The organism is Ligilactobacillus ruminis DSM 20403 = NBRC 102161 (assembly GCF_900113455.1).
In the GTDB taxonomy this organism is placed as follows: Bacteria; Bacillota; Bacilli; order Lactobacillales; family Lactobacillaceae; genus Ligilactobacillus; species Ligilactobacillus ruminis.
Window position 1 is genome coordinate 1 of record NZ_FOPI01000007.1, and the last position, 87075, is coordinate 87075.

The following is an 87075-nucleotide window of genomic DNA, read 5'->3' on the forward strand; positions in this document are numbered from 1 at the left end:
CGTCAACTTTTGAAGGCGCAAGGGCTAATGCCGTTGCGCTGTCGCTGATATATACGGCCAAACTTAATCAGTTGGATCCTGAAAAATACTTGAGAAAAGTATTAACGGAGATTACCAACATTGAGGTATTTGATCCTGAAAGGTTCCGCCAACTTCTCCCATGGAACATCGATCTTACCTCATAAATAAGAAAATAAAAACGATGCATACGCAATAACCTGAGATAATAATACTATCTCGGGCTATTTGTGTACACACCGCTGTTTTAACGACCGCTTACGTATTTTTTGAACAAAATAAAAAAGCCAGGTTACAAACCTGACTTCTTTACCTCTTAGTGCTTTGAAATATTCAGACGGTTCATCGCACGGCGTAACGAAACTTCAGCACGACGAAGATCATCGACATTATGCGTTTCTTTAGCCGTCGCAATCCGTTTTTCAGCACGTGCACGCGCACGTTCAGCACGCGATGCATCAATATTTTCCTTTCGCTCGGCAGATGATGCCACAACGGACAAGACGTTGTTTGAAAATTCAATAAAACCGCCGCTGACGGCAATTTCATCAAAACTGTCTTCTCCAGTCTTGACGCGTACTTCATCAATTGCAAGCGAAGCGAGCAACGGAACTCGATTCGGCATGATACCTACTTCACCAAGAGTAGTCTTGCAAACTGCCAAATCTGTCGTGTTATCATACACGACGCCATCCGGAGTAACGACATTCACAGTTAATAAGGACTTATCATCCATTGGACGCTACCTCCTTACTTGCTTGTCATTTTCTTTGCTTTTTCTACAACGTCTTCAATCGGACCGCATTGACGGAACGCATCTTCAGGAAGATCGTCATATTTGCCTTCAAGGATTTCTTTAAAGCCTTTAACAGTTTCTTCAACAGGTACGTATGATCCAGGAATGCCAGTGAAACGTTCGGCAACGTGGAAGTTTTGTGACAAGAAGAATTGGATACGACGTGCACGAGCAACGATAACTTTTTCTTCATCAGACAATTCATCCATCCCCAAAATAGAGATAATGTCTTGCAATTCACGATAGCGTTGAAGCACATGTTGAACTTCCGTAGCAACCTGATAGTGTTCTTCACCAACAATTTCAGGCGAAAGAGCACTTGAAGTTGATGCCAATGGATCAACGGCCGGATAAATACCTTGCTGCGTCAAAGAACGTTCCAAGTTGGTCGTAGCATCCAAGTGAGCAAACGTTGTTGCAGGCGCAGGGTCAGTATAGTCATCGGCTGGAACATATACAGCTTGAATAGATGTTACGGACCCTTTCTTTGTCGAAGTAATTCGTTCTTGCAATTGACCCATTTCAGTAGCCAATGTTGGCTGATAACCAACAGCTGACGGAATGCGACCAAGCAAAGCGGAAACTTCGGAACCGGCTTGCGTGAAACGAAAAATATTGTCAATGAAGAGCAACACGTCCTGGCCTTCAACGTCACGGAAATATTCCGCAATCGTCAAGCCGGTCAAAGCAACGCGCATACGTGCTCCAGGCGGCTCATTCATCTGACCAAAGACCATGGCCGTTTTTTCCAAAACGCCTGACTCTTTCATTTCATAATACAAGTCATTGCCTTCACGCGTACGTTCGCCAACACCGGTGAAAACGGAAATACCATTATGTTCTTGCGCAATGTTGTGAATCAATTCCTGAATAAGAACCGTCTTGCCAACACCGGCGCCACCGAATAAACCAATCTTGCCGCCTTTGATATAAGGTGCCAAAAGATCGATAACCTTGATACCCGTTTCAAGAATTTCAGTACCCGTACTCAATTCTTCATATGAAGGTGCATCGCGGTGAATAGGATCACGACGATGATCTTCTTCAAATTCCGGCCCATTGTCAATTGGTTCCCCCAAAACGTTGAAAACACGTCCCAAAGTATCCTTACCAACGGGCACACTGATAGAGCGACCAGTATCAACAACTTCTGCGCCACGCTTCAAACCATCCGTGGAATCCATTGCAATCGTGCGCATAACTCCATCGCCAAGTTCAAGCGTAACTTCGATGATTAAATCAGTACCATCTTCGCGCTTAACTTTTAAAGCATTGTTGATATCAGGTAAAGACTCGCTCAGAGGGAATTGGACATCGACAACAGGGCCGATAACTTGAACTACTTTACCGTAACTCATTTGTTAATTCCTCCTACTATTCTAATCTAAGGCAGCCTGTGCACCTGTGATTTCCGTAATTTCAGTCGTAATTGCACTTTGACGAGCTCGATTGAACTGCAATTCAAGTGACGAAATAACGTCTTTGGCATTATCCGTTGCGGACTTCATCGCAGTCGAACTGCATGCATGTTCAGAAGTCTTGGCATCAAGAATTGCGCCGTAAACCAAACTCTCCGCATATTGAGGTAAAATAACCTCTAAGATTGCATCCTGAGACGGTTCGGTCTCATATTCGATCTGATAATCATTTTCATCTTGTTCCGTCAAATCATCAGTTCCCATGTTTTCTGCAGAAATCGGGAGCATCTGTTCAGCACGGAAAACAGAAGTCAAAGTGTTCACAAAGTGGCTATAGCAAACGACCAATTGGTCATAAGCTTCATTGTCATACATCGAAACGATTGTCTCAACGATTGGACGAATTTCCTTAAACGTCGGTACATCGCTGACGCCACGATATTCATAAACAATGTTGTATCCACGCTTGCTGAAGAAATCAGCACCTGTGCCGCCAATAGCGATAATCACAGTATCTTCTGTGTTGTGGTTGCCGTTTTTAATCAAATCCATAGTCGACTTGATGACATTGCTGTTATAGCTGCCTACCAAACCGCGATCAGACGTGATAACGACAATCCCGGTCTTTTTGACCGGTCTTTGCTTAATCATGCTTAACGTATTGACTTTGCCATCTTGGCTCTTCCCAACCTCTCCGCTGACTGCGGAAGAATCCAGCAGGTGAGATTTTGCCAAGTGGGTGATGACACTGCGAATCTTGGATGAGTAAATCTGATAGTTGGCGGCATGCTTTTGAATCTGATTAAGCTTTGCCGTTGAAACCATCTGCATCGCACCCGTGATTTGTCCCGTCTTCTTGGTCGAAACGATTCGACGTTTAACTTCTTGCATAGAAGCAGGCATCAGTTCTCACCATCCTTTCTTATTCTGCGCTTGGTTGGAAAGTTTCTGCAAATTCAGAGATAGCAGCATCAAGCTTTTCCGTATCTGGCAACTTGCCAGTTGTCTTGATTTCATCCAAAAGATCCTTGTAATTGTTATCGAAGAAATCAAACAATGAATCTTGGTAAGCCAAAATATCATCAACGGCAACGGAATCGAGATATCCGTGTGTCAATGCATACAAGATGACAACCTGTTTTTCAACGGGAAGCGGCTTGTGCAACGGCTGTTTCAATACTTCAACAGTCCGACGACCACGATTCAATTTAGCTTGCGTAGCTTCATCAAGGTCTGAACCAAATTGAGCAAACGATTCAAGTTCACGATATGATGAAAGATCCAAACGAAGCGTACCGGCAACCTTCTTCATCGCCTTGATTTGCGCATCCCCACCAACACGGGAAACAGAAGTTCCGGCATCGATCGCAGGACGAACGCCTGAATAGAAATTATCGCTATCCAAGAAAATTTGTCCGTCAGTAATCGAAATAACGTTTGTCGGAATGTATGCCGAAACGTCGCCAGCCTTTGTTTCAATGAATGGGAGAGCAGTCATCGAACCTCCGCCAAGCTCATCGCTCAACTTGGCCGCACGTTCAAGCAAACGTGAGTGCAAGTAGAAGACATCGCCAGGATAAGCTTCACGACCAGGCGGACGTCTCAAAATAAGTGAAAGTTCACGATAAGCGTCAGCCTGCTTGGACAAATCATCATAAACGATCAAAACATGCTTGCCGTTGAACATGAATTCTTCCCCCATTGCCGCACCGGCATATGGAGCAAGCCACAACAACGGAGCCGGTGAAGAAGGACCGGCAGAAACAACGATCGTGTAGTCCATTGCGCCGTACTTGCGCAAAGTTTCAACCTGCGTGCGCACGGTTGATTCCTTTTGACCAATTGCAACATAGATACAAATCATGCCCTGACCTTTTTGGTTGATGATCGTATCAATAGCAATTGAAGTCTTACCTGTCTTACGGTCACCGATAACCAATTCACGTTGGCCGCGACCGATCGGAACCAAGGCATCGATTGCTTTAATACCTGTTTGCAAAGGTTCCGTAACAGATTGACGGTCCATAACGCCGGGAGCTTTATGCTCGACTGGACGTGTCTTATCTGTCTTGATTTCTCCTAAACCGTCGATAGGTTGTCCCAATGGGTTAACAACGCGCCCGATAAGAGCATCGCCTACAGGGACTTCCATGATGCGGCCGGTACGCTTAACGGTATCGCCTTCGCGAATACCCTTGAAACTACCGAGAACAACGATACCTACATCGTTGGCTTCCAAGTTTTGAGCCATTCCGTATGTACCGTCTTCAAATTGAAGCAGTTCACCGGATAAGGCATTATCAAGCCCGTTTGCACGCGCAACACCGTCACCGACGTATGTTACGGTACCAACTTCATCAACGGTAAGCTCATCTTTGTAATTTGCTAATTGTTGCTTGATAAGAGCACTGATTTCCTCAGCCTTAATGCTCATAAAAGTCTCACCTCTTTAAAAATCACTTTAATAACAGACGCTTGATGCTTTCAATCCTTGACTTGATCGAACCATCATAAACGCAGCTTTCTGATTGCATCACCACGCCGCCGATGATATCAGGATCAATCACTGAATCAACCAGGACTTTTTCGGCACCAACAACATTAGCAAACGAAGATGCAAGTTTTTCTTTTTGATCTTCATCCAATTCGATCGCAGTCGTCACTTTTACGCGTACTGTTTTTTCGAATTCGTCGTTCAATCTGTTAAATTCATCGATGACGTCTTCAAGGTTTGCAATTCGTCCATAGTCAAACAACATGTCCAAAAGATTCGTTGTAACCTCTGAAGCCCCATCTGTAATATTCTTGATCATGGCAAGCTTTTCTTCTTGTTTAATTGAAGGACTCGTCATGAACGTGATAAATTTTGGTTCTGCGTCGATAATTTTCTTGATTTCCGCCAATTCAAGAAGAACATCCGAACGAACGTCCTTTTCCTGAACGACTTCAAACAAGGCTTTGCCATAGCGCTTAGCTACTGTTTGTCTATCTAATGCCATTTTGCTTCCCCAACCCTTCGATGTATGAGTCTACCAAGGCTTTTTGATCCTCAGCATTCAATTCTTTTTGAATGATCTTAGAAGCAATTTCAATAGATAATTCAGCTACGTCGTTTTTAATTCCGGACATAGCTTCTTGACGCTGTTGCTCAATGTCTTTTTTGGCATTGTCTTTCATCGTCATGACTTCCGATTGAGCAGAATCAACGATGCTTGCCTTTTGCTGTTCGCCGTTTTGCTTCGCACGATCGATAATCTTTGAAGCTTCAACGTGAGAATCTTTCAAAGCTTCTTCACGTTGTGCAGCCAATTCCTCAGCTTTTTTGCGCGCATCTTCCGCAGAATCGATATCGTTTGCGATTTTGTTTGCACGCTTTTCCATCATCTCAGTTACGGGACCCCAAGCAAAATGCTTAACGGCTGCAATCAAGACTACAAATGTCAGCAAATAAAAGAGAAAGTCGCCCCATTGAACACCTTCAGCAGCACCGATTAAAAATGTTGCATTCATCTATTGACACCTCCTAATCTGACAATATCTAAAAACATATTGATAGAATAGGATTACTTGTTCAACAACATGAATGAAATAACAACGGCGATGATAGGAACGGCTTCAATCAAACCAACACCGATAAACATCGTCGTACGCAATTGACCGGAAAGTTCCGGCTGACGTGCCATTGATTCAAGAGTCTTGGAAATTACAAGACCGTTACCAATACCTGTACCGATAGCAGCGAAACCTGCGGCAAGACCCGCACCAAATAAAGCTAAACCTGTTGCCATAATATAAAATCCTCCTCGATTTTCCTATGTGTTATTCTTTTTCGACCTTTTGAGACATATAAACCATTGTCAACGTTACAAAGACGTAGGCCTGGATTGAACCAATAAATACTGAGAAACCTTGCCAAACCATCTCAAGCGGAAAGGCCGGAATCAATGTCCATGGTGCAGCCGCTTTTCCCAATTGTTGATAAATTACGGTCAGCAAAACTTCACCAGAATAGATATTCCCGTAAAGACGCAAAGCCAATGTCAAGAAATTCGTAAATTGTTCGATGATATTAATCGGGAACAATGCGGGCATCGGGCTGAAATAAGAATTCTTTACATAACCCTTAAACCCGAATTTCACGACACCCATCAAGTGGGACAGCAGCAATACAGCGAAGGCAAGTGTCAAAGTTGTCGCCGTAGAAGCAGTAGGACTCTTGATGTAGGTAATGCCACCAACGTTGACCTGGAAAATTAAACCAAGCTGGTTGGAGATGAAAATGAACATAAAAAGCGTAAACGCCAAAACGCCATACTTCTTGCCCTCTTCATCAGGAATTGCACTTTTGACAATTCCGTTGGTGAAATCAATTGCCCATTCAAGAACGTTCTGTTTTCCGTTTGGTTTCATCTCCACCTTTCGAGACAGCCAAAATACTAAGAAAAATACGATAAGTGCTGCAACGAAACCTGACAGACAGTTTCCGACATTGAAAGGAATACCAAAAAGCTTCAATACTTGAGCTTCTTCACTCACAAAGTCTCACCTCTTTTCAAATGTGATCAATACGGTCAAACATCTTGGTCGAACCATAAGGATAAAGCAAGACAAAGACACAAAAATATCTTTGAATACAACTGAAATAATACCACCATTTACGTGAAAATACAAAGCAGAAAAAACAGGTTTTTCATGGCATTTTCGCGAAAAGTTGTGAAGAAATACGTATAAAGACTGATGAAAATGTGTATTTTCAAAGGCTTATAGCGCTTCCAAGGTAATTTCAAATTTATTTCTTATTTTCAGAATTTTCTGACATTTTGTTTATTTTGTTCCAAATAAACGGTCGCCTGCATCTCCCAATCCCGGAACGATATAACCGTCTTCATTCAAATGATCGTCCAAAGAAGCAGCAAAAATATCAATGTCCGGATGCGCCTCTCGCAAAGCCTTGACACCTTCAGGAGCCGCTACCAGACAAACGAACTTGATGGACTTGGCACCGCGTTTCTTCAAAGCATCAACGGCCATGATTGCAGATCCGCCCGTCGCAAGCATCGGATCGACGATGAACATGTCTCGATCACCAAGATCACCGGGCATCTTCACGAAATATTCGTGCGGCTGAAGAGTTTCCTCATCACGGTACATCCCGATATGTCCGACTTTTGCCGCCGGAATCAAATTCAATATCCCTTCGACCATTCCAAGGCCCGCGCGAAGAATCGGAACAATGACGACTTTCTTTCCGGCAAGACGCTTCTTGACCGTCTTGCCCATCGGTGTTTCGATTTCAACGTCTTCAAGTGGCATGTCTCTTGAAACTTCATATGCCATCAGCGTTGCAATTTCATCGACGACCTGTCGAAATTCGCGCGTTCCGCAATCCTTTTTTCGAATAATCGTTAATTTGTGTTGAATCAATGGATGGTCCAAGACCTCGAATTTTCCCATGATATCCACCTGTCGTATAAAATACGGACAATCATGGCCCCGTGTGGTTATTCGGCCATGCTTGAGAAAGAAAATACGACTTTTCCTTTCCTTAATTGTTTTTGCCGCAAACATCGCATCCGATATTCCGATCGAAGTCCTTAAAAATTGGTCGGAATCCGTTTTTGCATGATTGTAACCAGCAGTAATATCCACCCCGCATTCTGCTCTTTCTGTGGATATCGACTTTTTTGACTATGACCTCTTTCCGGTCCTGCTTTTACATAATAATTTTAGCCGAAACAAAACTTTTTTTCTATAAAATTATACCAAAAGAGAGTCTCCAAATCATCAGACACTCCCCCCAAATCAAATTTTGTCAAAAAAAACGTTTCCGGCAGACTTTTTCAGTCGATTCATGTATGCTTCGCCAAGTCCTGCTTCTTTCACTCCTGCACACAAAATAAAGTCGACCTTTTCTTCTGAATCAAAATAACGCAACCCGGCAAACAGGCGACGACTGGCATCAAAAACCGTGTCCCCCAAGCTATATGACAGTTTCTTTGGAAGATCTGCATTTTTTAAAACTTCATTGAATGCCATCACGCCGACACTTTCCTGCCTGTTTTCGCGCCACAAAAGAGCCTTGTCCCATTCTCCTGCTTTGACGATCAGAACCTGAGCATCCGGCGCATAGTGCTTATACTTCATTCCAGGGGCTTTTGGGACTTCTTTCATGCCGACCCTGTGTTTGTCTGATAAAACGGTTTCCCTGAGCACTTCTTCAAGCTGCTCAACGGTCACTGCACCAGGTCTCAAGATAACCGGATGCTCCGAACTCAGATCGATGATTGTTGATTCGACTCCGACCCGAGTCGGTCCGTCATCCAAAATCCCGGCAATTCGTCCTTCCAAATCATGATAAACATGCTGTGCGGTCGTCGGACTGGGCTTTCCGGAAGAATTGGCGGAAGGACCGACAATGGGAATGCCTGCCGATTCAATCAGCTTAAGCGTTGCTTTGTTTTGAGGCATGCGAAAAGCGGCCGTTTCCAGTCCGCCAGTGACTGCTTTCGACAGTGCCCCTTCTTTGATTTTCAAAATCATCGTCAACGGTCCGGGCCAAAAAGCATCCATCAGCTTAACCGCTCTTTCAGGCAAGCTTTCGACATACTCCTCAACCATTTTTCGTGAAGAAACCGTTACAATCAAAGGATTGTCAGAGGGTCTTCCCTTTGCCAAATACACTCTCTTGACTGCCTGCTCATTTGTCGCATCTGCACCGAGACCATACACGGTTTCTGTGGGAAACGCGATTAATTCTCCAAGGCGCAGTTCATTTGCCGCTTTTTCGATTTCGTCGGTTGTATAAATTTTAGTAATCAGCATCTTTTTCCCTTTCCAAGCTCAAAAACGAACTCTGACCATCCGATCATGTCCGCTTTCATCTTTTTTAAGCGTAACTTCTGCTTTCGGATAAGCCTTTTCAAACATTTCAACCACGGCTTTTCCCTGTAAAAATCCAATCTCAAGATATAAGCTGCCATCATTTTTAAGATGATCTTTTAGCTGGCGACAAATTTTTTGATAAATCGCAAGGCCATTGTTTTCAGCAAACAAGGCCAGCGTGGGTTCATGTTCCAACACGCTCTTATCCATGTACTTTTTTTCTGATTCGGCAATGTATGGAGGATTTGACACGATGATGTCAAATTTGCCGTCAATCGCATCAAAAACGTCGCTCAATTTGAATTCAGCATTGATCTTCAATCGTTTGGCATTTTTTTGGGCAACCCCCAAAGCCTCCGAAGAAACATCACTAAGCATTCCATTCCACAAAGGCTTTTCGGCCTTAAGCGTCAAACCGATTGCTCCGCTTCCGGTTCCGATGTCTAAAAATTCAGCATCCGTCCCAGGATTATCATGCAGAATCCATTCCACCAAATCTTCAGTCTCAACCCTCGGAATAAGCGTGCTTTCATTGACAAAAAAAGTCCTCTTGAAAAAGACCGCTTTTGAAAGCACATATTGCGGAGGAATCCCTTCGGCGCATTTTCCAACGTTTTGCCTGAAGACCTCAAAGTCTTCCTTCGAGAATTCATCGCGATAGTGCATCAACAAATGCGTAACGTCCCAGTCCATCTGACCGCAAATCAGCATATCGATCGTGCTGCGTTCCATTCCGTGATCGTCAGCAAAAGAAAAAGCCCATTTCTGGGCTTCAAAAACATTCATCTTATCAGCCATTTTGCAATTCTTCCAAAGCTTTGGTCTGATCATAGAGCACGAGCGCATCGATAACGTCATCCAACTCGCCATTCATGATTCTGTCGAGCTTGTTGAGCGACAAGCCGATGCGATGATCCGTCACGCGATTTTGCGGATAATTGTAGGTTCTGATTCTCTCGGAACGATCACCGGTTCCGACGGCAGACTTGCGATTTTCGTCATATTCGCTTTGTTCCTGCGATTTGTAGTAATCGTAAACGCGCGCTTTCAAAATTTTCATTGCCTTCTCACGGTTCTGCTGCTGCGAACGCTGATCTTGCATCGCAACAACGATTCCCGTTGGGAGGTGAGTCATTCGAACGGCAGAACTGGTTTTGTTGATGTGCTGTCCGCCGGCACCGGACGAACGATAGACGTCAACTCTGATATCTTTTGGATCAAGATCGATTTCAACGTCTTCTTCTTCCGGCATCACAACGACAGTTGCAGTCGAAGTATGAACGCGTCCTGCCGATTCCGTTACTGGAACTCGCTGAACACGGTGTGCTCCGCTTTCGTACTTGAGCTTTGACCAAACGTTTTTGCCATTGATGGTAAGCGCAATTTCTTTAAATCCCCCGACCTCAGTCATATTTTTGTCAATGACTTCAATCGACCATCCTTGCCGTTCGGCATATTTGCTGTACATCGAAAACAGATCTGCAGCAAACAGACTTGCTTCATCACCGCCGGCAGCACCGCGAATCTCCATGATAAGGTCTTTGCCATCGTTAGGGTCTTTTGGCAAAAGCAAAATTTTGATCTCTTGTTCAAGTTTCTGCTTTTCATTTTTTGAATCAGAAAGTTCTTCCTTGACCATTGCGGCCATTTCGTCATCAAGCCCTGTAGAAAGCATTTCCTCATCGTCTTTTATCTGCTGCACGACCTGTTTATATTTTTCATATTTCTCAACCGTTTCGCGCAAATCGGCCATTTCCTTGGACAGTTCCATAAAACGCTTGGAATCTGCAATCACGTCAGGATCCGATAAAAGTTCGCCTAATTCTTCATAGCGATCTGCCAGCATTTGAAGCCTGTCGAATAGTTTATCCATTTTCATTCTCCTTTTCAATAATATGTGCGTTTTTCATTGGCGGAAAGAAATAATGCTTGCGACAAACCGGATAATACGATTCGTTTCCGCCGATTAAAATCTGTTCTCCGTCATAAACGGGCTTTCCATCATTAACACGCAGGTTCATTATTGCTTTCTTGCAGCAAAACCAGCAAATCGTTTTCATTTCTTCTATTTTGTCTGCATAGAGCAATAAATATTTTGATCCCTCAAACAATTCGTTTCTGAAATCGTTTTTTAATCCAAAAGTCATTACGGGAATCTTTAGCTCATCAACGACTTTCGTCAATTCCAATACATGGTGTTTCGACAGAAACTGGGCTTCGTCCACCAGCACGCACGATGCGTCGGGATTGATCGAAACGACCTTTTCATACAGATCGTCTTCGTCAAACACCGGAACTGCTTTGCGTTTCATCCCTATTCGACTCGAAACGTATCCGACCGAATCGCGGTCATCGATTCCGCTTGTCATGATGATGACGCTCTTGTTTTGTTCCTCATAATTATGAGCAACTTTAAGGATTTCTATCGTTTTGCCACTGTTCATTGCGCCGTAACGAAAAAAAAGCTGTGCCACTTGATAAGCCCCCATCTGAAAAAATTCGTTCCTTTCAAGTATATATTATTCGCGCAAAAATTTCATCACTAAAAATTTTTTGTCCGAACAAAATACGTGCCTTATGCAAAATTCATGGTAAAATGTTTTTGATGTATCTAGAATTGGAGGAAGTAAAATGTCTTTCAGAAGTTCACTTGCAATTCTAGCCGGAAAGTCTTCCCGCTGGTTTTTGCATAACTTTATGCACGGAGGAACCTCTCTTCCCGGCAAATTGACCCTCAAAATTGATCCGAACGTGCTTCAAACCCTTGCCAAAGACTACGAAATCATTGTCATCACAGGCACGAACGGCAAAACTCTGACCACGGCTTTGACGGTCAAAGTCCTTGAATCAAAATTCGGTCACGTTCTGACCAATAAGAGCGGTTCAAACATGAAACAAGGTATCGTCACTGCATTTTTATCGGATAAAGTTTCAGAAAAATCCGGCAAAAAGCTGGCCGTCCTCGAAACGGACGAAGCTAATGTTCCGATTATCTGTCGCTACGTAAGTCCTTCAATTTTTGTTTTGACCAATCTTTTCCGCGATCAGATGGATCGCTACGGTGAAATCTACACGACTTATGATAAAATTCTGACCGGAATTCGCATGCATCCCGATGCGCTCGTGATTGCCAATGGAGATGCTCCGATCTTCAACAGCAAAGAATTGAAAAACAAGGTCGTTTACTACGGTTTTGCAGACAAAGAAGAAGAAGATCAAAAAGCTCCCGCAAATACCGATGGTCTGCTTTGTCCGCGCTGCCACCATATTCTGCATTTTAAATACAGAACCTACAGCAACCTTGGTAAATATTTCTGTCCCGAATGCGGTTTTAAACGACCTGAACTGACGTATTCGCTAAATCAGATCAGTTCTCAGTCGCCACAATCATCTGTTTTTGAAATTGACAGCGCAAAAGTCGAGCTGCATATCGGCGGAACCTATAATATCTACAATGCCCTGGCAGCATATTCAGTCGGCCGAACCCTGGGACTTTCAGGAGATGAATCCGCACGAGCTCTGAGCGATAACGACGAAAAAGTCTTTGGCAGACAGGAAGTCATCAACATCGACGACAAACAGACGACTTTGATTCTGGTCAAGAACCCGGTCGGGCTCGACCAGGTTCTTGAAATGATTTCAACCGACAAGGAACCCTTTTCACTGGCAGTCCTGCTTAATGCCAATTATGCTGACGGAATCGATACAAGCTGGATTTGGGACGGGAACTTCGAAGGACTTCCGTTTGACAGAATTCCTTCCGTTTTAACGGGCGGAGAGCGCTATAAGGATATCACTTTCCGTTTGCGAGTTGCCGGCGTTCCTGAAAAAAACTTCAGTCAGCGCGAAAAGCTCGAAGACGTTGTTTCGTTTATCAAACAGATGCCGACTGATCATGTCTACGTTTTGGCAACATATACTGCCGTTTTGCAGTTGCGCAAGCTTTTGAGCGAACAAAGATATATCAAAGGAGGGATGGACTGATGGGCTACTTGCTTCATTTGGCACACTTATACGGCGATCTTTTGAACACTTACGGAGACATCGGCAATGTTTTGGTGCTTGAGTATTATGCAAAACAAATGGGCATCGAGTTTACCAGCGAAATCGTCTCGATTGAACAGGACTTCGATGAAAAAAAATTTGATCTTGCCTTTTTCGGCGGCGGTCAGGATTTTGAGCAGGCAATCGTTTCAAAAGACATTCAGCGCATGAAGGAATCTTTGACGACATTCATTGAAGACGATGGCCCGATGCTTGCCATCTGCGGTGGCTATCAGCTTCTTGGTCAATACTATATCGGTGCTCACGGTGAAAGAATCGAAGGTATTCATGCCTTGAGCCATCATACTGAAAGTCAGATCAACCATCGTTTCATCGGTGACATTACGATTAAAAACGAAGAAACCGGCGAAACATACCATGGTTTCGAAAACCACAACGGATTGACTTTTCTTGGAGAAGATGAAAAGCCGCTCGGAATCGTCATTTCAGGAAATGGCAACAACGGAAGCGACAAGACTGAAGGAGCCATCTACAAAAACGTCTGCTGCTCATACTTCCATGGACCGATTCTTGCAAGAAACGGTCTTTTGGCCAAGCGTTTGCTGCTCGCTGCGTTAAAACGCAAATATCCGAATGATGATTTTTCAAAACAGGAAGCGTTGGAAATCAAGGCAACTTATTAATGAAACGTAAACGTTTCGGGGCGAGGAATTTGTTTTCTCGTCTTTTTTGCGTCTCTAATTGCTAAAAATAGGCTGCAAAAAGTCCCGTTTCCTCTTGAATTAAATGAAATATCGAACAATGCGGTCGGTTTTTGACTGATTTTGTCCAGCATTCCCTTAATTTCGATGTATAAAACTACTCTTTTTAGTTAAATACAGTGACGCTCAACCAATCTATCCAAGATTTCATTCAAATTTAAGGACACGTGTTGCTTTGAGTTATTTCCATCACCACGGACAATTGTCACGCATACACAAAAAACCGGAATAGATTTGCAATTGATTACAAATCATCCGGTTTTTAAATTTGAGGCATAGTTTTTCAAGCCTGTTCAAATTCAAATATTTAAATTAAGCTTTTTGACCAGGTTCAGAAGCGATAATCATGACGTTGCCTGAAACGGTCCATTCCTTAACATCAAATGGAAGAACGAAGTGAACGCCTTTTTCAATTTCATAATCCTTGCCGTCAACCGTCAGCTTGCCTTTGCCGTCCAAAACGGATACGAGCGTATAAGGTGCTTCTTCGCGCTTGAACGTTGCGCTGCCGCCCTTAAGAACCCATCTGTAGACGGCGAAGAAGTCAGTCGAAACAAAACGCGTAACCTCAGCATCGCCAACTTTATATTCCTTGCGGTCAATCTTTGGATCCACATGCGGAACGTTCGTAACGTCGATTGATTGCTTAATGTGAAGTTCGCGCTTTTGCCCCGTTGTTGCATCAACGCGATCAAAATCATAAAGACGGTATGTCGTGTCAGAGCTTTGCTGCGTTTCAAGCACCATGATGCCGGCGCCGATTGCATGAATCGTACCAGAAGGAACGTACAAAAAATCACCAGGTTTAACGGGAACTTTGCGTAAAAGCTTGTCCCATTCATGATTCTCAATCATTTCAGCTAATTCTTCACGACTATTCGCATGATGACCATAGTACATCTGCGCTCCTTCATCAGCAGCCAAAATATACCAGCATTCCGTTTTGCCGAGTTCGTGTTCGTGTTCTTCGGCATAAGCATCGTCAGGATGGACTTGAACGGAAAGATCTTTTTTGGCATCCAAAATCTTTGTCAAAAGCGGAAAAACGTCACCTTCAGCATTCCCGAATGCTTCGCGATGCTTATTCCAAACTTCGTCAAGAGTCATCCCTTTGTATGGTCCGTTAATGACCGTTGCAGGACCATGCTTGTGTGCTGAAATTGCCCAGCATTCACCCGTATGATCACTTGGAATGTCGTATCCGTAAACAGTATTTAAACGATTGCCGCCCCATATTTTTTCCTGGAAGACAGGCTTTAAAAACATTGGTTCCGTCATCAAAATCACCTCTAAAAATGTATATACATATTATAGCATAGCTTTCTTGTTTTTGCACAAAATATTTGTAAACATTTTCATCTACTTTTATTGATTTTCTTTTAAATAACACTCGATGATCTTATCGCGACAATCAAGAAATTTTTGATTGTCCGAAGTCGGATGCACGCGGTTGGTCAAAACAACCAATGCTGATTGCCGTTTCTTGTCAATCAAAATAAACGTTCCGGTAAAGCCGGTATGGTAAAGACAAGGTGTTCCATCATAAGAAAAACGCAGATCCCATCCTAAAGAGCGGCCAAGATGTCTGTTTGGAGTATGATCTTGGAACAGGCTCCTGATTGTTGCATCAGACACGACCGGCTTGTGCGGATCATTTTCAAGCATCCAGTTCGAAAAACGCACCAAATCATTGAGACTCATAAACAATCCGGCAGATCCGCAATGTTTGCCAAGAATAAACGCCTTTGGATCATGAACGATGCCTTGAATCAATCCACGTTTTTCAGTGTATTCCGTCGGTACGCATTTGTCGCTTGAAGGGGTAAAAGTACTTTCTTTCAATCCGAGCGGTTTGAGAACTTCTTGTTCAATCGCATCCTGGACCGGCATCCCGTATATTTTTTCAATAATCTGTCCCAAAAGAATCGGACCGATATCTGCATAGACGACTTTCTTTTCGAACCAGTCGCCGACTTTTAACGTATATAAAGCATCCATCAGCTCGGTTGCAGAAAGTCCATTGCGATTTTTGATATATCCGGTAAGCGCCGACGTATGAGTCAATAAATGCCTGAGGGTGACTCTTTTGTCACTGAATTTTTCAAGATAGTCACATACCCGATCATCAACCGTTAACTTTCCAATCTCCTGCAAATGCAAAATCAAAGTCGTCGTCCCGATGACTTTTGTCAAAGATGCAACATCATACAGCTTGCCATACGTCAATTTCTTTTTGAACGGAACCACCTGTTCCATTCCAAAAACTTCGCTTTGAACGTATCCGTCCTTGATCATAGCATACGAGACGCCAGGAACGATGCCTTCCTCAGCCAATTTATGAATCAAGGACGTTGTTTTTTCATTAATCAATCTTTTCACTCTCTTGCTTAATCTGGTTTACATATTTTATTTCGAAATTGCCGTTTTTGTAATCTATCAGGCTGGCTCGCGAATTATCGACCAAAAATAACGGCACCTCGCCTTTCAAACTTTCAATGAAGTTGGAAAGAATCAGGCCATGCGTAACGATCAAAATATTAGCATCCTGATCAGGATATTCTTGCGCAATCGTTTCAAGTGCCCGCCTGAAACGTTTTTCCAAATGAACCGAGGTTTCGATTTCTTCTTCGCCGTCCATTGTTCTGAACAGCTCGGTCAGCTCTGCCACGTGCTCATCATTTGCAAAAGCACGCAAAATCCTGCGCAATCCAAGCGTTCTGAGCGCAGTCGGAATTACCGTCATGTTGTTTGCTTCTTCAAATTTTCCAAAGCTCAGTTCACGCAAGTCTGGATCACGGTATACGGGCGGACATCCTCGCTTGTTTTCCGAAAGGATCAATTCGGCAGTTTCATGAGTTCGCTTAAGATCGCTCGTATAAACGGCCGTAAATCGAATATTTTGCAACTCCTTGCCAAGTCGCTTCGCCATTCGTTTGCCTTTTTTGGTCAACGGCGAGTTGGTTGTTCCTTGGAGTCTTCTTGAGCGATTTAATCTCGTTTGTCCGTGACGAACCAAATAAAAATGAATCGTAGCCATGAATCTTCTCACCTCATTTCTTGGAATCGTGTCTAATTATATTATAGTACGACATGCAAAACGTTTCATTCTTTTTTCAAAATCCAGTGCTTGCGGCATCAAAAATTCAATTTTAAAAACAGCGCATCCGAGTTGATTCGAAATGCGTTTATCAAAAAAAGGCTGGAAAAAAAGTCCCGTTTTTCTCTTGAATTAAATGAAATACCAAACGAAGACGGTCGATTTGCGACTGCTTTTGTCAGTCATTTTTTAAATACAGTGCTGCTCAACTAATCTAGTCAAAATCTCATTCAAATTTGCCACCGGCCTCTTTTCGGCTGTTTCCATCACGGAAAGCGATTGTCATGCATACAAAAAAACCGAATCAGACTTGCGATTGCTTGCAAATCATCCGGTTTTTCAATTTGAGGCATAGTTTTTCCCAGCCTCTTTTCAGATTGAAACGTCAACGATCGAAGTCGAAAAAACGCTTATCAATCTTATTCTATTCATATGACAGCTCTACAAAATACGCGGCCCGCTTTTTTAAGTGTGAAGTCGTTGCCCAAATTTCGTGAAAGCCGATGCTTTTTTTGCCAAGCTGATTCCAATAATAATCAAGCAGGCTTCCATGCTGCTCTAAAAAACTGTCTTCCAAACGATTGACCATCAGCTTATTGTCCGGAAAATAAATATCCGCATCGGAAACTTTGACGGTATCTTTGACAAAAATCTGAACCACGTTCGTACAATGCGATTTGACAATATATCGTTCCTCTGGATGTCGCTTCAAATACGAAAGAAGATTGAAAATAGAATCTGAATTGCTTGCCATGTCTGCCCTTCTCTCTTAAAAAACATGCTGAATCTCAAAATGGCCGCTTAATTTCAAGCCATTTTTCTCACTGAGAATACGATCAAAAAATCGATGAAAACAAAAATTGACGTTGCCAAAAAGACGCTCTGATAACTGAATATGCTTGAAACCGCAGAACCGATCATTGGTCCAAACATCCCTCCTGCCGCTTGAAACGACTGATTCCAACTGAATATTCTGCCAAACGCCTCGTGCGGAACCGAGATCGTCAAAACGGTCTGAACGGCCGGAAGCATTGCTGCATTCGCCATGCCTAAAGCAAAGCGTAAACCTCCGAGCGAAACCGGACTCGATGCAAAATACATCGGAATAAACAAACAAGTTGCCAAAATCAAACCAAGCATCAAAATTTTTAGCGGTCCGACCTCATCCATCTTGTTTCCTAATCTCGATGCAACAAGCAAAGTGCCAAACCCGGGCATTGCAGCAACGATGCCGCTAACAAACGAAATATTGCCGACGCCATGCATTAATTGTTTGACCAATAAGCTTATGATTGGCGAAATTGACATCAATGACATTTGAACCAACAGCGTAGTTGCAAACATGAAGAAAATCAGGCGACGATTTTTCAAACCTGCAAAAACTTCCTTCATCGGCTTCATTTCTTTAGCAGGAATCGGCGTAAAGTGCTCTTTTGTCGTCAAAGTCATCAAAAAGACGATTCCCATCAAGACGCCAAATATCATAAACGGGGCACGATATCCGAAAATACCAGCAATCGCGCCTCCAAACATTGGACCAAGCAAGTTGCCGGTCACGCTGGCAGTCATCATTTGCGACATGATGGCCCCAGAATGTCCCTTTGGAGCTTCACCGGCCATAAAGGCCGTCGAGTTGTTGATGTAACCAGAAAAAGCTCCCTGCAAAAGTCTCAAAAAGATAATCATGTAGACGTTGGTTGCAAGCCCGGTCAAAAAAACGGTAAACGTCATCACGCCGGAAGCACGCAGGCACATCAGCTTGCGCCCTTTTCGATCTGCCAGATTGCCCCAATAAGGAGAAACAACGGCCTGAGCAAAATAAGTAACCGAAAATGCCAATCCGGAATAAAAATTGATTTGCGTCCGGCTGTAATGGCCGAAACTTTCAATGTAAAGAGCCATAAACGGCATTGTCATCGAAAAACCAAGTCCAGTGATGAAACACCCTAGCCAAAGAGTCAAAAAAGTTCTTCGCCAAGAAGCCGGCATATCCTTGTAAATCAAAAAACATCACTCCTCGCTAGATACTTTCAATTATCACTCTTACTCAAAAATTTTTCAATATCCAATCTCTTGTGCAGCGCTTTCTTATTAAGATTAGTTTTCCTTTAACATTAAAATTCTAATCATCAAGATCTTCTTCAATGTTAAGTCCGAAAATTTCAGCTTCCGGTGAATCGCTCGGTGCAGGATGAACTACTAAAATTGCAATTGCACCTTTTTCCGAAACGTATCCAGCAAACAGGCAGACTTCTTCAACAACGTATGCCAAGCCGTCGGAATTGTAGATATACTGTCCTGCAACAGGCATTGTCTCAAAAGCAGTCTTATTCATCCGATAAAACGAACCGGATGAGTCATGCATTACAAGCAAAACTTTATTCATTCAAAAACCCTCCTTGACTTGAAAAAAGAGCCGCCTCTTTATGAAACGGCTCATGAAGCCGCTAATATCCTAAAAGCAGCTAGACATAATTAAACATTGATGACTTTTTCCAAAAAAGATTTCGTCCGTTCGTTTTGCGGATGATCAAAGACCTCTTCAGGCGTTCCTTCTTCGACAACGTTTCCATCAGCCATGAAAACGACTCGATCGGCGACTTCTTTTGCAAAACCCATTTCGTGGGTAACAACGACCATCGTCATTCCTTCTTTGGCCAATTTCTTCATTACGTTCAAAACATCCCCGACCATTTCAGGATCAAGTGCTGAAGTGGGTTCATCAAACAACATGATATCAGGTTTCATTGCCAAAGCACGAGCAATTGCAACGCGCTGCTTTTGTCCGCCTGAAAGCGAGGCTGGCATTGCATCAAACTTATCTTCCAAACCAACAGTTTCAAGAAGATTCCGTGCCTGTTTTTCTGCTTCCTCTTCAGACATTTTGCCAAGTTCAACAGGTGCCAGCGTAATATTTTTGCTGACGCTCAAATTGTTGAACAAATTGAAATGCTGAAAAACCATGCCGATGTTTTCACGAGCCTTATCGATATCGGTCTTCGGATCACTGATGTCCTGACCGTCAATCACGATTGTTCCGGAAGTAGGTTCTTCAAGTTTGTTCAGACATCTTAGAAGCGTACTTTTGCCCGACCCGGAAGGCCCGATCAAAACAACGACTTCATTGTTTGCTACTTTAAAATCAATTCCTTTTAAAACATGATTTGATCCATAGTTTTTAACAAGATTTGTAACGTTAACTTTCAATTCTGCCATTAGTCTTTAATCCTCCGTTCTACCCACTTTGATAACAGCGTCAACACTGTGATGAGAACCAAGTAGATTACTGCAACGATCGTCCAAACACGGAACCCTTCAAGGTTACGTGCAATAATAATCTTGCCGGTCTGCGTCAGTTCAAGCAAACCGATAACAGAAAGAATCGAAGTATCCTTCAAGGTAATGATAAATTGATTGATAAATGAAGGTATCATGATTTTGATTCCTTGAGGCAAAACAACCTTGCGCATCGCTTTTCCAAACGGAAGGCCAAGACTCCTGGCAGCTTCCATCTGTCCTGAATCAACGGCTTCGATTCCGCCTTTGACAAATGCCGCAATATATGCGCCTTCATTCAGCATCAACGTAATCACGCCCGCAACGAATGCCGGAATCTTGCTGCCGGTCAAACTTGGAATTCCGTTATATATGAACAACGCCAAAACAATCAACGGCAAGCCGCGGAAAATATAAATAACCGCCCCTGAAACTCCTTGGGCAATCTTATTCGGAACAACTCCTAAGAAACCAATCAAAATTCCGAACAGCGTCGCACAGATAATTGAAATAACCGTAAGCTTGATTGTTTCAAACAAACCAGAAACGATTACTCCGCCGTTTTCTTTAAGCAATCCGATAATCGTATGACTGTTTGCAGCTTTTTCCTTTTTGGCATGCGTAGCCTTTTCGCCAGTGTAGCGTTCGATGATCTTGTCGTATTCACCGTTCTTTTTAAGTTTGGCCAAACCTTCGTTGAACATTTTCATAAGTTCTTTGTTATGGCCTTTCTTGACCGCAAATCCGTAATCTCCAATATTTGTCGACTTGGTTGCAATTTTAAGTCCCAAACCGGTTTTAACTCCATAGGCCAAAACGGCGCTGTCTTCAAAACATCCAGCCGAATTTCCGTTTTTGACATCGTTGTACATATTGTCGGAATCATCAAAAGTTACGACCTTGAATCCATATTTGTCCTTGATTGAGTTGGCATAATCAGCACCGGAAGTACCGGTTTTTACGGCAACTTTCTTGCCTTTCAAATCTTTTAAGGATTTAAAGTCGCCATTAGGCTTGACGCCCATGACGATTCCCGATGAATAATAAGGATCGGAAAAATCAAATTTGGCTTTGCGTTCGTCCGTAATCGACATTCCGGCAATTACGCCGTCCGCCTGGCCGGAACTGACCGATTGAACGGCAGCATTGAATCCGACAGGACGAATCTTAATTTTGAAGCCTTCCTCTTTCGCAATCGCACGAATCAAATCCATGTCAATCCCGACGTATTTATTGTCTTCGTTGGCATAGACAAATGGGGGAAAGGTAACATCAGTATCAATAACGTAAGTCTTTTCAGATGCTTGCGCAGTCGAAGACGGCTGGACCGTGAACCCTATCATGAACAACCCTAAAAAAGCACATAGCATTGAAACAATTTTTTTCATTAGCGAACTTCCCCTTCTCTAAAAAATGGTATGGTCTCAGTATAGCATATGATTGTCACAAAATGCTACATTAAAGCATTATAATCTTTTTTTAATAATCTACGGAACCCGCTATCTTTTCATGTTTGTGTGATTTTTTGCATCTTTAAAAATTTTCTTCTTGAAATCATCGAGCTTCTTTTTGGACTATTCAAAAATTGAATTTTTATTAAACACAGCACGAAGTCTTTGCATGCTGCATGAAAAGCAACTGCCGACAAGGCGTTACTTTTTATGACATTTAAAAACCGTTTCGAAACTGTTTTTCTTTTAAATTAGTCATTTTTTGCCTAACTAGCCTTGAATTAATCTATATATAATTTAGTGCAAAACAAACAGTTTCATACTTCATCGTTTTGTTCGTTGATTTTAATTAGCCATTTCAAATTTCCTTTCAGAATTATTAATGCAAATCTTTTGATCATCGATTCTGTCAATTTTAATAAATTGGTTGTCTGAGAGTTCCTCAACCAATTTATCAATTGCTCGCGTCGATCCTTGTACCTGCATCTCGACCGTTCCGTCTGCAAGATTTTTAACCCATCCGGTCAGTCCAAGTTCGTTTGCGAGCATCGTCGAACGATACCTGAACCCCACGCCTTGAACTTTTCCGTAAAAAATCAAATGAAGCCTTACTTTATCGCAATCTTGATATTTTGCGCTGAATTTTTGCAAAACTGCCTTTTCTTTTTGAACCGGCTCAGACAGTTGTCCGAACCACTTTTTAATTCCATCAAACATTTTGATTACCTCGCTTTAGAAAAATGCCATTTAAATTATCTCAATACCGGCAAGCACGCTCAGAACTATGACGACCTTTTCTTTTATTTCCAAGCGTTTTCCGTATTCTTTTCTCGCATATGCATAAAGTGCCAGTCCTGGCAAATACAGTACGAACAGTCCCAATGCCTGCCAATATCTAAACATCAAAAGTACCCAGATCTGCGGCACGATGACACCGATCCCAATCAACAAGTTCCCATATTCCTCGTGCTCGTAGCTGTATTTAATTTGGTCCAGTCCGACAAAAAGAGAAGCCCCCTTCAAGTCCGTAAAATGCCCACACCATCACCATTAAAGATGATGAAATCTGCTTAAAAACACTTGTTGACTGATATGTACCAGAAATAGTGCGGCCATTGACTTTTCCCCAAAGATCCGCTGTTAAGATTCCTGCTTTGAAACTGACTGCCATTACAACGATAAACAAGGTCAAAGGGATGACTTTGGCACAAGTCACGATTGCATTTATGAATGATGCGGATTTTATACCGCGATTTACCAAAAAAGACAAAAACCACAAGATAAAAATTGAGCTGACGCTTTTTAAAAAGTTGCCCATCCCCCTCAATTCAGGCATAAAAAAACCGATTGCGCCAGAATCATCGCATAAGCAACGTTGCCCATCCATCCCGATATCCAATAGGTCCATCCTGACATGAATTCTCCCATTGGCCCGAAGCATTTGCCTGCATAGCCGAAAATCCCTGATTCAGATTGTTTTTGTCCCAAATTATTCAGCGAAGCAACCAGGCAAAACGTCCCGGTACCAACAATCAGCCACGCAATTAATGCTGGTCCCGGTGACGCTGCCTTTGCCAAATCGTTGCTAAGTCCAAAAATACCGGTGCCGATTGAAGATCCGACAATGCTGGTGGTCAAATCAAACTTTGTTTCTTTTTCATTACTTCAAGCAAGACGCATAAAAGATCAAAAGACGTCTCGATGCTCCTTTCTCAATATTTTCCAGCTGTCGCAGGCCTTTTTTTGCATACGCTCCTGCTTTTTTCAGCCGACCGCTTTCTTGATATTTTATATTATGTGAACGGAACTCGACACTAAAGTACCGAGCTTCCTAGTGGCAATAGCTACTTTTTAGCTATTATTCCTAAAAAACGTTTAGGCAATGCGTATTTAAAATACGGTAGTCATTTAAGACTCTCCAAGATATATCGCACTCGTTTCGCAAGCTCAGAGTGATACGCCTACATCAAATCTTATAGCCATTTAAGACGACAAGGTTCTGTCTCGCCTATATTTCTAATTAACAGTTTAAATTCAATGGTTTAATTGCTGTTTTTATTTTGCCTTCTTTGTATAATTTCAAGCTTTCTTTATATTTGATATGTTCTTTGGGATTTAACGCCCATGCTAAAATATTCCTGCTTGCATTTAAATCCCGTTCGATAATTGCTTCAGTATGCTTCGACACCCATTTTCCATCATTTACATCATGTTTTTCCTGGTATTTGGTCCCGTATTCCGCTTGACTAGTTTTGTAACTGTCAACTAAGATAACCGTTTTCCCTAAACGGTTAGCCATTTGAATCAGTAATCGTCCCATTTCATACGGCTTTATCTTCGCTAATTTACTATTCTTAGCTTTGTTTTGCTTAACGTTAATTTGATTTCGCTTCCTCATTTTCTTTGCGTTTAAATTTTCAATCGCAATTAAATCATTTTCAGCAAATAGTTCTTTTGCCATTCGCTTATATTCTGCAGTTGGAATGTGACTGCGTTTGCTGCTTAAATATCGTATATCTTCGTTTAATTTAGTTATCCTTTGGGATTTTTGGGACAACCAAGTTATTAAATCTCTTTGAGATTTCAACTTGTTGATTTCAGCTTCTAATTTGTCAGCTTTATCCGATACGTTCTTACTAAGATACAACTCATCATTATCAGATGTATGCCAAATTTTATTATTCTTCATATTCCAATCGGCACCAATCATATTAACAATTCCTTTACGTTCATTAATAGTTTTGAATACAATCTGAAGCTCAAACTGCCCGTTAGCTTTGCGTTTGATTTTAGTTGTGACAATCTTGGTATTTTTCATATTTTTAATGTTCTCAACAACTTGAATAGTGCCGTAATCTTGAATTTTAATAAAATGTGCTGAAATAATCTTGGCTTGTCCGCTTGAAGGGAGAGATACACAGTTTTTACTTTGATTGGGGCGCAAATAATTCAAAGACCCTTTACGATACCATGATTTATGTTTAGGATTATTATCATGTAAATTATTTTGATAATCCTTTTTAATTTTGTTTAGACATCTTAGACGCAGATATTAAATTTTTTCGGTATTCACCAAAGTTAGTTAAAATAGATACTAAGTATTCGTCTCTTAACGCTTGTGAGTGAATCCCGACTTTTTTGCCATCCCATTTGGATAATCCATATAAGTCTTTTAAGATTTTCGGAATCAAAACATCTTTAGCTAAAAATAACTTAGCTTTTTTGTTGTTCGGATATGGTCGTTTTAAATTTTTAACACCATAGGTCTTCTCTAAGTATTTAAGTACGTAATTGTATATTTTGTTTTTCGCTTCAATATTCCTTTCAAATTTAGCTGTCAAATCATTAGTGGCAACTAAACGATATCGTCTTACTCTAATATATTCAGTTGTCTTTGGCAGCTTTAGCATTTTATATCTTCCCTTTACTTTTCTTTTGTTTTCTAATATATTCTCTAATCATATCTTCAGAACGCTCACTCACAGTACATGCGAAATCGCTTGGTTGCCACAAATGACCTCCACATAATTTTTCTTTTATTTCCGGGTGGTGCATAAACAGCATTCTAGCTGAGACTCCCTTATATCCTTTCATCATTGAAGAAATGGAATGTTTAGGACTCGCATCAATTAACATATGCACATGGTCGGGCATGATATTGATTTCTATTATTTTACCCGAAAATTGTTCTGTCATACTCTTCAATAATTCTTCTAATTCTGTTTTTATATCAGCAATTAAGACATCGCGTCTATATTTCGTGACTAAAATCAAATGATATTGTAAAGAATAAACGCTACTTCTAGCATAATTTAATTCGCTGGAATGCTTTTGCATTGTCATCAACCTTATCATTGTTTATTATAACTTATAATTAATTATTTGCATTGTCAATTATTGAGCACTAAAAAAAGGCGCGTTCCTCTCGGTAATAAGTTACCGAGTTTCCACGCGCGCTACGCGAAAAATATCTGGGAATAATTCCAATTTACCATTGACATTTTTTCGCCATTTTTATATACTATAGAAGTTGATTGATTTATTGGGCATTCGCCAAATTGGTAAGGCAGTGGACTCTGAATCCATAATTTACAGGTTCGAACCCTGTATGCCCAATCTCTTTGATATTTTTAAAGTCAGGTTTATGCCTGGCTTTTTTTGTATAGTCCGCTTAAAAACAAGGCGCCGTTTCATCAACAACGCCTTGTTTTGACATACATGTCATTCATTCGCGAAATTTCTGGGTCTATACTAAATGGTGTTGATGATGATTTTTCAACACCATTTTTTGTATTCACAAAATATCTTCGCAATGCTATAAAATGAAACTATACAAATGCAGCTGAAGCGAAGCGTCCTGCACATGGCACGGGAGGGAATCACTGCGACAAGCATCGCCAGAATCTGTCACTGTTCGCCTTCAAGCGTCATCAGAATAATTGACGAAGCCGTTGAATTGAAGTCAAGAGTCGCAAGACTGCCCGAGAATCTCTGCTTTGATGAATTCCGTTCCGTGAACAGCACCATGTCATTCATCTGCTGCGACGCTGAAGGAAGTCATGACATCGTGGCTATTCTTGAAAACAGATTGACGAAGACAATCAGGGAGCACTTCATGAACCGCTACACGAACCGGGAAAGAGCTGCGGTGAAATCCGTAGTTGTCGACCTGAATGCCCAGTACATCAAGTTCATCAAGGCATTGTTTCCGAATGCCCGGATCATCATCGACCGCTTCCACATCGTACAGCTGGTCGGAAGAGCGCTGGGCAATGCAAGGATAAGCCTGATGAAGAAGATGAACGACTGCCACTGCAGGGAATACAAGATACTGAAGGCACACTGGCGTCTGTTTCACAAGGATTTCGCTGACCTTGAAGCTGACAGGTCAGTTTATTTACGGGGAGTCAATGAATACATGACGCAACAGAATGCCCTTGACCTGATTGTCAAAAATCACCCGCAGTTTGAAAAGGTCTACGATGCGTATCAGGATGTATTCAATGCACTGAAGGAAAAAAACAGGGAGAGGCTCATTGATGTCCTGGAAAACTACCGTCGTTCGGGTCAGAGCATGGACACAACTATTTCCACCTTGAAGAAGAACATGACAGCCGTTCTTAACAGCGTCGAGTATGATTTCTCCAACGGTCCGGTTGAAGGAATAAACCGCAGAATCAAGAGTCTGAAGCGCAGTTGCTTTGGATTCAGGAATCTTGATAACTTCAGGAAACGCATTGCGCTGATCAGAAGCTGACGCTGAAAGTGTTTTTGAGACAGCCTCTCTGAATACACTTCCTCCAGCCGTAGTTTCCGGCGGGTAAGCATTGTGATGTCAACCGCAACCGGGCAAAGTCGTGGAGCGTGCGGCAGAGACAAGGTGTGGAACCGAGCGCTTAGCCCGCGAGCACCAGGCCTGCTCGAACGCAAGCAGGCGAGCCTGCCAAGTAAGAGTACCTGGGCGGAACGGGCTGCGAGGTGAAACCCAGTTAGGTCGCAGCGCGTTCGAGCTTTGCAAATCAACGACAGGAATTCATACATGAATCCACGCCAGCGGAAACGCAGGCGGTGTTGATACGTAACTGTACCAATTTGAAAAAACACAGGAGAAACCGACGGGAACAAAAAAACTCCACTCCATTTCTGAAGTGAAGTTTTCGAGGTCATCAACACCATTTGACAAAGACCCACTTTTTTCTTATTTCCATCATAGCAAGCGATTGTCATGCATACGCAAAAAAACGGATGATTTGCAAATAATTGCAAATCATCCGGTTTTTCAATTTGAGGCATAGTTTTTTTCCCAGTCTCTTTGTTATTTTGAATATTTCCAAAACCGTTCGGTACTAGGAATTTTTTCCCGCCTTTTTGTTTCCTTGTTTTTTGACATAACGATCGGCATGTTTTTCCAAGTACTGCAACAACTTTGCTTCATTTGCAAATTCACGCGGGTGCTTTTGACCGTGCAAACGCAACGTAATCTTATTGATTTTGTCGCGACCGGTCCATGTATACGAATGTTCTACGATGAAACGATTCAAAAACTCGCCGTCACGCTTTCCAAACTTCAACACATAGACTCTCTCAGGCACCATCAACGGATTAACGTGCTCTTTTTCATACTCGACACCATGAGCATTTAAAAAATTTTTAGTTCTTCTCAACATTAGCATGTTTCCTCCTTTTTGACAGTTTTCCGTGTTTTTCTTTGCTTTATTATAGCATTTATCTCAAAAATATCAATCCTGAAAAAGCGTTTTGCTTTTTAAGTCCTTGAACACATCCTTTTCATCAAAGAACGTCCCCAGACTTTAAACATCGCTATAATAACAAAGGCTGGGATAACCTTCCCAGCCTCAATATCACCCGTACGGGGATCGAACCCGTAACTCCGCCTTGAGAGGGCGACGTCTTAACCAATTTGACCAACGGGCAAAATAACTTACTTTTTTTATTATACTCTGTTAATTTGAAAAGTCAACTATTTTTTTAAACGATCAAACGCCTGAATCGCATATCCGACGAACAAGATGAACACCCATATGGTGCAGAACACGAAAACCAAAGATATCAGCTTTGAATCAAAAAAACTTCTCGAAACGAAAAGCAAGACGTCAATCACGCTCCAAACTATCAGCTTTTCCAAACTACTTTCCACGTTCAAACACGACCTTTAATTCTTTAATCGGTTTCATGTCACGATCATAATACTGGATTCGATAATAATCCTCATCCGTTTCAAGAAGCGCGTACGTTCCTCCGATTGATGCGTATTTTCCTCTTGGAAAACTGATGCTTCCCGGATTGATCATCAAGCGTTCATCATTAAAACTTGCGCCCAACTGATGAGTGTGACCAAAAAATGCAATTCCGCAGCCTTCCTCTTGCATTTTAAAATCAAGCCGATTCAAACCAAAGCCCACGCCCAAAAGATGTCCGTGAACAAGCAGCATTCGATCGGGGCCGACCTGCTTTACCGCTTGTCCTAAAAATTCAGGATCATAGTCGCAATTTCCCCCGACGACGATCATTTTATCAAACAGTTCGTCGTCAGATTTGAGTTCTGAGTCGCCGCAATGAAACATCGCATCAACTTTTCCTGTATAATTTTTAACAAGTTTGCATAAAATATCGCGATCTCCGTGACTGTCGCTTACGATTAAATAAAGCATCTCCATGCCCCCTATTCGTTCCACCATTCGTCAAACTTTTCCAACAAATTTTCGGTTGCCTTTGCACGATGACTGACCTTATTTTTTTCTTCCATCCCGATTTCGCCAAAAGTCTTGCCAAATTCAGGATAGTAAAACAACGGATCGTAGCCGAAACCGTCTTCGCCATGCTTTTCATGCGCAATCAGGCCATAGACGTCACCGTTTGCCTCCAACGGAGTCTTGTCAGGCGCAGTAGCCACGATTGAACAATGAAAATGCGCCGTACGCTTTTCGTCAGGAACTTTCTTCAATGCTTTCAAAAGCTTTTTGTTATTAGCTTCATCATCATGATCACCCGCATACCTTGCAGAATAGATTCCAGGCGCTCCATTCAGCGCATCGACGACCAATCCGGAATCATCAGCCAAAACGGGAATGTTGAGTTTATCAGTCAGCGTTTGTGCCTTAATCAAAGCATTCTCTGAAAAAGTTTTGCCATTTTCAATGATTTCAACTTGTTCATTCAAGTCTTTCAAAGTAATAACCTCAATCCCTTTTGGTTCAAAAAGTTTGCGATACTCACGAGCCTTGCCGGCATTTTTGGTTGCTATCAAAATCTTAGTCATAAAACTTTACCTCAGTTTTTTATTTACGTTAATTATGCTCAATTTTTACGTCTTTTGCAAGCTGACTTTAATCGCTGCAAAAATATTCGAAAATCACTCTGTTACAATGTATAATGTTATGTAGAGACTTCAATAAGGGAGAACAAATCTGACATGCAGGAAAATTTTTACAATATCGCATCTTCAAAGGGAAAATTTTCATCAGAACTTTTAAGAGATGCACTTTTGCCGGAACTTTTGGGCAAAGAAAACAATATTTTATATTGGTCAGGAAAACGATTGGCGCGAATCTTTCCGCTCGCAAAAGATGAAGACCTTCCGATCTTTTTTGAACAAGCAGAGTGGGGAACGCTCAAAAGAACAAAAGCTAAACATGACAACCAGTATTTCGAACTCAGCGGAGAACCCGTTGCCTTGCGAATGCAATTAAACCCCAAGGCTGATTTCTTGCTCGAAGCCGGCTTTTTGGCTGAAACGATTCAATTGCAGCTAGGTTTCGTAACTGAAGCAATCATCGAAAAACAAACAAGCAATACCGTAACTTTTTTGGTTCAGGTAGATTCGAAAGACCCGATTGATTTTGCGGATTACGAACAAGAAGCGGCATCTCCTCTGCATTTGAACAAAGACTAAAAAAAGCTTCCTCGTTAAACGGGGAAGCTTTTTAAATCATCATTTTTTCTGATTAAAGGTACTTTTCGATGATTTTCTTCAAAGCATCTTTTTCGTGATATCCAATGACCGTGTCGACCACTTTGCCGTCCTTTTGAATAATCATCGTCGGAATGCTCATAACGCCGAATTTTTCAGCAGTTGCCTGATTTTCGTCAACGTCAACTTTGAAAAAGGAAACCTTTCCGTCAAGCTCTTCTGACAATTGTTCGACAACCGGTCCTTGCATCCGGCAGGGTCCGCACCATGTTGCCCAAAAATCAGTAAAAGTCAATCCTTGAGCCGTTTTTTCCGTAAAATTGTCATTCGTCAAATTTTCAATCATTATTCGTTTCTCCTCTCAAATTTGGTGAATCCTGATTCATGAGTTCATTGTAACACAGTGCCAAAAAAGGTGCGAAGTTTTTGCTTACTTAAAATAAACAACGGTTGCACCGTTTCCGCCGTTGCTTGGAGAAGCGAATTCAAAATGCTTGACGGTACGATGCTGCTGAAGATATTTGATGATTCCTTGGCGCAAAGCACCAGTCCCTTTGCCATGAACGATCGTAACCGATGGATAGCCTGCAAGAATTGCAGCATCCATATAGCGGTCAACGTTGACCATCGCTTCTTCGTATCGCTGCCCCCTGAGGTCGAGCTGCGGTGAAACGTGACTTGACCCGGACGACTTAAGAACGGTTCCGGCTCCACGCCTGTTATTTTCTTCAACCTTTATCTTCTCAAGATCGTCTTCATCGATTTTCATTTTTAAAATGCCAAGCTGAACTTCCCATTCGTGTTTCCCGAGGCGTTTCGTCAACACACCGCGTTGACCATACGTTTTGACGAGCACGTCGTCATTTTCATGAAATTCCTGCTGTTTCTTGGCACGCTGCAGCACTTTGTTCTTTTTGAGCATTATCGGCTGCTCAAGGTCATTCAAACGCGATCTTGCATCAATCAGCTCATTTTCTTTGATTAAAGACGCCCCGCTTTGTTTCATCTTGTGAAGTTCAGAAATTATTTCTTCTGATTTCTTTTGAGCATTCTCGATGATTTCGTTAGCTTTCCTTTTAGCGTTCTCAATCATATTGTCACGTTCGCGAACATAGGTTCCGTAGCCTTTTTCCAAATCAGCATGAAGCTTTTCTGATTCATCAAGATACTTTTTAAATCTTGCCTTCTCCTCTTCTGCTTCATGACGTTTCTGAACAAGATCGGCAATCATTTCGTTCAAATCCTGACTGTCCTGATCCGTCAGCTTCCTTGCTGCCTCCACAATTTCATCATCAAGTCCAAGTCGTTTGGAAATGTCAAAAGCATTGCTTCGTCCCGGAATGCCGATCAGCAGATGATACGTTGGCTTGAGCGTTTCAGCATCAAACTCCATTGAAGCATTGATCGTTTGCGGGCGCTCATAACCATAGGCCTTAAGTTCCGGATAATGAGTCGTTGCAACAACATAGCTGCCCTTGGCACCGACCGCATCCAAAATCGCGATTGCCAAGGCCGCACCCTCTTGAGGATCTGTCCCGGCTCCAAGCTCATCAAACAAAACCAGTGAACGTTCATCAATGCTTTTCAAAATTTCGACGGTATTCGTCATATGTGACGAAAACGTCGACAAGCTCTGCTCAATCGATTGCTCATCGCCGATATCCGCAAAAATATCATCGAATACGCCAATTCGACTATTTTCAAACGCAGGAATAAACAAGCCGGACTGTCCCATCATGCTGACCAATCCGAGCGTTTTGAGCGTAATCGTCTTGCCACCGGTATTTGGTCCGGTAATCACGATTGCCTGGTAATCTTTGCCGATTGCAACATCGTTTCGAACGGCCTTTTTTGAATCAAGCAAAGGATGCCATACTTGTCGCAGGTAGACGTCATTTTCTCTTGAAATCAACGGCTGAGTTGCTTTTAGATCATGCGCAAGTTTGGCCTTGGCATTTATAAAATCAAATTTGCCCAAAATTTTGGCGTTGTTTTCAATTTCTTCAGTATAAGGAGCAATCAATTCGGATAATTCTTCAAGAATCCGCTTGATTTCTTCTTTTTCAGCAATCTGCTGTTGACGCAAACGATTATTCAGCTCAACGATTTCTTTCGGTTCGATGAACAACGTCTGCCCGGAAGAACTTTGATCATGAACGATTCCGCCAAAAGCATTCTTATATTCTGCTTTAACGGGAATTACGTAGCGTTCGTTTCTGATTGTGACCAGCGAGTCGCTCAAATATTTTGAAGACTTGCCCCGTACGAAATTACCAAGCCGATTTCTGATTTCTCCTTCCGTTGTCGTAATCTGACGTCTCAGACTTGCCAAAAGAGACGAAGCCTCATCAGTTACGTGCCCGTCATTTTCAATCGACATCAACAAACGTCTTGATACGTCAGGAAGCGTCTCCAACATGTCTGCTTCGTCATAAAGATGATTCAGTTCGATTTCATCCGCTTCAAGATCTCGAAAGAACCGCTTCGTTTCATTCGTAACGCGCAAAACACGTCCTATTTCCGCAAGTTCTTTTGCGCTGAGCGAAGCACCGATGTCAAGTCTTTTTAAATGTTTTTTTACGGATTCAAGTTTCGGAATCGGAATTCCGCCCTTGAGTCTCAATATGTCAGCCCCATCCTTTGTTTCATCCAACGCTTGTTCGATCCATTCGTAATCAGATGACGGAGCCAACTCAAAAACCATGTTTTTCCCCATTTCGGTCGTTGCATACGCCAATAGCATATTCTTGACCTTATCGTATTCAAGCGTTTTTAAACCCTTTTCGTTCACGGCAAACTCCTTTCATAAATCAGACGTCTTTTATCGGAAGCCAATCGGAAATTATTTTTTCGGACAGACCAGGCGTCTTGTTCAAAATAAACCTTGCGATCGTTGAGTCATCGATTGAATTTCTCACCCTTGCATTTGGCCAAGAAGCAGCGAAAAGCAATGCAAAAAAGATGACGGCATACATCATTAAAAATGATGCCAATCCGCCCAAAATCCGATTAACCGATGAAACGACCGGTATTTTCGCAAAAATTCCGATTGAACCAGACATCATACGAAAAACGATTCCTAAACCGATTGTAAAGATCCAAAACAGCATAATCTGATAAAATGAACTGTTGAGATTAATCCCGGCAACTGCTAAAAAACCGTTTCCTTCATTAGCAATCTGAGGCATTTTTTCTGCAAAACAGGGTCCGTACTCATGTGCTAAATAGCCGGCAGCAAAGGCGACCGCAACGTAACCGACGACATTCACGATTGTTTGAACCAATCCCCTCCTGGCTCCTGCACGATATGCGATTATCAGCAATAAAACAATAATCAGCGAAACGCTCATTTGCTTCCTTTCTCTTCCCTTAATCTATCAAGTTCTTCCTGCTTTTCAAGACAATCTGACATTGCATTGATTGCCAAAAGTATTGCCGCTTTTTCAGTTGATAATGACGGCATCTGTTTGGAAATCTCTGCCAATTGCTCATTAAGCAGTCTGGAAACCGCATCCATCTTTTTGGGGGTCGTGTTTCCGATAATCGTATATTCGTTTCCGCCAAGCTTAATCTTGAACCGTCTCTTCATATCAGACATCGATTTCACCTCATAAAATATTATCACAAAGCCCTTCAGGCTATACCACTTTTAATTTTATCACAACCACTGTGCGAATGCGAAATTCAATGCCCGTAAAAAAAGCGAGTGCCAACATTGACCCTCGCTCAAATTTTTATTGCATGTTCTCGTCATTCAAAAACGTGTCCAAAACACCTTCGACCATGTCCCATTCTTCATCGCTTTCGATTTCATTCAAATCAACATCTTCGCCTTCTGCTTCGGAATCAAAGGAATAGGCAAGAACGTCAACCTGATCTCCCGGCTCCGAACCGGCAGGAATCAACAAAATGTATGACTTGCCGTAATCCTCAGAATCAAACGTGAACAAAACTTCGTAAAGCGTTTCATTGCCGTTGTCATCTGATACAGTAATATATTGTTCTTCATATGCGCTCATGCACGTTACCTCATTTCTTAATTTCTGCCAAAAGTTTTCCGGAAGCATCCAAATAATTTTGCAAAATAAGACTTGCTGCCAGCTTATCGATAACTTTCTTGCGTTTTTTTCTTGAAGCATCAGCTTGCTCAACCAGCATCCTTTCGGCTTCGACGGTCGTCAATCGCTCATCTTGAAAATCAATCGGCAAGCCGAACGTTTCAATTAAAAGCTCTCCGTATGCCTTTGAAGCCTCTGCCCGCGGACCGAGCGTATTGTTCATGTTTTTCGGAAGTCCCAAAACAAAACCGCAAACATCATATTTTTCAACAAGTTCTTTGACTCGCTCAATCCCAAAAATTGCTTCTTCCTCGTTGATTTTGATGATCTCAACACCTTGCGCAGTCCAACCAAGCTCATCGCTGACGGCTATGCCGACCGTCCTCGAACCAACGTCAAGTCCCATTAGTCGCGCCACTATTTCTCCTCCTTATCAAGGTATGAACGTACCAATTCTTCAATAATCTCATCACGCTCATGTCTTCTGATTAGATTTCGGGCATCATTGAGCCGCGGAATATAGGCCGGGTCACCCGAAAGAAGATAGCCGACGATCTGATTGATCGGGTTGTATCCCTTTTTTTCTAAAGCATCATAGACGGTTTCAAGCGTCTCACGAACATCTTTTTGATTATTATCTTCAAAATTGAAGTACATTGTCTTATCCAACGAACTCATCTTTAACACCTCCGCGGATCTATTCATCAATTATATTTTACTAAACAATTCAGAATGTCACAATCAATAAATCTTATTGTAAACGAATCGTAATCAGAATTTTGGAAAGCACTTACATAAATATCACAAAAAAGGGCCAGGTTTGACCCTGTCCCTTTAAATGACTATTTTTCAGCAAGCCACTTTTCTGCTGCCTTCAACGCTTCAGGCAATCCTTCAGGCTTCTTGCCACCGGCCTGTGCGAGGTTCGGACGACCGCCGCCACCACCGCCGACAAGCGGAGCAATCGCCTTAATCAAATCACCGGCCTTGATTCCGGACTTGATGGCATCATCAGAAACAGCAACGATCAAGTTGACCTTGTCACCGGATGCAGAACCTAAGACAAGAACGTCTGAAAGACTCTTTTCTTTCCATTGATCTGCCAAAGAACGCAACTGGTTCATGCCGGAAACTTTAACCGTAGCAGCAATCAGAGTCTTGCCGGCAACCGTTTGAACATTCTTGAAGACATCTTTTGCCTGTTGACTTGCAAACTTGTCTTCAAGTGCAGACACCTTATTTTCAAGCTCTTTGATTTGCTCCTGCAATCCTTGAACTTTGTGCGGAACTTCCTTGATTTGCGCAACTTTCATTTCAGCTGCGGTTTCTTTCAGAAGAACGTTGCGACGTTCCAAATACTCAAATGCTTCTTTTGACGTCACGGCTTCGATTCGGCGAACGCCAGCGCCAACTCCTGATTCGGAAACAATCTTGAACAAACCGATTTCGTTCGTATTTTCAACGTGATTGCCTCCGCAAAATTCCATTGAATAATTGCCTGCTTTGACAACGCGCACGGTGTCCCCGTACTTTTCGGTAAAGAGTGCAATCGCGCCAAGCTTTTTGGCCGATTCGATATCCGTCACGACCGTTTCGACAGGCATGTTTGCCCAAATTTTTTCGTTAACGATTTTTTCAACTTTTTCAAGTTCTTCAGGAGTCGTTGCTCCCATCTTGGTGAAATCGAAACGCAAATAGTTTGGCTCAACAAGCGATCCGGCCTGATGCGTGTGTTCGCCTAAAACGTCCCTCAAAGCCTGATCAAGCAAATGAGTCGCCGTATGATTCTTCTTGACCTTGTCATGGAATTCAACGTTTACTTCCAGGCGATATTTCGCATCTTTCTTCATTTCTGCCAAAACCCTGAGCGTGTGCATGTTTTGACCGTTAGGCGCATGCTGAACGTCCTTGACTTCAGCCACGACTTTTCCGTCTTCATTTTTGATGATGCCTTTATCGGCAACCTGTCCGCCCATTTCGGCATAAAACGGCGTCTTGTCAAAGATGACTTGTGCTTCGCCCTCAGAAACGACGTTAACAAGCTTGTTGTCAACGATAATATCTTTCAAAATTCCATCTGCGGCAAGTTTTTCGTAACCAACGTATTCGCTTGGCGTTTTAATGTCGGTCAGCAATCCGTTTTGAACGCCCATCGACTTTGCATTGCCGCGGGCAGATCTTGCACGCTCCTTTTGTTTTTGCATTTCTTCGTCAAAGCCTGCTTTATCGACATCAAGACCTTGATCGGCTGCAATTTCTTTTGTCAACTCCAACGGGAATCCATAAGTATCATAGAGTTTGAAAACGCCCGCTCCGGCAAGTTTCGTTTCGCCCTTTGCCTTTGTTTCAGAAATAAGGTCTTCAAGCAGACCAACACCGTCTTTGAGCGTTTCATTGAAGCGATCTTCTTCGTTACGGATGACTTTTTGGATATACTCGGACTGTTCCAAAACTTCAGGATATGCGGATTCCATGATTTTGCCGACGATTGGAACAAGTTTGTAGAGGAATGCTCCTTCAATGCCAAGTTTTTGGCCGTGCATGACGGCACGACGAATCAGACGACGAATGACGTAGCCGCGTCCTTCGTTTGAAGGAAGCGCGCCATCACCGATTGAAAACGTCACGGCACGCGCATGGTCTGCAATAACCTTGAACGAAATGTCCTTTTCGGCATCGTCGCCGTAATGAACGTCTCCTTTTGCCATCTTGGCCGTCTCATCGATAATCGGCATGAACAAATCCGTTTCAAAGTTTGTTTTGGCATGTTGGAAGACGGAAACGACACGTTCAAGCCCCATGCCCGTATCAATGTTTTTATGCGGAAGCGGTTCATAGGTTCCGTCCGGTTTATGGTTAAATTCAGAAAACACGATGTTCCAAATCTCGAGGTAGCGTTCATTTTCTCCGCCAGGATAATTTTCAGGATCATCTTCTGAAACGTTGTTCATTTCTTGACCGCGATCATAGAAAATTTCAGAATCAGGACCTGATGGGCCTTCGCCGATATCCCAGAAGTTGTCTTCTGCTTCATAAATATGACTGTCTTCGACGCCGACTTCTTTCCAGCATTCACGAGCAGCGTCGTCCTTTGGATAAACCGTCACATAGAGTTTTTCAGGATCCATGGCAAACCATTCTTCGCTTGTCAAAAGTTCCCATGCCCAAGTAATGGCTTCTTTTTTGAAATAGTCACCAACGGAAAAGTTTCCGAGCATTTCAAACAGCGTATGGTGGCGGGCAGTATGCCCGACGTTTTCAATATCGTTCGTTCTGATTGATTTTTGCGAGCTCGTGATGCGATGGTTCTTTGGTACGACCGTTCCGTCAAAATACTTTTTCATTGTCGCAACGCCTGAATTGATCCAAAGAAGCGTCGGATCGTCATGCGGTATGAGCGGGGCACTTTTCATCACATCATGACCCTTGCCCTTAAAGAAATCCAGATACATTTGACGCACTTGTGCGCTAGATAATTCCTTCATCGTTAAAAAATCCTTTCTGAAAGCAAAAAACACCGTTGCCAACGGGGACGCTGTCTGCGCGGTACCACCCCGATTGCAACGATGCTTAATCGTTTACCTCTTAATTGCTCAATTAACGTGAGCACGTTTTATTCGTAATTCATCATCGGGGAGCATCCAAATGATTCAGACGGACTTTCACACCTCCCAAGTCCTCTCTTAGACGTGAAATGCATTCAGACATATCCCGATTACTTTTCAAAGTATAGAAAATATTCGCCAAAATGTCAAGTAACGTTTAAAACTACCTGTTTCCCCTTCTGGCATTGCGCATTTCTTGTCTGCGCGCAAGTTTGCGTTTTTGCTGCTCATCACGCTTGATTGCGCGTTTAATCTTGTTTTTATAGCCAGGCTTGCGTTTCTTCTTTTCTTTTTTAACCATTCCGACAATTTTCGGATCAAGCTTATTACTCCTTGTTCTGCGCTTGAAACGACGATTGCGATCATAAGAAGCGACGAGTTCTCCGTTTGAAAGTTTCTTTTCTTCAAAAGAAATGCCAAGGTTTTCCAATTCGGCAATCATCTTGTCTTCACTTGGAGCATACAGCGTAATCGCCGTTCCTTCCATGCCGTTGCGCCCCGTTCGGCCGACGCGATGGATAAAGAATTCAAGATCTTCCGGAATATCGTCATTGATGACTTGAGAAACTCCTTCAATGTCGATTCCGCGAGCCGCCAAATCCGTTGCCACTACGAATTGATATTCCATATTTTGAATTTCGCGCATGGTTCTTTTGCGTTCTCTTGGCGGAATTCCGCCATGAATCTTTGCAACTCGCAATCCTTGCGAACGCAAATATCTCGTCAAGTCATCCACGCGTTCCTTGGTATTCGCAAAGACCAGCGCCAAATAAGGCTGACCCATCGTCAAAAGCTGATAGATCAACTGATTTCTGTCGCGCCCCTTGGTTGAAATCAGCCAATTGTCAATTGTCGGACTGATGACGTTTTTATTCTCAACGACTTCAACTATCGGATCCGTCATGTACTTTCTCAAAAACGGCTTGAGCTTATCAGGAATCGTTGCTGAAAAGACCATCATCTGCAACTCTTTTGGCATCGCAGAAGCTATTGCGTCCGTTTCCTTCAAAAAGCCAAGATCAAGCGTCATGTCAGCCTCGTCAACCACCAAAACGGAGGCATTATGAACGTCAAGTGCTTGTGATTTCATCAAATCAAGCACGCGTCCAGGAGTTCCGATGACGATTTGCGGCTGCCTGTGTTCAAGTTTTTCGATCTGGCGCTGTTTATCCGTTCCGCCAACATAGTTGTGAACCAGTATTTCTTTTTCGCTGTGTTTTGCAATTTGCTTGGCAGCATCATAAATTTGATATGCCAATTCACGGCTAGGAGTCGTAATGACTGCTTGAACTTCCGTCAGTTCCGGATCAATCGTTTGAAAAATCGGCAACAGAAAAGTGTGCGTCTTGCCGCTTCCCGTTTGAGACTGTCCGACAACGCTTCGCCTTTTTAAAATCATCGGAATCAGGCGTGCCTGAACTTCTGTCGGTTCTTTAAAGCCGATTTCCTTCAAAGCCGCATTGATAAACGGCTTAAACCCAAATTGCGCAAATGTTTGTGTCATTATTTTTCCTCCGTGTATTTTGCGGCCACGTCATCAAGCTTTTCAACAAATTCCAAAATTCCGCTTGCATCTTCCAACCTGGCCCCGCTTGCCAACGGATGGCCTCCGCCGCCGTATTCTTTGGCCAGTTCATTGATTACGGGTTTTTTGGAACGAATTCGCAATCGATACGTTCCGTCTTCCTGCTCGACAAAAATCGTCCAGCAGGCAATTCCTTCAATTCTCCCAGGAAGCGAAACAACGTGCGCAGTTCCGCTGTCCTCTGCACCCAATTCTGATAAAACCGCATTTTTAATGATGACGTATGCGGCGTGATGTTTCGTGATTTGAAGGTTTTGGTAGACATAAGCTGAAAGTTTTGCTTCAGCTTCGTTGATTTCATCCATTTTACGGTTCACCAGCGCAGCATCGATTCCTTGTTCCAGCAATTGAGCCGTAACCCGCATCGTGTGCGGCGTAGTACAATCATACATGAACCTGCCCGTATCGCCGATAATGCCCGCATAAAGTCTCCTTGCGGCTTCTTTCGTCAAGCTGAGTTCGCCGTCAGAAGCATTGACTAGATCAACGATGATTTCGGAGCAGCTGGATGCCTCGGGTCTGACCAAAAGAATATCTCCGTATGCATCATCATTTGGATGATGATCAATCTTGATCAGGCATGTTCCTTTATCATATCTTTCATCGTCAATCCGCGGAGTATTTGCGGTATCTGTCACGATTACCAGCGCATCCGCGTACTCCTCGTCCGAAACTTCGTCTTCAGTCAGGATCCACTTTAGTCCTTTGACGTCTTCACCAACGACTTTGACCGATTTTTGGGGAAAATCCGCTTTGATGACTTCAGCCAATCCACCTTGAGATCCCAAGGCATCAGGATCTGCATTTTGATGCCGATGAATGATTATTTTGTCGAATTCTTTAATTTTATTGATAATTTTTTCTTCGATTGTCATGATTACGTTCCTCGCATTCTGTTGCCAACTATTCAGTATAACATGTCTTTTAGTCATTATGCACGTCGTTTCGGCCAAACAAATCCAAAGCGATGTTTTCATACTCGATTGAATCGATTGACGTCATCGAAAGTCCCATCAAACGAATTGACTCGCCTTCAGAATAAAGTTCGTCAAGCAATTGGCGCCCGTAATACGCAATCATCGTCGCATCGTTTTGAAAGTAATCAGCCAAAGTCAGCCGCTTGGTTTTTGTTTCAAATTCAGAGTTTCGAACCTTGACTACCAATGTTTTGCCATGTTTTTGCGCCCGTGTCAGATCATCTGCCAATTTTTGCGCCGTCCATTTGAGCTGCTCATCTATTTCTTCATTTGAAACAAGCGGCATGTTAAAAGTCCGTTCAACTCCAAAAGATTTGCGTTCTCTTTGCCATTCAACCTCTCTGTCGTCAATTCCTCTGACCTGCTCATAGAAAAAATGTCCCATTTTACCGAAATAGTGAATCAGATCCAGTTCCGAAAGCCCGTAAAGGTCATAACCGTTATAAACTCCCAGCTCATGCATTTTGATCACGGTTTTTCTGCCGACGCCTCTGAATTTTTCAATTTTTAACGGCAATAAAAAATCCAGTGCCTCATCTTCTCTGACAAGCGTCATCCCGACCGGCTTGGCATAATCGGAAGCAAGCTTGGCCAAAAATTTATTATAAGATATTCCGGTCGAACAGGTCAGGCCTGTCTTTTCAAAAATTTCTTGCTGGATCCGGTGCGCGATTATCGTTGCCGATTTAAAGCCAAGCTTGCACTCCGTCACGTCAAGATACGCTTCATCAAATGCAATTGGCTCAACCTTATCAGTATATTCATGGAAAATTTCATGAATCTCTTTTGAAACCTGGCGATATTTCTTAAAGTCCGGCGGCACGAAAACGGCATCCGGGCAAAGATTCAATGCCTCGTTCGCATTCATGGCAGAATGAACTCCAAAAGATCTTGCAACATAATTAGCCGTTGAAACGACCCCTTTGCCGCCTGAATGTCTAGGGTCTCTTGCAATCACCACCGGCTTGCCTGCCAATTTTTGATTGTCTCTTACTTCAATCGAGGCATAAAAACAATCCATATCGACATGAATGATTTTGCGAGCCATGAAAATCCCCCCTGTCCGTTATTTTAATTATACATTAATTCCGCTCAAAAAAGCAAACATATGTGCCGGATCCTTAAACCGAGTCTAGCCTGGGGAAACGTCCTTCTCCCCGCCGGAATTAAACGAAATACCGAACGAAGACGATCGATTTGCGACTTGCTTTGTCTAGCATTTTTTCAATTTTGATACATGAAAACAAACTTTTTTTGTCAAATACAGTGCTGAGCATTTCCTGCTCAATCAATATGCCAAGCCATCAGTTACGGGCCAAACGGCGATTCTTGAAATTTGTCCGTAAAAGCCTGAACAGTTTGGGATAGCAGATAGACAAAAATGAGACATTTATCCCAGTTTTTATCTACTTTCGAGGCTGCGCTAAATCATAGTCATGGGCAAAAGTCTGATTTTTGAGATCTGCCCGTAAAATGCAGCTCCCCCTCGAACTTCCTTCGATTGCATACAGAACGTTTTGATACACGAAAATGAAAACAGACTCTTTCTTATTTCCACCATGGCAGACGATTGTCATGCATACGCGAAAGCCCGGATGAGATTTGCAATTGGCTGCAAATCATCCGGGCTTTTAAGGAAGAGTTTTTCCAAGCATCACGGCCACAAATCCGATGTCTCTTGTAAACTATTTTTAGCTGACTGAAAGAACTGTTAAAATTCCCAATGATTTCCGTCTTTTTCAAGCAATTCGTCGGAAGCTTTCGGTCCCATCGTCTTGCATGCGTAATTCGGAAAAGCGTCAACCGAAAGATCTTCATCGTCCCAAGCTTTTCTGATCGAATCAAGAAACTTCCATGAATATGAAAGTTCGTCCCAACGAGCAAAATTCATCGTTTCGCCGCGAAGGGCATTCAAAATCAAGCGTTCATAGGCTTCAGGCATCTCCGCTTTTTGCTCATCGCTGAGACTGTATCCGATGTCAATCGATTCAGTATCAAAGTTTTGTCCGACCTTTTTGGTATTCAGCTGAATCGAAATTCCTGGTTCGGGATCGACGTTGATCGTCAAAACATCGCTTTTAAGACAGCTGTCTTTGAAAACTACCACCGGCATCTGCTTGAAGACGACATCGATTCTGGTTGCCTTTTCTTTCATGCGCTTGCCTGTTCTGATATAAATCGGCACACCGGCAAAATCCATGTTCTCAACTGCAAGCTTGCCGGCAACAAACGTTTCCGTCATCGAATCAGACGCAACCTGATCTTCATCTCGGTATGCTTTCAATCCAGCGTCACTGCCGTATTGTCCCCTGACAAAATTTTTTTTGACCTCATCAGCATTGTAAACCTTCAAGGATTTTAACGCATTGATCTTTTCTCTTGAAATATCTTCTGCAGAATAAGAAACAGGCGCATTCATCGTCAAAAGCGTCACAATCTGCAAAATATGATTTTGAACCATATCGCGCAACGCACCGGATGTTTCATAATACCCGGCACGTTCCTCAACGCCGAGTGCTTCGCTCAAAGTAATCTGAATATTGCTGATATAACGATTGTTCCACATCGCATTGAACATGCTGTTTCCGAAGCGAACCGCCAAAATATTCTGCACCATTTCCTTGCCGAGATAGTGATCGATTCGAAAAACGTCCCGTTCAGGAAAAACGGAACCAATTTCATCGTTCAAAGCCTTGGCGCTTTCATAATCATGACCAAACGGTTTTTCGACAACAACTCGATTATAACCGTTCTTCGTAATGATTTCCTGCGTTTTCAAGTGCTCGCAGATCGTCCCGAAAAAGCGCGGCGACATTGCCAGATAATACAGGCGATTTCCACATAAGCCGTATTTTTCATCAAGCTTGTCTGCCAGATCTCGAAGCGTGACATAATGATTCGTATCATTTACGTTATGCGATTGATAATAGAAATGACTTGCAAAATCATTGGCCTTTTCTTCATCATCTGACAAATCTGCGATTGATTCTTTGATTACTTCATGATAATGTTCATCCGTCCAAGGGCGGCGGGCCGTTCCGATAACGGCAAAGTGGTTTTTCAAATAGCCGCGCTTATACAAATTAAAAAGCGACGGGTACAATTTCCTTTGTGCCAAATCCCCCGTTCCGCCAAAAATGATAAACAGTGCCTGTTGTTCAGTATTATTCATTGATATCTGGGCGAGATGCCCCAATACGAGGCGTGGTGAACCACGGTATCCCGCGCTCCCTTCTTTCAAAATTTTGACTTGAGTCCTTCAATCTGCCTTTTTGTTTTATCTCAAGGTACCACAATCTATATTTTACTAATCTGAACAGATTTTAACAAGGATTTTGCCTTTCGATGTTCAAAAAAGAGCCAAGAAAAACTCGGCTCCGCATACAATTCTGATTATCTGAATCATTTTATCAACCACCACCGATTTAAAGTCAGCGGCTTGTGAGATATGAACCCTAACGGATTTCAGACCACAATTTACATAGATACAAACAACTTGTCTGACCAGTCGAAGCCGTAATCAAGCAGCGGTCGTCTAATTACCAATGTCTTTTATGTCCCCAGGTTGCCATAGAGACGATACAGTCATAGACAGCCAACTCGTACATGATGCAATTGCCAAGCTGTTCGCTGTCTATAATTATTAGAACACATTATGTCTATCCATCCCATGATTAAAGTCACGGGATTTCCGGCTAGACATAATCAAATCAAATGAACGCCCTTATCCACGTATAATACGTCTCCGACGACGCCTGTCGAAAGATCGCTCATCAAAAATGCGCACATCCCGCCTATTTGCGACGTTGTCACTGAAACGCAGTCAACTGCGCGATTTTGCGACATATCGAGCAGTTTTGAATGGTCTTTGATGCCCGTAACGGCCAAAGTCTTAACGGCTCCCGCCGAAATCGCATTGACCCTGATTCCTTGCGCACCGAGATCGCGTGCCATATAACGCATTTCAGCCTCAAGAGCAGCTTTTGCGATTCCCATCGTATTGTAGCTTGGAATGGCACGAGTCGAACCCATGTACGTCAAAGTCGCAAGGCTTGCATTTTCATTAAGAAGTTCTTTTTCAACCGCAAACTTTGCAACGGCCAAAAAGGAATAGCTTGAAACGTCCAATGCTTGAGCAAAACCAGCACGAGTGGAATTCAAAATGTTGCCTTCAAGCTCCTGTTTAGGGGCAAATGCAATCGCATGAACAATGCCGTCGATCGTGCCGAAACGTTCCTTGACGATTGAAAAAGCCGCCTGAATGCTTTCATCGCTTGAAACGTCGCATTCAACCAAGCGTTCTTCATCGCCAACAAGTTTGAGCAGACTCTTTTTCAAACGTTCGTTTTGGTACGTGTAAATTAATTGAGCGCCTTGTTCCTGCATGACTGAAGCACAGCCCCATGCAATCGAACGACGATTTGCAACGCCCATCACGAGAATTTTTTTGCCTTCCAACAAATTTCCCACTTTAACTCATCTCTTTCTCTAAAATTTCCGGAAACGCGAATGCCTCTTGCTGAGCAGCTGTTCCGGCGTTAATTTTTCAAGTTTTTGCAGTCTTTCATCTAATACTTTTGCAATTTCGGCAATGGTTTGACGATGGCTACGGTGTTCAGGAATGATTCCTTCAATCACGTCATTTTTAAGCAAGGATGCGGGCGTAAGCTGCATGATTTCACAGGCTTCATCGCTTCTCCTGCTGTCTTTCCAAAGAATCGAGGCAAAACCTTCAGGAGACAAAACGGAATACATGCTGTTTTCAAGCATCCAGACCTCGTCTCCGCAAGCAAGGGCCAATGCTCCGCCGCTTCCGCCTTCGCCAAAGATAACCGTGACAAACGGTACTTTCAAGGTTGAAAATTCCAGCAGATTGCGTGCAATCGCTTCACCTTGCCCGTGTTCCTCTGCGCTCCTGCCCGGATATGCACCAGACGTATTGACAAATGCAATCACCGGTCGATTAAATTTTTCTGCCTGTTTTGCCAAACGCAGCGCCTTTTTGTAGCCACCAGGAGACGGGCAGCCGAAATTTTTAGCAATGCGTTCCTTGGGAGAAACGCCTTTATCGGTCGCAATTATCGTCACCGGCTTTTTTTTGAACGTTCCGATGCCGGCTACGATTGCCTGATCATCTTGATAATTGCGATCACCGTGAAATTCGATAAAATCTGCAAACAAGCCCTTTATCAGTTCCGGAGTCGTGATTTTTTCCGGTGCCCTCGACAAGGCAACGATCTGAGCGGCCGTTTTATCTTTTTTTAATTTCAATTACTCACCCGCTCTCTCGTGCATCATCAGAATTTTTTCAAGCAGCTGTTTTTCATCATGCCGTTTGACGATGGCATCAACAAAGCCGTTTTTTTGCAACGTTTCAGCGCTTTGAAGATCATCGGGAATCTTTTGGTGCATCGTTTGCTCAATTACCCGCTTGCCGGCAAAACCGACCAAAGCATGCGGCTCAGCCAAAATAATATCGCCTTGCATCGCATAGCTCGCCGTCACGCCTCCCGTTGTCGGATCCGTCAGCACGCTGACATACAGCAAGCCGCAATCGCCGTGTTTTTTAACTGCTTGGGAAACCTTTGCCATTTGCATCAAGGAAAAAATTCCTTCCTGCATCCTGGCACCGCCAGAGGCCGTAAAAACAACCACCGGAAGCTTTTGTGAAATAGCTGTTTCAAACAGACGCGTCAATTTTTCTCCGGCAACGGTCCCGAGCGACCCCATTACGAAGTAAGGATCCATGATTCCGAGCGCAAATTTTTGCTTGTTGATTTTTGCGATTCCGCTCAAAACAGATTCATTTATCCACGAATTCTTCTTTCCCTTGGCAAGCTTTTCATCATAATCAGGAAAGTTCAACGGGTCTGTCGTTTGAAGATTGCCGTCCGTTTCCTCGAATTCATCAACCAGCCATGACAGCCGTTCTTTGGCTCTTATTCGAAAGCCATAGCTGCATTCGGGGCATTCTTTGTAACAATCAAAATCTTTGTGGTAGATCGGATGTCCGCATTTCGGACATTTGATCCACATTCCGTCAGGAACCTTTGCCATTGCCTTCTTATCAGCTTTAACGTGTCTTTGTCCCAACGTCTTTAATTCATTAAACAGTTGCATTCTTTTCACTTCGCTTCCATTTTGGCAAAAAGACGCGTTCCAAATAATCGGTCGTCGTCTTTCCGCTCAAAAATTCAGGGTCCTCTAAGATTGCCAGATGGAAATCGCGGTTGATCGTGATGCCTGAAATAATCATTTCCGACAACAGGCGTTTGACTTTTTCGACCGCTTCATGGCGATCATGTCCAAGAGCAATCACCTTGGCAATCATCGAATCATAATAAGGAGAAATTTCTGTCCCGGCATAAAGGTCGGAATCGATTCTCATCCCCAGGTTTCCGACCGGGAAGTACAAGTAGTTGATTCTGCCGATCGACGGCATGAAATTTTTAGCAGGATCTTCAGCGTTGATGCGGCATTCGATCGCGCTGCCCAACAGTTTGATGTCTTCTTGCCTGAACGGAAGCGGTTCTCCCGAAGCAACCCTGACTTGTGCCTTGACAAGATCAACGCCTGTCACCATCTCGGTTACGGTATGTTCAACCTGAATTCTGGTATTCATTTCCATAAAATAGAATCTGTGATTCTTGTCCATCAAAAACTCGATCGTTCCGGTATTCCTGTAGTCGATCGCATCGACCGCACGAACCGCAATCTCGCCAAGCTGTTTTCTTTGCTCGGGCGTAACGAGAGAACATGGACTTTCTTCAATCATCTTTTGTTTGTTTCGCTGAATCGAACAGTCGCGTTCCGGGAAATACACGGAATGACCGAATTCGTCTCTGAAGACCTGGACTTCGATATGCTTGACGTTTTCCATGATTTTTTCAAGATACATCCTGGAATCGCCGAATGCGCTCAAAGCTTCACGCCGTGCCTCTTCATAAGCATTCGTAAGCTCTTCTTCATTATTGACCCTTCTGATTCCCTTGCCGCCGCCACCGGCCGCTGCTTTCAGCAAAACCGGGTATCCGACTTTTTCGGCGATTTTTCTGGCTTCTTCAACGTTGTCGATAAAGCCTTCGCTCCCCGGAATAACGGGAACGCCGCTTTGCTGCATCTGGATTCTGGCATTGGCCTTGTTCCCCATCAGTGAAATTGTCTCTGATTTCGGGCCAATGAAAGTAATTCCGCAGCTTTCACACATCTCGACAAAACGGCTGTTTTCAGAAAGAAAACCAAATCCGGGGTGAATTGCCTGAGCCCCGGTCCCGATTGCCGCCGCTAAAATATTCTTCATGTTCAAATAAGAATCTTGCGGTTTGGCCGAGCCGACGCAAACGGCCTCATCAGCCAGCTGAACATGCAGGCTCTCACGGTCAACGGTTGAGTAGATTGCCACCGATTTTATCCCGAGCTCTTTTAAAGAGCGAATGATCCGAACCGCAATTTCGCCGCGATTGGCTACTAAAACTTTTGAAAACATCGCTTTACCTACCTCTTGTTATCCGATCATAAACGTCAGCTCCGCGCTGCAGCACTTTTTGCCGTCAATCGTTGCTTCAGCCTTGCCCGTCCCTATGTTGTTTCTGATTTTGTCTAGCGTAACCTCAAGTCTCAGCGTATCGCCGGGACGGACGACCTTTCTGAACCTTGCCTGACGAATGCCGCCAAAATAAGCCGTCTTGCCCTTGAATTCAGGCATCGAAAGCAATGCAACGGCTCCGGTCTGAGCAAGCGCCTCAACGATCAATACGCCAGGCATGACCGGATTGTCAGGAAAATGTCCGTTGAACACTTCTTCATGAATCGTCACGTTGCGCGTTGCGACCGCCTTTTTACCAGGTTCAAGCTCATCGACGCGGTCAATCAAAAGCATCGGATATCGATGAGGGATGATTTTTTGAATTTGTGTTGAATCTAAAACAACCATGCCTATCCCTCCGTAACTTTAAATAATGGCTGATCGAATTCGACAAGATCTTCGTTTTCGACCAGAACTTCAGAAATAACTCCATCAAGGTCGCTTTTGATTTCGGTCATCATTTTCATTGCCTCGATGATGCAGACGATGTCACCCTTGTGAACGCGCATTCCTTCAGTCACATACGGATCTTTGTCCGGTTCTGGTTTAAGATAGATCGTCCCGACCATTGGGGCCTTGATTGCTTTTCCGTCATCTTTTTCAGACGCTTTGCCTTTTTCCGAAGCGGAAACGTCCTCAACGGCTTCGATTGCCGGCTTTTCGCTGCTTGCTTTGGCAATCGCAGGTTTTTCGAAAGAAACTTCATTCTTGCTTAAATGAATGTGAAACCCCTCGCTGGTGATTTCCAGTTCACGCATGTCAGAACCGTTGAATTCATCCATTAATTTTTGAATATCATTAAAGTCCAACAAAATTATTCACTCCATTTTCTGAACGCCACAACGGCATTGTGCCCGCCAAAGCCTAATGAGTTGCTGATCGCATACTCAAGATCAGGGGCTGATTCTTTATCTTTTGTTACAATGTTAACTTTACACTCTTCGTCTTGAGTCGTCATTCCTATATTGACAGGTAACTTGCCATTTTGCAAGGAAAGAATCGTTGCACAGGCTTCGACTGCACCAGCGGCACCAAGCAGATGCCCCGTCATGGACTTGGTTGAGCTGACGGGAACCTGATAATCCTTAAAGACCAGGTTGATTGCCTTGGCTTCGCCGGCATCGTTTGCTTTGGTTGCCGTCCCGTGAGCATTGACGTATCCGACGTCTTCCGGCTTGATTCCGGCTTCATCGATTGCCTGCTTCATCGCGCGTGCAGCCCCTTCCCCGGTCGGATCGGGCGCTGTCATGTGATATGCGTCGCAAGTGCTGCCATAACCGACCATTTCGGCAATGATTCTCGCACCGCGCGCTTTTGCGTGTTCTAATTCTTCCAAAACAAGACAGCCCGATCCTTCGCCCATGACAAATCCAGAGCGTTCCTTGTCAAACGGAATTGAAGCCTTGGTCGGATCGACTTGATCAGACAGTGCCGTCAATGCCGCAAAACCGGCAATTCCGATTTCATTTACCGAAGCTTCGGCGCCACCGGTCAGCATTACCTTGGCTCTGCCTTCTTTAATCTGACGATATGCTTCGCCAATCGAATTCGTTCCGGAAGAACAGGCCGTCACGATTGACGTACAGATATTCTTTGCCTTGACTCTAAGCGCAATGTTTCCCGCAGCCATGTTTGCAATCGCTGTCGGAACAAAAAGCGGCGAAACTCGTTTCGGACCTTTTTCATGCATCTTGATGACTTGTTCTTGAATCGTCGTCAGTCCCCCGATGCCTGATCCAAAAATAACCCCCATATCTTCAGATGCGGTATTTTCCTCCGTTATGCCCGCATCCTCAATTGCTTGAAGCGCGGTGTCAACCGCATATTGAGAATAAAGATCCATCCGTTTGGCGGCCTTTTTGCCGACTCTTAACGTTGGATCAAAATTTTTGACCTCACCGGCATTCGTAATCCCCGTTTCGGATGCGTCAAATTTCGTAATAGGAGCAATCCCGAGCTTTCCCGCAAACAGATTTTCCTTAAATTCGACAACATCGTTTCCCAAAGGGTTAACTGTTCCCATTCCGGTAACTACAACTCTTGTCATGGACTAACTCCCTCCTAAATCGTCATTCCGCCGTCAACCGGAATTACCTGGCCCGTAATATAATCATTTTCGGCCAAGAAAACCGCCGTTTCAGCAACTTCTTCAACCTTGCCGAAACGTTCGAGCGGAATGTCTCGCAATGTTTCTTCCTTAACCTTATCGCTTAATACACTGGTCATGTCGCTTTCAATCATTCCCGGCGCAATCGCGTTGCATCTGATGTTGCGCAAAGCACCCTCTTTTGCGCAAGTTTTGGTCAAACCGACTATGCCGGCTTTTGAAGCCGCATAATTTGCCTGACCGATATTTCCGTGCAATCCGACGACTGATGCAAGATTGATAATCGCTCCGCTCTTTTTTTTGTACATTTTCTTCAAAAAAGCACGCGTCATCAAAAACGTTCCGCGCAAATTGACGTTGACAACGGCATCGAAATCTTCGTCTTTCATGCCGATTAAAAGCTTGTCGTTCGTAATCCCGGCATTATTGACCAGAACATCAATCGTTTCAAATGCCTCATAGGCCTCTTTCGTCATCCTCTTGACGTCTTCTGCAACGGAAACGTCTCCAATGATCGTTTTGCAGACGACGTCGTTTGCTTCAATTTTTTTGACCAACTCGTCACTTACGCCGTGACGCCCGTTAACGATAACGTTGGCACCCTTTTTAGCAAATGCTTCCGCACAAGCAGCACCGATGCCTCGAGAAGATCCGGTTACAAAAACCGTTTTTCCTTTAAGATCCATCTTTTTCCTCCTCGTTAAAGCGAAAATTTCTGCATTTTTTCAAGCGTTTCAACCGAGGCGCGTCCAACGTTTCGATCAATTTGCCTGACGAATTTCGACAGCGTCTCGCCGGGTCCGATTTCAATAAAAGTTTCAATTTCACAATCTTTGATCATTTTTTCAACGCAAGCAGCAAAATGTGTTGGCGACATGACTTGTCGCTGCAAAATTTCGGCTGCATTTTCTTTCGTGAACGGAATCTTGTCGGTATTGCTTTCAATGACAAATTCAGGGTCCTTGAACGAAACGGCTTTTAAGACTTCGCCAAGTCTTTGAGAAGACGTCCTGAACAAAGGCGTATGAAACGCGCCGTTGACGTTTAACTCGACTACGCGCATTTTGCCTTCCTCAGACAGTTTCTCTGATGCTTTTTTTACGGCTTCATCATCGCCTCCGATGACGACTTGTTTTGGCGAATTATAGTTGGCAATCGAAACCGGCTTTTCGTCCGTCGAAATTTCGGCACAGATTTTTTCAACAAGCTCGACGTCAGGTTTCAAAATTGCAGCCATTGAACTTTGATGACGATCGCAGTCTTCCTGCATGAACTCTGCTCTTTTCGACACGAGTTTCATGCCGGTTTCAAAATCAAGCATTGAAGAAGCAATCAAAGCCGGATATTCGCCAAGCGAAAGTCCGATTCCGCCGACGACGTTCAGATCCGGTGCTGCATTTTTCAAAGCTTTAAAAACCCCGTAAGAAAATGCGCAAAGCGCCGGCTGAACGTACTTCGTCTGCTTGAGCATTTCAGAACTTCCAAAGCACTCCGTCAGATCAAAGCCGCAAATTTCTGAAGCCTGGTCAATCGTTTCGGCAAAGACCGGAATCTTCTCATAGAAATCTTTTCCCATTCCCGGAACTTGTGCGCCTTGTCCGCTGAATAAAATTCCGACTTTTGTCAAAAAAACACCTCTTAATCCTTTGATTCCAATTGCTTTTGAACATAGTCAACGACATCACCGATCGTTTGAATGCCTTCATCGGCATCAAGCTGAATATCGAAACTGTCTTCAAGTTCGTTCATGATTTCAAAAACATCGAGACTGTCAGCATCAAGATCATCCTTGATATTTGCCGTCAGCACGATTTCTTCTTTGTCGACGTCCAATTGTTCTGCCGCGATTTCTTGTACTTTTGCTAAAACTTCTTCTTTTGTCATGATAATTTCTCCTTAAAATAATGTGTAATTGATTTAAAATTCAGTAGCGAATCACGCAGGCTCCAGCACAAAGGCCACCGCCAAATCCGCAAAGAAGCATCGTTTCACCGCGAACAAGTTCTTTTTGTTCGGAAAGTTCGCTTAAAAGCAGGGGGATGCTGGCCCCTGACGTATTCCCGTATTCCGAAATGTTTTCAGGAAATTTTTCCAACGGCTGATGCAGTTTTTTGGCAATCACTTTGATGATTCGCTCATTTGCCTGATGCAAGACGAAGCGATCGATCTGATCCAACCCGAGTCCGCTGTCTTCAACGGCAGCTTTAATCACCGTCGGAACGATTTTGGTCGTAAAATTATAAACCGCTCTGCCGTCCATTTCAAACGGAGTTGCCGTTTTCTTGTTCGATTCGGGCGGAAATTTTGCAAGCGGCAGCGTCTTTTGACATGAAAGCTTATCGCTGTCTTCGCCGAAGCTCTTCAAACTGTAGCCAAGCAAAGCGGAATCTCCGTCAAAATCGCAATCGATCAATGCTCCGGCCGCTCCGTCACCGAACAGGACGCATGTCGTGCGATCGCTCCAGTCAAGCGATTTTGAAAGCACCTCTCCGCCAATTACCAAAGCTTTTTTGGCATGCTTTGAATCAAGCATCGATGCTGCCGTAACCAATGCATATACAAAACCTGAACAAGCAGCTGAGATATCGAAGGCAACCGCATTTTTGGCACCGATTTTGCCTTGAACGATTGCAGCCGTCGAAGGCGTTGCACTGTCAGGAGTCATCGTTGCGACGATAATCAAATCAATTTCCGAAGCCTCCGTCGACGTTTTTGAAAGCAGCTCTTCTGCCGCTTTGGCACAAAGATCGGACGTGTTGTCGAAAAGACTGACTCGTCTGGTTTTAATTCCTGTTCTTTGGCTGATCCATTCATCGGACGTTTCGATAAATTTTGCCAAATCGTCATTTGACACCCGCATTTCGGGAACACTTTTTGCCAATGCCTCAATTTTCAAACGTTTCATTTCTTAAACACCCTGTTCTAAGAATTTTCATTCAGAAAGTCTTCAAGATTTCGAATCGCCTTTTCAACGATTTTCATTTCTTCGGGACTGATATCTTTCAAAAACCCCTCAACCATCTTATGGTGAAATGCATCGTGAGCACGATACATCACTCGCCCCTTTTTGGTCAGTCCGAGTCTGATCACGCGTCTGTCGTCCAATCCGCGGATTCGCTCAACATAACCCTTTTTAACCAATCGGTCAATCGTCGACGTCAAAGTTCCCGGGGTCAGGTGCAGCTCATTTGCAACCTCTGTCGCCGTTTTGTGATCATACATCGAAATGGCGTTGATCGCATGCATTTCCTTGATCGTCAAGTCGTTAAACCTGCTTTTGCGCAGCTCTTTTTCTTCAATCCATAAGATATCACTGTAGATTCGAATTAGGGCATCATTGATATATTGACTGCGTTCATCCATAATTCATACCGCCTATCTTTTTGCTTTCCAAATATTTTGACTATCAAAATAATAACAAATAAAAAGCGGTCTTTCCACTAAATCTTTTCATCCCTGTCATAAACAGCAAACATCAGCTCTGCAGTGCAGGCCTTCTTGCCGTCAACGAGCGCGGCAGCCTTGACGATGCCCATGTTGGACTTCTTCTTTTCCATCACGATGTGAAGCTTCAAGACATCACCAGGGCGAACTACCTTGCGGAATTTTGCCTGATGAATGGCACCCAAATAGGCCGTCTTGTTTTCAAATTCAGGAGATTTCAAAATCAAAATCGACGCTGCCTGAGCAAGCGTTTCAATGATCAAAACTCCAGGCATGACTGGATTATTCGGAAAATGTCCACGGAAAAAGGATTCATTGATCGTTACGTTTTTTGTTGCCGTGATTTCTTCACCAGGAACGAGTTCATCGACATAATCGATGTAACAGATCGGATAGCGATTTGGAATCATGTCCATGATCTCTTGTGCATCCATTACCTTCACGCGTGTCACCTCACTTAATTCAAATTATTTCGAATATCAAACTATTCGATGAATGAATCATATTATATTTAATATTCAGTGTCAAACTAAACTAATTCTACGATTAGAGTTTCCTCAATTTTATATTTGCTCAGTTGCCTCAAAATTTCGCAAAGATGCTTTGACTATTCAAAGTATCATGATAAATACAGTATTGTTATGCATTATTAAGATTCATTTAGAAAAAGTATTGATAGTGAAAAAATTATGGATAAATAAGCTATAATTTAGACAACAGATTCTCGCTTTAGAAAAAAGAATTTTTAAGCTATTTTGATATTCAAAATTCTTATCTGTTTTTAATCAAAAGGGCACTATTGTATATATGTTTTAATTATGAAGTTTATGCGAAAATAGATGTTCATATGTAAACATAGCTCATGATGCAAGACCGGATTTTTTTATCAACGGTCAAAAAATGCTTTTGCAATATACTCTCCCCATAACAGTAGACACCGTAATTTCACAATCCATTGTTTCAATCACGTTTTTTAGTCATAAAAATGATTGTCCCATTTTCATGGACAAAGGGAATTTGGATAAAATATTCTGCCCCTGCACCATGAATGAAACACATTATTAATAAAAAACAGGTTGTCCAGATTAAAGAGTTAAGAAATATGCATTGTCCAAAAACACGGAACGAAAATTTTTAACTTCCAAATTATTGTGAAAAAACATTTTACGGTGTCCTTGACAAGGGGGACAATTCACAAAACGCATGACAAAAAGACCTCGCCTTCTGACAAGACGAGGTCTTTTTGCAACCAAGAATTACTTGGATTCTGATTCAGTTGTTTCTTCTGTTTCAGGTGCTTTTTCTTCTTCAGCAGCTGCTGTCGGTTGGCTTTCAGCCTTCTTAGTCACGCGTGCGATCGCGTTTCTTGAGAAGTCCAGATAAACGCCGTCGCAATCAAGCGTGACAAGCGCTTTTTCCTTATCGATTTCAGAAACGACAGCGTGAAGTCCGCCGATTGTCGTGATTTCATCGCCAGGCTTAAGCTCAGACAACATTTTTTGATGTTGTTGCTGCTGCTTTTTTTGCGGCTTGATCATCATGAAATACATCAAAGCAATCAAAACGACGAACATAACGATTGTTGAAATTGAAGATGACAAATTATTCACTCCTTAGAAAAATACTACAGTACACTGTATCAAAAATAACGAATTTTTTCCAGTCTTTTAATGGCTTTTACCAAAACTTAAAAGTTCTTCGGATTAGCCACGTTCAACCCGTAGCGCTCGAAGAAATCCTGCCTGAATTCGAGCAGATTGTCATCCATAATGGCTTGGCGCACCTGTTTCATCAGATTGAGCAGGAAATAAAGATTATGATAGCTCGTAAGACGCAGTCCAAACGTTTCATCAGCCTTGAACAGATGACGAACGTAAGCACGGGTATAGTTTCGACACGTGTAGCAATTGCAGTTGTCATCAATTGGCGAAAAGTCGCGCGCATATTTTGCGTTTTTAACCACCAAACGGCCGTGCGAAGTCATGCATGTTCCGTTTCTTGCAATTCTCGTCGGCAAAACGCAGTCAAACATGTCGATTCCGCGAATCGCACCGTCGATCAAAGCGTCAGGAGAACCGACGCCCATCAGATAGCGCGGCTTGTTTTCAGGAATGAGCGGCGTCGTGAAATCCAAAACATGATTCATCTCAGCCTTTGATTCGCCAACGGAAAGACCACCGATCGAATATCCCGGAAAATCAAGCGAGACAAGGTCTCTTGCGCTTTGTTCACGAAGTTCCTTGTGACCTCCGCCTTGAATGATTCCGAACAAGGCTTGCGTCTCTGGATTTTCATGAGCGCGGAGCCCGCGTTCGGCCCAACGACTCGTACGTTCGATCGATTTTTTGATGTAGTCGTATGATTCGAAAAACGGCGGACATTCATCAAAACTCATCATGATATCAGATCCAAGGCAATTTTCGATATGAATTGCCTTTTCAGGTGACAAGAAGAGCGGTTCTCCACTCAAATGACTTCTAAAATGAACGCCTTCTTCCGTAATGTTGCGCATTTCAGCCAAGGAAAACACCTGGAATCCGCCCGAATCAGTCAAAATTCCCCGATCCCAGTTCATAAACTTGTGCAGACCGCCGGCTTCTTTGACAAGATCTTCGCCTGGACGAAGCCAAAGGTGATAGGTGTTTGACAAAATCACTCCGGCACCCATTTCTTTAAGTTCCTCTGGCGACATCGACTTGACGGTTGCCTGCGTGCCGACCGGCATGAACATTGGCGTCGGGAAAGTTCCGTGCGGCGTGATCAATTCTCCCAAACGTGCCCCTGTATGCTTTTCTTTTTTAATCAGCCGATATTTGACAGCTGGTTCACTCATATGTTAATTCCTCCGTATCAATAAATAAACATCGCATCGCCAAAACTGAAGAAACGATACTTCTCTGAAACGGCATGGCGATATGCGTTCAAAATATTTTCGCGTCCCGTAAATGATGCAACGAGCATTACCAAAGTCGACTTCGGCAAGTGGAAATTCGTAATGAATGCATCAACGACCTGCCATTTATAGCCTGGTTTGATGAAAATATCAGTCCAACCGCTGTCGGCACGAATTTCACCGTTAAATTTCGTCCCGATCGTTTCAAGCGTTCTGATTGAAGTCGTCCCCGTTGCAACGATGCGGCCGCCGTTTGCTTTGACTTCATTCAACGTTTTAGCGGCATCCTCCGTCAAACGATAGAATTCGCTGTGCATCTTGTGATCTTCGATATTTTTTTCACTGACCGGACGGAACGTGCCAAGACCGACGTGAAGCGTGAGATAAACGAGTTTTACGCCCTTGTCTTCAATTTTTTTTAGTAATTCCTTTGTAAAATGCAGTCCGGCAGTCGGCGCAGCAGCAGAGCCGATTTCTCTTGAATATACCGTCTGATACATTTCAGGGTCGTCAAGCTTTTCCTTGATATAAGGAGGAAGCGGCATTTCTCCTAACTGATCGAGAATTTCCATAAAAATGCCGTCATAATGAAATTCGATCATCCTGCCGCCATGCTCCAGTTCCTCCGTTACGGTTGCAGTCAGCTTGCCGTCGCCAAAAGAAATTTCCGTACCGACTTTTGCACGTTTGGCAGGCTTGACGAGCGTTTCCCAGTTATCTCCGTCAGTATTGTTCAGCAACAAGACTTCAACGTGTCCTCCGGTCTCAGGCTTGACTCCGTAAAGACGGGCCGGCATGACGCGAGAATCGTTCATAACCAGGGCATCTCCCGGATTCAAACGATCGATGACGTTATAAAAATAATCATCCTGATATTTGCCCGTCTTTGAATCAAGCACGAGCAGACGCGATTGATCTCGTTCCTTTAAAGGAGTCTGCGCAATCAATTCCTGCGGCAAATCATAATCAAAGTCTTCAGTCGTTAAGTGTTTTTCTGACAAAATAGTCACCCTTCTCAATTATTATCAATTTTCAAGTTCAAATGCTTGTATGCGAGTGGCGTCACCATGCGACCTCTTGGAGTTCGCTTGATGAAACCGCGCTGCATCAAGTATGGTTCGATCATATCAGCGACCGTTTCCGTTTCTTCGCCGATATTGGCGGCCAAAGTCGCCAGTCCGACCGGACCTCCGCCGTATAATTCGATCATTGTTCTCAAAAGTCTGCGATCCGTGTCATCCAGACCGCACTGGTCGACTCTAAGCAAATCCAGAGCATAGCACACGATCTGCGTATCAATCTCATCTTTATGCGCAACTTCGGCAAAATCTCTCACGCGTTTCAAAAGCCGATTGGCGACGCGCGGAGTCCCGCGCGAACGTCTCGCTATTTCAAACGCTCCGTCAGCACTGATCTGAGCCGCAAAAACAGCTGCTGAACGCTGAACGATCCGCGTCAGCTCATCGTCTTCGTAATAATTCATGTGACCGACGATTCCAAAACGTGCCCTTAGAGGTGCAGAAAGCATTCCGGCTCTCGTGGTTGCCCCGACTAAAGTAAACGGCGGCAACGGAAATCTGACCGGATGAGCCGACGAATCCTGTCCGACGATAATATCGATGTAGAAGTCTTCCATCGCCGAATATAAAATTTCCTCAACGTTTTTGGGAAGACGATGAATCTCATCGATGAACAAAACGTCACCAGGCTCCAGTTCATTCAAAAGCGCCACCAAATCGCCAGGCTTTTCAATTGCCGGACCGGTCGTCGTTTTGATGCCGACCTGCATTTCATTGGCAATGATGCAGGCGAGCGTGGTCTTGCCTAAGCCGGGAGGACCGTATAAAAGAACATGGTCAAGCGATTCTTCCCGTTGTTTCGCTGCTGCAATATAAACGGAAAGTTCGCGTTTGATTTTTTCTTGTCCGATATATGTTTTCAAAGTCTTTGGACGAAGCGTCAAGTCGGCTTGTTCGCTTGCGTCAAGATTTTCTCCCGAAACGATTCGCTTGTCTTCAGTCACATGGACTCCTCCCGTTAAAATTATTTGTTCATCATCAACCGCAACGCTTGTCTCAAATATTCATCGGTTGAATCACCCTTAAAGTCCAACAGCTTCCTGCCGGTCTTTTTGACTTCCGTTTTCGTATACCCTAATGCAAGCAGCGCTTCCAGTGCCTCTTTCAAATATGGGGATGTCTGCTCTGCAACGATTTCCAAATCTTGTTGTCCCTTAAGCGGCTTGCCGCTTTCAAGTCCTCCAAGCTTGCCTTTGAGATCCAAGATGATCTGCTTGGCAGTTTTTTTGCCGATTCCGGGAAACTTGGTCAAGTAAGCATCGTCATCGTTATTGACCGCTGAAACGAACCCGTTGTGATCCTCATTGGCTAAAATCGCAAGTGCGCTCTTCGGCCCAATGCCTGAAACGCTGATCAGTTTCAAAAAAAGCTGTTTTTCATTGAAATCAGAAAAACCATATAGCACGATTTCATTTTCGCGGACAATCTGGTGCAAATAAATTTTTTCCTTTTTAGTTTCGTCTGATTTGAACCTGAACGGATTGGCCACATTGATCAGATAACCGATGCCGTTGTTTTCAACAACGATATATGCGGGAAAAACTTGCGTAATCGTGCCTATCAAATATTCATACATTGCATATCCTCACTTCTAAACTTGCGCATATAATAGTAACATATTTTTGCATTTTTTGCTTATAATTCGTCATTAAATCCCGTTTGATGCGGGTCCTGAATTCTCTTAAACATATGCTCCATGTCCTTTGAAGTAAAATGAACCAAAACAGGCCGTCCGTGCGGACAATTGAACGGATTTTCGCACGTTGAAAGTTTTTTGAGCAAAACTTTCGCCTGTTCTTCTTCCAAATGATGATTGGCTTTGATCGAACGTTTGCAACTCATCATGATGGCGGTTTTTTCCCTGAATTTTGCCACTGTCAATTTGTCGTCGTTTAAAAACATGTCAATCATCTCACGCACGATTTCTTCTTCTTCGCCTTGCTTGAACCATGTCGGATGCTGCCTTAAAATATACGTGTTTTTTCCAAAATCTTCCAATTCAATGCCGAGATTTGCAAGCTTATCAAGATTTTCCTCAATTTTTAAAGCATCGGTCGTCGGGTAGGTCAACACGATCGGCACCAGCAGACGCTGCTGATTTGAAGAAACGTTTCCGATTTCAGTCCGGTAATACTCATACTTGCAACGCTCTTGAGCGGCATGCTGGTCAATGATATAAAGTCCGTCTTCTGATTCTGCAAAAAGATACGTTCCGTGCATCTGACCGATATAACGCAATTCCGGAAACCTTTTTTTGGAAGATTCCGCAGAAATTTCCTGGTCTTTTACGGACGTTTTCCTTTGCATGTATTTTTGATCCCAAATCTTCAATTCGGCTTTTTCAAGGTCGGTGCGCTTTGAAATCACGATTGGCCTAACGTCTTTTGCAAGCACGTTTTGCTTTCCATCAAGTTTATCATCAAGACTTTCCCCGACCAAAGCTGCCGTAACTTCAGCCGAAACCGGACCTTTATACTTCGGAGATTTCTCCAACAGGTCTGTCTGCTCGCCTGAAAATCCGGTTCGCTTAGAATGATTGAGATTTTTAACGGCATTCGGAATCAGATTTTCCTGTGACAAACGTGCAAAAATTCCTTCAGAAATCAATTTTTCAAGCTGAGGTTCCTTGCTGATTCTGACTTCCTGCTTCGTCGGATGGACGTTGACGTCACAAAGAAGCGGATCAAGCCTGATATTGATGACAGCATAAGGAAAGCGCCCGACCATCAGCTTTGATCCGTAGCCGTTCAAAACTGCCTTTGTCAGCTTGAAATTTCTGATATAGCGTCCGTTGATCATCAGACTGATGCCGTTTCTGTTCGACCGCGTCAATTCCGGATATGACACCATTCCGTCTACTTCAAAATCCAGGTCTTTGGCATTAAAATAAATCATCTTTGCTGCTGACTTCACCCCGTAAATTGCGCTGAAAGTCTGCTTTTGATTTCCGTTCCCGGCTGTTTTGAGCAGAGTCTTGCCATTATTTTTCAAAACAAATGCCACGTCCGAATGGCTCAAAGCCAGGCGATTCACAATATCCGAAACGTGCGAAAGCTCCGTCGCAAGCGAGCTAAGGTATTTCAAACGAGCCGGCGTGTTGAAAAACAGATTGCTGACGGTTATCTGCGTTCCGTTTCTGAGCTGACTTGCATCGTTTGAAACGATTTTTCCGCCCTTGATATGAATCGTCGTTCCAGTTTCATCGCCTGCATGAGCGGTCATCAAAACAACGTCCGAAACGGATGCGATTGAAGGCAGGGCCTCGCCGCGAAAACCTAACGTGGCCACCCTGAAAAGATCTTCTCGACTGGTGATTTTGCTCGTGGCATGCCGTTTAAACGCCGTTTCGACATCGTCTGCCTCGATTCCTTCACCGTCATCAGTCACTCTGATCATTTCAAGGCCTGCCTCTTTTGTTTCAATCGTAATCTGTGCCGCTTTGGCATCAAGGGCATTTTCAACCAGTTCTTTTACAACCGAAGCCGGTCTTTCAACGACCTCGCCTGCGGCAATTTGATCTGCCAAAACGGCAGACAGTTCGTGAATCTCTGCCATTCATCATCCCTTCTTCAATTCTTGCTGCCATTTGTGGACCATCAGCATCACATCCATCGGCGTTAAAGACATCAAGTCCGCTTTTTCCAATTCTGAAACGATCTTTGACTGTTTCCTGCCTATTTTTGTGCTTTCCTTTTTTTCAGCCGGTTCTTCGAAAAGCGAAAGCTGAACGTCTCCTTCAGAAACGCTGAGTTCATCAATCGGCTCGGTTTTGGTCGTCTTTTGTGTTTCCGCGTGCGTTTCAGAAGTACTTTCAAGCTTCTTCAAGATTACATCGGCCCGTTCAAGCAGCTTTTCCGGCATTCCGGCAAGTTTTGCAACGTGAATCCCGTATGAACGATCGGCCGGACCTTTCTTCATTTTGTGCAGAAAAACAAGCTCACCGTTTTTTTCGACGGCTCCGACATGAATGTTCTCCAGATGCTCAAGTTCTTCGTCAAGCACGGTCAATTCATGATAATGCGTCGAAAACAGCGTTTTAGCCTGCACGTTGTCATGAACGTATTCGATAATTGCCTGAGCCAACGCCATGCCGTCGTAAGTTGCCGTTCCGCGTCCGATTTCATCAAATAATAACAAGCTGTTCTTTGAAGCGTTTTGCAAAGCTTCATTCGTCTCTTTCATTTCGACCATAAACGTCGATTCACCTGAAATCAAATCATCGGCTGCACCGATGCGAGTAAAAATCTGGTCAAAAATCGGCATCTTTGCTTCCTTTGCAGGTACGAAGCAGCCGATCTGAGCCATGATTACCGTCAAAGCCAGCTGTCGCATATACGTGCTCTTGCCTGACATGTTGGGTCCGGTAATCAGCAAAATATCGCGTCCTTCCGGCATTGAAACATCATTCGGCACATAGCTTTGCTTGCCCAAAACGCGTTCAACGACGGGATGCCACCCTGCTTTGATTTCAAGATCGTGACTGTCTGAAACAAGCGTCGGACAAACAAAATGGTTATCTTCGCTGACGCTTGCGAAACTTTGCAGGCAATCGAGCTCGGCAATGGCTGCTGCAAGTTTTTGCAGCCTCTCAATCTGCTTTTTGACCTTTTCCCTGACTTCGACGAACAAACGATATTCCAGTTCAAACGTCTTGCTTTCCGCTCCAAGAATCAGTGCCTCTTTTTCTTTTAATTCGGGCGTGATGAATCTTTCGGCATTGACCAGAGTCTGCTTTCTTTCATATCGACCTTCAGGAAGTTTCGCTACGTTTGCTTTCGAGACTTCGATATAATAGCCAAATACACGGTTGAACCCGATTTTGAGGTTATGAATGCCAGTTTTTTCACGCTCGCTTGCTTCCAGTTCAGCCAGCCATTGCTTGCCGTTTTTCATTGCATCCGTGTATTTATCAAGCTCTTCATTGTATCCAGGCTTGATCACGCCGCCTTCCGTCACCGAAATCGGCGGTTCTTCATCAATTGACCGATCCAAAAGCTCAAAGACGTCTTCGACAGGATCAAGGCGCGCTAAAATCCCGTCATAGATTCCGTGCTCGTTGAGCTCTTCCAAAACGTACCTGATCTGCGGAACGTGGGCAAGAGATGTCTTGAGCTGAATCAGATCTCGTCCGTTGACGTTTCCAAAAGCGATGCGTCCTGCCAGTCGTTCAATGTCATAAACCTGTTTTAACTCATCCTGCAGACTTGAACGTTCAAAATAATGTTCCAGCTGATCGTTGACGATCAGTTGACGCTCCTTGATTTGTGCCGGATTGATTAAAGGACGAGAGATCCACTGTTTTAAAAGTCTGGCACCCATGGCCGTTTTGGTTTCGTCCAACAGCCACAAGAGCGTGCCGGATTTTTTCCCGGTCCGTGCGTTTTGCAAAAGCTCAAGATTTTGTTTTGCATAACGATCCAGTTTCAAAAAATACGCCGGTTCATAGTGAACGGCTTTTTGAAGATGCGCAAGCGTTCTTTTCTGGGTCTTTTTCACGTACGTCAGCAGATGATTCAAAACTTCTTTTTCAAGATCCGATTCAACGTCTTGAACTGCATATGATAGTTCTGACGCCGGTTCAACGCTTTCTTGACTGGAAACAAGCACGCGAAGCTTCTTGATTTTTTCAACCGTTTTTTCAGAAACGCTTTCATCAATCACGATTTCCTTTGTTTTCAAACTGATCATTTCATTGAGCAGACTGTCGTCATCTTCTAAAATAGAACATCTCAACTCACCGGTTGAAAGATCGGCATAAGCAAACCCGTATTTTCCGTCTTGTTCATGAAGTGCGGTCAGATAGTTGTTTTCCCCCGCTTCTCCGGTTCGCATGTCAATATTTGTCCCAGGGGTCACCAACTGGATGACCTCTCGCTTGACCATGCCCTTTGCCAGTTTTGGATCCTCCATCTGTTCACAGATTGCGACCTTGTATCCCTTGTCGATCAGGATATCAATATAGTTTTGCACGGCATGGTGCGGGACGCCGCACATCGGGATCGGATTTTTTGATTTCTTGTTTCTCGTTGTCAAAGTAAGCTCAAGCAATTGTGCGCCTTTGACCGCATCCTCATTGAACATTTCATAAAAATCGCCTAATCGGTAAAACAAAAAAGCATCCGGATACTGTTCTTTAATTTCCAAATACTGTTTCATCATCGGTGTTTCAGTTTGACTTTTAGCCATTAAAAATCCTCCGTCCGTTTTTACTGGAAAAACGGATGATCGTCATTAATCAAAATGGGGGTAATCCGTTTTGCTTTATTAGAACGATCATCCAAATCAATCACACAAGCGCCAAGCGTCTGACGCCCATCTTCGTCAACTTCAAACCGCGTCGGCATCTGCGTCAGAAAACGCTCGATCACGTTTTTTCGTTTCATCCCCAAAATACCGTCATAAGGACCGGTCATACCGACGTCAGAAAGATATGCTGTTCCGTTCGGCAAAATTCTTGCATCATTGGTCTGAACATGAGTATGAGTACCGATCACGGCTGAAACTCGTCCATCAAAATACCATGAGAAGGCTTCTTTTTCGCTCGTCGTTTCTCCGTGAAAGTCAACAAAAACGTAGTCGACACAAATCTTGTCCAAAAGTTTTTCCATTTCCGCAAACGGATCGTCTGAAGGGTTCATAAATACTCTCCCCTGAACGTTGACGACAGCAATTTTCTTGTCATTGACCCGTTGAATCATCCAACCTTTTCCCGGAACTTTTCCTTTTGAAAAATTCAGCGGTCGAATCAAATTCTTGGCATCTGAAATAAAATGTTGAATTTCAAGGTTGTCCCAAGTATGATTTCCCATCGTAATCACGTCGGCTCCGGCCTTCATCAGTCTTTTATAAAATATTTCATTAATTCCGCGACCCCTTGTCGCATTTTCACCGTTTACGATGGTCAGCTGCGGTCGATACTTGCGTTTCAACTGCGGTAAATATTCTTCAAGCATTTTCGTGCCTGAGGTTCCAACGACGTCGCCAACAAAAATAACTCGCATCTAAAATACGTTCCCTTCTAACGTCATTTTGACTGTACAGATACCTTTATCTTAACATTAATCACCATTCAAAAAAAGTGGTGCTAAAAGATCCGGGGGAAAACTCATCCCGAAATTAAAAAGAGGATGAGAAAAAGTCCGTTCATCTCTTGAATTAAATAAAATGTCGAACGAAGGCAGTCGATTTTCGCTTGAATCCGTAAGACGTTTCTTCAATTTTTTTGCGTAAAAAACCATTCTTTAGAAGCAACGATGCTCAATAAATTCCGCCAAGATCTCACTCAAATTTACGGACATCCATTTTTTATCGATGTGTCCGTAAACGGCAGTGATTTTGTCAAATGCAGCGCCTGATAAATCAGCACACCGAGCTCTCAGTCAAATTTATCGCCAAAATATTTTTGGTTATTTCCGTCACGAAAGGCGATTGTCATGCATACGCAAAAAAACCGGATGATTTGCATCAATTGCAAATCTGATCCGGTTTTTTAATTTGAGGCATAACTTTTCCCGGCCTCAAGGAATTTGCATTCAAAAAGTCGAATTACAAAGCAAAAAGGTTTTTGGAGAAATTCCAAAAACCATAAATTATCTTTTTTAAATCATAACTAATCTTCAGCAGCATCAATTGCCTCTAAAATAACCCCCAAGTTATCGCGCTGAAGTTCTACGCTTCTAAGTTTCTCATCGTAAGCAGATTGCAGATGTTGAGTACGACCGCCGTCATGCAGCTTGGCACAAACGTTGCTGAGTTCAGCAGCTTTCTTTTCCGCAACTTGGTAATCGTTTAAAATATCAAGCTTGTTGCCCATGATAAAAGCCTCCTAAAAACATATAAAAGTCTTAACTTGAACAATTTAACACTTTTATCCTTATTTGTTAACCCCTTTCTGTTACGTTTCTGTTACAAATTGGTTACTTTGTTTCGATGGAAACTAAGCTGACATATCTTTACAAATTAACAAATAGTTGTTATAATTTTCAGATTATACTCATGAAATGTGAGGGTTGCAGTTGCGAATGCGAACGTTTTCATGTATAATTAATTTAGTTGGTATCAATTTAATTAATACCCTTTTTAAAAGGAGGTTCTTTTGGCACTCAAATATCAAGAAGTCGCACTGAATTTAGCCGACAAAATCAAAGCCCATGAATATGATAAAAAGCTGCCGAGCGAAGGAAAACTGATGGAAGAGTATTCCGTCAGTCGCAATACGATTCGCAATGCTTTAAACGTTCTTTACAATCAGGGACTTTTGCGCAGAATTCAAGGAAGCGGCTATTTCATCAATCACCCGCTTCATAATCAGGCAAACATCGTCAACATGGCCAACAAAAACGGTCTGCACGACTTAGAGGAAAAAGATGCGATTCTAAGCAAAATTTTGGTTTTTGAAACGATTCTTGCCGGCGAAACGATCGGAAGCTATCTTAAAATCGATCCGAAAGATTCCGTTTATCACATCAAGCGCATCAGAAGACGCAAAGATGAACTCGTCAGCCTGGAAGAATCATTTTACAGAAAAGACGTTGTTCCTTATCTGACGGAAGAAATATGCAACGAATCAATCTCTGCATTTATCAAAGAACACTTCCAGGTTACAAGCAAAACAGCTGACGAGTACATGTCGCTTCACCGCTTGAACGAAGAAGAAGCCGAGCTGACCGGAAAAGACGTTGGCAGTTCCGCCTTCATGATTGAAGAAATCAACTGTCAAAAAAACGAGCAGCCCTATGACTACTCAAAGACGCTGTATTTCTTGCCGGATTTAATGTTTTACAGCCATATTAGCAATTATTTGGATTAATAAAAAACCTTGTCGAAAAATGACAAGGCTTTTTATTTAGCACTTATTTTTTTTGTTTTTCAGTTCCATTACGTCGCGTGCAATCATCAATTCTTCATTTGTCGGAATCTTCATCATCGTAATCGCTGAATCTTCACCGGAAATAACGGTCGCGCCGTCCTGCTCTTCATTTTTCTCATTATCGATCGTAATGTTCATGAAACTGAGTCTTTCCATGATCATCTTTCGGATGACGGCAGAATTTTCGCCAATTCCGGCTGTGAACACGATTCCGTCGATTCCGCCCATCTCAAAATAATATTGTCCGATATATTTGACGATATCCTTGACAAAAATATCGATTGCAAGACGTGCGCGATGCTTGGCATGGGATACCGCCAAAATGTCGCGCATATCGGATGAAACTCCTGAAATTCCAGCAAGCCCGGATTTCTTGTTCAAAGTATAGACCATCTCGCTGATCGAATTGATTCCAAGCTTATCCATGACAAAAGCAATCATCGAAACATCAACGTCACCGGAACGCGTGGCCATCGTCACGCCGGTCAGCGGCGTGAATCCCATTGACGTATCAAACGATTTGCCATTCTTGATTGCGCAAAGAGAAGACCCTGCCCCAAGGTGACACGTCACGAGCTTTAAATCTTTTAATGGACGCCCCATCAATTTGGCAGCCTCGCCCGCAACGTAGCGGTGACTGGTTCCGTGCGCTCCGTAACGTCTGACGCCGAGTTTTTCGTACCATTCATAGGGAACGCTGTACAAAAAGTTCTCTTCCGGCATCGTTTGGTGAAATGCAGTATCGAAAACCACGACAGAACAAGCATCGGGCAACATTTCCTTAAACGCCTGAATCCCGATCAGATTGGCCGGATTGTGCAAAGGTGCCAGTTCGGTAATGTTCTTTATTTTTTGAATGACTTCATCCGTCACGACGACTGATTTTGAGAAGTACTCGCCACCGGCAACAACGCGGTGACCAACCCCCGTAATTTCAGAATATTTCTCGATGATTCCTAAACTTATCAACAGCTCCATCAGGTTATTGACCGCTTCTCCATGATTTTTGACGGTTCCCTGATGCTTATAGACTTTGCCGTTTCCATACTTGATCGTCGTTTGAGATCCAGGAATCGCAATCCGCTCGATTAAACCGGAAGCAATTACCGCTTCGGACGGCATTTCAAAAAGTTTGAATTTTAAACTGGAGCTGCCAGAATTAACTGCTAAGACCTTATCCATAATGTTAGCGTCCCCCTTTTGTTAAGAAATTCACTATCTCTACTATAACAAATTTTCGGCCGCTTGACACACTGAATTTGTGAAAAAATTCACTGATTTTTTGAATTAGCGTTTTCGCTAAAAAAAGGGATCTGACCTTCTTCATTTTTGTTAAATTCTCGCTATTGGACTGGTTATTTAGACAAAACCTCGTTAAAATAGTATAGAGAGAATGGAGGAACAATGATGGATCATCAACAACAATTAATTGACTGGATTTCACATGATAAAAATTTCACGGAAATTTTCAATATTCTTGACAGATATCATTTGACAGAGGCAACGCTGTGTGCGGGCTCAATTCGCGAACTCGTTTGGAATAAACTGGAAAACAAGCCTTCTTCTATTTTGCGAAACAACCTTGATGTCTACTACAACGATCCCGGCGAATCATACGAACATTACCTGACGATTCAAAGCACGCTTAATCAGCGTCATTCCAAGTATCTTTGGGACTTGCGAAATATTCGTTTAAAAAAGCGTCACTCTGACAAGTCTCCTGATGGTTCAACGATTGAAGCAGCAATTGCCAATTTCCCTGAAAAATGCAGTGCGGTCGGCGTTTCACGCGAATTAGGCGGAAGCTACTCGATAATTGCTCCCTATGGACTGGACTATTTGTTCACTGAAACGATCGTCCCTACCGGAGCAATTGATGAACTTGCATTCAAGCGCCGAATCGAACGAAAAAAATGGCTGACAAATTTTCAAAATTCGAAATTAGGCTAACTTGCCGATTGACGGTCGCACTTGCCCGTAACCCCGACTTAATCAGGCGATGCACAGTGCTGAATTTAGCAAAAAATCAATCATTTACTAAGAAAAAATCCGCGCCGCCATGAAGTGCCCTATAATTGTTAGACAAAGTAGTCTAATGATTGTGGGGTATTTTTATGGCCAAGTACAGTTATTTGAAGACATTACTGCATTTCAAATGATGGTTCAAGACTACATCCATTTCTTTAATTACGAACGGGTTTCTTTAAAAACAAAAGGCATGACTCCGGTAGAGTACCGAAATCATGCCCTGACAGCTTAATTGTTTAATTTTGTCTAACTTTTTTATTGCACTTCAATGATGGCACGGATTTTAATCATTATTCGGTTGCGTACGGGCTCATAACCGCTCGCTTCCACACCTTGTCTTAATCGGGTTTCGCCTCACAACCCCCTTGTCCCAAGCACCCTTGCTCGGGCAAGACAAGCTTACCCGTCGCAAGCGCAACTTGGATACGCGGGGGCTGACCGTTCGGCTCCACACCTTGCCTTAATCAGGCTCAGACCAGCAACAAGGCTCATGATAAGTTCGTGCCGCGTCGTGACTTCGCTTGCGCTGATCACTCGCGCCCCTCCTTATCTACCGCCTTGTTGAGCGGCTGGTCTTCACACCTTGCTAATTACGCCACTTATTCGCCTTTACATATTTGAATTCGCTTGCCTTGCTGAACAAATCCGGCAAATCATCACCGATAATCAATGCATCAACGTTTTCTTTTGGCATAAAGCCCGTTTCGGCAGAATGCTTCAAAAAATTAATCAAATCATTATAATAGCCATCAATGTTTACCAAGATAATCGGTTTTTGAACAATTCCTAATTGAAACCACGAATACGTTTGAAAAAACTCTTCCATCGTTCCAAGTCCACCTGGAAATACTACGAAGCAATCAGACAATTCAATCATCTGCTTTTTTCTGTCGGACATGTCGGATACGTGAATCAGTTCCGTTTGACCCACCGGCTTAATCGCATGATCTTCCAAAATCTCAGGAATTATGCCGATAACCTTCCCGTTTCTTTTTGAAACTTCTTCATAAAGCATGCCCATAAGTCCAAGACGACCGCCCCCATAGACAAGCGTATATTCATTTTCAACAAGATACTCGGCCAACTTCTTTAATAATTGCCGTGTTTCGGAATCGGCTCCTGCATTTGACCCGCAAAAAACGCAAACTTTTTTATTTGCCAAGACTGGCATGTCATATTCCCCCTTTAATGATGATACAATTATTCTAACATTTCCGAGACAAAGCAAAAACCCCGTTTCATTTCTGAAACGAGGCTTTTTTATGCCGATTCGTAATTGACCTTGGACCAGTCAATCGCCAAATCACTCATTTTGCGCATTTCATCAATCTCTTCCGACGTGAATTCTGCACGATATTCATCATCAGCATCCGATTTGCTGCCAAAATGAAACTTAGCCAAAAATTCGCCCTTTAATGCCAACAAGTAAGCATTGTCGTCATCAGGTATGACGTGAACATATTTCTTTTCCGTTTCGCCATCCCCTAAATATGTAAAACGAGGGTTGCTCATCAAATCAATCAAAATTCTGACGAAAGGAACATGAAATTCGCTATTTGCGCCCTCTATATATTGCTTGACCGCCTCACAAATACAATCGCTTACCAAATCTTCTGCCGGAAAATCATCCCCATACAAAGAATCGTGAAACCTTCCCTTCGGATAAAAGAAATTGAAATAGTTGCTCTCCTCTGGCTGAACTCCTAACCCAACCTCTTTGAATCCTTTTACCGTCGTGCAGTATGCTAATCCTTCCAACGGTGCGATTAATTTCTGAATCTTACCTTTTGACCAGGCATGGTTGACAAAATCATAAGCTTCATTAACATATTTCACCAATAACACCTCTTGTAACCTACTAGTATTAGCATAGCACAGATTGAGCAACTTCAGACGAATTTAACCATTAAATTCCGACTTTTTTCATAAAAATATCTAACATTAAATCACATATAATAGAAAGCTAATACAAACGTTGTAGTCTGAAATTATTTATCCAAAAAACTTATTCGCAATTTGTTAAGCAGCCGGTCTTTGCAACTTTATTAATACAAAAAAATTCAGATAACCTTCTAAAGCATCTGAATCTTTCAATAATTATAATTGCTACCAATTATCGGTCGAAAACACAAAACAACAATCTGCTTTTCAACTATACTTAACAACAACGTTTTGCCCCTATGGACCACTATGCCGCTGGCAGGAGTCGAACCTGTACTTGGAAACCCAAACAACGACCTGAACGTTGCGCGTCTGCCAATTCCGCCACAGCGGCGTCTGATAAGTGACTACTCTTATCATTATACACTTTAACCCAAATTAATCAAGCATTTTTTTGTTACTTTCTCGGAAATCCGATAACGGTCCCGTATCCGTGAAGCATCAAATACTTCGGACCAACGGAAACTCTTACCACTTGCGGCTCAAAGCGGACCGCAATAATACCTTCACCGCCCTTGGCTACGGCACGCTCAATCAGTTTTCCTTTGACCTCAGTATACAAATCATCAAATTCATCGACTTGATCCAACTGATCCGATGTCAGTTCTTTTTTGACCGTGGCGTTTACGATTCCTTTGATGGTGTACGTTCGATTGATTTCACCTGTCGTAAGAAACATGGACATCCCCCTTTAAAGAAAGATTTTGTAGTTGCGTTTGTTAATATTGATTACTTCGCGCTTGTTTTTAGCTGAACGATTGCGCAACAAGTTCCGCAACATCTTTTCAAGCTTGGCATTTCCGTTTGAAAACTTCGAAAGAAGATCGTTATCAACCCTTAAAACCAAATTCTCACGCTTGCTTGGAACACGAAAAGTCGTCTGTTCGTCATCTTTTTCAATTACGTTGTCCACAAGCTCTTCTACAAATCCTTTCGCCATTTTATGATTCCTCCTTAGGATTAAGATGGAAACCCTTCCTTGTGTTTAATTATATTCTACACCTTTTTTCATAATTTTTCAAAACACATTGAAATTAATGAACGCTGTATTTCATATCATCCGCTTATTGAATTTCCCTTAAAAATAAAGTATGATGAAGTCAATACTAATGTAAGCGCAACCACTAAAGGAGGGACTCCCTATGAAACAAACAACTCCTTATCAGCTCGAACGTGCCCGCACGTACCGTGCTGAAGCTCAGCGGGCAATTGAATACATTCTGTCAAACGATGATTTCAATAAGGCCAAGCTGATTTTGAAGTCACTCAAGCGCTCGATCAATGCGGAAATAAATATGTCTGATGACGAGGATTCCGCCTATGTAAAGCTGCTTGTCGCCATCAACCAAGACTTGGACGGCAAAAAGGATGCTTTTTTTCAGCTTGAAATAATCCGCAACGGTTTCTTCAGATTCATCGTCGCACAAACCGGTTCTTCTGACGCAAATCGATAAAAATGTTATAATGAACTTGGAAGAAACCTCTAAAAGGAAGTGGTCAATATGACAGAACAAAAGTATACAACAATCTTGGTACCCGTCGACGGATCAAAGGCAGCAGAGCTTGCTTTTGACCGCGGGGTTGAAATTGCCAAACGAAACCATTCCCATCTTGATGTTTTGAATGTCATTGACTTAAATCAGTTTACCGTCAGCTTCGCCGGTATGGTTGATGCAAGCGGAGACGTTGTTTATCAAGCATTTGAAGACGTCAGCGACTACTTGGAGGATCTTGTCGAACGCGCTCATAAGGCCGGCTTGAATGATGTTTCGATGCACGTCCGTTATGGTTCTCCCAGAAGCGTTATCGCCAAAGAATTCATCAAGGATCACGGTACCGATTTGATCGTCATGGGACCCACGGGCGCAAATCCGGTTGAAAGACTCTTCCTTGGATCAGTTACCGACTATGTTACAAGAACGGCTCCATGCGACATCATCATTGCCAGATGAGCTCTTCAAAACTGGAATCTTAATTCCAGTTTTTTTATATTTTGCAAAACTTGCTTTAATTCTAAAAATCAGTTACACTTCTCTACAAGGATTTTTGATTAGTTAATGAAAGGAACGATTAGTTTGTCACTTGATCCGATTTCGACGCTCGTATACGTCGCGCTTTTAATTTTAACAATCTATAATATCAGACTAAGCTGGAATCTGGCCAAACTCAAAAGCTCGGTTGCAGTCAAGCCGTTTGAATCTTTGTCATCTCTTGAACTTAATGAAATTGAAAAAATAAACCATGACAGAAGAAAATGGAGCATCGTCGGAAATATTTTTTTCGTGCTCTCTTTGGTACTTGCTTTTGCAGGAACGCTCAACCAATTGGCATATTTCTTAACGTTGTACACCGTTTGCAATATCATTGTCGTAAAGTACAACACCCAGACGTTCAACGTTATCAGAGCGGACAGACATAGTTAAAAAGAGCCTGGGAAAAAAAGTCCCGTTTTCCTCTTGAATTAAATGCCGAACAAAGGAGGTCACGAGTCGACTGATTTTGTCCTGGCATTTTTTCAATTTTGCTACATGAAAACAATTTTTTGTCAAATGCAGTGCTGAGCATCTCCTGCTCAATCAATGCGTCAAGACTGTCTTACGGGCAAAACGTCGATTTTTGAAATCTGCCCGTAAAAGCCAGCCCTCGGTTACGGATAAAACGTCTTTTTTTTAGATTTGTCCGTAAAGGCCGGTCTTCGATTCCTTTTACTATTTCCACCACGTCAGGCGATTGTCACGTATACACAAAAACCCGGATTAGGTTTGCAATCAGCTGCAAATCATCCGGGTTTTAAATTTGAGGCAGAGTTTTTTTAAGCCTCTTTTCAGTCCGTTTCCTACTTGATAAGTTCGTAGATTGCTTCGGCATAGATTGCGCAAGCCTTGACCAAAACGTCGACCGGAACGTATTCATTGGCTTGGTGCATCGTATCCGGCGTATCAGGGAACATGGCGCCAAATGCAACACCGCGTTCCATCAAGCGTCCGTATGTCCCGCCTCCGACAACTTTGCCGGTTTCCTTTGTTCCCATTTGACGGTTATAAACGTCAAGAAGCGTTGAAACCAACGGATCATCAGGTGAAACATAGTGCGGAACCATTACGCTTCCTTGTTCCAAAGAAACGTTCATCGGAGCAACGACTTTTTCAAGACCGGCTTCAATCGTTTTTTCGTCCATTCCTTTAGGGAAACGGAAGTTGAGCGTGATTTTGCCGCCTTTTCCTGCTTCAAATGAGAAGATGCCGGCATTCATCGTCAAATCGCCCATCACGTCATCCGTGAAATCAATGCCGAAATTCTTCATGCGCGAATCCTTGTGCAAATACTCTGCAGTAAATTTGACGAAGTTTTCGGCATCGCCGCCAAAATTGAAACGTTGCAAGAAGTCTGCCATGTAAGTGCCGGCATTTTCACCCTTGCGCGGTTCTTGAGCATGGGCAGCTTTTCCGATCATGTGCAAGAACAGCGTTCCGTTTTCCATGAAGGCAGTTCCGACAACCGGATGCCCTGCAACATACGCATCAAATGCCTCAATAATCTCTTCTGAATTCTTGGCATTCAGTTTGACTTCGCAATCGCGCGGAACCATATTTTCACGCAAACCTGATTCAAAGCTCAAAAGCTCAACATCGCCGCCGTTTGAACCCTCAAAGTTCAAGAAGAAACTGACATTGCCTTTTTCACCGTTGATAACCGGGAAAAAGGCATCCGGAGAAAATCCAAAATCAGGTTGAGGCATCTTTTCAAAGTAATGCGTCATTCCGCGCCATTGGCTTTCTTCATCCGTTCCTAAAATAAAATGAACCTTTTTAGAAACCGGAAGGCCGAGTTCCTTGATAATCTTAAGACCATAGTAGCAAGCCATCCCGGGTCCCTTGTCATCTTGTGCGCCGCGCGCATAAAGATTGCCGTCTTTGATCACCGGTTTGAACGGATCCGTATTCCAGCCTTTGCCGGCAGGCATGACGTCAACGTGTGCCAGCATCGCCATCGTTTCATCGCCTTCACCGAATTCGATGTGACCGGCCAATCCGTCAAGTTCAAGCGTTTCAAAACCGTCGCGTTTCCCGATTTCCAAAAACTTGTCCAATGCTTCCTTTGGTCCGGGACCAAGCGGTGCTTCAGGCGTTCCTTTTGATTCGTCTCTGACGCTTTCGATTTCAAGCATCGTCTTCAAATCGGCAAGCATTTCATCCTTGCGATTCTCAGCTTCCTTTTTCCAATCAATTGACATTTTTATTCCTCCTAATAGAAATACATACGATAATTTTACCATATTTCTGCTTTTTGCGTTTGCTTTTTGATTTCAAAAGAATTATGTTATAAGAAAACGAAAAAGGGCTGATGTAAAATGCATGTCATTACGCAAAAAGATGTTGAAAACGTTATCCAAAAACGAATCGAGACAGGTCACAAGGGAACCTTTGGCCGTGTTTCAGTCATCGGGGGCAATGCCAATATGGGAGGAGCGGCAATTATGGCCGTGCAGGCTGCCGTCAAGGCCGGAGCCGGACTGACCACCTGCATTTCGCATAAAGCCAATCTCACGGCGCTTCATGCGCGCGTTCCTGAAGCAATGTTCATTGATTATTTCGACAATGACGCCTTATGCAAATCCGTTTTCCAATCAAACGTCGTCGTTGTCGGACCGGGTCTTGGGACGGATGAAACGGCCAAGCAGGTTTTTTCTTCCGTCTTGAAAAATGCAAACCAGACGCTGATCATCGACGGCTCAGCCATCACCATGCTTGCAGAAGACGATCAGCTAAAAAAATTGACGCCAAGCGCAAAAATCATCTTTACCCCTCATGAAATCGAATGGCAGAGGCTTTCCGGCTTAAGTCAAGCAGAACAGACTCCTGCTAAAAATGCAGCCAAAGCTCTTGAATTGAATGCCGATGTCGTTTTAAAAAAACACGGTACGGAAATTTACCACCTTTCAGGAAAATGCTCAAAGCTCACGATCGGAGGTCCATACATGTCAACCGGCGGAATGGGAGACACGCTTACCGGAATCTGTGCGGCCTTTTTGGCTCAGTTCAAGGGTGATCAGGATCAAATCCTGGACGCCGCCGTCTATACACATTCCGATATTGCGAATCTGCTTGCAAAAGAGCGCTACGTTGTTTTGCCAAGTGAAATCGCCGATAATTTGCAAAAATACATGAAACATAGATGCAATGGCCAGATTTTATGAAACTTAATTCATGTTTTTGAAAACATATTGATTCTGACTGCAAAAAACCACCGCCAAATTGACGGTGGTTTTTTTATCAGTCTCTGATTTTAAGTTCTTCAATCTCCGTTTGAGTCAAGGCTCTGTATTTCCCAGGATCAAGTCGATCGTCAAGTTCAAGCGATCCCATCTTAAGCCTTTTAAGTTCCAGCACGTGCATCCCCGTGCTGGCAAACATCCGCTTGATCTGGTGATACTTGCCTTCAGAAATCGTAATCTCGATTTCTGACATACCGGCATCTTCATCAGCCTTCCTGACGACAAGCCTGGAAGGTTTGGTAACTTCGCCGTTCTTCAATTCAATCGGCTTTGAAAAAAGCTCGACTTCAGCCTCGGTCACGATTCCTTCAATCTTTGCCTCATAGACTTTTTCAACATGCTTTTTTGGTGCCAGTAAATCATGCGCAAGCGCCCCGTCATTCGTCAAAAGCACCAATCCCGTCGTATCCTTATCAAGTCTTCCGACTGGAAAAAGTCCTTTGATGCGATCTTTTTTGTCAATCAAATCAAGCACGGTCTTTTGAACGGAATCTTCCGTTGCAGTGATGACGTTCTTGGGCTTATTCAGCATATAGTATACAAAACTTTGATACGTCAGCTTTTTTTTATCAAGACAAACAACGTCTGAAAACTCGTTTATTTGTCTTTTTCCTGAATTTTCAGTCACGCCGTTGACCGTTACTCGTTTGCTCTTCAAAAGAACTTTGACCTCGCTTCTGGTCCCCTGATTACATTCGGCTAAAAATTTATCTAGTCTCATTTTCACTGTCCTTTATGAAAAAATTGTAAACCGCTCCCAGACATGCAAACCAGACAAGCGAAAACAGCAAAGACATCAGCGTGCTTTTTGAAAATGCCAGCAAAATCAAAACTGCCAGGAAAAAGATGATCGTGACCCAATTCGAAACGGGGAACAGCGGCATCGCAAAAAGCGTCTGTTCGCCTTTGCAACGTTTCTTATATTTGTAATGACAAACAACCAAAACGATCCAGATGAAAACAAAACTGACCGTTGCAATGCCTGAAATGATTTCAAAAATTGCGGCCGGCAAAAAGAAGTTTAAGATTACGATCACAAACAAAATAACGGACGAAAAAACCAAAGCATTGACAGGTACGCTGCGATTATTGCTTTTGCCTAGTTTTTTTGAAGCCTGTCCGCTGTTTGCCAAAACAAACAACGTCCGACTCGTGCTAAAAATCGCACTGTTGCAAGCGGACAAAGCGGCCGTCAAGACAACGAAATTAATGACTCCGGCAGCAATCTTGATGCCAATGCCGCTGAACACCTGAACGAACGGACTTGAATTTGTTGCAATCTGATTCCAAGGATAAATGCACATCAAAACAAACATCGAACCGACGTAAAAAAGTCCGATTCTGATCGGCAAAGTATTGATTGCCTGCGGAAGATCACGTTTCGGATCAGCCGTTTCGCCAGAAGTCAGACCAACCATCTCAATTCCCGTAAAGGCAAAGATAACCATCGGAAATGCTGCCAGCAACCCATTGAACCCCTTCGGGAAAAAGCCGCCGTAACTGACGAGGTTGCTTAACGAAACGTTGTGTCCTCCGACCTTGGCATTCATCGCAAGCAAAACGACGCCTGTTCCGATCAACGCCAAAATTGCCAAAACCTTAATGCTTGAAAACCATGTTTCCAATTCTCCGAATGCTCCGACACTGAGCAAATTAAACGCCAATAGCAAAACGATTATCCAAAATGCCGTCAACCACTGCGGAATTCCCGGAAACCAATACCTGATATAAATCCCGCTTGCGGTCAAATCTGCCATTGCCAAAGATTCCCAACAAAGCCAATATGTCCATCCGACAATAAATTCGAAGAGCGGACCCAAATATTCGCGTACGAATTCGATAAATGAATTCTTCGAAAGATCCGATAAGATCAATTCGCCAATTGCGCGCATCATGAAAAAACAAAATATGCCGGCAATAAAATACGCTAAAATAATTGCCGGACCGGCCTTTTGAATTGCTGTTCCTGAACCCAAAAACAGTCCTGTTCCGATTGCTCCGCCAATCGCAATCATCTGAACGTGCCTGTGCGTCAGTGATCGTGATAGTTCGTTGTTCAAATCCTTACCCCCTATAATTGTTATCATTATAGTAAATATTCATGCATTAATCAAGGAAAGAAGGTTAATCGACTGCCTGTAATTCTAATTTTGTTCGTTTTATGGCGAAAATCGGCTCTCTAAAACTCAAATCCTTCTTTTTTGATATTCAAAATAAGTATTATCAATTATTAAAGTTCGTTTTTAACAAAGAAGGCTGACAAACTCTGTCTCAAATTAAAAAACCGGATGATTTGCAATCAATTGCAAATTTAATCTGGGTTTTTGCATATGCATGACAATCGCTTCTTGCTATGATGTGAATAAGGAAAAAGTTTGTTTTCATGTAGCAAAACTGAAAAAAATGCCGGACAAAATCAGTCGACTTGCGACTTCCGTTGTTCGGCATTTAATTATTTCAAGAGAAAAACGGGACTTTCTTCTCAGGTTCTTAACGATATTGATTATTTTACGACAATATTGACCAGTTTGCCCGGAACGGAAATGACACGAACCACGTTCTTGCCTTCAACGAATTCCTTGACATGTTCATCTGCCATCGCAAACTTTTCAAGCTCTTCTTTTGAGATGCTGCTTGAAACCTTCAAGTGTTGGCGAACGCGGCCGTTAACTTGAACGACGACCTCGACTTCATCTTTAACAAGTTTCGATTCGTCATATTCAGGCCATTTTGCATAAGCGATGCTCCCGACATGACCAATCTTTGTCCAAAGCTCTTCAGCCAAGTGCGGAACGAGCGGAGCCAGAAGCTTGACGAATCCTTCAACGTATTCAAGTGGCAAAGAATCTGCCTTATAACAATCATTGACGAAAACCATCATTTGAGAAATGGCCGTATTGAAATGCATCTTCGTAAAGTCTTCAGTAACCTTCTTGACCGTCTGGTTGTAGGCAAAGTCAAGCTCGCCTTCATTGATCGTCGTAATTCGATCGCGCATGTTGTCATCTTCATCGATGATCAAATTCCAGATACGATTGATGAACTTGTAAGCACCGTTTAACCCGTCTTCGCTCCATGGCTTGGATGCTTCCAAAGGTCCCATGAACATTTCATAAAGGCGAAGCGTATCTGCACCGTATTGCTCAACAATATCATCAGGATTGATGACGTTGCCCTTCGACTTGGACATCTTTTCATGGTTGTTTCCAAGAATCATTCCTTGGTTGACCAGCTTTTGGAACGGTTCTTTCGTAGGAACGACACCCAAATCATACAGGAATTTATGCCAGAATCGTGCATAAAGCAAGTGCAAAACGGCATGTTCGGCACCACCGACATAAAGATCGACCGCCATCCAATGCTTGAGCTTGTCATAATCTGCAAGCTTTCCTTGGTTGTGCGGATCAACATAGCGCAAGAAGTACCATGAACTGCCTGCCCATTGAGGCATCGTATTCGTTTCGCGCCTTCCTTTGCGCCCGTTCTTGTCGACGACATTTACCCAGTCGTCAAGATTTGCCAACGGACTTTCACCGGTGCCGGATGGCTTGATGTCCGTTGCTTTTGGCAAACGAAGCGGAAGCTCGTCTTCAGGAACAAGCGTTGTTTCACCGTCTTCCCAGTGAATAACCGGAATCGGTTCGCCCCAGTAGCGTTGGCGAGAAAATGTCCAGTCACGCAAACGGTAGTTGACTTTCTTCTTGCCGATGCCTTTTTCCTCAAGCCATTCAACCATTTTGTCGATGGCTTCCTTTTTGCCGAGTCCATCCAAAAAGCCGGAATTGATATGCTTGCCGTCGCCCGTGTAGGCTGCTTCTTCAACGTTGCCGCCTTCAATAACCGGTTTGATCGGCAAATCAAATTTTTTGGCAAATTCATAGTCACGTTCATCATGAGCAGGAACAACCATGATTGCACCGGTGCCATAAGATGCCAAAACGTAATCGGCGATCCAAATCGGAAGTTTCTCACCGTTTACAGGATTGATGCAGTAGCTTCCCGTAAACACGCCGGTCTTTGTTTTTGCAAGATCGGTACGTTCAAGATCCGATTTATGAGCACATTGATCAACATAAGCTTCAACGGCCTCTTTTTGCTCAGCAGTCGTCAAAGAACTTACATATTCATGTTCAGGTGCCAAAACCAAAAGCGATGCACCAAAAAGCGTATCAGGACGAGTCGTGAAGACTTCGATCTGCTTGTCGTCGTGGCCGCAAACGCTGAATTTTACGGAAGCGCCAACGGAACGACCAATCCAGTTGCGCTGCTGATCCTTGATTGCTTCAGGCCAGTCAAGGTCATCCAAGTCATCAATCAAACGATCAGCATATGCGGTAATTTTCAAAACCCACTGGCGCATCGGTTTCCTGACAACAGGATACCCGCCGCGTTCCGTCTTGCCGTCGATGATCTCTTCATTGGCAACGACCGTTCCGAGTTCCTGGCACCAGTTGACGGGAATTTCTGCTTCGTATGCAAGGCCTTTCTTGTACATTTGTTCAAAGATCCATTGTGTCCACTTGTAATATGACGGATCAGTCGTATTTACTTCACGATCCCAATCGTACGACAAGCCCAATGACTTAATCTGACGACGGAAATTATTGATGTTCTTCTTCGTAAACTCACGCGGAGAGTTTCCCGTCTTCAATGCGTATTGTTCAGCAGGAAGTCCGAAAGCGTCCCATCCCATCGGATGCAAAACATCGTATCCCTGCATCCGTTTCATGCGCGAAATAATATCCGTTGCCGTATATCCCTCCGGGTGTCCGACGTGAAGTCCTTGACCAGACGGATAAGGAAACATGTCCAGTGCATAAAATTTCTTCTTGTCAGGATCTTCGCTTGTCTTGAAGGTCTTGTGTTCTTCCCAATAATGCTGCCACTTTTTCTCGATTGCTTTGTGATCGTAAGCCATTTTGAAACTTCCTCCTTGTAATAAATAAAAAAGCCCTACACGAAGTTTTCACTTCATATAGGACGAATAAATCGCGGTACCACCTATGTTCCAGCAATTGCTGACGCTTTTTCTCGTAACGGGAGATACCGTCCTTGCCTACCTCTCCATGTTCAGCAAGAAACTCAAAGGCGAGTTCGAAGCACTCAATTTGCATGTTCACACCAGCCACACGCTCTCTGACAAATCTCGTCCTTCTAATAATCCTTCTTAGCGTTCAAATATTGTTTTAATATTAGCAAAATCGGACTCTTTTTTCAAGTCTTTAAACCGAATTGACAAAACTTAATTTAAATACAGCGTCTGACCCACGTAAATCGTATCGCTTGCCAAGTGGTTTACGGCCTTCAAATTATTGACGGTCGTCTTATTGTCAGCCGCAATTCGCCATAAACTGTCGCCGGCTTTAACCGTGTATTTTTTCTTGGACTTATCAGAAGCATTAGTCGTCTTAGCATACGTTTTCGCATTTACGGAAGATTTCTGCGTCACTTTAAGCCTTTGACCAACATAAATCGTATCAGAAGACAGCCCGTTGATTCGCTTCAATTCTGCAACCGTCAACCCTTGCTTGTTGGCTACTGCCCATAAACTGTCGCCTGATTTGACGACGTATGTCGCACCCGCTTCTGCCGTTTCCTTTGAGCTTGTCTTGATTTTTTGCTTGGTATCTGAAGAAGTTCCCTTAATCTTCAAAACCTGTCCCGGAATAATCAGGTTGTCTTTTAAGCCGTTCAGCGACTTCAATTCATCCATGCTCATGCCGCATTCGTGCGCTATCTTCCAAACGCTGTCGCCTGATTTGACCGTGTAAGTCGAAGGCTTGGTTACCTGATTTTGTGACGGCTTATTTTGATTTTGTGACGGTGCGCTTTGCTTTTTCTCGGATACGACCAATTTTTGTCCGACAAAAATCATATCGTTGGAAAGCTTGTTTAAATTTTTAAGCTGAGATACGCTCATGTTATGATTCGTCGCAATTTTCCAGAGACTGTCGCCCGACTTGACCGTATAAGTTTCATTGCTCGTCGTCTGCTGAGGTTCTTTTTTTCCTTGTTGCTGCTGAACGGTCGATTTTTTCTGACCAATGACGAGTTTTTGCCCGACATGGATCAAATTTGATGAAAGATGATTCCAGCTCTTCAAATCATTTACGTTGCAGCCGTGTTTGGTTGCTATGCCCCACAAGCTGTCGCCTGCCTTGACCGTATATGTCTCAGCACTCGTAACCGTCTGCTGATGACGATCATTATTGTTGCCGTTCGAATTCTGATTTTGATTCGTTTCGTTATTCGTATTTTGTTGAGCAGACTTTCTGATCTTGAGCGTCTGACCCACGTAGAGATTGTTGCTCGTCAAGCCGTTTGCCTTCTTCAACTCATCAAGCGTCATCCCGAATTTTTGCGCAATCCCCCACAAGCTGTCACCGGCAACGGCCGTGTAAGTCCCGTTCGTAGCAACGCTTGCATTTGAATTATTGTTACTATTGTTATTATTGCTGTTCGTATTATTCGAAACTGGTTTCATAACCGTTCCGGTATCATATTGCGTCAAATTGTATCTTTCAATCATGGAAATCAGCTTTGATGCATAACTCGGATCGGTTGCATACGTCCCATAGACGCCGTTGCGCAAATTTTGCGCGGCCATGGCGTAACTTGAAGCCTGAGCCTTGGTCGAACGCGGAAAATGACTGCAAATCAAATTGGCATAAGCATTCAATGATTCCGTATAGCTTGAATAACGCTGAAAACGTGCCATTACCGTATGGTACGCACCGCCATAATATTCTTGCGTCGACAGATTGATATACGCACCGGATCCGTTCCACTTGACGCCAAACAAATTATAAGCAGCAGTCGACAGATAGCTTCCGCCCCACCCGCTTTCAAGGGCCGCCTGCGCAATCATCAATGATGCATACAAGCCTCTTGCGCTTGCAACTTGACGTGCTGCCGGAGCAACGTTGTTTAAAAAGCTCTGCACGTTTCCTGAATAACTTGTATTTGCCTGAACCGACCTTACCACCGGAACGCCGGCAACTGCCTGTTGGGTACTGACATCGGCCTGAGTCTCGGTTTGAGAATCATGCTTTGTTTGATCTGTCTTAATCGATTGCTGCTGAGTCTGTTGGTTTTGAGCAGCAAGCTGCTGAGTTGTCTGCTGTGCTTGCTGTTCGGCACGTTGCGTTTGTCCGACCGTATTATTTTGAGATTCTGACGAAGATGACGCTGATTCCTTCGTCTCATCAGAAGATGATTGACTTGAAGCCTGATGATTTCCGTTTGTCTGAACGTTATTATCAACTTGAACCGTATCAGCCGAAACCTTTGAACTGCTGCTTAGCGCAAAACCAGCGGTTCCCATCAAAACAGTGGTCCCAATATAGGTCGTAGCCTTTTTTACAGATCGGATATTCTGCAATACCTGGATCTGCTTTTCCCGTTCGATTCGCTCTTTTCTTTTTTTCATTTGAGCCCCACCTTATTTTATATCGTTCGTAAATAACACTACAAAGTGATTATATCAGATTTTTAAGCATCAAAGTTAAAAAAACACTTCTTAACTTTATATTCTTTATAATTTAGATATAACTTCATAATTAATTCAACTATATTTAAAATAATTAAATTAATTCACGATTATCTATTTTTACTTCTAAAAAATAAAAGAGTCTCAACATGAAGCCAAGACTCTTAAACAATCATTATTTATTTTAAATTCAGTGCTGCTTTCAATTCGTCGACCTTATCGAGATGTTCCCATGGAAGGTCGATGTCAGTACGTCCAAAATGACCATAAGCAGCTGTCTGCTTATAAATCGGTCTCCTCAAATCAAGCATTTCAATGATGCCGGCCGGGCGAAGATCGAAGCATTTTCGAATTGCCTTAATCAATTCGTCATCGCTGACGCTGCATTTTCCAAAAGTGTTAACCGAAACAGACACTGGTTGTGCCACACCGATCGCATATGCAAGCTGAACTTCAACCTGCGGTGCAATTTTGGCAGCAACGATGTTCTTGGCAATATAGCGTGCAGCATAGCTTGCGGAACGGTCGACCTTAGTCGCATCCTTGCCTGAGAAAGCACCGCCGCCATGATGTGCAAATCCGCCATAAGTATCAACGATAATTTTGCGCCCGGTAAGTCCGGCATCGCCTTGCGGACCGCCGATTACGAAACGCCCTGTCGGATTGATGAAATATTTCGTCTTATCATCTAAAAGATCTTCCGGAATCACTTTGTTGATTACGTGTTCCTTAATATCTTTTCTGATTTGATCCAACGATACGTCTTCCAAGTGCTGGGTCGACAAAACCACCGTGTCTACTCGCAAAGGCTTATTATCTTCATCATACTCCACCGTAACTTGAGCTTTAGAATCTGGTCCAAGATATGGAAGTTCACCGCTTTTGCGAACCTCGGCTGTTTTCCTCATCAAACGATGACTGAGCGCAATCGGAAGCGGCATAAATTCAGGCGTTTCATCAATGGCATAGCCAAACATCAAGCCTTGATCTCCGGCACCAATCTGATCCAACGGATCGACCTCGCCGTTTTTGATTTCAAGTGAAGTATCAACGCCCATTGCAATATCGGCCGATTGTTCGTCAATTGCAGTCAAAACAGCACAATTGTCGCCATCGAAACCAAATTTTCCGCCAACGTAGCCGATACCCTTGATCGTGTCACGAACTACTTTTTGAATATCAATGTAGGCACTTGTTGAAATTTCTCCAACAACAACTACCAATCCGGTTGTTACAGTTGTTTCAGCTGCGACCCTGGCATTAGGATCCTTTTTAAGCAACGCATCCAAAATTGCATCACTGATCTGATCGGCAATTTTATCCGGGTGTCCTTCTGAAACTGATTCTGACGTAAACAAATGTCTTTCTGACATAATAAAATTCCCCCATTCATTATATTTGTGGTTACAAGGCATCTTCACTAAAAGCGTGAATCCTATCGGGAATGAGTTGTAACGCTTAGATTATACCATAAGTATCGGAAATTAGTAAAAAAGTTTAAGTCTCAAACGGGATATTTAAAATAACTTTCATCAAAAATGATTCCGACATGCATTGTTCAGAAGACAACAGGAGGACAACAAAATTGCAACAACTTCACAGTTTTTAACGAAAATTAACGCTAACTATAAAACAAAAACCCCGTCAAAACGGGGTTTAAGCAATTTAACGATAAATTTTGATACCGGTGATCGGGGTCGAACCGATACGTCCTCAACGGACACTGGATTTTGAGTCCAGCGCGTCTGCCAATTCCGCCACACCGGCATAATACTTGAAATTGCCACATCAGCAAGGGCGGTAGGTGGGAATCGAACCCACGCGTGCCGGAGCCACAATCCGGTGCGTTAACCACTTCGCCACTACCGCCATCATCAACCAAATGTTAAATAATTCAGCTGAATCACTTAGCAAATATGGAGGATACAGGGCTCGAACCTGTGACCCTCTGCTTGTAAGGCAGACGCTCTCCCAACTGAGCTAATCCTCCATAAAAGGTCATCAAAATGATGACCGAAATTTTAAAGTCACAACGGTCCTAACCGGATTTGAACCGGTGATCTCCTGCGTGACAGGCAGGCGTGATAACCCCTACACCATAGGACCAAATTGCGGGAGCAGGATTTGAACCTACGACCTTCGGGTTATGAGCCCGACGAGCTACCAGACTGCTCCATCCCGCGATAATAACTTAAAAAGATGACCCGTACGGGATTTGAACCCATGTTACCGCCGTGAAAGGGCGGTGTCTTAACCACTTGACCAACGGGCCATACCAACTAACGGAGAAAGAGGGATTTGAACCCTCGCGCCGTGTTACCGACCTACACCCTTAGCAGGGGCGCCTCTTCAGCCACTTGAGTATTTCTCCATAATGGGCCTAAATGGACTCGAACCATCGACCTCACGCTTATCAGGCGTGCGCTCTAACCAGCTGAGCTATAGGCCCATCAATAAAAAAGAGCGGGTGACGAGAATCGAACTCGCGACAACAGCTTGGAAGGCTGTGGTTTTACCACTAAACTACACCCGCATGGTAATGGCGCGGGACGGAATCGAACCGCCGACACAAGGAGCTTCAATCCTTTGCTCTACCGACTGAGCTACCGAGCCATGAAATTATATTCAAACGGTCCTAACCGGATTTGAACCGGTGATCTCCTGCGTGACAGGCAGGCGTGATAACCCCTACACCATAGGACCAAATTGCGGGAGCAGGATTTGAACCTACGACCTTCGGGTTATGAGCCCGACGAGCTACCAGACTGCTCCATCCCGCGATAATAAAAAGGAGGATAAGAGATTCGAACTCTTGCGTGGTTTTACCCACCTGACGGTTTTCAAGACCGTTCCCTTCAGCCAGACTTGGGTAATCCTCCGTAATTGCTTTCATACTTTAATCCATAAAGCATATGGACCTTGTAGGACTCGAACCTACGACCGGACGGTTATGAGCCGTCTGCTCTAACCAACTGAGCTAAAGGTCCGAGACGTTAAGTACGAAATATCGCGGCGGAGGGGATCGAACCCCCGACCTCCCGGGTATGAACCGGACGCTCTAGCCAGCTGAGCTACACCGCGATTCTATTGAAGCAAGAACTTTACTCCTATCGGGAAAACAGGATTCGAACCTGCGACCCCCTGGTCCCAAACCAGGTGCTCTACCAAACTGAGCTATTTCCCGATGATGCACCCAGTAGGAGTCGAACCTACAACCTTCTGATTCGTAGTCAGACACTCTATCCAGTTGCGCTATGGGTGCATATTAACTTTTAACCATTAACTGGTTAAGCGGAAGACGGGATTCGAACCCGCGACCCCCACCATGGCAAGGTGATGTTCTACCACTGAACTACTTCCGCATATGCCGACTAGAGGATTCGAACCTCCGACCCTCTGATTACAAATCAGATGCTCTGCCAGCTGAGCTAAGTCGGCATGTCTTGAAACAATTTATAATCGACAACTTCTTAAGTTTATCAAATCATTCAAGAACTGTCAAGCATTTATTTATTAGATGAGTCGTGACAGGCTCGAACTGTCGACCCTCTGATTAAAAGTCAGATGCTCTACCGACTGAGCTAACGACTCATAAATGGAGGATACAGGGCTCGAACCTGTGACCCTCTGCTTGTAAGGCAGACGCTCTCCCAACTGAGCTAATCCTCCGCATGGCAACGTCCTACCCTCACAGGGGGCGATCCCCCAACTACTCTCGGCGCTATGGAGCTTGACTTCTGTGTTCGGAATGGGAACAGGTATATCCTCCATGCCATCATCACCACACTATTTTCCTTGAGAAAACCTTGTTCTCTCAAAACTAGACAATATTCACTTCTCTTTTCAAGAACCTGCGTTTTTTTGGTTAAGTCCTCGACCGATTAGTAATGGTCCGCTCCATGCGTCGCCGCACTTCCACTTCCATCCTATCTACCTGATCATCTCTCAGGGGTCTTAACTCCATAAAGGAGTGGGAAATCTTATCTCGAGGTGAGTTTCGCACTT

The 87075-nt window shown here is 43.3% G+C and carries 89 protein-coding genes, 24 tRNA genes, 2 rRNA genes, 1 riboswitch and 1 other annotated feature; of the genes, 13 read left to right on the forward strand and 102 right to left on the reverse strand.

Annotated features, from left to right (window positions below; genetic code table 11):
* A partial coding sequence (locus BMZ95_RS02340) for a transposase domain-containing protein (protein ID WP_143454941.1) occupies positions 1 to 185 on the forward strand: 185 nt, incomplete at its 5' end.
* A 149-nt stretch (positions 186 to 334) separates the two neighbouring features.
* Here the strand turns inward: BMZ95_RS02340 and BMZ95_RS02345 are convergent.
* The 13 genes from BMZ95_RS02345 to BMZ95_RS02405 all read right to left on the reverse strand — a co-directional run bounded on the left by BMZ95_RS02345 (position 335) and on the right by BMZ95_RS02405 (position 11588).
* Positions 335 to 754 carry a F0F1 ATP synthase subunit epsilon gene (locus tag BMZ95_RS02345; protein WP_041820038.1) on the reverse strand — a complete coding sequence of 140 codons (420 nt, stop codon included), beginning with the start codon at positions 752 to 754 and terminating at the stop codon, positions 335 to 337.
* A 14-nt stretch (positions 755 to 768) separates the two neighbouring features.
* Positions 769 to 2172, reverse strand: a complete 1404-nt coding sequence (atpD, locus tag BMZ95_RS02350) for a F0F1 ATP synthase subunit beta (RefSeq protein WP_014073774.1) — start codon at positions 2170 to 2172, stop codon at positions 769 to 771.
* A 21-nt stretch (positions 2173 to 2193) separates the two neighbouring features.
* Positions 2194 to 3135: a F0F1 ATP synthase subunit gamma gene (locus BMZ95_RS02355; protein ID WP_014073775.1), complete on the reverse strand. Its 942-nt coding sequence runs from the start codon at positions 3133 to 3135 to the stop codon at positions 2194 to 2196.
* A 19-nt stretch (positions 3136 to 3154) separates the two neighbouring features.
* Positions 3155 to 4666: a F0F1 ATP synthase subunit alpha gene (atpA, locus tag BMZ95_RS02360; RefSeq protein WP_046922693.1), complete on the reverse strand. Its 1512-nt coding sequence runs from the start codon at positions 4664 to 4666 to the stop codon at positions 3155 to 3157.
* Positions 4667 to 4688: 22 nt separating this feature from the next.
* The gene (atpH, locus tag BMZ95_RS02365; RefSeq protein WP_046922692.1) at positions 4689 to 5231 is read right to left on the reverse strand and encodes an ATP synthase F1 subunit delta; all 543 of its coding nucleotides are present in this window, start codon (positions 5229 to 5231) and stop codon (positions 4689 to 4691) included.
* Positions 5218 to 5742, reverse strand: coding sequence for a F0F1 ATP synthase subunit B (gene atpF / locus BMZ95_RS02370; protein ID WP_003694503.1), 525 nt, complete (start codon positions 5740 to 5742; stop codon positions 5218 to 5220). Before atpF ends, atpH begins: the two co-directional genes overlap by 14 nt.
* A gap of 53 nt (positions 5743 to 5795) precedes the next feature.
* On the reverse strand, positions 5796 to 6020 hold the full coding sequence (atpE, locus tag BMZ95_RS02375) for a F0F1 ATP synthase subunit C (protein ID WP_003694505.1): 225 nt from the start codon (positions 6018 to 6020) through the stop codon (positions 5796 to 5798).
* A 31-nt stretch (positions 6021 to 6051) separates the two neighbouring features.
* Entirely contained in the window at positions 6052 to 6768 is a 717-nt protein-coding gene (atpB, locus tag BMZ95_RS02380) for a F0F1 ATP synthase subunit A (RefSeq protein WP_014073778.1), read from the reverse strand.
* A gap of 288 nt (positions 6769 to 7056) precedes the next feature.
* Entirely contained in the window at positions 7057 to 7686 is a 630-nt protein-coding gene (gene upp / locus BMZ95_RS02385; protein WP_046922691.1) for a uracil phosphoribosyltransferase, read from the reverse strand.
* Positions 7687 to 8034: 348 nt separating this feature from the next.
* Positions 8035 to 9054, reverse strand: coding sequence for an L-threonylcarbamoyladenylate synthase (locus BMZ95_RS02390; protein WP_046922690.1), 1020 nt, complete (start codon positions 9052 to 9054; stop codon positions 8035 to 8037).
* 18 nt (positions 9055 to 9072) lie between these two features.
* On the reverse strand, positions 9073 to 9912 hold the full coding sequence (gene prmC / locus BMZ95_RS02395; RefSeq protein ID WP_046922689.1) for a peptide chain release factor N(5)-glutamine methyltransferase: 840 nt from the start codon (positions 9910 to 9912) through the stop codon (positions 9073 to 9075).
* Complete coding sequence (gene prfA, locus BMZ95_RS02400; protein ID WP_003698768.1) at positions 9905 to 10987, reverse strand: peptide chain release factor 1; 1083 nt, start codon at positions 10985 to 10987, stop codon at positions 9905 to 9907. The genes prmC and prfA overlap by 8 nt, the downstream gene beginning before the upstream one ends.
* The gene (locus tag BMZ95_RS02405) at positions 10980 to 11588 is read right to left on the reverse strand and encodes a thymidine kinase (RefSeq protein WP_039121705.1); all 609 of its coding nucleotides are present in this window, start codon (positions 11586 to 11588) and stop codon (positions 10980 to 10982) included. The genes prfA and BMZ95_RS02405 overlap by 8 nt, the downstream gene beginning before the upstream one ends.
* 157 nt (positions 11589 to 11745) lie before the next feature.
* Between BMZ95_RS02405 and BMZ95_RS02410 the strand changes: the two genes are divergently transcribed.
* Complete coding sequence (locus BMZ95_RS02410) at positions 11746 to 13098, forward strand: Mur ligase family protein (RefSeq protein ID WP_014073783.1); 1353 nt, start codon at positions 11746 to 11748, stop codon at positions 13096 to 13098.
* On the forward strand, positions 13098 to 13802 hold the full coding sequence (locus BMZ95_RS02415) for a type 1 glutamine amidotransferase (protein WP_046922688.1): 705 nt from the start codon (positions 13098 to 13100) through the stop codon (positions 13800 to 13802). The genes BMZ95_RS02410 and BMZ95_RS02415 overlap by 1 nt, the downstream gene beginning before the upstream one ends.
* Positions 13803 to 14192: 390 nt before the next feature.
* Here BMZ95_RS02415 and manA read toward each other — a convergent pair whose 3' ends face one another.
* The 15 genes from manA to tnpA form a co-directional block, all read right to left on the reverse strand.
* Positions 14193 to 15158: a mannose-6-phosphate isomerase, class I gene (manA, locus tag BMZ95_RS02420; RefSeq protein WP_046922687.1), complete on the reverse strand. Its 966-nt coding sequence runs from the start codon at positions 15156 to 15158 to the stop codon at positions 14193 to 14195.
* Between the two features lie 87 nt (positions 15159 to 15245).
* Positions 15246 to 16247 carry a serine hydrolase domain-containing protein gene (locus BMZ95_RS02425; protein ID WP_046922695.1) on the reverse strand — a complete coding sequence of 334 codons (1002 nt, stop codon included), beginning with the start codon at positions 16245 to 16247 and terminating at the stop codon, positions 15246 to 15248.
* Positions 16243 to 16917: a histidine phosphatase family protein gene (locus BMZ95_RS02430; protein WP_046922686.1), complete on the reverse strand. Its 675-nt coding sequence runs from the start codon at positions 16915 to 16917 to the stop codon at positions 16243 to 16245. Before BMZ95_RS02430 ends, BMZ95_RS02425 begins: the two co-directional genes overlap by 5 nt.
* Positions 16918 to 17401: 484 nt before the next feature.
* Complete coding sequence (locus BMZ95_RS02435) at positions 17402 to 17731, reverse strand: hypothetical protein (protein WP_014073788.1); 330 nt, start codon at positions 17729 to 17731, stop codon at positions 17402 to 17404.
* A 53-nt stretch (positions 17732 to 17784) separates the two neighbouring features.
* Positions 17785 to 18981 carry an MFS transporter gene (locus BMZ95_RS02440; RefSeq protein ID WP_041820041.1) on the reverse strand — a complete coding sequence of 399 codons (1197 nt, stop codon included), beginning with the start codon at positions 18979 to 18981 and terminating at the stop codon, positions 17785 to 17787.
* Between the two features lie 118 nt (positions 18982 to 19099).
* Positions 19100 to 19363: a hypothetical protein gene (locus BMZ95_RS02445; protein WP_003698781.1), complete on the reverse strand. Its 264-nt coding sequence runs from the start codon at positions 19361 to 19363 to the stop codon at positions 19100 to 19102.
* A gap of 89 nt (positions 19364 to 19452) precedes the next feature.
* Positions 19453 to 20193 (reverse strand): amino acid ABC transporter ATP-binding protein, encoded by a 741-nt coding sequence (locus tag BMZ95_RS02450; protein ID WP_014073790.1) that lies wholly within the window; start codon positions 20191 to 20193, stop codon positions 19453 to 19455.
* Entirely contained in the window at positions 20193 to 21641 is a 1449-nt protein-coding gene (locus BMZ95_RS02455; protein ID WP_014073791.1) for an amino acid ABC transporter substrate-binding protein/permease, read from the reverse strand. Before BMZ95_RS02455 ends, BMZ95_RS02450 begins: the two co-directional genes overlap by 1 nt.
* 408 nt (positions 21642 to 22049) lie before the next feature.
* Positions 22050 to 22421, reverse strand: a complete 372-nt coding sequence (locus BMZ95_RS02460) for an acylphosphatase (protein ID WP_046922685.1) — start codon at positions 22419 to 22421, stop codon at positions 22050 to 22052.
* 30 nt (positions 22422 to 22451) lie between these two features.
* A complete protein-coding gene (locus tag BMZ95_RS02465; protein WP_046922684.1) occupies positions 22452 to 22655 on the reverse strand; it encodes a hypothetical protein in 204 nt (67 codons plus the stop codon).
* A 31-nt stretch (positions 22656 to 22686) separates the two neighbouring features.
* A complete protein-coding gene (locus tag BMZ95_RS02470) occupies positions 22687 to 23103 on the reverse strand; it encodes an amino acid permease (RefSeq protein ID WP_159428731.1) in 417 nt (138 codons plus the stop codon).
* Entirely contained in the window at positions 23028 to 23342 is a 315-nt protein-coding gene (locus BMZ95_RS02475; RefSeq protein ID WP_052750373.1) for an amino acid permease, read from the reverse strand. The genes BMZ95_RS02470 and BMZ95_RS02475 overlap by 76 nt, the downstream gene beginning before the upstream one ends.
* Before the next feature lie 382 nt (positions 23343 to 23724).
* Positions 23725 to 24657 (reverse strand): zinc ribbon domain-containing protein, encoded by a 933-nt coding sequence (locus BMZ95_RS02480; protein WP_225354905.1) that lies wholly within the window; start codon positions 24655 to 24657, stop codon positions 23725 to 23727.
* Positions 24658 to 24724: 67 nt separating this feature from the next.
* Positions 24725 to 25114 (reverse strand): hypothetical protein, encoded by a 390-nt coding sequence (locus BMZ95_RS11400; protein ID WP_046922683.1) that lies wholly within the window; start codon positions 25112 to 25114, stop codon positions 24725 to 24727.
* 1 nt (position 25115) lies between these two features.
* A complete protein-coding gene (tnpA, locus tag BMZ95_RS02485) occupies positions 25116 to 25547 on the reverse strand; it encodes an IS200/IS605 family transposase (protein ID WP_046922682.1) in 432 nt (143 codons plus the stop codon).
* Between the two features lie 200 nt (positions 25548 to 25747).
* Here tnpA and BMZ95_RS02490 point away from each other — a divergent pair.
* Both BMZ95_RS02490 and BMZ95_RS02495 read left to right on the forward strand, forming a co-directional pair.
* A tRNA-Gln gene (locus tag BMZ95_RS02490) sits at positions 25748 to 25820 on the forward strand.
* Between the two features lie 247 nt (positions 25821 to 26067).
* The gene (locus tag BMZ95_RS02495) at positions 26068 to 26961 is read left to right on the forward strand and encodes an ISL3 family transposase (protein ID WP_159428732.1); all 894 of its coding nucleotides are present in this window, start codon (positions 26068 to 26070) and stop codon (positions 26959 to 26961) included.
* 589 nt (positions 26962 to 27550) lie between these two features.
* Here the strand turns inward: BMZ95_RS02495 and BMZ95_RS02500 are convergent.
* The 5 genes from BMZ95_RS02500 to BMZ95_RS02515 form a co-directional block, all read right to left on the reverse strand.
* Positions 27551 to 27871: a hypothetical protein gene (locus tag BMZ95_RS02500; RefSeq protein WP_014073799.1), complete on the reverse strand. Its 321-nt coding sequence runs from the start codon at positions 27869 to 27871 to the stop codon at positions 27551 to 27553.
* 195 nt (positions 27872 to 28066) lie between these two features.
* Positions 28067 to 28139: transfer RNA gene (locus BMZ95_RS02505), tRNA-Glu, on the reverse strand.
* Positions 28140 to 28185: 46 nt separating this feature from the next.
* On the reverse strand, positions 28186 to 28350 hold the full coding sequence (locus tag BMZ95_RS11245; RefSeq protein ID WP_014073800.1) for a hypothetical protein: 165 nt from the start codon (positions 28348 to 28350) through the stop codon (positions 28186 to 28188).
* Position 28351: 1 nt separating this feature from the next.
* A complete protein-coding gene (locus tag BMZ95_RS02510) occupies positions 28352 to 28882 on the reverse strand; it encodes a YfcE family phosphodiesterase (RefSeq protein WP_014073801.1) in 531 nt (176 codons plus the stop codon).
* Positions 28883 to 28887: 5 nt separating this feature from the next.
* Entirely contained in the window at positions 28888 to 29484 is a 597-nt protein-coding gene (locus tag BMZ95_RS02515; RefSeq protein ID WP_014073802.1) for an XTP/dITP diphosphatase, read from the reverse strand.
* 153 nt (positions 29485 to 29637) lie between these two features.
* Here BMZ95_RS02515 and BMZ95_RS02520 point away from each other — a divergent pair, with 153 nt between their 5' ends.
* The gene (locus BMZ95_RS02520; protein WP_014073803.1) at positions 29638 to 30117 is read left to right on the forward strand and encodes a YslB family protein; all 480 of its coding nucleotides are present in this window, start codon (positions 29638 to 29640) and stop codon (positions 30115 to 30117) included.
* A gap of 52 nt (positions 30118 to 30169) precedes the next feature.
* On the opposite strand, the gene trxA is transcribed toward BMZ95_RS02520, so the two are convergent.
* From trxA to BMZ95_RS02695, 34 genes are all read right to left on the reverse strand, one after another.
* Positions 30170 to 30481, reverse strand: a complete 312-nt coding sequence (trxA, locus tag BMZ95_RS02525; RefSeq protein WP_046922764.1) for a thioredoxin — start codon at positions 30479 to 30481, stop codon at positions 30170 to 30172.
* Positions 30482 to 30565: 84 nt separating this feature from the next.
* Positions 30566 to 32926, reverse strand: a complete 2361-nt coding sequence (locus tag BMZ95_RS02530; protein WP_014073805.1) for an endonuclease MutS2 — start codon at positions 32924 to 32926, stop codon at positions 30566 to 30568.
* Between the two features lie 19 nt (positions 32927 to 32945).
* The gene (locus BMZ95_RS02535; protein ID WP_014073806.1) at positions 32946 to 33485 is read right to left on the reverse strand and encodes a CvpA family protein; all 540 of its coding nucleotides are present in this window, start codon (positions 33483 to 33485) and stop codon (positions 32946 to 32948) included.
* On the reverse strand, positions 33482 to 33733 hold the full coding sequence (gene zapA, locus BMZ95_RS02540; protein WP_014073807.1) for a cell division protein ZapA: 252 nt from the start codon (positions 33731 to 33733) through the stop codon (positions 33482 to 33484). The genes BMZ95_RS02535 and zapA overlap by 4 nt, the downstream gene beginning before the upstream one ends.
* Positions 33734 to 33869: 136 nt before the next feature.
* Complete coding sequence (locus BMZ95_RS02545) at positions 33870 to 34154, reverse strand: DUF1292 domain-containing protein (protein ID WP_003694544.1); 285 nt, start codon at positions 34152 to 34154, stop codon at positions 33870 to 33872.
* A 10-nt stretch (positions 34155 to 34164) separates the two neighbouring features.
* On the reverse strand, positions 34165 to 34611 hold the full coding sequence (ruvX, locus tag BMZ95_RS02550; RefSeq protein ID WP_004563438.1) for a Holliday junction resolvase RuvX: 447 nt from the start codon (positions 34609 to 34611) through the stop codon (positions 34165 to 34167).
* On the reverse strand, positions 34611 to 34871 hold the full coding sequence (locus tag BMZ95_RS02555; RefSeq protein ID WP_041820043.1) for an IreB family regulatory phosphoprotein: 261 nt from the start codon (positions 34869 to 34871) through the stop codon (positions 34611 to 34613). The genes ruvX and BMZ95_RS02555 overlap by 1 nt, the downstream gene beginning before the upstream one ends.
* 164 nt (positions 34872 to 35035) lie before the next feature.
* Entirely contained in the window at positions 35036 to 37678 is a 2643-nt protein-coding gene (gene alaS / locus BMZ95_RS02560; RefSeq protein ID WP_014073809.1) for an alanine--tRNA ligase, read from the reverse strand.
* Between the two features lie 283 nt (positions 37679 to 37961).
* The gene (locus tag BMZ95_RS02565) at positions 37962 to 39302 is read right to left on the reverse strand and encodes a DEAD/DEAH box helicase (protein WP_014073810.1); all 1341 of its coding nucleotides are present in this window, start codon (positions 39300 to 39302) and stop codon (positions 37962 to 37964) included.
* A complete protein-coding gene (locus tag BMZ95_RS02570; RefSeq protein WP_046922763.1) occupies positions 39302 to 40258 on the reverse strand; it encodes a DHH family phosphoesterase in 957 nt (318 codons plus the stop codon). The genes BMZ95_RS02565 and BMZ95_RS02570 overlap by 1 nt, the downstream gene beginning before the upstream one ends.
* Positions 40259 to 40307: 49 nt before the next feature.
* A complete protein-coding gene (dinB, locus tag BMZ95_RS02575; RefSeq protein ID WP_014073812.1) occupies positions 40308 to 41408 on the reverse strand; it encodes a DNA polymerase IV in 1101 nt (366 codons plus the stop codon).
* A 663-nt stretch (positions 41409 to 42071) separates the two neighbouring features.
* Entirely contained in the window at positions 42072 to 43532 is a 1461-nt protein-coding gene (gene zwf / locus BMZ95_RS02580; RefSeq protein WP_046922762.1) for a glucose-6-phosphate dehydrogenase, read from the reverse strand.
* A 533-nt stretch (positions 43533 to 44065) separates the two neighbouring features.
* Positions 44066 to 44830, reverse strand: coding sequence for an enoyl-ACP reductase FabI (gene fabI, locus BMZ95_RS02585; RefSeq protein WP_014073814.1), 765 nt, complete (start codon positions 44828 to 44830; stop codon positions 44066 to 44068).
* Between the two features lie 18 nt (positions 44831 to 44848).
* Complete coding sequence (accA, locus tag BMZ95_RS02590; RefSeq protein WP_003694555.1) at positions 44849 to 45631, reverse strand: acetyl-CoA carboxylase carboxyltransferase subunit alpha; 783 nt, start codon at positions 45629 to 45631, stop codon at positions 44849 to 44851.
* Positions 45632 to 46480 carry an acetyl-CoA carboxylase, carboxyltransferase subunit beta gene (gene accD / locus BMZ95_RS02595; protein ID WP_046922761.1) on the reverse strand — a complete coding sequence of 283 codons (849 nt, stop codon included), beginning with the start codon at positions 46478 to 46480 and terminating at the stop codon, positions 45632 to 45634.
* On the reverse strand, positions 46467 to 47846 hold the full coding sequence (gene accC / locus BMZ95_RS02600) for an acetyl-CoA carboxylase biotin carboxylase subunit (RefSeq protein WP_014073817.1): 1380 nt from the start codon (positions 47844 to 47846) through the stop codon (positions 46467 to 46469). The genes accD and accC overlap by 14 nt, the downstream gene beginning before the upstream one ends.
* A gap of 18 nt (positions 47847 to 47864) precedes the next feature.
* Entirely contained in the window at positions 47865 to 48293 is a 429-nt protein-coding gene (fabZ, locus tag BMZ95_RS02605; RefSeq protein WP_014073818.1) for a 3-hydroxyacyl-ACP dehydratase FabZ, read from the reverse strand.
* A 2-nt stretch (positions 48294 to 48295) separates the two neighbouring features.
* Positions 48296 to 48754 carry an acetyl-CoA carboxylase biotin carboxyl carrier protein gene (gene accB, locus BMZ95_RS02610; protein WP_373269328.1) on the reverse strand — a complete coding sequence of 153 codons (459 nt, stop codon included), beginning with the start codon at positions 48752 to 48754 and terminating at the stop codon, positions 48296 to 48298.
* Between the two features lie 5 nt (positions 48755 to 48759).
* A complete protein-coding gene (gene fabF / locus BMZ95_RS02615; protein ID WP_046922759.1) occupies positions 48760 to 49992 on the reverse strand; it encodes a beta-ketoacyl-ACP synthase II in 1233 nt (410 codons plus the stop codon).
* Between the two features lie 14 nt (positions 49993 to 50006).
* The gene (gene fabG / locus BMZ95_RS02620) at positions 50007 to 50738 is read right to left on the reverse strand and encodes a 3-oxoacyl-[acyl-carrier-protein] reductase (protein ID WP_046922758.1); all 732 of its coding nucleotides are present in this window, start codon (positions 50736 to 50738) and stop codon (positions 50007 to 50009) included.
* Between the two features lie 14 nt (positions 50739 to 50752).
* Positions 50753 to 51679, reverse strand: coding sequence for an ACP S-malonyltransferase (locus BMZ95_RS02625; RefSeq protein ID WP_052750377.1), 927 nt, complete (start codon positions 51677 to 51679; stop codon positions 50753 to 50755).
* A gap of 11 nt (positions 51680 to 51690) precedes the next feature.
* Positions 51691 to 51936, reverse strand: coding sequence for an acyl carrier protein (locus tag BMZ95_RS02630; RefSeq protein WP_003698835.1), 246 nt, complete (start codon positions 51934 to 51936; stop codon positions 51691 to 51693).
* Positions 51937 to 51976: 40 nt separating this feature from the next.
* Positions 51977 to 52957, reverse strand: coding sequence for a beta-ketoacyl-ACP synthase III (locus BMZ95_RS02635; protein WP_046922757.1), 981 nt, complete (start codon positions 52955 to 52957; stop codon positions 51977 to 51979).
* Between the two features lie 17 nt (positions 52958 to 52974).
* The gene (locus BMZ95_RS02640; protein ID WP_014073824.1) at positions 52975 to 53415 is read right to left on the reverse strand and encodes a MarR family winged helix-turn-helix transcriptional regulator; all 441 of its coding nucleotides are present in this window, start codon (positions 53413 to 53415) and stop codon (positions 52975 to 52977) included.
* A 77-nt stretch (positions 53416 to 53492) separates the two neighbouring features.
* Positions 53493 to 53939, reverse strand: coding sequence for a 3-hydroxyacyl-ACP dehydratase FabZ (fabZ, locus tag BMZ95_RS02645; protein ID WP_014073825.1), 447 nt, complete (start codon positions 53937 to 53939; stop codon positions 53493 to 53495).
* 813 nt (positions 53940 to 54752) lie between these two features.
* Positions 54753 to 55097 (reverse strand): preprotein translocase subunit YajC, encoded by a 345-nt coding sequence (gene yajC / locus BMZ95_RS02650; RefSeq protein WP_041820047.1) that lies wholly within the window; start codon positions 55095 to 55097, stop codon positions 54753 to 54755.
* Between the two features lie 86 nt (positions 55098 to 55183).
* The gene (gene tgt, locus BMZ95_RS02655; protein ID WP_003698860.1) at positions 55184 to 56329 is read right to left on the reverse strand and encodes a tRNA guanosine(34) transglycosylase Tgt; all 1146 of its coding nucleotides are present in this window, start codon (positions 56327 to 56329) and stop codon (positions 55184 to 55186) included.
* Positions 56330 to 56346: 17 nt separating this feature from the next.
* On the reverse strand, positions 56347 to 57390 hold the full coding sequence (queA, locus tag BMZ95_RS02660) for a tRNA preQ1(34) S-adenosylmethionine ribosyltransferase-isomerase QueA (RefSeq protein WP_041820049.1): 1044 nt from the start codon (positions 57388 to 57390) through the stop codon (positions 56347 to 56349).
* Positions 57391 to 57404: 14 nt separating this feature from the next.
* Complete coding sequence (gene ruvB, locus BMZ95_RS02665) at positions 57405 to 58412, reverse strand: Holliday junction branch migration DNA helicase RuvB (protein WP_014073829.1); 1008 nt, start codon at positions 58410 to 58412, stop codon at positions 57405 to 57407.
* A gap of 20 nt (positions 58413 to 58432) precedes the next feature.
* Positions 58433 to 59044 (reverse strand): Holliday junction branch migration protein RuvA, encoded by a 612-nt coding sequence (gene ruvA / locus BMZ95_RS02670; protein ID WP_014073830.1) that lies wholly within the window; start codon positions 59042 to 59044, stop codon positions 58433 to 58435.
* A gap of 59 nt (positions 59045 to 59103) precedes the next feature.
* On the reverse strand, positions 59104 to 61023 hold the full coding sequence (mutL, locus tag BMZ95_RS02675; protein ID WP_046922756.1) for a DNA mismatch repair endonuclease MutL: 1920 nt from the start codon (positions 61021 to 61023) through the stop codon (positions 59104 to 59106).
* A 3-nt stretch (positions 61024 to 61026) separates the two neighbouring features.
* Positions 61027 to 63654, reverse strand: coding sequence for a DNA mismatch repair protein MutS (gene mutS / locus BMZ95_RS02680; RefSeq protein ID WP_046922755.1), 2628 nt, complete (start codon positions 63652 to 63654; stop codon positions 61027 to 61029).
* A 20-nt stretch (positions 63655 to 63674) separates the two neighbouring features.
* Positions 63675 to 64469: a TIGR00282 family metallophosphoesterase gene (locus tag BMZ95_RS02685; protein WP_014073833.1), complete on the reverse strand. Its 795-nt coding sequence runs from the start codon at positions 64467 to 64469 to the stop codon at positions 63675 to 63677.
* Positions 64470 to 65077: 608 nt separating this feature from the next.
* On the reverse strand, positions 65078 to 65281 hold the full coding sequence (locus BMZ95_RS02695; RefSeq protein WP_039121598.1) for a hypothetical protein: 204 nt from the start codon (positions 65279 to 65281) through the stop codon (positions 65078 to 65080).
* Between the two features lie 282 nt (positions 65282 to 65563).
* Here BMZ95_RS02695 and BMZ95_RS02700 point away from each other — a divergent pair, with 282 nt between their 5' ends.
* Positions 65564 to 66277 carry a GntR family transcriptional regulator gene (locus tag BMZ95_RS02700; protein WP_046922754.1) on the forward strand — a complete coding sequence of 238 codons (714 nt, stop codon included), beginning with the start codon at positions 65564 to 65566 and terminating at the stop codon, positions 66275 to 66277.
* Positions 66278 to 66313: 36 nt separating this feature from the next.
* Here BMZ95_RS02700 and BMZ95_RS02705 read toward each other — a convergent pair whose 3' ends face one another.
* Positions 66314 to 67519, reverse strand: coding sequence for an acetate/propionate family kinase (locus tag BMZ95_RS02705; protein ID WP_046922753.1), 1206 nt, complete (start codon positions 67517 to 67519; stop codon positions 66314 to 66316).
* Between the two features lie 225 nt (positions 67520 to 67744).
* On the opposite strand from BMZ95_RS02705, the gene BMZ95_RS02710 reads away from it, so the two are divergent.
* Both BMZ95_RS02710 and BMZ95_RS11720 read left to right on the forward strand, forming a co-directional pair.
* Positions 67745 to 68287 (forward strand): nucleotidyltransferase family protein, encoded by a 543-nt coding sequence (locus BMZ95_RS02710; protein ID WP_014073837.1) that lies wholly within the window; start codon positions 67745 to 67747, stop codon positions 68285 to 68287.
* A gap of 145 nt (positions 68288 to 68432) precedes the next feature.
* Positions 68433 to 68597: an IS3 family transposase gene (locus tag BMZ95_RS11720; protein WP_014073838.1), complete on the forward strand. Its 165-nt coding sequence runs from the start codon at positions 68433 to 68435 to the stop codon at positions 68595 to 68597.
* A gap of 354 nt (positions 68598 to 68951) precedes the next feature.
* On the opposite strand, the gene BMZ95_RS02720 is transcribed toward BMZ95_RS11720, so the two are convergent.
* The 5 genes from BMZ95_RS02720 to BMZ95_RS02740 all read right to left on the reverse strand — a co-directional run bounded on the left by BMZ95_RS02720 (position 68952) and on the right by BMZ95_RS02740 (position 71246).
* A complete protein-coding gene (locus tag BMZ95_RS02720) occupies positions 68952 to 69536 on the reverse strand; it encodes an LOG family protein (RefSeq protein ID WP_046922752.1) in 585 nt (194 codons plus the stop codon).
* An 89-nt stretch (positions 69537 to 69625) separates the two neighbouring features.
* A complete protein-coding gene (locus tag BMZ95_RS02725; protein WP_046922751.1) occupies positions 69626 to 70201 on the reverse strand; it encodes a hypothetical protein in 576 nt (191 codons plus the stop codon).
* A gap of 355 nt (positions 70202 to 70556) precedes the next feature.
* Positions 70557 to 70640, reverse strand: a tRNA-Leu gene (locus BMZ95_RS02730).
* A gap of 63 nt (positions 70641 to 70703) precedes the next feature.
* On the reverse strand, positions 70704 to 70985 hold the full coding sequence (locus BMZ95_RS02735; protein WP_003694594.1) for a hypothetical protein: 282 nt from the start codon (positions 70983 to 70985) through the stop codon (positions 70704 to 70706).
* 12 nt (positions 70986 to 70997) lie between these two features.
* The gene (locus BMZ95_RS02740) at positions 70998 to 71246 is read right to left on the reverse strand and encodes a hypothetical protein (protein ID WP_046922750.1); all 249 of its coding nucleotides are present in this window, start codon (positions 71244 to 71246) and stop codon (positions 70998 to 71000) included.
* A 202-nt stretch (positions 71247 to 71448) separates the two neighbouring features.
* On the opposite strand from BMZ95_RS02740, the gene BMZ95_RS02745 reads away from it, so the two are divergent.
* The 3 genes from BMZ95_RS02745 (at position 71449) to BMZ95_RS02755 (ending at position 72729) form a co-directional block, all read left to right on the forward strand.
* Positions 71449 to 71760 (forward strand): hypothetical protein, encoded by a 312-nt coding sequence (locus BMZ95_RS02745; protein ID WP_022280126.1) that lies wholly within the window; start codon positions 71449 to 71451, stop codon positions 71758 to 71760.
* A 48-nt stretch (positions 71761 to 71808) separates the two neighbouring features.
* Complete coding sequence (locus tag BMZ95_RS02750; RefSeq protein WP_046922749.1) at positions 71809 to 72258, forward strand: universal stress protein; 450 nt, start codon at positions 71809 to 71811, stop codon at positions 72256 to 72258.
* 105 nt (positions 72259 to 72363) lie between these two features.
* Positions 72364 to 72729 carry a hypothetical protein gene (locus BMZ95_RS02755; RefSeq protein ID WP_014073844.1) on the forward strand — a complete coding sequence of 122 codons (366 nt, stop codon included), beginning with the start codon at positions 72364 to 72366 and terminating at the stop codon, positions 72727 to 72729.
* 413 nt (positions 72730 to 73142) lie between these two features.
* On the opposite strand, the gene pepV is transcribed toward BMZ95_RS02755, so the two are convergent.
* On the reverse strand, positions 73143 to 74540 hold the full coding sequence (pepV, locus tag BMZ95_RS02765) for a dipeptidase PepV (RefSeq protein ID WP_003698891.1): 1398 nt from the start codon (positions 74538 to 74540) through the stop codon (positions 73143 to 73145).
* Positions 74541 to 74657: 117 nt separating this feature from the next.
* Here pepV and BMZ95_RS02770 point away from each other — a divergent pair, with 117 nt between their 5' ends.
* Positions 74658 to 75503 (forward strand): NAD(P)H-hydrate dehydratase, encoded by an 846-nt coding sequence (locus BMZ95_RS02770; protein ID WP_046922748.1) that lies wholly within the window; start codon positions 74658 to 74660, stop codon positions 75501 to 75503.
* Between the two features lie 76 nt (positions 75504 to 75579).
* Here BMZ95_RS02770 and BMZ95_RS02775 read toward each other — a convergent pair whose 3' ends face one another.
* The 28 genes from BMZ95_RS02775 to BMZ95_RS02910 all read right to left on the reverse strand — a co-directional run.
* The gene (locus BMZ95_RS02775; protein ID WP_014073847.1) at positions 75580 to 76302 is read right to left on the reverse strand and encodes a pseudouridine synthase; all 723 of its coding nucleotides are present in this window, start codon (positions 76300 to 76302) and stop codon (positions 75580 to 75582) included.
* The gene (locus BMZ95_RS02780; protein WP_046922747.1) at positions 76289 to 77641 is read right to left on the reverse strand and encodes an amino acid permease; all 1353 of its coding nucleotides are present in this window, start codon (positions 77639 to 77641) and stop codon (positions 76289 to 76291) included. Before BMZ95_RS02780 ends, BMZ95_RS02775 begins: the two co-directional genes overlap by 14 nt.
* Positions 77642 to 78084: 443 nt before the next feature.
* A complete protein-coding gene (gene leuS, locus BMZ95_RS02785) occupies positions 78085 to 80499 on the reverse strand; it encodes a leucine--tRNA ligase (RefSeq protein ID WP_014073850.1) in 2415 nt (804 codons plus the stop codon).
* Positions 80500 to 80554: 55 nt separating this feature from the next.
* Positions 80555 to 80761 (reverse strand) — a binding site (T-box leader).
* A 62-nt stretch (positions 80762 to 80823) separates the two neighbouring features.
* Positions 80824 to 83010, reverse strand: a complete 2187-nt coding sequence (locus BMZ95_RS02790) for a LysM peptidoglycan-binding domain-containing protein (protein WP_046922746.1) — start codon at positions 83008 to 83010, stop codon at positions 80824 to 80826.
* Positions 83011 to 83249: 239 nt separating this feature from the next.
* Positions 83250 to 84443: a methionine adenosyltransferase gene (gene metK, locus BMZ95_RS02795; RefSeq protein WP_014073852.1), complete on the reverse strand. Its 1194-nt coding sequence runs from the start codon at positions 84441 to 84443 to the stop codon at positions 83250 to 83252.
* Positions 84441 to 84530: riboswitch (SMK box riboswitch) on the reverse strand. Its footprint overlaps the gene before it by 3 nt.
* Before the next feature lie 222 nt (positions 84531 to 84752).
* Positions 84753 to 84837 (reverse strand) — tRNA-Leu (locus tag BMZ95_RS02800).
* Positions 84838 to 84866: 29 nt separating this feature from the next.
* A tRNA-His gene (locus BMZ95_RS02805) sits at positions 84867 to 84939 on the reverse strand.
* Positions 84940 to 84987: 48 nt separating this feature from the next.
* Positions 84988 to 85060: transfer RNA gene (locus tag BMZ95_RS02810), tRNA-Val, on the reverse strand.
* A gap of 43 nt (positions 85061 to 85103) precedes the next feature.
* A tRNA-Asp gene (locus BMZ95_RS02815) sits at positions 85104 to 85176 on the reverse strand.
* 3 nt (positions 85177 to 85179) lie between these two features.
* Positions 85180 to 85253: transfer RNA gene (locus BMZ95_RS02820), tRNA-Met, on the reverse strand.
* A 17-nt stretch (positions 85254 to 85270) separates the two neighbouring features.
* Positions 85271 to 85342, reverse strand: a tRNA-Glu gene (locus BMZ95_RS02825).
* 11 nt (positions 85343 to 85353) lie between these two features.
* Positions 85354 to 85441 (reverse strand) — tRNA-Ser (locus BMZ95_RS02830).
* A 4-nt stretch (positions 85442 to 85445) separates the two neighbouring features.
* Positions 85446 to 85519, reverse strand: a tRNA-Ile gene (locus BMZ95_RS02835).
* A 13-nt stretch (positions 85520 to 85532) separates the two neighbouring features.
* Positions 85533 to 85603, reverse strand: a tRNA-Gly gene (locus BMZ95_RS02840).
* 7 nt (positions 85604 to 85610) lie between these two features.
* Positions 85611 to 85683: transfer RNA gene (locus BMZ95_RS02845), tRNA-Phe, on the reverse strand.
* Positions 85684 to 85700: 17 nt separating this feature from the next.
* Positions 85701 to 85773: transfer RNA gene (locus BMZ95_RS02850), tRNA-Asp, on the reverse strand.
* Between the two features lie 3 nt (positions 85774 to 85776).
* Positions 85777 to 85850, reverse strand: a tRNA-Met gene (locus BMZ95_RS02855).
* Positions 85851 to 85859: 9 nt separating this feature from the next.
* Positions 85860 to 85949, reverse strand: a tRNA-Ser gene (locus BMZ95_RS02860).
* A gap of 34 nt (positions 85950 to 85983) precedes the next feature.
* Positions 85984 to 86057: transfer RNA gene (locus tag BMZ95_RS02865), tRNA-Ile, on the reverse strand.
* A gap of 20 nt (positions 86058 to 86077) precedes the next feature.
* A tRNA-Met gene (locus BMZ95_RS02870) sits at positions 86078 to 86151 on the reverse strand.
* A 29-nt stretch (positions 86152 to 86180) separates the two neighbouring features.
* Positions 86181 to 86254: transfer RNA gene (locus tag BMZ95_RS02875), tRNA-Pro, on the reverse strand.
* A 4-nt stretch (positions 86255 to 86258) separates the two neighbouring features.
* Positions 86259 to 86332, reverse strand: a tRNA-Arg gene (locus BMZ95_RS02880).
* 28 nt (positions 86333 to 86360) lie between these two features.
* Positions 86361 to 86432 (reverse strand) — tRNA-Gly (locus BMZ95_RS02885).
* A 3-nt stretch (positions 86433 to 86435) separates the two neighbouring features.
* Positions 86436 to 86508 (reverse strand) — tRNA-Thr (locus BMZ95_RS02890).
* An 80-nt stretch (positions 86509 to 86588) separates the two neighbouring features.
* Positions 86589 to 86661 (reverse strand) — tRNA-Lys (locus BMZ95_RS02895).
* A 5-nt stretch (positions 86662 to 86666) separates the two neighbouring features.
* Positions 86667 to 86739 (reverse strand) — tRNA-Val (locus BMZ95_RS02900).
* Positions 86740 to 86856: ribosomal RNA gene (gene rrf, locus BMZ95_RS02905) — 5S ribosomal RNA — on the reverse strand. It lies immediately after the preceding tRNA gene.
* A 75-nt stretch (positions 86857 to 86931) separates the two neighbouring features.
* Positions 86932 to 87075 (reverse strand): 23S ribosomal RNA (locus BMZ95_RS02910); the annotation flags it as partial.

What these genes read in the sequence shown, in the direction of transcription:
- accD (WP_046922761.1), bottom strand. Translation starts at nt 46,480, where the DNA reads ATGCAACTGTTTAATGAATTAAAGACGTTGGGACAAAGACACGTTAAA.
- fabF (WP_046922759.1), bottom strand. Translation starts at nt 49,992, where the DNA reads ATGACAAGAGTTGTAGTTACCGGAATGGGAACAGTTAACCCTTTGGGA.
- tnpA (WP_046922682.1), bottom strand. Translation starts at nt 25,547, where the DNA reads ATGACAATGCAAAAGCATTCCAGCGAATTAAATTATGCTAGAAGTAGC.
- BMZ95_RS02435 (WP_014073788.1), bottom strand. Translation starts at nt 17,731, where the DNA reads ATGGCAAGCAATTCAGATTCTATTTTCAATCTTCTTTCGTATTTGAAG.
- mutL (WP_046922756.1), bottom strand. Translation starts at nt 61,023, where the DNA reads ATGGCAGAGATTCACGAACTGTCTGCCGTTTTGGCAGATCAAATTGCC.
- BMZ95_RS02455 (WP_014073791.1), bottom strand. Translation starts at nt 21,641, where the DNA reads ATGAAAAAAATTGTTTCAATGCTATGTGCTTTTTTAGGGTTGTTCATG.
- atpF (WP_003694503.1), bottom strand. Translation starts at nt 5,742, where the DNA reads ATGAATGCAACATTTTTAATCGGTGCTGCTGAAGGTGTTCAATGGGGC.
- fabZ (WP_014073818.1), bottom strand. Translation starts at nt 48,293, where the DNA reads ATGGTTGTTTTAGATTCAACACAAATTCAAAAAATCATCCCTCATCGA.
- ruvA (WP_014073830.1), bottom strand. Translation starts at nt 59,044, where the DNA reads ATGTATGAATATTTGATAGGCACGATTACGCAAGTTTTTCCCGCATAT.
- BMZ95_RS02355 (WP_014073775.1), bottom strand. Translation starts at nt 3,135, where the DNA reads ATGCCTGCTTCTATGCAAGAAGTTAAACGTCGAATCGTTTCGACCAAG.
- BMZ95_RS02635 (WP_046922757.1), bottom strand. Translation starts at nt 52,957, where the DNA reads ATGAAACGTTTGAAAATTGAGGCATTGGCAAAAAGTGTTCCCGAAATG.
- BMZ95_RS02685 (WP_014073833.1), bottom strand. Translation starts at nt 64,469, where the DNA reads ATGCGAGTTATTTTTGTTGGCGACGTCGTTGGAACCTCAGGCACGAAA.
- upp (WP_046922691.1), bottom strand. Translation starts at nt 7,686, where the DNA reads ATGGGAAAATTCGAGGTCTTGGACCATCCATTGATTCAACACAAATTA.
- atpH (WP_046922692.1), bottom strand. Translation starts at nt 5,231, where the DNA reads ATGGCATTAGATAGACAAACAGTAGCTAAGCGCTATGGCAAAGCCTTG.
- BMZ95_RS02720 (WP_046922752.1), bottom strand. Translation starts at nt 69,536, where the DNA reads ATGCCAGTCTTGGCAAATAAAAAAGTTTGCGTTTTTTGCGGGTCAAAT.
- leuS (WP_014073850.1), bottom strand. Translation starts at nt 80,499, where the DNA reads ATGGCTTACGATCACAAAGCAATCGAGAAAAAGTGGCAGCATTATTGG.
- BMZ95_RS02460 (WP_046922685.1), bottom strand. Translation starts at nt 22,421, where the DNA reads ATGTTTGATGGAATTAAAAAGTGGTTCGGACAACTGTCTGAGCCGGTT.
- BMZ95_RS02410 (WP_014073783.1), top strand. Translation starts at nt 11,746, where the DNA reads ATGTCTTTCAGAAGTTCACTTGCAATTCTAGCCGGAAAGTCTTCCCGC.
- BMZ95_RS02495 (WP_159428732.1), top strand. Translation starts at nt 26,068, where the DNA reads ATGGCACGGGAGGGAATCACTGCGACAAGCATCGCCAGAATCTGTCAC.
- BMZ95_RS02520 (WP_014073803.1), top strand. Translation starts at nt 29,638, where the DNA reads ATGCAGGAAAATTTTTACAATATCGCATCTTCAAAGGGAAAATTTTCA.
- dinB (WP_014073812.1), bottom strand. Translation starts at nt 41,408, where the DNA reads ATGGCTCGCAAAATCATTCATGTCGATATGGATTGTTTTTATGCCTCG.
- zwf (WP_046922762.1), bottom strand. Translation starts at nt 43,532, where the DNA reads ATGAATAATACTGAACAACAGGCACTGTTTATCATTTTTGGCGGAACG.
- manA (WP_046922687.1), bottom strand. Translation starts at nt 15,158, where the DNA reads ATGACGGAACCAATGTTTTTAAAGCCTGTCTTCCAGGAAAAAATATGG.
- BMZ95_RS02415 (WP_046922688.1), top strand. Translation starts at nt 13,098, where the DNA reads ATGGGCTACTTGCTTCATTTGGCACACTTATACGGCGATCTTTTGAAC.
- BMZ95_RS02710 (WP_014073837.1), top strand. Translation starts at nt 67,745, where the DNA reads ATGGATCATCAACAACAATTAATTGACTGGATTTCACATGATAAAAAT.
- accC (WP_014073817.1), bottom strand. Translation starts at nt 47,846, where the DNA reads ATGTTTTCAAAAGTTTTAGTAGCCAATCGCGGCGAAATTGCGGTTCGG.
- BMZ95_RS02740 (WP_046922750.1), bottom strand. Translation starts at nt 71,246, where the DNA reads ATGGCGAAAGGATTTGTAGAAGAGCTTGTGGACAACGTAATTGAAAAA.
- BMZ95_RS02770 (WP_046922748.1), top strand. Translation starts at nt 74,658, where the DNA reads ATGCATGTCATTACGCAAAAAGATGTTGAAAACGTTATCCAAAAACGA.
- pepV (WP_003698891.1), bottom strand. Translation starts at nt 74,540, where the DNA reads ATGTCAATTGATTGGAAAAAGGAAGCTGAGAATCGCAAGGATGAAATG.
- BMZ95_RS02555 (WP_041820043.1), bottom strand. Translation starts at nt 34,871, where the DNA reads ATGAGTTCGTTGGATAAGACAATGTACTTCAATTTTGAAGATAATAAT.
- BMZ95_RS11720 (WP_014073838.1), top strand. Translation starts at nt 68,433, where the DNA reads ATGATTGTGGGGTATTTTTATGGCCAAGTACAGTTATTTGAAGACATT.
- BMZ95_RS02640 (WP_014073824.1), bottom strand. Translation starts at nt 53,415, where the DNA reads ATGGATGAACGCAGTCAATATATCAATGATGCCCTAATTCGAATCTAC.
- tgt (WP_003698860.1), bottom strand. Translation starts at nt 56,329, where the DNA reads ATGAGTGAACCAGCTGTCAAATATCGGCTGATTAAAAAAGAAAAGCAT.
- alaS (WP_014073809.1), bottom strand. Translation starts at nt 37,678, where the DNA reads ATGAAGGAATTATCTAGCGCACAAGTGCGTCAAATGTATCTGGATTTC.
- BMZ95_RS02345 (WP_041820038.1), bottom strand. Translation starts at nt 754, where the DNA reads ATGGATGATAAGTCCTTATTAACTGTGAATGTCGTTACTCCGGATGGC.
- BMZ95_RS02695 (WP_039121598.1), bottom strand. Translation starts at nt 65,281, where the DNA reads ATGGGCAACAAGCTTGATATTTTAAACGATTACCAAGTTGCGGAAAAG.
- BMZ95_RS02445 (WP_003698781.1), bottom strand. Translation starts at nt 19,363, where the DNA reads ATGAATAAAGTTTTGCTTGTAATGCATGACTCATCCGGTTCGTTTTAT.
- fabG (WP_046922758.1), bottom strand. Translation starts at nt 50,738, where the DNA reads ATGGATCTTAAAGGAAAAACGGTTTTTGTAACCGGATCTTCTCGAGGC.
- BMZ95_RS02450 (WP_014073790.1), bottom strand. Translation starts at nt 20,193, where the DNA reads ATGGCAGAATTGAAAGTTAACGTTACAAATCTTGTTAAAAACTATGGA.
- BMZ95_RS02565 (WP_014073810.1), bottom strand. Translation starts at nt 39,302, where the DNA reads ATGACACAAACATTTGCGCAATTTGGGTTTAAGCCGTTTATCAATGCG.
- BMZ95_RS02570 (WP_046922763.1), bottom strand. Translation starts at nt 40,258, where the DNA reads ATGACAATCGAAGAAAAAATTATCAATAAAATTAAAGAATTCGACAAA.
- BMZ95_RS02535 (WP_014073806.1), bottom strand. Translation starts at nt 33,485, where the DNA reads ATGAGCGTTTCGCTGATTATTGTTTTATTGCTGATAATCGCATATCGT.
- BMZ95_RS11400 (WP_046922683.1), bottom strand. Translation starts at nt 25,114, where the DNA reads ATGCTAAAGCTGCCAAAGACAACTGAATATATTAGAGTAAGACGATAT.
- BMZ95_RS02515 (WP_014073802.1), bottom strand. Translation starts at nt 29,484, where the DNA reads ATGACTAAGATTTTGATAGCAACCAAAAATGCCGGCAAGGCTCGTGAG.
- BMZ95_RS02390 (WP_046922690.1), bottom strand. Translation starts at nt 9,054, where the DNA reads ATGCTGATTACTAAAATTTATACAACCGACGAAATCGAAAAAGCGGCA.
- mutS (WP_046922755.1), bottom strand. Translation starts at nt 63,654, where the DNA reads ATGGCTAAAAGTCAAACTGAAACACCGATGATGAAACAGTATTTGGAA.
- atpE (WP_003694505.1), bottom strand. Translation starts at nt 6,020, where the DNA reads ATGGCAACAGGTTTAGCTTTATTTGGTGCGGGTCTTGCCGCAGGTTTC.
- BMZ95_RS02745 (WP_022280126.1), top strand. Translation starts at nt 71,449, where the DNA reads ATGAAACAAACAACTCCTTATCAGCTCGAACGTGCCCGCACGTACCGT.
- BMZ95_RS02430 (WP_046922686.1), bottom strand. Translation starts at nt 16,917, where the DNA reads ATGGCTACGATTCATTTTTATTTGGTTCGTCACGGACAAACGAGATTA.
- zapA (WP_014073807.1), bottom strand. Translation starts at nt 33,733, where the DNA reads ATGTCTGATATGAAGAGACGGTTCAAGATTAAGCTTGGCGGAAACGAA.
- BMZ95_RS02500 (WP_014073799.1), bottom strand. Translation starts at nt 27,871, where the DNA reads ATGTTGAGAAGAACTAAAAATTTTTTAAATGCTCATGGTGTCGAGTAT.
- BMZ95_RS02735 (WP_003694594.1), bottom strand. Translation starts at nt 70,985, where the DNA reads ATGTTTCTTACGACAGGTGAAATCAATCGAACGTACACCATCAAAGGA.
- BMZ95_RS02755 (WP_014073844.1), top strand. Translation starts at nt 72,364, where the DNA reads ATGAAAGGAACGATTAGTTTGTCACTTGATCCGATTTCGACGCTCGTA.
- BMZ95_RS02705 (WP_046922753.1), bottom strand. Translation starts at nt 67,519, where the DNA reads ATGGATAAGGTCTTAGCAGTTAATTCTGGCAGCTCCAGTTTAAAATTC.
- BMZ95_RS02750 (WP_046922749.1), top strand. Translation starts at nt 71,809, where the DNA reads ATGACAGAACAAAAGTATACAACAATCTTGGTACCCGTCGACGGATCA.
- BMZ95_RS02775 (WP_014073847.1), bottom strand. Translation starts at nt 76,302, where the DNA reads ATGAGACTAGATAAATTTTTAGCCGAATGTAATCAGGGGACCAGAAGC.
- atpA (WP_046922693.1), bottom strand. Translation starts at nt 4,666, where the DNA reads ATGAGCATTAAGGCTGAGGAAATCAGTGCTCTTATCAAGCAACAATTA.
- metK (WP_014073852.1), bottom strand. Translation starts at nt 84,443, where the DNA reads ATGTCAGAAAGACATTTGTTTACGTCAGAATCAGTTTCAGAAGGACAC.
- BMZ95_RS02545 (WP_003694544.1), bottom strand. Translation starts at nt 34,154, where the DNA reads ATGAGCGCATATGAAGAACAATATATTACTGTATCAGATGACAACGGC.
- prmC (WP_046922689.1), bottom strand. Translation starts at nt 9,912, where the DNA reads ATGGCTGATAAGATGAATGTTTTTGAAGCCCAGAAATGGGCTTTTTCT.
- atpD (WP_014073774.1), bottom strand. Translation starts at nt 2,172, where the DNA reads ATGAGTTACGGTAAAGTAGTTCAAGTTATCGGCCCTGTTGTCGATGTC.
- BMZ95_RS02790 (WP_046922746.1), bottom strand. Translation starts at nt 83,010, where the DNA reads ATGAAAAAAAGAAAAGAGCGAATCGAACGGGAAAAGCAGATCCAGGTA.
- BMZ95_RS02630 (WP_003698835.1), bottom strand. Translation starts at nt 51,936, where the DNA reads ATGACAAAAGAAGAAGTTTTAGCAAAAGTACAAGAAATCGCGGCAGAA.
- prfA (WP_003698768.1), bottom strand. Translation starts at nt 10,987, where the DNA reads ATGGATAAACTATTCGACAGGCTTCAAATGCTGGCAGATCGCTATGAA.
- trxA (WP_046922764.1), bottom strand. Translation starts at nt 30,481, where the DNA reads ATGATTGAAAATTTGACGAATGACAATTTTACGGAAAAAACGGCTCAA.
- BMZ95_RS02510 (WP_014073801.1), bottom strand. Translation starts at nt 28,882, where the DNA reads ATGGAGATGCTTTATTTAATCGTAAGCGACAGTCACGGAGATCGCGAT.